The following is a 115,343-nucleotide window of genomic DNA, read 5'->3' as shown; positions in this document are numbered from 1 at the left end:
GTAAGCTCAATCAATAAAAAACTGGAAATAAGCAATGATTTGCCTTTTTGGGAGATCACGGTGAAGAAACCTCAATTATGGTCAACGGAAAAGCCTGTTCAATATCGCCTGCAATACGAACTCATTTCATCAATAGGAAATGATAAAGGCGAGGAGAAATTTGGTTTCAGGAACATTGAATTTGTAGAGAAGGGACCATTTAACCTGAATGGAAAACGTTTATTGCTTCGTGGAACACATCGGCATGAAGATCATGCAGGTGTTGCAGCAGCCATGACAGATGATATGATCCGTACGGAAATGAAAATGATGAAAGATATGGGGGTAAATTTCATCCGCTTAGGACATTACCAACAATCACCAACGGTTTTAAACTTATGCGATAGCTTGGGTATCCTGGTGTGGGAAGAAATTCCTTGGTGCCGCGGTGGTTTGGGAGGTGATGTTTACAAGCAACAGGCCCGGACTATGTTGAAAAATATGATTGAGCAACATTACAATCATCCCTCAATAATGATTTGGGGTTTGGGAAATGAAAACGACTGGCCAGGAGATTTTCCGGAATTTGATAAGGAGAAAATCAGAACTTTTATGAAAGAATTGAACGATCTTTCTCATAAGCTGGATGCCAGTCGCTACACCGCCATTCGCCGTTGCGATTTCTGTGCTGATATTGTTGATGTTTATTCGCCTTCCATTTGGGCTGGCTGGTATCGCGGGGCATATACCGATTATAAAAAAGCATCAGAAGATGAATTTGCCAAAGTAAAACGTTTTTTACATGTAGAATGGGGCGGAGACAGCCATGCCATGCGACATTCTGAAAACCCCGATAAGGCTTTAAGTAAGATTAAAACAGGTGGTAAAACAGATGAACGTGCTGGCGATGCTTCATTATATGGAGGTGGAGCTAGAATCTCAAAAGATGGGGATTGGAGCGAATCATACATCACCAATTTGATAGATTGGCACCTGAAAGAGCAAGAAAACATGCCATGGCTTAGTGGTGCAGCTTATTGGCCATTTAAGGATTTCTCTACGCCTGTTCGGCCAGATAATCCTGTGCCGTACATGAACCAGAAAGGTGTAGTGGAAAGAGATTTTACCAAAAAGGAATCTTATTATGTTTTTCAGTCTTACTGGACCGATAAACCAATGGCTCACATTTATGGACACAGCTGGCCGGTACGTTGGGGCGGAATAGGTGAAGAGAAAATGGTAAAAGTTTATTCGAATTGTAGTGAAGCTGAAATTTTTCTTAACGGCAAAAGTTTTGGAATAAAAAAACGAAATAGTCAAGATTTTCCCGCTGCGGGCTTACGCTGGAATCTTCCTTTTGTTAAAGGAGAAAATACGGTTAAGGTTATAGCCAAAAAAGGTAATGTAAGGGTAACAGATGAGATTAAATTCAATTATCAGACCGAGAAATGGGGTAAGCCCGTCAGTATGGTTCTCTCTAAAATTGCCCAACAAGATGATGTGGCCACTTTGGAGGTAAAGCTTTTCGATAGCAAAGGCATTTTATGTCTGGATGCCATCAACTGGATCAACTTTGGTTTAACTGGTGATGGTAAATTATCGGATAACATGGGAACTTCATCTGGATCCAGAAAGGTACAGGCATATAATGGTCGGGCCATTATAAAAGTGAAATTAAATAAAGGAAAAAGTATTGCTTCTGTAGTATCAGAAGGTATTCCAACGGTTTTTAGAGAATTATAATCATGAAAAAGATCTTATCTATTTTCGTAGTAACTGTTTTATATGTTATGGTAACTGCATTTGCAGGATTTCAAAAGGATGTAGATCATCTGGAGAAACAAGCAATCGAATTATTAAAAAAACAAATTATAACAGAAGCCGCGTGGGCATTAAAGCAAACTCCGGTTACCATTACAGCCTCATCATCTCCACGCAGTGCAGGTGGGAAGCATGATTTTTTCTCTGAGGCGGATTATTGGTGGCCAGATCCAAAAAATCCAAATGGGCCTTATATTAGCAAAGATGGTTTAACAAACCCGGATAATTTTCTTGAGCACCGTAAAGCAATGATCCGATTTAGTAAAATTATCGGTGCATTGGCATCAGCTTATAAAATCACAGGCGATGAGAAATACGTTAAACACGCTGTAAAGCATTTTCAAGCCTGGTTTATCAATAGCGAAACCTTAATGAATCCAAACTTGCTATTTGCCCAGGCTGTGAAAGGCAGATTTACTGGCCGGAATTATGGGATTATCGATACCATTCATTTGATGGAAGTGGCTCAGGGTGCACTGGTTATGCAAAATGCAAAATCCTTTAACAATGCAACTTTGCAAGGTGTTAAACAATGGTTTGCTGATTATACTTTATGGCTAAATACCTCTGTGCCCGGAATTCAGGAGAAGACAGTAAAAAATAATCATGCAACATGTTGGGCCATGCAGGTAGCATCATTCGCCAAGTTGTGCAATGATGAAAACATGCTTGACTCTTTACGAATCAGTTATAAAACCATTTTGCTGCCCAATCAAATGGGCAATGATGGAAGTTTTCCGCTGGAAATGGCCAGGACTAAAGCTTATGGTTATTCAATCTTTAATCTCGATGCCATGACGATGCTCTGTCAAATTTTATCAACGCCCAACGATAATCTTTTTAATTTTGAAACTCCAGATGGCAAATCAATCAAAAAAGGAATTCATTATTTGTATCCATATATAGTTGATAAAAATAAATGGATATTGAAACCTGATGTGATGTATTGGGAAAATTGGCCGGTTGCACAGCCCTTTTTATTTTTTGGAGCTGTGCAGTACAATCAGCAAGATTGGTTTTTAGCCTGGAAAAAATTAAATCACCAACCACAGGTAGAGGAAGTAATCCGAAACCTACCTATTCGCAACCCCTTAATTTGGTTATAGTATGAAAATTAAAATGATGTTATTTTGTGTTTTGTCGCTTAATTTGGCTAAAGCACAAAAAGTTAATGTGAAACAGGCTTTTGCTGCAGCTGAAAAGCAAACCGATTTATTAATTAAAAATGTTGATTCTGCCCGCCTTATAAAACCAAACTTGGTTTCACCCCGAACAGTAGAAAATGGGCAGTTTAAGATGGTGGTTTCAAGAGATTGGACCAGTGGATTCTTTCCTGCCGAACTTTGGTATTTTTACCAATATACCAAGGATAAGAAATGGTTAAATCTGGCTAAAAAATATACGCAGGATATAAAGAAAGAGCAATACAACAGGGGAACACACGATCTGGGATTTATGATTTACGGACCCTTTGGAAATGGATACCGAATAACAGGTGATACAGCATATAAATCTGTTATTATTCAAGCTGCCAAGTCACTTTCAACACGTTTTAATAAAACAGCAGGGGTATTAAAATCATGGGACCACAATGGCGATAAATGGAAATATCCAGTAATCATTGATAATATGATGAATCTGGAACTGCTGTTTGAAGCTACTAAAATGACGGGTGACTCATCGTTTTATAAGATTGCAGTTTCTCATGCACATCATACAATTAAAAATCATTTCCGCCCTGATTTCAGTTCTTATCATGTGATTGATTATGATACACTAAAAGCTGGGAATATTCTCCAAAAGTTAACAGCACAAGGTTATGCAAATGAATCTGCCTGGGCTCGTGGTCAGGCCTGGGCATTATATGGGTATACACTTTGTTTCAGAGAAACGAAAAACATAAACTACCTTTCTCAGGCAGATGGGATTGCAGGATTCATCCTGAATAATAAAATTACCCCAGCCGATGGCATCCCTTATTGGGATTACAATGATCCAAATATTCCAAATGTTTCCAGAGATGCTTCGGCGGCAGCAATAACTGCTTCTGCGCTGTATGAACTGGCAAAATACAGTAAAAATGCTAAAAAGTATAAAGCGGCTGCTGATAAAATTCTGTATTCCTTAAGTACTAAATATACCAGTAAATTGGGTGCCAATTATGGTTTTATTTTAGAACACAGTACGGGTCATAGGCCAGCTAAATCTGAAATTGATGTGCCAATCAACTATGCCGATTATTATTATTTAGAGGCACTTCTGAGAAGCAAATAAAACTAAATTTTTTTAATAGCTACGTGATATTGAAAATGTTCATTTAGCAAAGAATACAATAATAAAATATAATAAAACTGAACAATTAATGATAAAAGATATGGAGAACCTCTTCTCCCTAAAAAACAAAGTTGTAGTGGTAACTGGCGCAACGGGTGTTTTGGGAGAAGCATTTATTAATGGACTTGCTGCTGCCGAAGCAACGGTTGTGGTTATTGGAAGAAACGAAGAAGCCGCAAAACTTAGGGCAGAAACGGTTACAAAAGCAGGTGGTAAGGCAATTTATATCATTGCGGATGTACTGAACGAACAGCATCTGGTTGATGCAAAAGCCGAAGTCATTAAAACGTTTGGCCGGATAGACGGGTTGGTAAACGGTGCCGGGGGCAATATTGCCGAAGCTGTTGTTCAGCCTGCGAGTGATATTTTTGATTTGAATATCGATGCACTGAAACAGGCCTTCGACTTAAATCTTTTTGGAACGCTTGTGCCGACACAGATTTTCGGGAAGGAAATTGCAAAAAACGGCGGAAGCATTGTAAATATTTCTTCGGTTTCGGCAACCCAGGCGGTAACCCGGGTTTTGGGCTATTCACTGGCAAAATCCTCTATAGACAGTTACACCAAATGGATGGCGGTGGAGCTGGCCAACCGTTATGGCGATAAGGTAAGGATGAACGCGATTGTCCCTGGTTTTTTTATCACCAACCAGAACAGGGCGCTTTTAACAAACGAAGACGGCTCATTGACCAGCAGGGGAAATGCCATCATCTCAAAAACACCCTTCAAGAGATTCGGTGACCCGGAAGAATTAATTGGGGCATTGATCTATCTGCTGAGTGACGCCTCAAAATTTGTGAACGGGGAAAATATAACGGTTGATGGTGGGTTCGGGGCTTTTTCTGGTGTATAAATATGGGAACTAAATATAAAAAACTGGAACAGACCTGGCGCTGGTACGGTCCGAACGATCCGGTAAGCCTGCAGGATGTTAAGCAGGCCGGGGCCACTGGGATTGTAACGGCCCTACACCACGTTCCACATGGCGAAGTCTGGCCGCTGGCAGATATCCTGGAGAGAAAGAACATTATTGAAGCGGCCGGTCTGAGCTGGTCGGTAGTGGAAAGTGTGCCCGTTCACGAGGCAATCAAAACCCGGAGGGCCGACGCGGAACATTACCTGGAAAACTACCGGGTTACCCTGCTGAACCTGGCACAGTGCGGGATCAAAACCGTGTGCTATAATTTTATGCCGGTTTTGGATTGGACGCGTACGCAGCTCGATCTGGAGATGACCGATGGGTCCAGGGCACTGTATTTTAACTGGATAGACCTGGCGGTATTTGATCTCCACATCCTCAAGAGAGAAAATGCGGAAGCTGATTATGCTGAATCAGTACTAAAAAGGGCAAACGAAAAATTCTTAAAGCTTGACCAGACAGAACTGGATGATCTGCGCATCAATGTGCTGATGGGCATTCCGGATGAAAAGGAAATAGAACTGGAGACACTGAGGGCAAGCATAAATGAATATGCAGCCATCGGAACGCAGGGGCTGAAAGAAAACCTGAAATATTTCCTGTCCTCGATTGCTGAAGTCTGTACCAGGGAGGGCATCAGGATGACCATACATCCCGATGATCCACCATACCCGATTTTAGGTCTGCCAAGAATTGCAAGCACATTGGCAGACTTCAAGTACATTATCGAAGAAGTGGATCAGGCTTTTAACGGTATCTGTTTTTGTACGGGATCTTTGGGGGCAGGCCTGAAAAACGATGCATTGGAGATTTTTGATACGGTGAAAGAACGTGTCTACTTTGCCCATTTGCGCAATGTTACAAAGGATGAGGATGGCAGTTTCTATGAGGCCGATCATCTGGGGGGGGATGTGAACATGTATGAAATCATGAAGGCACTATCTGAAGAAAACGCAAAACGGGATCAAGCGATTCCTTTTCGGCCTGACCACGGGCACCAGATGCTCGACGATTTAAAAAAGCAAACCAATCCCGGTTATTCGGCTATAGGTAGGCTACGCGGACTGGCTGAACTAAGAGGTTTGGAAGTTGGTGTAACTGGAAATTATTAATCAAAAAATCTTTCAGTTGCTACCAACTTAGGTTCTTAATGATAAGCCACATTCAAGGTATTTAATGAATATTGTAAAAATAATTGCATTCTCGAATTTTAAAACTATGTCGAAAATTTTCTCTGTTATGGTATTGAAATCATTGATAATATAATTTATTTAAGTCTTGATGTTTCAGATTGTTATAGCTTAGATCTTGCCAATGTTTATATTTGATTGATCTTTACGAAGAAAAAGATCATGAGATAGAATGTTGGATAAATAGCTATAATTATTAATTTTATGCTGATGAATGATCAAGTTATTTCTTTTGAGCCTGGAACTTCTTTCACAGTTGGATCGATTGATGATGTTAGTGTAAAAAAATATAACATCGGGAATGAGTTTTTTACCAGCGATAGTCTAGCAATAGAAGAACCGCTCGAAATAAGATTAGCTTTCAAAGAATCTTCTGAAAAGATCCTTCGGAATATTTCGGTTACCATGCGTACCCCAGGCCACGATAATGAACTTGCTGTAGGATTTCTTTTCACAGAAGGAATTATAAACGATCAATCTGATATTGAATCTGTGATATCCCTTGCATGCGGAGATGGCCAGAGCAACACGATAACCGTACACTTAAAAGATCATGCCCAGCCCGCATTCAATGGTATTGAACGAAATTTTTACACCACTTCCAGCTGTGGAGTTTGCGGCAAAACCTCCATTCAGTCTATTAAGACAGTAAGCAAGTTTGACTCGCCTTTACTTGAAAAAATAAAGATCAGCCGCGAGGCAATTTATAACCTGCCGGTTTTGTTAAGAAAGTATCAGTTGGTTTTTTCTACCACTGGTGGGCTCCATGCTAGTGCACTTTTTAATATGCAAGGAGAATTTTTGTATTTAAGAGAAGATGTAGGGCGTCATAATGCTTTGGATAAATTAATTGGAAAGGCTATTTCTGAAGCTAGCCTTCCACTCAATGAGCACATTCTTTTGCTGAGCGGCCGTGCCAGTTTTGAACTGATACAAAAAGCCGCGATGGCGGGAATTCGCTTTGTTGTGGCCATTGGTGCTCCTTCAAGCCTTGCAGTAAAATTGGCAAAGGAGTTCAATATAACCCTCATTGGATTTCTGCGAAATAAAAGCTTTAATCTATATAATGGCGAATTGCAATTAAACTAAGATATCATGAAAATACGCATTAAAGGCAATTCAATTCGATACAGGCTTACCCGCCCAGAAGTAGAAGGGTTCAATGAGCAAAAAGCTATCATAGAAACCGTAGATTTTGGTTCTCAAATACTTACCTATGGTTTAATCATTACCAATGATATCGAATTTTCAGCAACATATGTTGATCATACCATTATGGTTCATTTTCCCTTAGTATTACTGAATGAATGGAAGTCGACGGAAAAAGTGGGTTATAAGGCAGAGAGTGGAATGATATCCATCCTGATTGAAAAAGACTTTACCTGTCTGGATAATGTAGAAGAAGACCAGAGCGAGAATTATCCTAACCCACTCTCAACTGTTAAGCTATGAAAAAGCCAAAAGTTTTGCCTGATCCCGAGAATCCAATCAAACTTCTAGATTTAAAGTTAACACCAGCTAAAAAATGGGCTGCCGGCATTCCGGCGGTTACAGCAGCATTAAGCGATGTAGTGGAGGAGGGTATTCCTTTCAGGGGAGTGCGGGCACTCTTTACAATGAATCAAAAAGGCGGTTTTGATTGCTCAAGTTGTGCATGGCCTGATCCGGACGATGACCGCTCACCTATTGGAGAGTATTGTGAAAACGGAGCAAAAGCATTGGCAGATGAGGCTACTATGAAAAAGGTAACGGCTAAGTTTTTTGCCGAGAACTCCGTTAATAATCTTTCCAAACTTACAGATTTTGAGATTGGCCGACAGGGGCGCCTGGCCGAACCCATGTACTTACCTGAAAATGGCACTCATTATTTGCCGATTAGCTGGGAGAAGGCATTTGAAAAAATTTCTACACACCTAAACGCCCTGCACTCGCCTGATGAGGCTGCCTTTTATACATCTGGACGTACGAGTAATGAAACATCTTTTTTGTATCAGCTTTTTGCAAAGGAATTTGGCACCAATAACATGCCCGATTGCTCTAATATGTGCCATGAAACATCAGGTACAGCACTTCTCTCTACAATAGGTATTGGAAAAGGAACTGTAAAACTTGATGATTTCTATCATTCGGATGTGATTATCATCATTGGTCATAATCCAGGAACCAATGCGCCCCGAATGATGAGTGCCCTTGAAAAAGGTAAGAAAAACGGTGCAAAAATAATTGCTATAAACCCTTTGCCAGAAGCCGGATTAATGGGATTTAAAAATCCCCAGGAGATTAGTGGCATTATCGGAAATGGAATACATTACGCAGATCTTTATCTTCCCGTTAAAATTAATGGAGATATGGCCCTGCTCAAAGCGATTAGTATATTGCTGTTGGAGATGGAGAAAGATATGCCTGGGCATGTTTTAGATCAGGAATTTATAAATGAGAAAACAACAGGATTTGAAAGTTGGGCAGAACAGTTTAAAAATTATGATCTTCCAAGCCTGGCAATATCTGCGGGGCTAAGTGAACAAGAAATCAGAAAAGCGGCCGAAATAATAGGCAATAAAAGAAAGATTATTTTTGCATGGGGTATGGGACTTACCCAGCAGCCCAACGGAGTGGATATGCTCAAAGAAATAGTGAATATTCTGCTCTTAAAAGGAAGTATTGGTAAACCCGGATCAGGAGTATGTCCTGTAAGAGGTCACAGTAATGTTCAGGGTAATAGGACTATGCTGATCAATGAAAAGCCAACCAAAGAGCAGTTGGATAAACTCAAAGAGGTATTCGGATTTGAGCCTCCCCGTAAACGCGGATATGATGTAGTCGGTACAATTCATGCCATGCATGAAGAAAAAGTAAAGGTGTTTTTTGCGATGGGTGGAAATTTCCTTTCAGCCACTCCAGATACCACTTTTACTGCCGCTGCCATGCAAAAGCTTAGGCTTTCTGTTCACGTTTCTACCAAATTGAATCGCAGCCACCTTATCCACGGCAAAGAGGCGCTGATTTTGCCAACTTTATCAAGAAGCGACATTGATATGGTTAATGGGGTTCATCAATTTATCTCTACGGAAAACTCGATGGGAGTAGTACAATCTTCCAAAGGGATATTAAAGCCTGTATCGGATAAACTCATGAATGAAACACATATTGTTTGCAATATGGCTATGGCTACCCTAAAAGATCGCTCTGTTATAGACTGGAAGTCTTTTGCAGATGACTATGATAAAATACGTGATGTAATTGAGAAGTGTGTTCCAGGATTTGAAAACTATAATATTCGTATAAGGAAAAAAGGAGGGTTTTATCTTCCTAATGCCGCAAGAGATGGGAAATTTATCACTGCAGAATTTGGAGACAGGGCGCCTTTCACCATTACTTCAGTTCCAGAAAATGAACTTGCTGAAAACGAATACATGATGGCGACAACACGTTCTCATGATCAGTTTAATACTACGATTTATGGTCTAGAAGATCGTTATCGTGGCGTAAAGAATGAGCGACGGGTTATTTTCATGAATCAAAAGGATATGGACAAAGCAGGATTTAAGGCTAAAGACAAGGTCGACTTATATAATTTCGATGCTGGCATAGAAAGAGTTGCTCCACTTTTTTTGGTTGTTCCATACGAAATTCCTGAGCGGAATACGGTAACCTATTTTCCAGAAACAAATGTGCTCGTTTCTATCAATAATGTGGTTGGAGAAAGTAACATGCCAGCTTCCAAGTTCGTGAAGATTCAGATCAGGAGGCATAGGGAAAATCCAGATTAATGGGTCAATTTTTATCTGGAAATTATAATATTTTCTACTAAGGCTAACGTAAGAAGTACTTTGAAAGATATTTTAGAATAGTTTCTTTGGGTGAAATCAAATTAAAAAATATAAAATATCACCTTGTGAACACTCAATTTAAAGAAATAGGTACGATACGATAAAATTCCAAAGCTGGTGATATATTGCTATCAACCAGCTTTAGAATAAAATTAACACTTAGATTTTTTTAATAGACTGTTTTATTGGTCAAAGCCAAACGTTTTTTGGATGCTAAAATTGCTCCAAAACCTGCGCTGGCAGCACCAAGGATCATTCCGATGAAAGAGAATATAGCAAATTTAGAAAGTGCAGAAGATACATCATCGCCAATTTCTCTTGCTTTTTGTTCAGCTTCAGCTTTTACTTCATTTACTTTTTCTTTCGCAGATTTTAAGGTATTTACCCAATTATCAACAATTTGCTCAGATTCAGCCTGGCTTTTTCCTGTTCTGTTTTTCACAACATTCACCAAAGCTTCCTTATCTACAGCGTTAAAGGTCGAATTATTTTCCGAAAACAACTTTTGAAATAATTCATCTAATTGTTGCTGTGCCTGCTGAGGATTTTCTAAAGCTTCCTGTCCGGCAGATTTGCCTTGTGCTTTAGCCTGATCTGCTTTCTTTTCCAAAGCTTTTGGCTGCAATTCTTTTTTCTCTGTTTGTTTCAATAACAGCTCTGCTTCCTGCTTCATTTTTGCAAATGTGTTTCGATCAACACCCAACTGGTCTTTAATCAGATTTCCAGCTTCGGGTGCTGCAGCTTTTATGCCATCTCCAGCTATAGAAAAGCCTTTGGTAATTACACTTCCAACTCCGCCTACTATTTTGCCAACAGAAGAAGTGATCAGGTACATATTCAGAAAAGTTAGCAAGCACCAGGTTAACAGGCCATGCAAAACCAGGTCAGTTTTTTGAATATGGTTGGAAAACCAGCCCGCAACCCATCCGCCAGTAAATACTGAAATTAACATGGTAATGATCCACCATATTAGTGCACCGGTACCCAAACCGCTAAACGGCTTTGCTTCTTCCATTGGATTGATGCTTCCAAAGCCAATGCCCAGCCCTAAAAAGCTCAATAGTAATTGTACTGCGATAGCGATAAATACCCCTGCAATTATTGCGCTCCAGGATAATCGGTTAATAAAACTGATTGCAGTATTTTCTTTTGTTGTATGAATTGTTTGTGCCATGATTTTATTATTTAATAAGTAGATGATTTTTTAAAGGATAAAAGAAATGCTGGATGATAGGTATCCATTTTATTTTTATTTAATATCTCCTTTAACTTTATTTGCTGTTCTTTGGCCAGGAAGATAAATCTGGAAACCAAATGACAGGTTTAGATTATTTTGCGTAGTTGAGCTACCAAAACCAACCAGGCCATTATATTTTAACAATGTTTCCAGGCCGATATTCGGCGTAACAAAATATGCAAAACCAGGACCAACACTGATGTTTAATCCATTGGTATTGCCACCACCTTTACTAACGTTAACACCACCAATACCAGCCGTTGCTTCTGCAAAGAAGCGGCCATGACGAAGTACCTCCGTATCGCTACCTGCATAATAACGGCCTAATGCACCAACACCATAGCTTGTGGTGGTATTGGAATTTTTTGCCGTTTCCAAACCGAAATTTACATAACCTCCAAGGGCTACGTTATCCTGTATAAACCATGCCGCTTTCGGCGTAATGTCTACACTGAATATTTTTGGATCATCCAGGCCCAGGTTGATATTGGTCAGGTTACCACCAACCATCACATTGCCCTTTTGGATTTGTGCATTCGCAGCGATAACTGTTGCTGCTGATATTAAGATTGTTGCCAGAACTTTTTTCATGATTTTTGCTTGTTAACTATATGTATATTTATTAATGTTTAGTACAATGTGAATTCTACACGACGGTTTTCTTGACGACCAGCTGCAGTTTTGTTGGTTGAAATTGGTTGATCAGGTCCGTAACCAGTAGCTTCAATTCTTGATGCATTAGCACCTTGAGATACTAAATATGCTTTAACTGATTCTGCTCTTTCTTTTGATAAACGCAGGTTTAATTCTCTTCCACCAGTGTTATCTGTATGGCCTGCCAATTTTAAACTGAAGTTTTTCTCTATTAATAAACCAGCAACTCTGTTTAATGAGGCATATGATTTAGAACGGATAGTAGATTTGCCCAAATCAAATTCTAAGTTTGAAATTGCATCTTTTACTACCTTGCGGTCTGCATCGGTAATCACTGTTGTTTCTTTGATGATTGTTGTTGGAGTCGCTAACGGACAACCAGAACCATCAACTACAGTCCCTGAAGGTGTGCCTGGGCATTTGTCGAATTTATTTGCTACGCCATCATTGTCATCATCAGCTAAATCTTTGGCATATTGCGCTCTGTCTCTGGCCGCGTTTTGCTCTGCCGTAGATAATGCGCTCCTTAATTCAGCACTTTCTTCTGCACTTTGTTTACGCAAGTCGGCAACTGCACTGTAATTTTGTAATTGCGAATTTTCCTTGTTTCCTAATGAAAATTCTAAACCTGCGTGAGCGTAAGAAAATCTGCTTTCATTGTAAGCATTTTTAACAGTTGGCGAAGATTTGATAAAATTAATATCATAACCTAAATCGATGTTAATTCCTTTAGATACACCAAACTTAAATCCAACTCCTGTCGGGATGAACCATCCTTCTCTGTCAGTAAATGATTGGATAGTTCCAACCTGAGAGGCAGATGACATATAGCCAGCACCGGCTTTTACGTAAGGAATTAAAACTGCATTTTCAGTGTTCAAGCTAAAATTAGCAATGTTTAAAACTGCTGTTAATGATCCAGACCAATCGATCTTATTTCTTTGCTCAATTGTACTTGTAGAATTTAATGTTTTGATTTCTCCACGTAAAAAATCGGCCTGCAAGCCTAAAGCGGGTAATATTTGCTTTTTTATAAAAGCACCGTAACCAATGCTTTTAAATTCATCGGCTTTTACACTACTTCCACCAAGGAAAGTGTTTTGACTTAAAATACCTCCATGAGCACCAACGCTCCATGTTCTAAGGGATTGTTTTCCAAATCTTCCCGAAGGTGTTGGCGTTTCCTGTGCGAAGATTGGACTTGCCAGGCTTAAAAGCCCAAGCAGTAGGGTTGATTTTGTAAATTTAATGTTCATCATTTTTGGGTTTTGTTTTATATTTATCTTGTTGGCTTCTTCAATAATTACTGATTTGAAAGAGAGCATTGATTAATCCTGTTTTGAGGCTAATAGTTTATACTTTCCGTTAAGCCATATCCTCCAATTGAGCCATCGTTATGTAAACAGCACGTAGCCAGTTTACCGAGACAATCCTTTGAATAAATCGCTATCTCAATTTTTTGCTGAAGCAAAGGGTTTTTTATCCTGATGACTGTGATATCTTTTATTCATGGTCGTGTTGATTTAATAAAAGACCTTCTTCCTTTATTTTTCCACCATAAAGTAAATGAATTGGACTTTTTGAGGAAAATCAAATCGTCAGAATGCCTGACCTGTCCGATGGAAGGCTGGCATTGATCGTCGAAAGAAATTGAAATGTTGGCTTATAACCAGGATTCAAAGTGGGATCTGAACTGGGTACGGTATTGATCGGTAACAGGTATGACTGCTTTTCCGATTTTTACGGTATTGTGCTGGATGGCATCAATCTTATCAAGCGCAACAATAAAAGATCGATGTATACGCATAAATTGACCGGATGGCAAGAGGCCTTCCATTGCTTTCATTGTGGATAATGCTGTGATGATTTTTCCGTTCTCAGTATAAATCCTGATGTAATCTTTCTGACTTTCGCCGTAAAGGATTTCGTTAACCGCTACACGCACCAGCTCATGCTCAACTTTTAGAAATATATATTCGTTATTATCTTGTTGGATGAAATTTGGAAGGATATGATTTTTGGCTTTAAAGGCCGCCTTGAAAAAATCTTCGTACGAAAAAGGTTTCAAAAGATAGTCGATTGCATCTACTTTGTATCCTTGGGAAGCATATTCTCCAGATCCGCTGATAAAGATGATCCTTGGCATATCTTTTCCATATTGATTGTAGAGCGTTTTCGCAAAGCTCATTCCGTCGATGCCAGGCAGGTTAATATCAAGAATTATCAAATCAATGCCCGAATTGCCCAACACATCGATCGCATCTGCAGGACTGCTATGAACCGATACCAGATCGAGAAAAGAGGTTTCCCGGACAAATTCACTGACATAACTGCTTACTTCAGGATCATCATCAATTACAATACAGCTGAGTTTATTTCTCATCGTGTAGCATTGTAAAGGTAAAATGAATAGTAACGGTCATCAGGGATATAGCGCATATTTTGATGCAAAGTTAACTTTATCCCCGAGAAATGAAAAAGATCATTTGCGAAAATTTATACGCAATCTGTTTCTGTTTACTATGTATGAAAAGGTCTCGAACGGTTGAATTTTATGGACCGGTTTTTTAAATATCCATTTTACAGATGCCTATGGTATGGGATGATAAATTGTACTGTACAACCTCGATCCTCATCACTTTCTAATGAAATTGTTCCGCCCTGCAATGATATAAGCTTACGGCAGAGATATAATCCCAAACCCGTTCCGGCCTGCTGACCACCAGCCTGATAATAAGGAGTAAAAAGTTGCGCCTGTTTATTTTTGGCAATACCCGAACCAGTATCTTTTATTGTTACAACAAGTGGTGAAGTTTCGCCAGCTTGTTGAAGTTCGGCTGATAAATGTACATATCCTTTTTTGGTGTATTTAATGGCATTGCTCAATAAATTAATTAACACTTGTTTCAACCGCAAATCATCGCCTTTAACACTTACCCCAGCCAGGCCATTCAGTTCAAGATTGAGATCAATTCCTTTCTTTTCTGCCATAAAACGCATGGCCTCAACCGAATCGGTAATGGCCTGTTCTGGAGAAAAGGTGGTTATTTTTAATTCTACGTCGCTTTGCTCGAGTTTGCTAAAATCCAGTACATTATTTACCGTTTCCAAAAGCATGGAGGATGATAAGTTTATTGAGGTAACTTTGCTTTCTTGTTCGTGCAATAAATTGCTTCTTTTAAGCATAAAAACAGCGCCATTGATTGCCATAAGTTTATTCCTGATTTCATGGCTCATGATAGCCAAAATCTGTGATTTTTGATCGGCAAGTCTGATTGCCCTTGAGTTTTCTCTGATATAGCGACGCTCCAAACCTGAAGCTTTCCTGATGTAAATGATCGAAACGACTATAAATATTAGAATGAAAACTGAAGTGATGGTGATATAGGTATTAAGCTCACGCGATGTAGACTGATATTCCCTGAGAATCTGCTCTCTACTTTTTTCGTAGGCAATATGTTCAATACCCTGAATTCCCTGCAATAACTGGCGTAACTCGGTAAGCAGATTTAAATTTGCCAGGATCATTTCCTGATTCGACTGACCTAGAGCATCATAAGCTGTGCCCAGTTGCTTCAAGGCTAGTTTTTGTGCTTCCAGGTTATTAGCGCTTTCTTGTATTTTCTGTTCTTTAATGGTTAGAACCTTTACTTTGGAGGTGTTCCTTACTGCATCCTTCAGTCTGGTGATCAGATTTCTTTTACTTGCCTCATTTCGGACGGTAACTGAAGTATCGATCCGCATATTGTTTGGTACTCCTTTGCGTGATGAACGATCTTCAATGGAGCTTAATGTGGTTTTTTCCAAGAGCACATTAAATCTTTTCTGAAGTTCAAACAATTGATTTGAGATGTCGATTTTTTGTTGAAGTGCGAGAGCAATCTGCTGTTTACTTTTTGATAGCTGATTGTTTTTATCGGATTTGTAGCCTTGTACAATAGCATTCATTTTTGTGAATACGTTTTTAAGTTGGTTTTTGTAGGCTTCGAGATCACTCGATTTTCCGTTAGCGCTTGCCTGCTGAAAACTGTTTTCGGTTAGGTTCAAATCAATCAGTAACCTGCTGATTGCTGGCTGTTGCCATGGCTGCTCAAGCTGATTACCCAAGCGATCCAATTTTCGAGTGATGCTAATGCGAAGGATAAATGATCCGATGGTAATAATGAAAATGAGCATAAGAAAGACAATAAAAAGTCTTCTGATGATTGAGGTAAAATGTTCAGATTGTCGTGGAGTGCTCATCTGGCGTATGATAAAACTGGTTAGAATTTGTAATCAAAAATGACTTAGTAAAAATGGTAGATTAATCATAAGTGATGTAAAATAGAATGCCAATCGATTTTATCATCACTATGTATACATATTATTAGTGCTCTATTCTAAATAGTAAAAAATATTTTTTGTTTTGTTTTTGCGAAAATTTATTCAATTAATCATTTGCATTTATTATACTGTTGGGTTTTTTGGTATTATTTATTCATAGAATATATTGATAAAGATTTTGTAACGTTCTGGAAAATAAGTGATGGGTGAGAGCGCTATAATGCTATGTATGGCCGTAACTTATGTTTGGTCTGTTCTATTCAAACGAATTGAAAACTTAATATATATTAGTTGAAGATAATGTGAGGCAATCTAAATGTTCAAAATCTGCACCTCATTGAACAAATATTGAACCTTGTTTTGCAATATCCGAGCGAAATTGTGAGATTATAAATAAGTCTTAGATAAATGCACAACATAATTATAATATACCAAATATTAATTTCAGCAATCCATGTAACCATCGAAAAATCTATGATTGATAATTAATAGTGACTGAATACACTATTAATTATCAACGAATTAACATTAAAGGTTTGCGTTATTTTACTCTCAGCGCCATAACTATTTTAATAAGATCATCCAACTTAATAACACTTTAACCTATGTTTTTAAACAATAAATCAATCGAATTCATCAAAGAAAATGTAAAAAGAATTATTTTATCATTCCTTTTTCTTTCTTCTATACCGTCATCATATGCTCAAAATGCTTCAAACACCTATTCGTGGGATTCTTTACCTAAAATAAAAGAGACGGAATTTAAAAAGGATACGGTTGAAATCACAACCTTCCAAGCAAAGGCCGATGGCATCACTTTGAATACACAAGCCATAAATGATGCTATTAAAACATGCAGCTTGAATGGTGGTGGTGTGGTCTTGGTTCGAAAAGGTTTATGGCTTACAGGTCCTATATATCTTAAAAGCAATGTCAACCTTCATTTGCATCGAGGTGCTACATTGCTCTTTACTGCAGATAAGAGTCAGTATAAAATTGTAGCTGGCGATTACGAAGGTAGAAGTGTTGCCCGTAATGAATCTCCAATAAATGGTACTGATCTTGAAAATTGCGCAATAACTGGTGAGGGGATTATTGATGGCAATGGAGATGCATGGCGGGCAGTTGGTAGCTCACAACTTACTGCTGGGGAATGGAAAAGTAAACTTGCCTCTGGTGGAGTATTAAGTGATGATGGCAAAACCTGGTTTCCCAGTCAACAATATAAAGATGCCCATGTGCTTGGAAAAAGCATGTTACTCTTGCCTGGAAAAAAGACTGAGGATTTTGCTGATATGAAAGATTTTCTACGTCCAAATTTAATGGTTCTGAAAAACTGCAAAAGAATACTTTTAGAGGGCGTAATCTTTCAGAATTCTGCAGCCTGGTGTTTGCACCCAGTTATCAGTGAGGATTTAACAATTAGGAAAATAACAGTTAAAAATCCTCATTATGCCCAAAATGGCGATGGTTTAGATTTAGAATCTTGCAAGAATTTTATTGTAGAAAATAGTGTATTCGATGTTGGAGATGATGCCATCTGTATCAAGTCGGGAAAAGATGAGGAGGGAAGAAAACGTGGAATTGCAACAGAAAGTGGGATAATAAGGGGTAATGTGGTTTATAGCGGTCATGGTGGTGTAGTAGTTGGAAGTGAAATGAGTGGTGGCGCCAGGAATATTTTTATTGAAAATTGTACATTTTTGGGAACTGATAAAGGCCTGCGTTTTAAATCGACAAGAGGAAGGGGTGGAGTTGTGGAAAATATTTTCGCCAGAAATATTTTTATGAATAACATCGCACAGGAAGCTATATTTTTTGATATGTTTTATTTTGTGAAGTTTGCAACCGATAGTGAACGCGACCAAACACCAGTAGTAAATGAGGGAACGCCTATATTTAAGAACATGGTATTCGATCAAGTGTATTGCAATGGAGCAAATAAGGGAATATTCATCCGAGGCTTATCAGAAATGCACATTCAAAATATCAGCATCAGTAATTCCGTATTCAAGGTAAATATTGGTGCCGAGCTTGCTCAGGTATCTAATCTAAAGCTCAATAATTTGAAATTTACCACTACATCAAGTTCACCATTGGTTACAATATCTACCAGCCAAAACATTACATTCAACGGATTTACATATAACCCTGAAGTACCCGTGTTGATTAAATTGGAAGGACGAGATATAGGAGGTATATCTTTGCAAAATACTGATTATAGTATTGCTAAAAAAAGGCTTGAATTGAAAACTGGGGCTACCGAAAAAATGATTGTATTTCGATAAAAGAATTTACAATTTTTGGTGATTCAGCTTTACAAGTTTAACCTTTATATGATTAATTCAGTACTTTTACTGGCACACGCCGAAATAAATTTCATTTTTGGGTGATTTGATGTATAACCAAAAAAAGCAGATCCTTCCAGGAACATGAATCACCTTTTAAAATTTTTCTGTTTAGTCACCATTTGGCTTTTCATGGGCACTCAGATCAAAGCCCAACTTAATTTTAGAAGTGAGTTTTATTCAACAGAAAATGGTTTATCACATGATGCGGTAACCACTTTTATGAAAGATCGGGAGGGTTTTATATGGATTGGAACGTGGAATGGAATTAACCGTTTTGATGGTCATCATTTTCGTTCCTTCAATTCATTTCCGGGCGATTTATCTCATTTAAAAAATGATAGAATTGACCAGATTGTAGAAGACCATATCAATAACCTCTGGATAAAAGCCTATGATAATCAGATTTATCGTTTTGATAAAGTAAAGGAACAGTTCTATCCATTTAAAAGCAAGCTGGGCAATAAGTTATCATTCACACGAATAAAGGTTGGGCTCAACGGCGCAATATGGTTAATTACCAAAAATAAAGGGCTGATCGTTATTCCTGATCCGCGAAAACCAGATAAATATTTCCATTATACCAGCAATTCAGATTCAAAAATTAAATTACCATCCGATCAATTGAATTTTCTTTTAGAAGAAGGGGGAAATAAGATCTGGATTTCTACAGCAAAAGGTATAATCTGCTTGGATAAAAAGCAAGATGGATTTAATAAAGTTAAGCTCGATTCAAAAATCTTTAATGTTGAGAATTTTTTTACCTATGCCGAAAGTAGCACCAAGATCTATTTTGGATCTTCAAGTGGAAACTTAATCTCTTATGATAAGAGTAGTCAATCGGTATCTAAACAGAAGATTACGAATTACAAAATCAACAATTTACTAGCCTCGAAAACAGGAAACGGTGTGTATGCAACCACATCTGGCAGCGAAGTGATAAATGTTAAGTTTACAAAGGAAAAATTCCAGCTCAACCGTTTTATTGCAAGCGAAAAACTGGCCTGGATGTATGAAGATAATAGAGGGTTGGTTTGGATAGAGCCAGAACATACCGGGGTATTTTGTTTTAATCCGTTAGTAGGCAAGTTCAAAAAGTTCACGTCAGTAAGTGATGATGGCTATTCATACAATGGCACTTATTTCAGGGCGTTTGAAGATTTCAAAGGTAGGGTATGGGTAAGTATGAAGAATGCAGGATTGGGTTATTTTGAAGGTAATAAGCCAATATTTAATGCATTTTCCAATAGCAAAAATCCATCTCTGGATAATTTGCCTAACGGGATAACAGCATTATTTAATGAAAAGAATGGTGTAATCTGGTTCAGTACCATCGATCGTGGGGTAAATAAATTGATACTGCAGGATGGCTATTTTAAGCAGCGGTTTCCTAATGCACAGTCACTTCAAAAATCTGATAATGAAGTCCGGGGTCTTTGGGTTGATAAAAACCAGCGTTTATGGCTTGGTCAGAAAAGTAAAAATCTTTATGTACTCAAAAATGGTGTAAAAATACCCATCAAATTTAGCAATCTAGAGAAAAATCTGGGAGCTGTTTATTGCATCATGGATGATAGCAAAGGTAACATTTGGATGGGTACTAAAGCCAATGGGCTGTTTTTAGCAAAACCAAAAAATAAGGAAAAAACAACTTATGAATTAGTCCACTTCAAAAAAGGTAATGCCGGCATTTTTTCGCTTAACAGTGATGAGATTTATTCCCTATTGGAAGATAAATATGGCAAAATTTGGGTTGGTACATTTGATGAAGGTTTGAATATAGCTACAGAGCAGAATGGCAATTATACTTTCTTAAATAAAAATAACGGATTGAAGGGTTATCCTTCCGAAGGCTTTGACAAAATCAGAAGCATGGCATTTGATGCTAAAGGTAACGTATGGATTGGCACAACGAACGGTTTGGTAATAAAAGAAGTTAGTTCTGATAAATTATCAGGTAGAACCTATTCAAGTTACAGTAAAATACCGGGTGCCAAAAATAGTTTGGGCAATAACGATATCCAGTTTATTTTTCGTGATCATCGAAACATCATGTGGTTATGTACATCAGGTGGTGGTTTAGATAAAGCGCTTTTTACAAATCCCTTGGTTAAAGTTGATTTTAGAAATTACACTACTCTGGATGGTCTTCCGAATGATTATGTGTTAAGTTGCACTGAAGATCATCATGGATTTATTTGGGCAGCCACCCAAAATGGTTTGTCAAAATTTAATCCTGTAAAGGAAGAATTTACAAACTTTGGTCTTCACAACGGACTACCTAAAGTCACGTTTTCCGAATCTGCCAGTCAGCGATTCTCCGATCACGCTCTGGTTTTTGGTACAAACAGGGGTTATATCTACTTCCACCCCGATAGCATCAAAATTCAAAAAAGTACTGCAAAGATGGTATTCACCAATCTTCAGGTTAATAATACCGATCAGTTCCCTTCTGATAGCGGAATCATAAACGCCGGTGTTAATTACCTAAACACATTAAAATTAAAATATAATCAGAACATTATCAGTATTGACTATGCCATACTTGACTCTAAAAAGGGTGTGAAACAGTTGTATGCCTATCGTTTAAGGGGTTTCGAAACAAACTGGACCAATAATAGAGAGCGGCGTAGAGCAACATATACCAACCTTCCGCCAGGTAATTATGTATTTGAAGTAAAAAGCTTAAATAATGATCTTTACACTAAAGTTCCTTATAAACAATTTCAAATCGAAATCTCGTCTCCACCCTGGAAAACTTGGTGGGCTTATCTAATTTATTTGATTTTATTAGTAGGAGCAATTGAAATGGCAAGGCGTATTACCCTTACCATGTTGAAACTAAGAAACAAAATAGCAATTGACCAAAAACTAGCCGAATTAAAATCCAATTTTTTTACCAATATCTCTCATGAATTAAGAACGCCATTAACCTTGATTTTAAATCCAATAGATGAAATTGGACGTAACGAAGTGCTTAGTCAGCAGGGTTTTGATCAGATTGAAATTGTCAAGAAAAATTCTAATCGGATGATCAGGTTTATCAATCAGTTATTGGATCTCCGCAAAATGGAAAGCGGAAAGGCCCATTTAAAAATTGCCCGTTTTGATCTGCTGATTCTTATTAAAGAAGTGTTTGCTTATTTCAGTGAAGTGGCAGTAAGTAAAAATATTTCTTTATCAATTCATAGCGATTATCCTGAAATCATGATTTGGGCAGATAGAGAAAAACTTGATATTGTAATCTATAACCTCTTATCTAATGCTTTCAAATTTACACCAGATAATAAGTCTATTCAGGTAAATATTGAATTTGAAACTCCTTTGAATCAGGTTTACATTGTGGTCCAGGATCAGGGGACAGGGGTAGAGCATCATAAACTAAACGAAATTTTCAATCTTTATTATCAGACTAATGATCATAATGACGTTAATCAAAAAGGATCGGGTATTGGTTTAGCGCTATCTAAAGAGATTATTACCTTGCATCATGGACAGATTTCCGCATTTTTGAATACAGATAAAGGATTAAGTGTAAAGGTTTCTTTGTTAATGGGAAGGAATCATTTTAGCGGAGAAAATATCGAATTTATTGATGAGCTAATAGCCACTGAGGCAGTACATGCTATGGTGAAACCTGAATTTACAGAAGAAATTATAGATCAGAATAACACCAAAACCTTTTCTCTATTATTGGTTGAAGATAATACAGACTTACGCCACTTTTTAACTCAACAACTTAGCCGGATCTATAATGTGGAAACAGCTAGCGATGGTTTAGAGGGATTGCAAATGGCTCAAAGAACAATGCCTGATTTAATATTGAGTGATGTAATGATGCCGCGGATGAGTGGTATTGAAATGCTTATTGAACTAAAAAAAGTCGTGGCTACAAGTCATATTCCTGTAGTGCTTTTATCTGCCAAGTATGCCGTCGAGAATCAAATTGAAGGTTTACAGTATGGTGCCGATTATTATATAACAAAGCCCTTCAACAATGATCTTTTGATGGCAGCAATTGCAGGCTTAATCAAACAAAGAAAATCATTATTTATTGATTTGGTTGAAAAAAAGGAGCTTCCATTGCTTCAGCCTTCCAACATAGTGATTACGGATAAGGATAAAATCTTTATGGAAAGGGTAATCGATATTGTGGAGCGCAATATGGAAAATACGGAGTTCAATATTGATTCGGTAGCAGAAACCATTGGTATGGGCCGATCTACATTTTACCGGAAATTTAAGAGCTTAACAGATCTTGCACCAGTTGAATTCGTACGTGATATGCGCTTGCAAAGAGCTAAGCAATATCTAGATGCAGGAGAAAACAGCATTTCGGTAATTGCATACACTGTTGGGTTTAATAATGCTAAATATTTCAGCACCTGCTTTAAGGAAAAATATAAATGCTCTCCATCAGAATATTTGCGTTCTAAAACCAGTTAAGATTCTTTTTGCTTAAATCTTCGACCGATTTGATCATTTTTTAAACACCTCTATATTTCTTTCCGGATAGTTTTGTGGTTATACTTCTAACCAAAATCTTATCAACTATTTAAGTAGTTAGCTGCTTATAATAATTTTTAAGGCTGATCCGGAACTTTATGAGAATTGAGCATTTAAAAACCTTCTGTACCAAATCATTATTCATTTTAGTATTTATAGCCTTTTGGCTCGATGGATTTACACAACAACAATTAAAGCTGCAATACACCCAACCAGCATCCAATTGGAACGAAGCTTTGCCTCTGGGTAATGGACGACTAGGGTTAATGGCATTTGGTAAGCCTGATCAGGAGCATTTGCAATTAAACGAGGAAACCGTTTGGGCAGGTGAACCCGGCAACAACGTCCCGGTCAATACTTTCAGTCAGATTAATGAGATCCGAAAGCTATTATTTGAAGGTAAGAATACAGAGGCACAAGCGCTATCCAATCAAACGTTTCCACGTCAGGCACCCGCTAACTTAAATTATGGAATGCCCTATCAAACCGTTGGCGATGTCTGGCTAACTTTTCCTGGTCATGAAAAATATACCAATTACAAGAGGTCATTGGATATTGCGAATGCAATTTCGACAGTGAAATATGAGGTAATGGGTACAACTTATACCCGTGAGGTTTTTTCATCCTTCACCGATGATGTGATAATCATGAAGATTTCAGCCAGCAAACCCAAAAGTATAAGCTTTGGTATTGGGATGTCAAGTATTCAAAAAGATCACCATATCGGTCAAGAGGGTAGTTTGCTGGAACTTTCGGGCAGGAGCGGTAGCGTTGATAATAAGCAAGGAAAGGTAAAGTTTGTGGCCTTGATAAAGCCTATGCTTAAAGGGGGAAGTTTAAAGGAGGATTCAACTACGTTGACGATAACCAATGCTGATGAGGTTACACTTTACATCTCAGTTGGTACGAATTTTAAAAATTATAAAAATCTATCGCTGGATGCAGATAATAAAGCCCGATCAATCTTAAGTAGGGCAATTAAGGTTAATTATTCAAAAGCATTAATAGCTCACAAGGATAAATACAAATCATTTTTTAGCAGGGTTGAAATCAATCTGGGCGATTCGCCGCAATCCAAAAAGACAACAGATGTTAGGGTAAAGGAATTTGGCTTTCACTATGATCCGCAACTGGTTGCCTTATACTTTCAATTCGGGAGATATCTGTTAATTTCCTGCTCTCAACCAGGGGGGCAGCCTGCTAACTTACAGGGAATTTGGAATGATAAAAATTCGCCACCCTGGGACAGCAAGTATACTGTAAATATCAATACAGAAATGAATTACTGGCCTGCTGAAATTACTAATTTGTCTGAAATGCATCAGCCATTATTTACCATGTTGAAGGATTTATCGGAAACTGGCAAGCAAAGTGCTTATGAAATGTACCGTGCCAGAGGCTGGAATATGCATCATAATACTGATTTATGGCGTATTACAGGAATAGTAGATGGTGGTTTTTATGGCATGTGGCCAATGGGGGGTGCCTGGCTAACCCAGCACCTTTGGCAACATTATCTTTTTAGCGGGGATGAAAAATTTTTAAAGGAATATTACCCTGTACTTAAAGGTGCGGCCCTGTTTTACCTCGATGTTTTAAAAGAAGAACCTAAAACGGGATGGCTCGTTATGGCCCCCTCTATGTCGCCAGAAAATACTTATGAAAAAGGTGTTGGTGTAGCTGCCGGAACCACGATGGATAATCAATTGATATTTGATACCTTTCACAATATTATAAATTCCGCGAAAATTTTAAAGGTTGATCAACCTTTGGCCGACTCCATTGCTGTAGCATTAACCAGATTGCCACCCATGCAAATTGGGAAACACAATCAATTGCAAGAGTGGTTACAGGATTTAGATCGCCCAGATGACAAGCATCGTCATATTTCTCATCTTTATGGCTTATATCCATCCGGACAAATTTCACCATTCAGAAACCCGGAATTATTGGCAGCAGCTAAAAATTCGCTGATCTATCGTGGAGATAAATCAACCGGATGGTCAATGGGATGGAAAGTAAATTGGTGGGCCCGAATGCTTGATGGCAACAAAGCATATAAATTAATTGCCGATCAACTGAGTCCTGCACCTATAGAAACGAAAGGACAATCAGGAGGAACATATCCCAATCTGTTTGATGCACATCCACCTTTTCAAATTGACGGAAATTTTGGATGCACCGCCGGTATTGCAGAGATGTTACTCCAAAGCTATGATGGGAATATTTTCGTATTACCTGCCCTGCCAGATGCTCTTAAAAATGGATTTGTTAAAGGACTACAAGCACGTGGTGGATTTGAATTGGATATTGAATGGATGTCGGGAAAGCTCAAAAAACTTACCATTAAATCCAAAATAGGGGGAAATTGCAGGTTAAGGATTGCTGATGGTACAAGGTTAAATGGTAACGTGGCTTTAATAAATGCAAAAGGAGAAAACAGCAATAAGTTCTATCAGGTAAACTTAATTAAGTTGCCGAAGATCTCGAATGAGTCAAAATTGAAAGATATCAGTGTGCCTAAAACTAGTCTCTATGATTTTGAAACAGTAGCTGGTAAAACCTACATATTCAATACACAATAAAATCAGATCGTAATAAATGCCATCTGGAATGTTTTATTGGGGGAATTGCACAATTAAAAGACCACTTTGGTCATTTTTTAAACCATCAGTTATATCACTAAATATATTTTTGTTAAATCAGATGAGGAATAAATGTGACTAAAACGGATTTTCCAATCATGCTAACCAAATAAAAAAAGTTGAGACAAATTTAGACTGTAACCTATTCAACACAGCTTTATAATAATTGCCAACCCACTTTAAAAAAATAAACTTTTTTGAAATAAAAACTTAAAACGAAAACTTTTAGAGCCTTTTAATGCAAACGGTTGCATAAGGATATAGATGATCTAACCAATTAACACAAACTATTAACCAGCAAATTTTTTATTTAAAAATTTTGCTAAAACTAACCAATTAATTTTATGAGGAATTATTACCAAAGCAACTTCCTTGAGGAGTTTTCAAGTTTCAGCCAATTGTCAGCATGGCTAACAAAAACTTACATACCATTCAGCTTAATCCAACTGTTGATTTTCAAATTTTCTCAAACTGCTAATTCTATTTTATGAAATACATATACATTATAGTTATGCTGTTTTTATGCACTTCACATTTTAGTTATGCACAGAACCGCGTTATAAAAGGCCAGATTGCCGATGAAAAGGGCGGGACAATTGTTGGCGCAAATGTAAGTTTAAAAGGTACTACGAAAGTAGTAAATACAGATGCCGATGGAAAATTTTCCATTACAGTTCCAGCTGGTGATGCTACATTGGTTGTGCAATTTGTTGGATATATTAAGAAAGAAGTAAGCATAGGTGCAAATGGTTTAACGGCCAAAATTACGCTTCAGGAGGATGTAAATGTCTTGCAGGAGGTAACAGTTGTAAACGTAGGTTATGGAACCGTATCTCGGGAGGCTTTAACTGGATCTGTATCTTCACTCCGGGCTGATCAGATTAAGGATATTCCAATTAACTCTGCCGAGCAAGCGCTCGCTGGTCGCCTCGCTGGTGTTCAGGTAACGGCTACAGATGGTGCTCCAGGTACAAACGTACAGATTAGAATCAGGGGCGGTAGCTCGATTACGCAAGATAATTCTCCGCTGTATATAGTGGATGGTGTGCAGGTAGAAAATGCATTAAGAGCGCTATCTCCACAAGATATCGAATCAATAGATGTATTAAAAGATGCGGCATCAACGGCCATTTATGGTGCCAGAGGTGCTAATGGAGTTGTGTTAATCACGACAAAATCAGGTAAGCGTGGCAAGATGACTGTAAGTTACAATGGCTTTGTCGGAGCGAGTAAAATACTGGGTAAGCTGGATGTTTTAGATGCTACCGATTATTTGAAATATCAGTATGAAAGAAGCCGTGGAAATGTGCTTGACAGTACGTCTTTTGTGAATAATTATGGTCCTTTTGATACCCTGGAAGTTTATAGGGATAAGGGACGCGACTGGCAAAACGAAGTATTTGGTAAAGTTGCGTTGCAACAAACCCATAATTTGAGTTTAAATGGTGGTGATGAAAAGGTAAGTTACAATTTAAGTTTAACCACAAATGGTCAGGAAGGGGTAATGATTAACTCTGATTTTGACCGTAAGTTGTTGGGTTTTAAAATGGAACTGAGACCAAATAAAAAATTTAGATCCGGATTTACAGTGAGATACACTGATGAACGAATTAATGGTGCAGGCGTTTCAAGTCCGGGATTGGCAAGGGATAATTTCCTGAAGAATACGCTTTCCTACCGGCCCATTGATAGTAAAAATCCCAGTGATATTGATTTTTATGATGCTCAATATTTAGCCGTATCTGATCTGAGAAATCCTGTGATTAACGCAACTGCTGTATACCGAAAAACTTTTGGCAAGCGTTATAATCTCTCTGGTTATTTAAGTTATGCCTTAACACCGGATATTACGGCAAGGGTAACGGTTGGTTATGATAACAATAACTCACGTACCAATAATTTTTATTCAGAAATTACAGGCCAGGCTTCTTTATATTCAGCTATGCCAATAGCCTCTATTTTAACAGGTACGGTAAATTCATTGAATAACTCAAATACAATTACTTACAGCAAGAAAAACATAGACAAGCATCATGATATTGATGTATTGATCGGTCAGGAATCTTACCAAACCCGTAACGAGCAGTTTAATGCCGAAACCAGGTATTTTCCGCTTGGAATTAGTGCTGAAAAAGCACTATCCAATATGAATCTGGGTAATCCACCTGCCGGGCAGGCGCAACCACGTCCCACCACCAATAACGTAATGGCCAGAACATTCTCGTTTTTCGGGAGAGTGAACTATGGCTTTGATAAAAAATATTTATTAACGTTAACTGCAAGGGGTGATGGAAGTTCGAAATTTATGGAATGCCAACGTTGGGGATTCTTCCCATCCGGGGCATTTGCATGGAGAATTATTGATGAAAAATTTGCACAATCTATCAAGCCGATTGTTTCTGATGCCAAATTAAGACTGAGTTACGGTTCAACGGGTAACAATCGAATAAACGATTTCAGTTATCTTCCTTTGTATTCTTCGAGCACTTATTATGGTTTAAATGAGCAACTTGTACCTGGCGTGGTTCCAAGTCAGCTGGCTAATCCGAATGTGAAATGGGAAACAACCATATCTCGGAATTTGGGTTTAGATTTGAGTTTTTTTAACAATCGGGTTCAATTTACAACTGATGTTTATTACAACAGCACTAAAGATTTATTATTGCAAAATCCAATTCCGCAAACTTCGGGTTATACGCAGCAAACACAAAATATCGCGGCAACTTCAAACCGTGGTATTGAATTTCAGTTAAGTGGTTTAATCGTACAAACCAAAAACTTTAGTTACTCTGCAAGTTACAATATGTCTTTTAACAGGAACAGAGTAGAGAAACTTAATGATGGAATAACAAGCAAGGGTTACGCTTCGGGCTGGGATGCCAATACTGGAAATGATTATTTGGTTGAAGTGGGTAAGCCTTTGGGTCAAATGTATGGATACCGTTCTGATGGTTTTTATAAAGTAAGTGATTTCAATTATAATCCAACCACCCGAGCATATACATTGAAGCCAGAAATTGCCTCATTTTTCGGTGTAACCAGAAGTACCATACAACCTGGGACAATGAAATTGCTGGATCTGGGAGGGTCGATCAAAAATCCTGATGGAAGTCCGGCGATTCATACTGATGAAGATAGGACAGTAATTGGAAATGCGGTGCCTAAATTTATTGGCGGGCTAAATCAGCAGTTCTCTTATAAAAATTGGGATATGAGTGTTTTCGTCAATTTTAGTGTGGGTAACGATATTTATAATGCCAATAAAATTGAATTAACCAACTCCAGACTACGTGGCGTAAATTTATTAGAATCTGTGAATGGCAGATTTACAACAATTGATCAGAATGGTGTATCCATATACAATGATCCAGCAAAACTAGAAGCTTACAATGCCAATGCAACCACCTGGCGACCATATGAAAACAGCAATTTATTTACAGATTGGGCAGTAGAAGACGGTTCATTTTTAAGAATTAACAACATCACTTTAGGTTATACGCTTCCAACAGATTTTGCCAAGAAAATTAAGCTCTCAAGCCTTCGTTTCTATGCAACAGTGAACAATCTGGCAACCATTACAGGTTATTCAGGATTTGATCCAGAGGTAAACACGCGTACAAATGGTGGTCTAACACCAGGAGTAGATTATTCTGCTTATCCAAGATCAAGGACTATACTCGTTGGACTTAACTTAACATTTTAACATTAAATTTCTGACCATGAAATTAAAAAATATCAAATTAATTACTTTTGGAGCCATAATAATGGCTGGGGTATTAGGTATCACTTCGTGTAAAAAGTTTTTAGAGGTAAAACCTGAATCTGCTTTTTCACCTGATGATATCTTCAGTAATGTATCCAGCGCAAACTCTGCGGTTATGGGCATCTACCAACTTTTAGCTGGTGATGATGGTTATGGGCAAAGGCAATCATTGGTTTTTGTAAACGATACGGATGAATTTTCCAGAAGTGGCGATGTAGATGCTGGGGCCAGAGGCCTTGCCCGTTATAGTGCTGATGCTGGTAACAGTGAACTTTCGGCTACTTTTATTCGGGGTTATCAAGGTATAGAAAGGGCAAATCTGTGCATCAAATATATCCCTCAAATGGTGGCTTATAATTCTGGATCAGCCTCCGATAAAAAAGAGCTTCGCAGATTATACGCTGAAGCATTGATGTTAAGATCTATTTATTACTTCGATCTGGTTAAAAACTGGGGCGATGTGCCATTGCAGTTGGAACCGTCTGTTTCAGGAATGGATTTTAATCTCAGTAAAACCAATAGTGAGGTAATTTATGATCAGATATTAGGTGATATTCTAATTGCTGAACGCCTGTTGCCCTGGAGAAAAGAAACCACTTCTGATGAGCGCATTACACAAGGCGCTGCCAGGGGCATGAGAGCAAGGATTGCACTATTTAGAGGAGGCTTTCAATTAAGAAGGGTGTCGAAGGTTATGGAGCGCCTTCCAGATTATTTGAAGTATTACACTATGGCCCGCGATGAGTGTGATACCGTGATGAAATCTGGTCAGCATGCACTAAACCCAAGTTATTACGATGTATTTAAAAAGGCAAATGAACTTACTCTTGATAATGTTTATGGCGAAAGAATGCTCGAAGTTGCTCAGGCTGGTGGTAATGCCAACTATGACAGTAAATTGGGCAGGGCAAGCGGAACCAGAATAGCTGATGGATCACGTTATGGCCCGGCAGGTGGCGCTTTGAATCCAACAGCCAGCTATTATTATTCATTTGATGTTGCTGATCCTAGAAAAGAAGTGACTATTGCACATTATAACATCGATGCGAACAACCTAAAAAGCCCAGCTCGCATTACGGAAATGAACGATGGTAAGTACCGCCGTGATTGGCGCCCGATTATTGCAGGTGCAACACAGACTTTAGGTATCAACTGGATCATGTTACGCTATTCGGATGTTTTGTTAATGTACGCAGAGGCCGTAAATGAAATTAATGGTTCACCAGATGCATCGGCAATTAAGGCCTTTGAAGATGTACGCAGGCGGGCATTTACCTCTTCGCCTGGAAAAGTAGGCACAACGCCTACTTCTAAAACAGCATTTTTCAATGCGATTGTACAGGAAAGATCGTGGGAATTGGGCGGTGAAGGTGTACGGAAATATGATTTGGTTCGCTGGAATATATTGGGTGCAAAATTAGCACAGGCCAGAGCCGAAATGACATCGATTGTAAATACACCAACCAGATATCCCCGTTACCTGTATTACAGAAACGTTGGTGAAGAATTCGAATTTTTACCGGGAACTGGTTACTATCTTCCTGATCCAGCCGTTGCTCCGGCACCACTCTATAATGCAACCACAAATCCGACAGGTTACATTCGTGTAGACTGGAGACAGAATTTAACCATTACAGCTGGTGGAGCTATTGAAAAATTGGGTAGGACATTCCAATCCAACCATTCCGAGGTTCTCCCAATACATAGAAGCATTATGGATTTAAACCCAAATCTTAAACAGGATTACGGATACTAAATTGCGTTGCCTATTAATTTACTAGGATTGATTGTACCTTAAAAATTATTTTTAGGTGCAATCTATTCTCAGATATGAATACCAGACTATGCATCTATAAAAGCCTTAAGTAACAAGCGTTGCTGATGAAGTTAATCTGAATGAAGAATATTACTAAAACCTGCACAGTTTATTTGCATCCAAAAAAGCACTCAATGCAATACTCATAAGTTTGATCTACCAATAAAAAAAAATATTCTGAAGAAATGGTGCTAACCTGATATCAAATTTTACATGAAGTATATATCAATTTTATTTTTCTTCATCCTGTTGGTTGTAGTTGCAAACAATCGTGTTGAAGCGCTATCAATTGAAAAAATAATTACCGTTGCCAAAGATGGTACTGCAGATTTCCAAACCATCCAATCGGCGGTTAATTCTGTTAGAGATCATTTGCAAGGAAAAGTGACCATTAAGGTTTCTGATGGTATATACCACGAAAAATTGGTTATTCCTGCATGGAAGAAAAATATCCGTATTCTGGGAGCAAATAAAGATAGAACTATTATTACTGGGGATGATTATTCGGGAAAGGATTTTCCAACGAAGGATTTTACGGGCAATTCGAAATATAGTACTTATACTTCATATACAGTTCTGATTCAGGGAAATGACTGTACGCTTGAAAACCTGACCATTGAAAATACTGCAGGCAAAGTAGGTCAAGCTGTTGCACTGGCCATAGAAGCAGATCGTTTCAGAGCCATCAGCTGTAATATATTGGGTAATCAGGATACACTTTACTGCTCGAAAGATGGCCGGAATTATTTCAAGTCCTGCCTGATAGCTGGAACAACGGATTTTATTTTTGGGGAAGCAACTGCTGTTTTTCAGCACTGCGTAATCGAAAGTTTGGCCAATTCGTATATCACTGCCGCATCTACAACACCTCAACAGCCTTATGGCTTCGTTTTTTTTGATTGCGAACTGATCGCTAAAGCTGGTGTTGGCAAAGTTTATCTTGGAAGACCATGGAGGCCATACGCAAGGACTGTTTTCATTCGTACCAAAATGGGCGCACACATTACTGCAGAAGGTTGGCATCCCTGGCCGGGAGATGCTGAATTTCCTAATAAGGAACGTACAGCATACTATAGAGAATATCAAAACAGCGGCCCAGGAGCCGATGGAGGAGGAAGGGTTCCTTGGTCCAAAAGTCTCTCAAAATCAGATCTTAAGGTTTATGAGATGAATAAAATCTTTAGGGGATGGAACTACACAATCTACTAGCAAATTAACCTACTAATCTGTATCAAAAATAAAACAATGAACATATCTCAATTTGCCCGATTAGCAGTTCGTAAACCAAAAATCAGCAATATTTATCAAGTTCCCGGACTTCAGGAAATTTTAAAAACCAGAGATCCTTTATCACTGCTTACAGATGTGCTGGAAGAATCGGGTGCAAAGGTTTTTTATAAGGCTAACGACTATTTCATTTCAAACCGTTTAGGTGGCATTCCAATCAGGCTCAAATGGAAGGAAAGGGCAGAAGTCCGTAAATCATATGCATTATTGAGAATATTACCAAAAAAAGAGTTTATGGTAAGGGCTGGTCTCGCCATTGCTGATCTTGGGGCACTAGCGATCACTAAAGAAAGTATTGAGATGCTTCAACTATCAAATTTATGTTTAAAAGTAATTGTAGTGATTCGTGAGGAGGATATATTGGTAAATACGCATCAATTGCATGATTCTGGACATGCTGATTATTTCAGGAATGCTTATCTGCTAACCGGACAACATTCAGCATTATCCATGTTTGATCCTTGGCTTCGGAATATACCCGACCTTACCATATATGTGATTGCAAAAAGCAAGGAAAAGACAAAGAAACGCCAAAAATTTCCCTTTCGTTTAATTAATGCCTGAAACCAGCTATGATTATGAAAACCATGATGTGCTTCTTTTTGCTTGTATTTTCATTTCTTGCAAAAGCACAAGATTTTATTCCCTTATATCCGGAAGGTAAAATCCCAAATTCAAAAGGCCTGAAGCGCAAAGATAGTATTGTCAATGAGCGAATCTACCGTGTGGCAACACCAGGAATGTATGCTTTTTTTCCATCCAAACAGGAAAATAAAGGAGCAGCAGTGGTTATTTGTCCTGGTGGTGGCTATGAGCGGCTGGCATATGTAATTAGCGGTATACAATTAGCGAAGTGGTTCAACATACTTGGCATTTCTGCTTTTGTGCTTAATTACCGATTGCCGAATGATGTAGATTTAGTTCACAGAGAACAAGCGCCATTACAGGATGCACAAAGGGCAATTAAATATATCAGGAACAATGCTGTGAATTGGGGAATCAGGCCGGACAAAATTGGCATTCAGGGCTCATCTGCTGGCGGACATCTGGCTTGTCTTGCTGGGACCGCGGCAAGTGATTTGGTAAAAATCGGTGATCCACTGGATTCTGTTTCTTATCGTCCCAATTTTATGATTTTGGTATCACCTGTGGTTGATATGGACAAATATGCCCACAAAGGCAGCAGAAAAAATTTATTGGGTGAACAACCAAGTCCCCAGATGATTAATAGATATTCTCCTCAATTGCATGTAAATAAAGATACACCCATTTGTTTTATCGCAGATGCTTTCAATGATAATGCGGTAGATCCACATAACAGCCTTTTATTTTTTCAGGCTTTATTAGAAAACCAAATTCAAAGTTGCTTGCATGTTTTTCCACAAGGAGGGCACGCCATCGCCCTGCGTAATAACCCAGGATCAACCGAATTATGGACTACATTGTGCGAAAAATGGATGGTTGAAATGTCAATCATCCCACTGAGTGTAAATAAATAACACATAATACTTATCCTTAAAATCATTGTTTATATTTTTCACTCATTCCAGAGAGACAGATAAATTCAGTCTGAAATTTATTTTACAGCATTGGTTTGCTAACGGGAATAAAAATGGTATTACCCTTAGCAACCTGCTTTTTGCATTATAAAAAAATAGCAATTGTACAGTCCAGAATAAATCAACTATTCGGGAATTTATTAATTTACAATTCTATCGGATTAAACTCACTAGTTGGTGAAATTCAATTTGAACTCAGTTTTAGTCTACCAAATGAACCTAATAATATTAGTGATCCCTACGTTTAACTCCTTAATGTTTAATTTAATTTAATGAAAAAATTCTTTGCAATACTTCTTTTTTTCCTCCTTACAATCGATGCTCAGGCGCAAAATTCGGCATGGCGTACGGGCGTGAGAGATACCAGTTACTCTAGTCAGGGTGACTATCGTTCCAATAAAAAGAAATATCCCTTTATTAAATTGGTTACTGATCAGCCTCAAGAAAATGTAAAGGAAAAACGAAATTTGGTTTATAGTAAAAGTAAGGATAGGAAACTGCATATTGATGCTTTTTTGCCAACACAATTATGCCAAACACCTGCCGTAATCATTGTTCATGGTGGGGGCTGGCGGTCTGGAGATAGGAGTCAGCACATTCCACTTGCACAACGCCTTGCTGCTAGAGGTATAGCATCCTTTACTATTGAATATCGCCTATCAACCGAAGCTTTTTACCCGGCTGCAGTTTTTGATCTTAAGGCATCAGTAAGATGGTTGAAAGCCAATGCAGATAGATTCAATATAGATACCGCCAAAATAGCAATTTTAGGATTTTCTGCAGGCGGGCAGCTCGCCTCTTTGATTGGAGTTACAGCAGGCGTCATAAAGTTGGAGGGCAATTCTGGTTCAACAAAATATTCAAGTACGGTTAATGCTGTAATCAATATTGATGGAACACTTTCATTTATACATCCTGAATCATGGGAGGCGCAAAATCAAAATAGTATCAACGCATCTGCGATGTGGTTGGGCTATCCCCGAACACAGCGGCTGGATCTTTGGGCCGAGGCATCTCCACTTAATTATGCCGAACAAAATAAAGTTCCATTTCTTTTCCTTAACAGTTCTATTGAGCGCATGCATGCAGGACGTAACGATTTTCAAAAGATCATGGATCAGAAAGGGATTTATACCGATTTAAAAACCTTCAAAGATAGCCCGCATTCATTTTGTCTTTACCAGCCTTGGTTTGATCTGATGGTTGATGATATTGTATCCTTTATAAAAAAGGTATTCAATTAAGTCCACCATGTTTTGTAACAGGTAAATTAATTTGGTGAATACACAAATATCTTGAACAAGTGTGTGAATGCATACGGTTTGCTATATTGCATAAAAACAATTAGGTTTTTGGATGAATAAGTCCAAATCCCATTTATGATGAAAGAAAAGGAATTGACGATTTACGACTTGGCCAATCATCTGGGCATTTCAGCAGCAACAGTTAGCAGGGCGTTGCAGGATCATCCTGCAGTAAGCCAGAAAACGAAGAAAAAAATTATGGATCTGGCCGCCAAGATGGGATACCGGTCAAACAAGTTTGCCAGCAATTTACGCAAACAGCGGAGTAATACTATCGGGGTGATTGTACCGCGTTTGAATAGTCTTTTCATCTCATCTGTACTATCGGGCATGGAACGTATTTTAAATGATGCTAACTATAATCTTATTATCGGCCAATCATTAGAACAAGAAGCAAGAGAGAAAGTAAATGCAATAACGATGTTCAACAGCAGGGTTGATGCTTTAGTTGTTTCCCTGGCAGCTGATACACAAGATATGAGTCACTTTGCCCGCTTCACTAAAAGAAAAATCCCCATCCTGTTCTTCGATCGCACTACAGATGCAGTTCCCGCAACAAGAATTATGATTGATAATTTTAGTGCAGGCTATAAAGCAACCACTCATTTAATTGAACAGGGCTGTAAAAAAATAGTTCACCTTACTGGTAATTTGCTTAGAGATGTTTATAAGGATAGATTTGATGGTTACAAGGCTGCGCTTGATGATAATGGCCTCTTATATAATCCTGAACTTTTGATATCTAACGACATGAGCGAATTTTCAGTTCGGGAGGCTTTTGTAAACTACATCCGTAAATCTGATACAATGCCTGATGGACTTTTTGCTGCAAATGATACTTCAGCCGCCTTTGTGCTTACTGTTTTAAAGGAAAATGGTTTATCGGCGCCCGATGATATAGCCATTGTTGGTTTTAATAACGACCTGACCTCGAGAATCACCGATCCACAGATCACAACAATTAATTACCCTGGGATTGAAATGGGACAAAATATTGCCCGAATACTGTTGAGTCAAATTGAAGGAGACGGCTTAGAACATTACACGAACACAGTTATACTTTCTTCAGACTTACTCATCAGGCCATCTTCGATGCGAAAAGTTGGTATTTAAAATTTAAATTCAAAATGAATAAAGACTTGCTATGCTATTTTATATTTAGCTGAAATAATGTTAGATTTATTTTAGCAATTGACTAATGGTCCGACCGCTAATGGATATATTGTTGAATGCAAATTATCAAATATAGAATTCAATGAAAATCGATCAATTATGGCCTCTTGATGGGGAAAGCGTTAGATTGGCTACAATAGGGCAATACAAAATGATTTCCAGTCCTACAGAACATGGTTATGACAAGCTCGGGAAACTGGCCTGTGAAGCATTTGATATGCCCATCTGCCTCATTACACTTATTGATGAGAACCAGATTTTGATAAGAGCGGCTATCGGAATATCAGTAGATAGTTCAATTCCGCGTTCAGATAACTTTATCAGTCAATTGCTACCAGCAGACACAATTACCATTATTAAAGATGCTGATAAAATTCATGAATTGTCAACTTTGCTCGATCATTCTATTTACTACACTGCCGGTGTTCCCATGATAACTTCAGAGGGTTATAATATAGGCTCTATTTGGTTAATGGATGACAAAAATCCTGAACCTGTATTAAAAAAACAAGATTTATTGATTCAGTTTGCCAGGGTAACAACAGATCGGATGGCCTTATGGTTAATTGCATCCGATGATGCACAGATTCGTCTCCAGAATGAACAGTTGTTATCTCAAAATGAGAAAGCGGTAGAACAGGTATCACATTTGAAAAACTTTCAGGATGCCATCTCTGATGCAAACATCGTTTTGGAGGGTGTTTTGGATAGCTATGAAATGATTTTTAAACATGCGCCAATTGCTATGGGTATCTGTTCGGCATTGAATAAAAATATTTGGCAAGCAAATGAGGCCATGAAAAATGCATTTGGAGTGGGCGAACTGGAGGGAAGATCACTTGATGAACTGATTATAAGTGCTGATGGACAGGGTTTTGGCGAATTGCTTGATCAGATTCATCAGCAATCCAAAGCCTATGCCGTTAAAGAATCGAAATTGCTTATTAATACAAACAACGAGACAAAGCACATTTATGCTGATATTTCTCTCCAGCCGGTTGGCCGCATGGGGGATGAGCAAAGCAATATTATGTTTATGATTGATGATGTTACTGCACGTGTGTTTTCGCGGCAGGTAATGGAAGAATCAAATCAAGTGCTTCTAAATGCAATTGAAGATACGGGAATGGGATATACGATTGTCGATTTTTCTACTGGTAAAATGAATTCCAATGGTCGACTGAAGCAAAATTATGGATTTGAAACTTCCGAGGATTTTGATTATCCAGATCTATTTAATGCAATAATGCCAGAATTTAGAAGTTCGGTAAAAGCAGCTGTAGATAAAGCTATTCTCAATGGCAGCATTTATCAGGCAGAATATATGGTGAAATGGCCTAATGGTTCATTGCATTGGCTGCGTGCTTATGGCAAACCGGTGTATGATGCAGATGGTAAAGCCTCACATATTATTGGGTTTAATAAAATTATTCCGACACCAAATTAGCAAACGCTTGCCCGGCATCCCTATATAACAAAAAACCTCTACTGAATATATGATTCAATAGAGGTTTTTTTATTTCTAATCCTTTATAACATTATTTTTCAAGCCATATCATTTGTGTAAAAGCCCCGTTAGTTGCAATATCCCAGGCTTCTACTCTAACCCATTTGCGCCCAGATAGGTTTATCGGCCAGCTAAAACTTTTCTTGCCAAAAGCTTGAGTGTTAGTTAAATCAATTCTCTCACGATAAATTTCCTTACCATCACCAGAAACGATATCGACATGGTTCATATGAAAAGTCCAGTCGAGATTTATATTTACTTTAACATCGCCATTGTTAGTTAAGCTTAACGTTTCCCCAGATTTTTTTCCATTGATATTAAATGAAGGAATCAAAACTTCCCCAGTTGAAACGAAAAACTTTCCATTACGCATTGCATCCAATACTGTTTGCCAACCTTGTTCATACTTTGGTGTTTTATCCATTTCTAGATAATTCACATTGAGGTGAGCGTACATTTCGTTCTGATGCGTGATTGTAAAAATATCTGCTTCAGAAATAACATGTTTTTTCAAGCCCCAATTGGCCATATCATCCATTAATTTCAGTACTCGTTGACTAAGCGTTGGAATAGAAAGATCAGCAGGAATAGGTTTCCAGGCTGCTCCAAGAAAAGTTTCTGATTTAAAAAAATCTTCGTCTTTGTAAGCATCAGGATACCCTGTTGATGCTTTTGTTCTGGCATGTGCTGTCCATGCTAAACCCTTTTCTAATTCCAAAAGCTTCAACATTTCTGCTTTGTTGCCAACGTGATAAACCTTGCCTATTTTTGGGTCGGTCATTACAAATTGCTCATTGTCTTTTCGCGACATTACCCAATACACAGGCTTTGGAAAAAAGGCTAACCAATGACCACCATAAAAATTATTGGCTTCTTCGCCTGGGAGTAGTAGAAACTTATCATCCGATAATCTTTTTGTTTGCTCAAATAAAGCTGTCAGTTCTTTTAGTCGATCAGGATCAGGACCTTTCGGATGTCCTGGCCCGTGAAATTCTGCCAGTTTTACGATATCCAATCCATGTTTTTTTAACACATCAACAAATTCTGGTTTTGCTGGAATAGGTTTTCCGGCCAGAACAACATCCGATATAAATTCATTATGAAAATGCGTGGCCATCGTTTTATATCCGGGAACAGGTTTGTAAGCATCATCATGAGTAAACTTTTTTACTTCTGCTAATGCAGATGAAGCATTTCCCAAATCGAGCAAACAGAAAAAATTTAGTCGTTGTTGCGTTTTCGGAGGCGCATTAAACCATGGCACATATCGGTTATCGCCATAAGGATCCTGACGAATACCCATTCCAAAGCCAGGAATTAATTTATGGAAGTTATTTCCATACCAGGTAAACTTTAAATTAAAAGCCTCATCCAGGGGATAAAAATATTGATGCGGTGCCGGAAATAATGCCAAACTTCCGCCAGGATTTTCTCCAATAATTGTACGGTACTTCACTTCCAGATTACGACTTGTATCTGCTGCCGTTGGTGCCGAATGTTGTAGCTCATCCTGAACATTTGCCCAAGCCATTGATTTCCATATGGCTTTTTTATTTACTAGTCCGGCATCATAAAGAATTGCGGTCGAATCTACTTCGGTTGCCATTACTGCGGCAACATTAAATAGCGGACTCCCATTATATAAAGTGATTTCAATATTTCCTTTAAATCGATCCGCATTCACACCATCAATAGTTACGATAGTTTGTTGTCCTTTGGTAATTACTTTTGCGTTTTGCTTATTGATTATTACAGGATATGAGTGAAATGGTTTTTTTGGTACACGATCAAAAAAAACATCCCAGCCGCCACTTGAAGGGCTTAAAGAGCGCTTTCCAATAGTGAGTACAAATGCTGGATCCAAATCGGATCCAATTTCCTTGAAAACTTTGTTTTTTCCTAATAAAACACTCTTGAACATGGGATGATCTTTTTGCAGATCAATTAACATTTTACCTGTTAAGTTATGTCCAGCTGGCCAGGTTAAGGTGATTACTTTTTTATCGACACTTACTTCAGATCCATTCTTTTTGAATCCTGATAACTCGATTTTTGATTCTTGTGCGCTGGCATGAAGCGCAAAGAAAAATACATAGGTTAGAATAATTTTTCTCATAATAAACTAAATGTAGAGAAAAAATTATCCTACCATGCCGAACTAAAGTAAAAATGATGATAGGTGTTTAAATATATCCTAAATCGATTTATCTGTACCTTGTTCATACCTCTCATCACCTTCCTTGTCCTCGTGAACAATAAGAGATTCTGGTGCAGCCCCGGCAGGATTTGAACCCGTTCCTGAAGTTTTTGGTGTACTTAAAATATCAGTGTTGTTTTGTTCTGGATGCTCGTCCAGAGCTGTGTTTCCCAAAGCCTTTTGGCTTAATTCTTCCTGGTCTGATCTTTCATTGTTAAGATCTACTTCATTTTTCTTTATATCTTTCATAGTGTGAATAACAGGTAGGAAAAATTAAAGTTTGAGAAAATGTTTTATCAGGATAATAGATTTTGCCTATCAAAATATAGAATTAAATGATTGGGAATATCCCTTTCAAACTTTTACTTTTATATACTATCAAAACACAAAAGATAGCCCAACTGTTCAACCTTAAAATATTATAATAATGGAAAAAGACTCAAACGACATCAGTCAGTGCCCTTTTCACAATGGCAGCATGAAACAAAATGTAGGGGGTGGCGGTACTCGAAATCGCGATTGGTGGCCGAATCAATTAAAAATCAATATTTTACGTCAACATTCTTCTTTATCTGATCCAATGGATAAAGATTTTGATTATGCAGCAGCATTCAAAAGTTTAGATCTGGGAGCTGTTAAAACAGATTTACACGCTTTGATGACTGATTCTCAAGACTGGTGGCCAGCAGACTTTGGTCATTATGGTGGTCTATTTATCAGAATGGCATGGCACAGCGCCGGAACTTATCGCGTAGGAGATGGAAGAGGTGGTGCCGGTGCGGGTCTACAGCGCTTTGCTCCATTGAACAGCTGGCCTGATAACGTAAGTTTGGATAAGGCCAGAAGGTTGCTTTGGCCAATCAAACAAAAATATGGTCGCAAAATTTCTTGGGCCGATTTAATGATACTTGCAGGTAATATTGCACTAGAATCAATGGGATTTAAAACTTTTGGTTTTGCAGGGGGAAGAGAAGACGTTTGGGAAGCTGATGAATCGGTGTATTGGGGCTCGGAAAAAACCTGGCTCGGAGGCGATGTTCGTTATGCACATGGCTCGCAAGGTGTAACAGAACAAGGCGGAGTTTTAGTGAGTGACGATGATGCAGATGGCGATACCCATTCCCGTAATTTAGAAAAGCCTCTTGCTGCGGTTCAAATGGGATTAATTTATGTTAATCCTGAAGGGCCTGATGGCAATCCAGATCCAATTTTAGCGGCTAAAGATATTCGCGATACGTTTGGACGAATGGCTATGGATGATGAGGAAACTGTTGCGCTTATTGCCGGTGGACACACTTTTGGTAAAACCCATGGAGCTGCATCATCAGATCATGTTGGTAAAGAACCTGAAGCTTCTGATATTGAAAGCCAGGGCTTTGGTTGGCATAACAGCTTTGCATCTGGTACAGGAAAGGATGCCATTACCAGTGGGTTGGAAGTAACCTGGACCACAACTCCAACACAGTGGAGCAATAACTTTTTCGAGAACTTATTTGGTTTTGAGTGGGAGTTAAGTAAAAGTCCGGCTGGTGCACATCAATGGGTAGCAAAAAATGCCGAGGATATTATTCCAGATGCCTTTGATAGTTCGAAAAAGCATAAGCCTACCATGCTAACCACAGATCTTTCTCTGCGTTTTGATCCTGCTTATGAAAAGATCTCAAGAAGGTTTTTAGAAAACCCAGATCAATTTGCAGATGCTTTTGCTAAGGCGTGGTTTAAATTAACCCATCGCGATATGGGACCGGTTGCCCGTTATTTAGGTTCCGATGTTCCACAAGAGGAATTATTATGGCAAGATCCTATTCCATCAGTAAACCATGCATTGGTAACTGAATCAGATATCGAATCACTGAAATCTAAAATATTACAATCTGGATTAAGTATTGCTGAATTGGTATCAACAGCCTGGGCTTCAGCATCAACTTTCCGTGGATCTGATAAGCGTGGTGGAGCGAATGGTGCCCGAATCCGTTTGGCACCGCAAAAAGATTGGAAAGTAAATAATCCAGCACAATTGCAAAAGGTATTAGCGGTTTTAGAAACTGTTCAAAATGATTTTAATGGATCACAGTTAGATGGGAAGAAAGTTTCTATTGCCGATTTAATTGTACTTGCTGGATCTGCTGCGGTTGAGAAAGCCATAATTGAAGGGGGATATACAAACAAAGTTCCTTTTACTGCTGGCCGTATGGATGCCTCTCAAGATCAAACGGATGTAGAATCTTTTGGATATTTAGAGCCACAGGCTGATGGATTCCGAAATTATAGCAAAACTCGATTTACCGTTTCGACTGAAGAATTATTAATCGATAAAGCACATTTACTCAATTTAACAGCACCAGAATTAACTGTGTTGTTAGGTGGTTTAAGAACCTTGGATATAAACTTTGATGGATCTAAAAATGGCGTTTTAACTTTGAAGCCTGGTCAGTTAAGTAATGATTTCTTTGTAAATTTATTGGATATGAACACCGCATGGAAAGCAATATCTGATGATAAAGAAGTTTATTTGGGAAGCGACCGCAAAACTGGTCAACCGAAATGGACTGCTACACGTGCTGATCTTGTTTTTGGCTCAAATTCTGAATTAAGAGCAATTGCCGAGGTTTATGCCAGTTCAGATTCGCAACAAAAATTTGTAGATGATTTTGTGGCAGTTTGGACCAAAGTAATGAATCTGGATCGTTTTGATTTAGTATAAAACATATTTGAATTCAAATTTAAAAGCACCGAATTTCGGTGCTTTTTTTATTTTAAATAACCCTGTTTTAGATACATTGTAATATAATCTTTCAAGAATTTTACACGATAAATTCGAATGATTATAAACATTTCTGCGTTGTTACTGTTAAAAATACAACTCAAAACGTATTAGCTATGGACATTAATAACGAGAACCACTACACCAATCATCAGGAAGGCGAATCAACTTCTAATTCACCAAGCAAAGAACAAAATAGAACTGTTGCTGGTATTAATGATATCAGCAGGGCTTTTTGGGATGAAATTAATAACGAAATAGCCTCTAATGATTTACCGCTTTGGAGAATGTGGCGCTAGGCCAATAGATGGAACATTTATTTTTTAAGGATTGGACTTCCGTATTTCATGTCATCATTTGCGCTGTAATTTCTTTCATAGCACTATTCATATTTATCAGGATTTCTGGAAAAAGAACGCTCGCAAAGCTTAATGCTTTCGACTTTGTTGTTACCGTAACACTAGGTTCAACTTTATCATCAATGATTTTAAAGAAAGTGCCGCTGGTAGAAGGTAGTGCTGGTTTAATAGTGATTATTTTATTGCAATATACGCTTGCTTTGCTGGCAAAGAGATCTCACAAATTAGAAAAAATTATCAATTCTACGCCAACTTTGGTTTTTTATGATGGCAATTTTATAGATGAGGCCATGGATAAAGAGGTGATCACCAAGGAGGAAATTTACGCCGAAATCAGGAAGTATAGATTGCATAAAATGGACGATGTTCAGGCTGTTGTTATGGAACTTAATGGCACTTTCACCGTGGTAAAAAAATCAAATAAAGCCGGCAAAAGTTCGCTAGATGATATCGAACTCGAAGATCAGTAATCGTTAGTTAATTTAAATTGGTATCTCAAACCAAAACTCTGCACCCTTATTTTCCTCACTATTTACGCCGATTTTACCCTTGTGGCGCTCTATAATTTCAGCAGAAATATAAAGCCCTAATCCCAACCCGGAGAATAAATGAGATGATTCTTCAACCCTAAAAAATCTATCAAATATATATTCAGTTTTATCTTTAGGGATACCTATACCAAAATCACGTACCGAAACTCTTAAAACATTTTCATTCCTTTCGGTTTTAATGATAATTTCATTAGAGTGAGGCGAATATTTAAGTGCATTGGATAGGAAATTGGAAACCACTTGTTCAATTCTATTCTTATCGGCATAAACCATAAGTCCATCTTCAAGTTGCATGGTGATAGAATGTTTCCCTAAACTCCCTTGTAGCCCATCAGCAGATTCTTCTATAACTTCATTAATGTTGAAATTGGTAAAAGTAAATACCATTTTTCCGGCCTGGATGCGGGTTACATCTAATAAATCATCTACCAATGATGTAAGTTTTCCAATCTGTTTGGTCGCCTTATCAATAAATCCTGAAATGTGCTCAAACTTCTCTTGTTGGGCCATTTTCAAAGCAAATTGTAAATAACCTTTTATACTGGTAATAGGCGTTTTCAATTCATGACTGGCAATACTCATAAATTCATCTTTCTTGTTCATGAGGTTTTTTGTAGCCTCTTGAGCAATCATCAAATCGGTTACTTCAAAACCGAAAAATGCAACACCATCAATTGCACCATTATCAGAAAATACCGGATTTAATATAATATCAAACCAACTGTCTTTTATTTTGCCAGTTTGCTTGTCTTTTTGCTGAAGTTTAAAGGAGTTGGCAATAAATGTTTCACCAGTTTGAAGCACCTTCTTTTCGATACTGATTAATTCCTCAGTATCAAATTGCGATCCTTCTTTGAGTTGTTTTTTACCAATATAATCGGTTCCACCATCGAATTGGATAAAAGCTTCATTTACAAATTCATAAACTAAATCTTTACCTCTTCTGATACTGATTAAAGCTGGTGCCTTTTTGAAAATGCTATAAAACTCATCCTGCTGCTTTTTAATCAGTTTCTGAAGTTCATTTCTTCGCTTTTCATTATGTTTCTGCTTGCTGATATCGATAATGTATGAAACAGCATCCTTGCCATCTTCATCATCCAGAATTGCCGATCCAACCAATACATCAATAGTTTTACCTGCTTTGGTAATGTATTGTTTTTCAAATGGTGGGCAGAAACCTTCATTTTTTACTAAATCAGCAGATATTTTACTGATGGGCAAGAACTCTGGTGGCGTAATATCGTTCCATCTAATTAAGCCATTTTCCAAATCTTTTGTGGTGTAACCCAGCATTTCAATAAATACTTTGTTGGCTGTTTCTATTCTACCAGATTGAACATCCGAAAAAATCATCCCGATCACATTCGAATCGAATATTTTTCTGAATTTTTTCTCTGTCGAATTTAGTCTGGTCTCCGTATCTATCAAAACTGTGATATCTAAGATAGAGCCAACCATGCGGTAAGGAATGCCGTTATCATCCAATAAAATGCTCCCACGATCAAGAATCGTAGCATAATCACCATCTGCTTTTTTCAGTCGATATTGCGAAGTCCATTGTGTTTCAGAATTATTAATGGCTTCATAAACACTATCTTTCACCCTTTTTCTATCCTCATGGTGAATATTTTCGAAGAAAAAAGAAATGTTTTGGTTGGCAGGATTGTTATCATAACCAAACATGGTGGCAAAATTATCATTTCGCCACATGGTATTATTAGCTAAATCCCAATCCCATATCGTATCGTTAGTAGCTTGAGATACCAAGTTGAAACGTTCCTCACTTTCAGAAAGCTTAACCGTACGTTCGAGTATTTTTTGCTCGAGTTCGGTGTTCAGTTCCTTTAAATTTTCTCTGGTACCAAGCAATTCGTTATAGTTTCGCTTAAGTTTTTCTTCTGCTAATTTTTGTTTTGTGATATCGGTAATAGTCGCAGCAAAACCATCGGCCATTTTCACCGCAACAATTTCAATCCAGATCTTATCCGTTAATTTGGTTTCATACTGTAATGATGTACCTTTTTCTACAACATTAATATACTTACTTAATAAATTTCCTTCGGCTATCTCAGGTAAATTCTCGAGCATTTTACCATTAATAAGCTCTTTCTCTTTTTTGTTTAAAATTTTTAACGAAGATTCATTGAAAGATATGCACTCAAAATCAGTTATAAAATGTTGTTTATTTCGCACCGCCTTAAATGCCATTACACCATTTAAACTTGCATTAAATACGCCACTTATAATGTTGCTTAACTCTGTAAGTTTCGATATATCAACAAAAGTGATGACTACGCCATCAATTTTTTTATCTTTTCGCAGATAAGGCATAATTCTCATCAGGCTGCTATGGCCATTTTTGATTTGAATTTCCTTTTCAATAATTTTTCCTGTTTTAATTACAGAATCGATATCGAAATTTAAATTATCGGTTTTTATGTTATTCGAAATTTGCTCGATCGATCTACCAATATCAGCCTCTATCAAATTCACCATGCTAATGGCAGCTGCATTAAATTTGCGGATAAACATACCTGAATCAACAAAAATTTGCCCAATGTCGGTACTTCTGAAATAATTGTCTAAGTCATCATTTAACTCAATTAACTCTTTAATTTTTACCTGATGTTCGGTATTCAGCGTATGTAATTCTTCGTTTAAAGATTGTAATTCTTCGTTACTCGATTGCAATTCTTCATTGGCAGAAAGCAATTCTTCGTTGGTAGATTGAAGTTCCTCATTGGTGGTTTCCATCTCTTCAACAGCAAGTTGCAGGTTGTTTCGGGTTTCATTGAGTTCGGCTTCCAGCTCAAAAATATATTCATTCTGGTCTCCATCATGAAAAGCTACCATTCCCAAATCATCTTTATCGGGAATAGTTTCCAGCGTACTTTCCCCAAAAACAATCATGGTAAACCCATTGCTGCTTCTTTCATCAGCAGGTTGTACTGAAATATTCAAATAGGTTTCCTTATTTCTTGTTGCAAACCTTACACGTTTGAGGTGAGTAACCTTATTATCTTTCCAGGCTTTTCTTAATGCTGTATTTAAAATGATCGAAATTTCTTTCGGCACCATCTTCAATATATTTAGCTCAATTTTATCTTCAGGCAATGAAAGAAATTGTCGATAATCGCCAATTGCATCTTGCATGATGTAAGACTTATCAATATAAACGCCAACATAATTTAAGTCTTTCGTTAAGAAAGTATTAAAACTTTTCTCAATAGGAGTGATGGCAAAATCGGTAGCACTAAGTTTTTTTTCTTGACTGGAAACTGATCTAGATTCTGTATTATAAGTATTATAGGTTGAATAATTTATGATTCCAGTTTTCTGATAAATTTTCCATTTGCTGGAAATTTCTGTTAAACCTGCTCTTAATGATGAAGCAGTTTCACTGGAACCCAACATTAAATAACCACCAGAAACCAATGAAAAATGAAATATGGATAAAATTTTCTCCTGTAATACGCTGTTTACATAAATAAGCATATTACGACAGGTAACCATATCGTTTTTGATAAATGGAGGAGATTTAATTACATCGTGCTTTGCAAAAACTACTTGTTTTCTAATCGATGGAATAACACCATAAAATTGTCCATCCTGAGCAAAGTATTTCTTGAAATATTTTGAGGGAATTTCTTTATTGATACTGGAAGGATACTGATTTCTGGAAGCAATTTCAATGCTTTTCTCATCAATGTCAGTCGCGAAAATTTTAATCTCAATTTTCTTACCCGATTTTTCTATAATATCGTTGGCAATTACTGCAATGGTATATGCCTCTTGTCCTGTACTGCAGGCGCAAACCCAAATTTTTAAAGTGTCTCCATTAATTTTTTGATCTATAATAACTTTTATCTGATCGGCGAAAGCTTCAAAGGCACCTTTATCCCTGAAAAACTTGGTCACACCAATTAAAAAATCCTGACCTAAAACCGCTACTTCTTTTTGATTTTTTTTCAATAAAGCAACATATTGATCGAGTGTTTTAACATTGTTTTCATTCATCCTGCGGCCAATTCTTCTAATTATTGTTGGCGTTTTGTATAAATTGAAATCGTTACCACTTTGCAGATGAACCATTTTAAAAATTTCATCTAAAAGTTTTTCGTTTATTTTACCATTTTCTAAAACCTGAACTGGCTCTTCGTTAACATAATTAAAAAGTTCCTTATGCATTTCAGGAGCTGCAAGAACGTGATCTACATTACCTGAAGCTATGGCGCTATTTGGCATTCCATCAAATTTTGCTGTCGATGGCTCCTGAACGATTACCATACCGCCATGTTCTTTTATGGCTTGAATGCCTTTTGTTCCATCTGTGCCCGTACCAGAAAGTATTACGGCGATGGCTTTTTCTCTTTTATCTGTTGCTAAAGTGTATAAGAAATGATCGATAGCAGTGTTAGGTGCTTTTATTACCGATTTGTCTGCCAGCTTTAATCGGCCTTGGCTTACCGTCATTAATTTATTATTGGGAATGATGTAAACACAATCTTGTTGAATAGCCATATCATTGGCTGCTTCAAAAACTTTCATGTGTGTGTGTTTGGCAACCAACTCAACCAAAAGGCTTTTATAATCTGATGATAAGTGCTGAATAACAACAAATGAAAAACTTGCATTTGAGGGCATGTGATCAAAAAATTCATGAATAGCTTCCAAACCACCTGCCGAAGCTCCAATTGCAACAATATATTTATCGTATCTTTTTGAAGTTTCTTTTATCACTTGATCACTCATTTGTTTAATTATAAATTTGTTTCGCCCTGAATTCAAATAAGAAATTCCTTAAAGATTCTGCAATATCAATTTCAGTTTTTTTCCAATCTTCTGATTGTCCGTAAATGGTTTGTAGCCATTGTTTAAAAGAGTTTCTCGGATGATAATTTAAGCCATCCTTTTCAAAATTTATAGCTTGATTTGGATCACCGCCCCATTTTATATTTTGAATCACTTCCGGCCTTAAGCAAATTAAAAATTCTCCTTTTCCAGGATCAATCGGAATTACCAACAGACCACTTGCAATATGCGGATAAGCCTTTGCTTCCTCGTAAATTTCCCCTAAATTTTCACTGTAAAATACTTTGTTTGTTCCTTTACCTTCAAGCCACAGTACTAAATTTTCAAGTTCATCCATTTCTGGAACATTGCCCAGCGTTTTAATTTTACCATTTAAACTCAGTGCAATTCCAGTAGCATTAAACAACGAAAGCAGGTTTTGGTTTGCATCTGCAAATATTCCTTTAACAATATCATCTTCTGCATAAATTAATTCAGCAATTTCGCTTCTTTGCTGTAATAATTTCGTGCTATCCAGCAATTCTTGATGTTTGATTATTGAAGAAATGCGATAAGAGATTTCCATGCTTAACCAATCAAAAATTGATCTGCTTTCTACACTTAAATATTTGCTTGTAACATGGTGGCAAGAAATTAAACCCCACAATTCGCCATCTACAATAATACGTATAGACATGGAAGCGGTAACATTCATATTGGCCATATACTCCAAATGCACATTTGCTACGCTGCGTAAATTACAATCAGAAAGATCTAAAAATCCATTGGTAACGGAATTAATTACCGGGAAAAGTTTAACCGTTTTATAATTCCTGTTGGGGATTAAGCGAAATGGATTTTTGAGGTAAAGCGCCCTGGCTTGTTTTGGTACATCCGATGCTGGGAAGGTTTGCCCTAAATAACTATCCAATTCACCCGTAATTTCTTCAGCTATCACGGTTCCATTCCAATCTTTATCAAAACGATACATTCGAATGCCATCAAAGCGGGCAATTCTTCTTATTTCCTTTATACTGGCCTCACAAACCTCCTGCAAGTTATCTGTACTCTCTAATGTAGAAATGAAAGATCTTACACCTTGAAAAACTTCAGTAAAACTGTGTTCGGGTTCTTTATCTACTTTTTCTATTTCAAGAATGATGAAATCTTTTTTAACATGAGCCAATATATTTACGGGTTCAGTAACCGATCCTTTTTGTAAAGAAAACTGAAATGGTAAACGATTTCTCAATCCTTTATTTACTTCAGCTTTGAAATGTTTAAAATCATCTGGTAGCAAATATTCCTGAAAACCGATTGATATGCATTCTTTAACATTGCAACCAATTATTTCATTCACATTTTCACTGGCTTGAAGGATACTGTATGTTTTGGAATCCAAAACTAAAAGATACCCAAAATCTTGAATGGAATTGGTTTGATGGATGGCTAGATTTCCGCAAAATTCTGTATCGTAGTTTTTTTGTTGACTCATCTTTAAATTTTTCGCATTTCTAAAATTTAGAAATGTTTAGGCGATTGATAGTAAATGTTGATTATCAAACACTTAATTGCATGCAGAACAAAACTTATGTTCGCTTGGAAAAAACAGGTAGATCTCAACGTCTAAAAATATAAAAAAGCGCCGTGAAAACTATTTTTTATAATGAAAATGCTACTCCTTTACATATTAATCAATATTTCTGCGCTTGTCTTCTTATTATAATCATCATTCTTTTAAAACATTATTACAGAAATAAACTTTAATATTAAAATTATTTAAGATGAATCGTTTTGAAAATAAAGTAGCATTGGTAACAGGAAGCAGCCAGGGAATAGGTGAAGCCTGTGCTTTAAGATTAGCCAAAGAAGGTGCAGATATAATATTGAACGGGCGCAAGTTTGATGAACGTGGAGAAAAACTAATTGCTAAAATTGAAGGAATGGGCAGAAAGGCTAAATTTTTAGCAGCTGATGTAAGTAAATCAAAAGAAGTAATTAAGCTGGTTGATGATGCAATTGCTGCATTTGGTTCTTTAGATATTTTGGTAAACAATGCAGGCCTGGAAACGAAAGCTGATTTTTGGGATGTGACCGAAGATGACTATGATTTGGTAATGAATACCAACTTAAAAGGTGTATTCTTTGGCATTCAAACTTTTGTAAAATATTGTAAAAGCAATAAAAAAGCTGGCACAATCATAAATATGAGTTCTGTTCATGAAGAAATTGTTTTTCCGCATTTTGCAGCTTATTGTGCCAGCAAGGGTGGTTTAAAAATGCTTTGCAGAAATTTAGCCAGTGAGTTGGCTCCTTTAAACATCCGAATTAATAACGTTGCGCCGGGTGCTATTACCACACCTATAAATAAAGATTTATTAAATAATAAAAAACAGCTGGCAAAAGTTTTGGATAACATTCCTATGAGCAGAATGGGGAAAGTAGATGATGTTGCAGCAGTTGTTGCATTTTTGGCTTCGGATGAAGCTGCCTATGTTACAGGATCTACATATACTGTTGATGGCGGCTTAACTTACCACTACGAAGAGCAGTAACAAATTTTTAAAATAATTAAAGGCGCTACAATAAATAAAAAGACTGCTTATTCGACTTTTCGGTAAAGCAGTCGCTCTATGCGCATAATATAATAACTTCTTTATAAGAATGCCTCTTAGGAAAACAACAATGTTTATGTTGATATTAAGGGGGCAGATTAATTATACTAAAAATCCACCACCTAATAAATCATTTCCTTCGTAAAACACCGCCGATTGGCCAGGTGCAATTGCTGAAACATTATGATCAAAAACCACACGCATTCTATCTTTTTCCTGAACAATTGTACTTAACATACCCGCATCTTTGTAACGAATTTTAGTAATCACATCATTCATTGGTTCTTCGATGTTGGCGTATTTAATTAAATTGATGTTACGAACCAATGCTTCTTTGCGTTCCAATTCTTCGGCTTTACCCAAAACAACGGTATTGCTTTCTGGCAAAATTTGAGTAACAAACATTGGTTCGCCAAAAGCTACACCTAAACCTTTGCGTTGGCCAATAGTGTAAAATGGATAACCTTTATGCTGACCAACAACCATCCCATTACTTAGAATGAAGTTTCCACCAGCAACTTTATCTTCTAAATCTTCAACTTTATGTTTCAAAAATGCCCTGTAATCATTATCGGGAACGAAACAGATTTCGTAACTCTCTGATTTTTTTGCCAGTTCTTCCTGTCCCATATCCAAAGCCATCTGCCTGATATCGGATTTAGCGAAACTGCCTAAGGGGAATTTAGTTCGTGATAGGTTTTCTTGCGAAACTCCCCAAAGCACATAAGATTGATCCTTGTTTTCGTCTTTACCTTTTGAAATCACATAACGCCCACTATCTTGCTGGCGAATATTTGCGTAATGCCCTGTTGCAATAAATTCACAATCTAATTTATTGGCCCGTTTTAATAATGCTTCCCATTTAATGTGCGTATTGCACAATACGCATGGATTTGGTGTTCTTCCAGCTAAATATTCATCAACAAAATTATCGATTACATAATCGCCAAATTCATCACGAATATCTAAAATATAATGAGGAAAACCGTAATTTACGGCCAAGGTACGTGCATCATTGATGCTATCTAAAGAGCAACAGCCAGTTTCTTTACTGCTGCCTCCTGCACTTGCGTAATCCCAAGTCTTCATGGTTAAGCCAATAACTTCATAACCCTGCTCATGCAACATTACAGCCGCTACCGAACTATCAACCCCGCCACTCATGGCAACCAGAATTCTACCGTGTTTACTCATTTTGTTTTAATAGGATGCAAAAATAAGGTTTATTTATCTGAAATTATTTAATGCAAGTCAGTTCCTTGTAAAAAGCAGTAACGGATTTAATGAATAAACCTTTCTAAACTAAACCTGATCGTCAGCGATTCCCGATTTTTCATCGGGATAAGCAGAGAGCAGGACGGGTATTACCTAAATGCACTGAACATTGCTTTCCAAATCATCTTCATCACCCTGTACTTTTTTGTATTTTTTATGTTGATTAAACGATTTAGTTAAAGTTTTTATGCAGATTAGTTTTTTAATTAATACCTTAGAATCTTCAAAAAATCAAACATCAATTTTTAAATAATATGATTAAGAAATTCATCCTGCCTTGTCTTTTATTGTCTGCTTTTGTAGCATCGGCACAGCAGAATTTGGTTCAATATGTTAAGCCTATTATTGGCACATCTAAAATGGGACACACCTATCCTGGAGCTACCGTTCCTTTTGGTGCTGTGCAATTGAGTCCTGAAACAGACACGTTATCTTACGAAGTAAATGGAAAATATAATGGCGATGTATATAAGTATTGTGCAGGCTACAAATATGAAGATAAAACAATAACAGGTTTCAGCCATACGCATTTTAGTGGCACAGGTCATTCAGATTTAGGCGATTTTTTAATCATGCCCACACAAGGTAAATTGCAATTAAACCCAGGCACTGCAGATAATCCAAAAGGTGGTTACCGTTCTGCATATTCGCATGCGAACGAAAAAGCAGAAGCTGGTTATTACAAAGTAAAATTGGATGACGATAATATAACTGCCGAATTAACCGCAACGGATAGAGTTGGAATGCACCAATATACTTTTCCAAAATCAGATCAATCGCATATAATTTTGGATTTGATGGCAGGGATTTATAATTACGAGGATAAAACCGTGTGGACTTATGTTCGTGTAGTTAACGATACTTTAGTTACCGGTTATCGCCAAACTAATGGATGGGCAAGAACCAGAACGGTTTATTTTGCAATGAGTTTCTCTAAACCTTTTAAAAGTTATGGACGTAAAAGTTATGATGCAAAACAGGCTTACAGAGGTTTTTGGGGTAAATTTAATCAAGATCAAAACTTCCCCGAAATTGCTGGTAAAAAGCTGAAAATGTATTTTGATTTTGATACGCAAGAAGGAGAGAAGGTGAAAATAAAATTTGCCCTTTCGCCTGTAAGTCAAGAAAATGCGCTTCAAAATATGCGTGCTGAAATATCAGGTTGGGATTTTGATAAAGTAAAAGCCCAAGCACAGAATACCTGGAACAAAGAATTGAACAAAATTCAGGTTAATACTTCTAACAATAATAAAATTAACTTCTATACAGCACTTTATCACTCTTTTATTAATCCCACAACTTATACCGATGTAAACGGAGAATATAAGGGATTAGATCAAGGCATTCATAAGGCAGAAGGTTTTACTAACTATACAACCTTTTCACTTTGGGATACTTATAGGGCTTTGCATCCTTTCTTTAATATTATGCAGCCAAGCCGAAGTAATGATATGGTAAAATCGATGATAGCGCATTATGATCAAAGTAGTTTAAAAATGTTGCCAATTTGGTCGCACTATGCGAATGATAACTGGTGCATGAGTGGTTATCATAGTGTTTCTGTTTTAGCCGATGCCATTATCAAAGGAATTTACAATGGTGATGCGAATAAAGCGTTAGATGCTTGTGTTACAACGGCTAAACACCGCGATTATGAAGGTATAGGTTACTATATGGACAAAGGTTACATCCCAGCCGAAAGAAGTGGTGTTTCGGTTTCGAATACTTTGGAATATGCTTACGATGATTGGGCAATTGCACAATTGGCAAAGAAATTAAATCGCATGGATGTTTACAACGAATTTATTAAACGTTCAAACAATTGGAGAAATAATTACGATACGGCATCTGGTTTTATGCGTCCTCGTTTAGCCGATGGAACTTTCAAAAAAGCTTTTGATCCGAAAGATACGGAAGGACAAGGTTTTATTGAAGGAAATAGCTGGAATTATAGCTTCTTCGTTCCACATGATCCAACTTCATTGGTTGAGGTAATGGGTGGAAAGAAAAAATTTGCAGCTCGATTAGATTCATTATTTAGTATGCACCTGCCGGATGAATTTTTTGCACATACAGAAGATATTACCCGCGAAGGTATAATTGGTGGTTATGTTCACGGAAATGAACCAGCGCACCACGTAGCTTATCTTTACAACTGGACAGATGAAGTATACAAAGGCCAGGCACAAATTCGCCACATTTTAAATATGCAATACAAACCAACTGCCGATGGTTTGGGAGGAAATGATGATTGCGGACAAATGAGTGCTTGGTATATGTTTTCTGCCATGGGATTTTACCCGGTAGCGCCAGGCTCTGATGTTTATTCGTTAGGTAGCCCGCTGGTAAACAATGCGGTAATTAACTTAGAGAATGGCAAAACTTTCACGGTTGAAGCAATTAAGCAAAGCGATAAAAACGTTTATGTTCAAAAAGTGTTATTGAATGGTAAAGAGATTACCAATCATCAAATCAATCATGCTGATATTACGAATGGTGGCAAGCTTACATTTTACATGAGCGCCAAACCAAAAAAATAACATTTCAAAAATCATCCCTATTGTTATGTTAAACCGTTGGCGAAAGCCAGCGGTTTTTTTGTTGATTTGTACTTCATCTTTACACCCTGAACGTCTTCGCGAGGAGGCACGACGAAGCAATCTCCTTTAAGATAATCATCCTACCGAAACGATGTTTTTATAGCGATTGTAATTGCAACCCTGAGCGTCTTTGCAACAATATTTACAATTCTTCCTTGCCTATATTTGTGGCAATTTAACCATAATGTAAAACATAAAAATGGGTTTTTCAAAAATGGAATTTACTTAAACCTTAAACATACCTCAACCACCATTGATTATGTTTTTCTTTATAGCCCTTGAACCATTTGCAAGGAAGATAGAGCATGGCCACAACAGCAATCCAGATTAAATAAACAATGCTTAAGTTAAAACCAAACTCATTAGGTCGAAACCAAAATGGAATTTGAACAATTTGATTACTTGTAAAACCTGTAGCGAAAAAAGCAATTACCAAAACGGTGTGCAGTAAATAAAAATGGATAACATAATAAAAGAATGGAACAGCGCCATATATCGATGATATCCTGCTAAACCAATTTTTCATCTTTTCGGTAAAAGCCAAAAACAGAAGGGCTACACCGATAGTCATGCAGGTATATTGTAAAGATGGTGGGTACTTACTTACATTAAAAAACGACAGTAAATTTTTAAACGCATCATGATATTCCTTTCTTGGGGCTGGGTCGCCATAAAGATTAATAAATCTTAAAAACATAAATAGGAAAATGGACAAAGTGCCCGAAATAATGAGATTTCGTTTTCTTTCAATGGCATCATAGCCTTTGCTGTACCAATTACCAATGCCATAACCGATAAACATAATACCTGTCCAAGGTAAAATGGCATAGAAAACACCAAGTAAATGCGTACTAGATAAGGGCACAACAGTGCCAAAGGCGGTGAAGAATACCTTTAAAAGCAAACCTAAACTTTCATCTTCAGGTGCCGGAAACAGATTAAAAATATTATGTCCGAAAACTATAATTAAACCAATAATTAGCACCGCATTACGAGAGATTCTACTTAATAAACCCAGCAAAATCATGCTCCAACCAATTACCCAAATCACTTGTAAAATCACGAAATTATAAAAGGGATTAAAAGTTAATCCGAGGGAAATGATAATAATTTCAACTATAATCAACCATAAACCACGTTTCAAAAGAAACCCACCTGCTTTTTCCGAACTCTTATTTTGTGATGATAGATAAGCCGATAAACCCGAAAGAAAAACAAAAATGGGAGCACAGAAATGAGTAATCCATCTGGTAAAAAACAATATACCTGTAGTAGTTTGCGGATCGAGCGGATTTGCTGTCATGGCCTCAATGTGAAAAAAATCACGTGTATGGTCAAGTGCCATAATAATCATCACAAGTCCACGAAGAATGTCTATAGAAAGTATGCGTTTTGATAGATGGGATGTATCAAGATTCATAATAGTGCGTTTTCAACTTTAAATATAGCAATTCTATTTAGGATGAATAATAGGTTACTGAAAATGATATAGGAATGGTCGTGATCAATAAAATTATATTAACGATAGGGATGTTTAAATAAATTCTTGGGATTGGAAAATTCAATTAAACTATTAAAAACATCGAATCAAAAAAAGTAAATTAGGTGAATAACTTTATTTTAAAGTGCTAATAACAATTGCTACTTTCATGTATAAGTTTATGGTAATCATTCACTTAAATGTCTAGCCTAATCTAAATTTTTATCTATGATTAATACTGCCCTAGATTTTATTTCAAAAGAAATCAATGCCTATTTAAACAACATTGCCAGTACTAATTATGAAGATTACATTGTAGTTTCAAGCATTGTATACGATGGCAAATTGGCTATTCCTGATAAAACCCTGGGTTTAACTTTAATAAATATTGAAGAAGAACATTTGGCAAAAAATCAGCAGTTAACTGTTCGAAATATGCAGGACGACATCAAATACCGAAATCCTGATATATCCCTAAATCTGTCTATAGTGATATCTGCAAATTTTCATAATAAAGATTCCAAATCGCCGCAGTTAGATTATCTTGATGGCCTAAAAAGGCTTTCGCAAGTGATTTCATTTTTCCAATATAAAAGTGTGTTTACGCAGGCAAACTCGCCACTACTGGTAGTTTCTGATAGCAAAATTGAGCGATTGAGTGCTGAGCTTATCAGTTTTAATTTTGAAAAAATAAACCATTTCTGGAGCATTATTGGTCACAGCTATTTACCTTCGGTAGTGTACAAAATCCGCATGTCAACCATTCAAGAAAATGCACAATATGGTGGGATTATTAAAAATATATCAACCCAAAATAAAAATGAATTATGAGAGACTATAGCAAATTATTTTCGGTTAATGTGCGTCACAATTACTATCAAGATAATTTGTGTCAAGATTTAATTTTTGTGCCAACTCAACAATCGAGTTTATTGATGCTTAATCAACTTTACTTGTACCAAAATTTTGCTACAGGATTTAACCTGGTTCGCGAAGTTGATACTGGACAGCCAAAGATAAAACTACAAGAAACCCAACTGCATTTTGGCATTGGCTTGAAACAGGCCGCTAAGTTTTTTGCCATTACAAACTTAAATGAAGCATCTCCAGCCAAGGAATTTTTAAGCAATAAAAAGATTTACCTTACAAACAATGGCCTAAATGAAAATTTAAAATTAAATATCATCGATGCCATTGTAGGCGATTCGATGAACCTTAATTTCATCCTTGCGGCAAATAGCGAAATTACTTTAAGAGTTAACACTTCATCAGCAAGCGATCTGATCATTGCATACAATACTGATGGAACACCGATTGCAAGTCCATATAAGATTAAAAAAGGCGAAGATGGAACTTTTGCTAAACTGCTCGACCTATCCAAATTACCTGATGGTTTATACACCATCTCCATAAAGAATGCTGCGGATACCGGTGAGGATTTATTGACTTATAAAATTTTTAAAAGCAATGAGCTTCAATTGAAGTCTAATTTTGGAGTATTGGATCTTAAGCTTCCCGGCATTGAAACAGCTGTAGAGGAAACGAAATTTGTGATCGATTTTACCCGAAAGGAAACCATTTGGAACTATTATGTGGTTAACCGAAGTGGTAGCGATCTGGATGATTTCGATTTTTTTATCCATGATAAAAGTGCTGACGGAACTTCAGGTGGAAATCCTGTTTATTCAAAATATACGTTTTTGGGGACAGCAGTGCCAGACAATGATACCGATTCCATCACAAAAATATCAGATGGAAAAATTACTGTGTTTAAAAGCAACACTAAAATTCCATTTTTTCAAAAGTTAAAAACAGGTTTAGAGTTGAGCAAAAACGTAGGGCCAACCAAAGTAATTATTTCCAAACATTTACCTAATCCTACGCCAGAAAATCAATCAGGTGAGGAGAGTAAAATTTATATATATGTTTAAAAAATAAATTGTTAGATATGGCGCAATCATATAAACATCCTGGAGTATATGTCGAAGAAATTTCGAAGATTCCACCCTCAATTGCACAAGTGGAAACTGCAATACCGGGTTTTATTGGCTATACCGCAAAGCGAGAAAAAAATGGAATAGCATTCGATGTAAATATTCCTCAGCGGATTACCTCACTATTGGAGTTTGAGCAATATTTTGGCGGTGCATTTCCAGAAGTTTTGGAAGTAACCATAGAAAATCCTGAAAACGGATCTGCCATACCAAAAATAGTGATCGCACCAGCGGATGTACTATCAGGTTATTTGCTCTATTACCATGTTAAAATGTTTTATGAAAATGGAGGTAGCTCGTGTTTTATTGTTTCGGTAGGAACTTTTACTGCCACACCTGCATTCGATAAAACTGAACTTCTAAACGGTTTGGATGCCTGTGAAAAGGTGGATGAAATTACTTTATTGGTGATTCCTGAAATTACAACCTTAACCATTTCATCGCAAATTAAAGAGCTTAACGATGCCATGCTTGCTCAATGTGCCAAGTTGCGAGATCGGTTTGCCATTTTGGATGCATCACAAGCAGATTTATCTACGCCAGTATTGGTTGCCGATAAATTTAGAAGCGATTTTATTAGCGATATTAACTTGAAATACGGCGCTGTTTATTATCCGCAGGTACAAAGTGGCGCAATTTATAATCGCGTAGCGGATGAAAATATTTTAATAAGTAAAGATAATCGCGGTGGCGACTATACCGGTATTTATAAATCGGTTGGCGATATTAAGAAACCCATCACTGATATAACCAAACCTGCGGCGCAAGCTTCAGTTGCGGCCTATACAAAAATTACAATTGATGCTACGCCAACCGAGAAGCAATCAATCAGCATTGCTGGTATCAGCTTAACTTTTGATACTGGTGGAATAGCTATTGACGGCACTACCACGGCAATTGCTAAAAGTTTAAAAGATATAATTATTGCCCATAATGATTTAAAATTATTGATCGGTGCCGAATCTTCAGGAAAAATAGTAACCATTACCGCCTTAAAAGCTGGTGCTGATGGAAATAATATTTCAGTTGCTTACGATCCAAAAGGTGGTGCTATTGCTGTGAAATTAGATTCCTCAACTTTAATGGGAGGTTTCGATAGTGTCGATTTCCAATTATTCAATCAAATAAAATCTGCTTTAAATGCTTATACCGTTCCACTTTATCCATCGGGCATGATGGCCGGAGTTATGGCCCGGGTAGATCATGACCGTGGCGTTTGGAAAGCACCTGCAAATGTAAATATTAAAACAGTTTATAAGCCTTTAATGGCGATTAATGATGAGCAACACAATTACCTAAATATTGATCCAACAGGAGGGAAAAGTATCAATGCGATAAGAAGGTTCACTGGGAGAGGTACCCTGGTTTCGGGTGCCAGAACTTTAGCTGGAAATGATAACGAGTGGCGATACATTCCAATTAGGCGCTTATTCATTGTGGTTGAGGAATCAATTAAAAAAGCTACAGAATTTGTGGTATTTGAACCCAACGACTCAAATACATGGGTGCGGGTAAAAGCCATGTGCGAAAACTTTTTAAATCAATTGTGGCGACAAGGTGCCTTGGCAGGTGCAAAACCAGAGCATGCTTACTTTGTAAATGTGGGTTTAGGTGTAACCATGACATCAATCGATGTTTTAGAAGGAAGATTGATTATTGAGATTGGTATGGCCGCCACTCGTCCGGCAGAGTTTATTATTTTAAAAATCTCACATTTATTAGCGAAATCTTAAAGTCACAGGAATAAAACTTAAGTCGATGATATAGGGTATACAATTTGTTCCAATAACAGAATTATCTATTGCGGGTTTGGTAGTTAATGATGAATTATCAAATAATCTAAATGTTATCGGTAAACTTATCCCGGCTGGTAATGCAGGTATTATTTCATCATAAAAATGAATTCCAGATACCAGCAGATTTTGTGATGGTAATATTAGAATGAGAATCGATAAGGTTTATAAATAATAAAGCATTATTTAACTTCACTCCAACTTCAAAAACTCCTTTTTTACCCATCTGTTATCAATATTTATTTTGCTCCAGCCATTGTTTTCGTCTCTAATAAACACTTCCTGGCCTTTACTTAGCGAAGCAACCTTCGGAAAAGTATTACCAGCACCACTGCGTACATTTAAAGTAGCTGCATTAACTGTAGCCCGAATAACTGGCTTGGTATAATTAGCGTTAACCCAATGTTCCTGAGATCCTGAAATTTTATACCACCCATCTTTTTCTTTAAAAACCCTAATTACGGCACCCAGTAAGGCAGGTTCTCTATCACTCGCTTTTTTCGCTTGACCATTTGCAGCTTCCCTAATATTTAAACTTTCTGCAGTTACATACACATATTTTAAAATATCAGTATTGGTTACAGATGTTGATGGGATGGAGATTCCACCAATTGCCGCACTCACCAACGGTAAAAAATTTTTCTCACAATCGGCAACTTTATTGCCCCCAAAAAAGTTTGTACCAGGGCAGGTTTTATTGTTTTTAGTACCATTATTCCTAATACCCGAACTCAAATCGAACCAATGATGATAAACAATTTTATTGCTATTAACTGCTATTCCAAATTTTTTACACAAGGCGGCTGTCATTCTGATAATGGTATCTTTATGGGCAGCTGTCATAGCATCCTTTCCTTTATCAAAATTTCCAACATGCTCCATGCAGATGGAATTAGAATTAAAGCCGAGGATACAGGCAGGCGTTTTCTCTAAACTTCGTCCGGTAATGATCGATCCATCGGCAAAAGTGCTAAAATGTTGGCCGATATCTGCCCAGCCGTTTTCACTTACATGATACTCTTTCATGCCTTTTTGCAGGTCAAATTGATTGTTTCCTTTAAACTGAATGTAACTAGGACTCCAGGTATGGTGTTGTTGAATGTACAAAATAGTCCGGGCAACCCTCAAATTAGAAAGCCAGTTTTCAAATTCATCGATGTTCATTAAGCTGAAGCCAAATTTAGTAGTCATAAGAGTTTTTTGATAAATTAATTTTTCTGGCGATGTACAGCTACGAGAGAAAAAGGAGGGATCTTTTTGCGCCATTTAAATATACAAATAATATATATAACTTTTTTAATATCAATTAATTAACTAATATTATTTAGCATTGTATCTTCAGTTTAAATGATGATTAAATTTCGTAATCAAGTTTTAAGTTGAATTTTTACTTGTTAGCTTTTTTAATAATGATTAAAATTTAGTTATTAATAATTAGTGATAGTATCCAACTTCATGTTTAACCAGAAAATCGATTTAGGAATAGTTTAATTGGCTTTTTTTATTTTGATGTTAATAAAATTATATTAATATTTGTTTCAGTGCTAACCAAATGTCTTTTCAGTTTATTTAGAATCTAGAATTAATCACATTTAAAATTTAAGAATAATTTGAGATCATCTATTTTAAAATACGTAATACTTCGAATGCGATATAAATTATTAGTTGTCATCGCCTCAATGCTGTTATATACCAAATCTTCCTTGGCACAACATCAAAGAGATGAATATTTAAATAGAATAAGTATTATTGAAAGTAACATCAATAAATATTTCTTCGTAAAAATTAAAGGCCTGTATTTGGAGAACATTGGCGAACATGAAAAACCGTATTCTTATTTATGGCCATTATGTGCGTTAATTCAGGCCACAAATGAAAGTGAAGCCGTTGGACGAAAGCAGGTGATGAAACCTGTTATTGCAGCGATAAACCAGTATTACACAACAGAATCTCCATCGCCCTCTTACCAGTCTTATATAACTAAAAGTTCCCGATTTTATGATGACAACCAATGGATCGCCATTGCGTATTTGGATGCTTACAATAGAAATAAAAATCCTTTTTATTTAGCAAAAGCTAAAGAAATTTATAGCTGGCTTTTAACTGGTTACGACGAAAAACTTGGTGGTGGTTTGTATTGGAGGAAGGATGAAAAAACTTCAAAAAATTCCTGTTCAAACGGACCAAACGTTTTGGTGTCGCTACAGTTATATCAAATTACCAAACAAAAGAAATACTTAGATACAGCACTTTTGGTATATCATTGGACGAATAAAATGCTCCGTTCTCCTGAAGGTATATTTTACGATGCCATTGATGTAAAAAACGCAAAAATAGATTCAGCTACTTACACCTACAATACTGGAACGATGTTGCAGGCAAACGTTATACTTTATCAAATTACAAAGGATAAAAAGTATTTATCAGAAGCTAAATTTATTGCAAATAACGCCGAAAAACATTTTTATAAAAACAATAAACTAGGTGATCATTATTGGTTTAACGTTGTTTTGTTAAGAGGTTACCTCGAATTACTTAAGGTGGAAAATGATGCCAATCGATTATCATTTCTAGTAAATGAAGGCGAACGAATTTGGAAAGAGGAGCGTGACGAAAATAATCTATTGGGAAAACAAAAAAACAAATCGTTAATTATGCAAGCGGCAATGCTAGAATATTATGCTCGATTAGCGCAACTAAAATAAGCAAATTATTATATCATATCTATAATGAAAAGAAGAACATTTATTCAAAACACAGGCTTACTAGGCGCTGGAGTTTTAACCTCAAAGTTTTCTCTGGCGGCCAATCTTGTGCTCGAATTTCCAGTTGTAAGGGTTGCAGCCGGCGAAAGACATTTTCAAAGTAAAGCTGTTGATGCTGCTATCAAAACCTTTCAATCCAACGTTAAAAATCCAGAACTTACGTGGCTTTTTGAAAATTGTTTCCCTAATACTTTAGATACAACTGTGTATTATGAGGAAAAAAATGGAAAACCAGATACTTATGTTATTACTGGTGATATTGATGCAATGTGGCTTCGCGATAGCTCTGCACAGGTTTGGCCTTATCTTCAGTTTGTTAATGAGGATGAACCGCTTAAAAAGTTAATTGCCGGAGTAATTATTCATCAAACCCAATGTGTTTTAAAAGATCCTTATGCCAATGCTTTTTATGGCGATGCAAATAAAGTTGGTGAATGGAAAACCGATAAAACTAAAATGCAGGCAGGAGTACATGAGCGTAAGTGGGAAATAGATTCCTTGTGTTATCCTATTCGTTTGGCTTATCATTATTGGAAAAAAACTGGTGATAAAACACCATTCGATGCAGATTGGAAAAAGGGAATCGAAGCAACTTTAAAGACTTTTAAAGAGCAGCAACGCAAAGCGGATAAAGGACCTTATCATTTTCAACGCGAAACCACTCAACCTACAGATTCATTACCCATGGCAGGTTATGGTTTCCCTGTAAATCCTGTTGGATTAATTTGTTCTGCTTTCCGCCCCAGTGATGATGCAACTATTTTCCCCTTTTTGGTGCCATCTAATTTCTTTGCAGTTTCGAGTTTAAAGCAGGCCGCAGAAATGATCAAAGCTTTACAACCAGATAAAACTTTAGAAAGCAATTTGTTAAATCTTTCGAATGAAGTGAGTACTGCACTACAAAAATACGCCACTGTTAATCATCCAAAATATGGTAAAATTTATGCCTTTGAGGTTGATGGATTTGGCAGCTCGTATTTGATGGATGATTCCAATGTACCAAGTTTGCTAAGTTTGCCTTATTTGGGTGCAATGAAAGCAGATGATCCAATTTATCAAAATACAAGGAGGTTTGCTTTATCGAAAGATAATCCATATTTCTTTAAAGGTACTGCTGCTGAAGGAATTGGCGGGCCACATGCTGGGCAGGATATGATTTGGCCAATGAGCATTACCATGAGGGCTTTAACATCTAAAGACGATACCGAAATTAAATACTGTATTGATACCTTACGCAAAACGCATGCTGGCAAAGGTTTTATGCATGAATCGTTTAACAAAGATAATCCAGCAAACTTTACCCGTGCCTGGTTTGCGTGGTCAAACACTTTATTTGGCGAGTTGCTGTGGAAAACCTATCACGAAAAGCCAGCGTTATTAAAAGCTTAATTTATATGCCCGATTTTTTACAACCGGGCATTTTTTTTGCATTTGATCAACAGTTAAAACCACCAGATGGTGGATATGTAAAACTAATGTTAGATCGTAAGGATTATTTTTTTTGAAGATTAATTTTTTTGTAAATTGTGCAACATTATTCTAATAACCCTTGCAAAACGAATACACGAACATTCCTGCTGATATTGAGTCGATCAGCAAAATACCAGCAGTTGCGAACATTTTAGAAATTGTTTGTAATACAACTGGAATGGGCTTTTCTGCTGTTGCCAGAGTCACATCAGATAAATGGGTGGTTTGTGCTGTTAACGATAACATAAATTTTGGTTTAAATCCTGGCGGAGAATTAAAGCTGGAAACAACCATTTGTAACGAAATCAGGCAACATCATGATCCAGTAATTATCGATCATGTTTCAGAAAACGAAGAATTTGCCAACCACCATACACCCAAAATGTATGGCTTTGAGAGTTACATATCGGTGCCTATTGTAAGAAAAGACGGTGTATTTTTTGGCACGCTTTGCGCCATCGATCCTAAACCGGCTAAACTCAATAATCCTACCATTATTGGCATGTTCAAAATGTTTGCTGATTTGATTGCCTTTCATTTAGATGCCTTGGATCGGCTTGCAATATCAGAAGAAAGTTTGCAAATTGAAAAGGAAACTGCTGAAGTAAGAGAGCAATTTATTGCCATCCTTGGTCATGATTTGCGAAATCCTTTAAATGCCATATCGAATAGTGCGCAATTATTAGCACGTATTAATCATGATGATAGGACACAGAAGCTGGTTAATATTATAAAAGATTCATCCTTCAGAATGAATGGATTAATTGAAAATATGCTCGATTTCGCAAGTGGAAGGCTAGGAGGCGGTATAAATATTTCCCCTACGCCTGATGAAGATCTTGAAAAAGTATTGTACCAGGTTATTGAGGAGATCCATGCCATTTCTCCGGATAAAAAATTGAATCTAAATTTTGATATTGCTCATCCAATCCATGCAGATGGGAAGCGGATAGCCCAGCTTTTTTCCAATTTATTAGGTAATGCATTGGCCTACAGTTCGGCTGATTCTACCATTGATATTTCTGCCATAACCAACGAAGATGAATTTAAACTTTGCGTAGCTAATCCTGGAAAAAAAATTCCAGAAGCAGCGATGGAAAGATTATTTCAACCTTTTTCAAGGGGTGAAGTAGAACCTAATCAAAAAGGACTCGGTTTAGGTTTGTACATAGCTGCAGAAATTGCTAAGGCACATGGTGGTACGCTAGATGTTAGCTCCGACGCTGATAAAACTTGTTTTACTCTTATTTTACCAACGCTAAAATGATTGTAAACGATCAAACTCCAACCTCAACAATTTTAGAATTAAAAGTTGGAATGCATATAGATAATAATCTGATTTCTGGCAACATTGCTCATATAGAAATTCAGGAAACAGATGAATATTTATTGTTTTTGTTTGATCTTGAACAGGGAAATCAAATTATTGTTAGGAAACTTAAGCAGGTTTGCTAAATTATAATATTGATTTTGGATTGAAATTAACCTGAAAGATTTGATCTTCTCATCTTCCTATTTATATCAGCCAGAATTAAAATGGCGATATTTCTTTAATTATTATCATTTTCCATGCTAAATATCTGTTTGATATCATCGTTGATTTTCATTTCTCATGTGATGCATATAAATATTTAAAAGGTTGCATTCGCCACTAATACCTTTAAATGTCATTTCATCAATTAATTGTTTTCTTAAGGGCAAAACTTTAGGTGTCTTCATTCATATAAAAAATTAAAGACTTCGGCATTTGCATGATGTTCTTGTAGATTTTATGTTTGAAGATCCGTGATTTCCAATTTAGGATTTAAACAAATTTTAATATAAAGGTCTAAAACGCTTTTCCTTTAATTTCTAGAGTTAGATTTTTCCTAATGGCGAATATTTTATAAATTGTAATTAATATTCTAACCAAATATATTTTTCTTCTCTATGAAAGTAGATTATATCGCTTTATCTGTGCCTGTTTTTTTTATTCTGATTGGGATAGAGCTTGCCTACAACTTTTATAAAAAACTAAATTATTACAGGCTTAATGATAGTATTTCAAATTTAAGTCAGGGAATAGGGCAGCAACTGACAGGGATTTTTATGAAAACAGCGTTGTTTTTTGGTTATAAATATATTTTCGAATATTGGCGGTTTTTCGAAATGCCGAAGACCATTTGGGTATGGATTATTCTTTTTATTGGTGTCGATTTTTTCTATTATTGGTTCCACAGAATGAGCCACCAGATTAATGCATTATGGGCGGCTCATATTGTTCACCATCAATCTGAAGAATATAATTTAACCGTTGCACTGCGTCAGAGCTGGTTTCAAGGTTGGTTTAGCTGGGTTTTTTATCTGCCCTTGGCTTTTGCAGGTTTCGACCCAATTATGTTCTTAACCTTAAGCTCTTTCAATACTTTGTATCAGTTTTGGATTCATACCCGAGCCATCAAATCGATGGGTTTTTTGGAATACATCCTGAACACGCCATCACACCATCGGGTTCATCATGGCTCTAATCCGAAATACATTGATAAAAACCATGCGGGTACATTAATTATTTGGGATAGGTTTTTTGGTACCTTCCAGAAAGAAGAAGAGGAAGTTTATTACGGCATAACTAAACCTTTGGCAAGTTGGAACCCGGTTTGGGCAAACCTTCACTATTGGGATGATTTAGTTAAAACCGCTCGCCAATCGCCAAAAATGAGCGATAAGATTAAAGTATTTTTAAAACCTCCAGGTTGGTTTCCAGCGCATTTGGGTGGTTTTCAAAACGCTCCTGAAATAGATGTAGAAAATTATAAAAAATATAATCCCCAATTTCAATCTAAACTTATCGGATATGTTTTAGTGCAATTTCTAATTGCATTAACTGCAGGCTCGGTAATATTATTCTCTTATACAAAATTGGATGCGTTGTCGTTGGTTTCTGGCACAGTTTTTACTATATGTACATTAATAACCTGCGGTGCTTTATTGGAACAGAAACATTGGCTCATCAGATTCGAATATTTTAGATTAACACTAGGTTTTCTTTTGGTTTTAATTTTGAAATTTCCAATTGGATATCAACTAATGTTTGCAGGCATCCAGTTAATATCCGTAATTTGGTATTTTAATTTGCACAAAGCAAAATCAAATGTCAATGAAAACTAAATTGTTCTCTTTTATTTTTGCGCTAGTTTTTATTATTCAGCTTTATGCAGAAACAGATGGCAACATTCAATTGCGAAATTTCTCAAAGCCATTAATTGTTATTTCGCTCTTAATGTGGCTTTACTTGAGTACAAGTCTTAAAGGTCGGTTTCATAAAAGAATTTTTACGGGTTTAATTTTTGCACTGGCAGGCGATATTTTTTTAATGTTGCAAACTGGCCATCCAAGTTTTTTTATCTACGGATTGATCACTTTCTTGCTTTGCCATATTTTTTATATCAGGGCATTTATCCTTGACCATAAATCAAATCCAAACCACAAAAATGCTTTCTTTTTGTGGGTAGTTGGAGCGTTGATTATCTTTTGTGTGGGGCTGTTTTTCTACCTTCAACCATTCTTAGGTAGTATGCAGTTTGCCGTTTTGCTGTATGCTATCATTATAACATTTATGGCGATTATGGCTGTAAATCGGTATGGTAAGGTGAATATTTTTAGCTACAAACTTATTTTATATGGTGCTTTATTTTTTCTCTTATCCGATAGTGCATTGGCTGTAAATAAGTTTGCCCAGCCAATTCCCCAGGTTGGAGTTTTAATTATGGCTACATATATGATAGCGCAATATTTAATCGTTTACGGAACGGTTGAGCGGAAATTAGTGGTAACTAAAACGGAAATTTAGAAAACAGCATTTGCTAATAGACAGCAATTTGTAGATAACGTTTTCACTCTGAGTCATTAACTATTTGTTTCAATCATAAGCAGATTTCTCGTTTCTCATCCAACTTAAAACCGTTGACTGAAGTCAAAGACAATGAATAGTAAATTGGTTGAAAATTAAATAAATCTATGGCTAATTCCCACCACCTATTCCTTAATTTTTTTGCTTTTTTTCTTTATCCAATATCGTAAAAACCTGCACCAATCTTTCACCGCTTTCATCAACCAAAGTTAATGTATGTTTGCCAGGTGATGGGCTGATGGCCAATTGATGATAATTGGTTGTCGTGGATACGTATTCATTATCGATATGCCAATAAATTTTCGAGTTTTGATTTCGGTGTGCTGCATTTAAAACGATTTTGCCCCTCGTTCCATCCAGTTCAAGAGGAATATAAACAATGGCGCCATTTTTAGGATAAATCAATTCCATTACATTGTTGCCACCATTATTATCGCAACCGGCCATAAAAGGAGGCAAACTTTTGTAATCGCTGTTTTTAATTTTATAATAATATTCCATCGCCGGCGGCAAGATAAACCAGCTTTTGTGTTGCATATTAGTAACACTTTCGCATTGGTCAGTTACGCGGTAAGTTCCAGTCCGGTCTAAATGTATTAGTTTATGAAAAGGGCAGGCTACTGTTTTCTCACCTGAAGTTGGTACCAATTCATCTACTGCATCAGGACAATTTTCGCCGGTTTTGTAACCGCTCTGTTTACAAACTTTAATTTTTTTAAGTTTGGTTGCTGGAATTTCAAACCATTTTCCTTTGGGTAACAGCTTGAAAATATCGAATAATACTGGCGCAGCAGCCTCAATGCCTACTAAACCCGGGCGACCCTCACCATCGGCATTGCCAACCCAAACGCAAACCACATAATTCGGCGTTAAACCAACCGCCCAGGCATCGCGAAAACCAAAACTTGTTCCTGTTTTCCACGCCACTCTTTGCGATGAAGAAAACTGCTCCCATAAGCCCTCATCACCGGGCCGCATTACTTCTTCCATGGCATTGAAAGTAGCCCAGATTGCGCCATGGTCTAAAAATGAATTACGTTGGTAATCTTTTTCTTCAGTTTTATTGGAACTAAAATAAGTTGCCGGTTTATAATCATCAGGATTATATAAACCTTTATAGGTATTGAAGTGGTTTAGCGTTCGAACCATTCCCATGTAAGTATTGGCTAAATCCCACATGGTAACTTCACTGCCACCTAAAATTAACGATAAACCGTAGTGGTCGGCGGGTTGATTTAAAGTGCCGATTCCAAGTTTTTTAAGCTTATCATAAAATCGTTCGTACTTATATTGCTGCAACATTTTCACCGCCGGAATATTTAGCGAACGGCTCAAAGCTTTATCGGCTGAAATGGCTCCATCGTAACCCAAATCATAATTTTGTGGTGAATAACCGGCAATTTGTGTCGGAATATCTGGAACTAAAGTATGCGGCAAGATGAATCCATCATTTAACATACTGGCATAAAGCAATGGCTTTAGTGTACTTCCCGGACTTCGGGGCGCTTTAATCATATCTACATGGCTCTGTAAATCTGCATTCTCGGGTTGATAAATATTTCCAACGTAACTCACTACCTGTCCTGTTTTGGCATTTAAAACCAAAGCAGAAATATTATTAATATCGTTTGCACGGTATCGATTATTATATCTTTTTAAAATTGAATTGATTTTGAGCTGAATATCTTCGCTTAAAGTTGATTTTATTCTTGTAGTAGTGATTTCCAGGCTGGCACGCTCAACTTTAAAACGGTTGAGTAAATGCGGAGCATTTTGTGGTAAGGGTAGTGGCTTACCTGGAACGGGTTCGAGTTTAGAAAGATTAGCTATCGATTGGTCGATGTATTTTAATTTGGCTAATTTATCCAGCAAATCATTTCGTTTTTTTATTAAGCGGGCAGAATTTTTACCTGGGTGAACCAGGGATGGACTATTTGGAAGAACAGCTAGTGTCGCCATTTCTCCCCAGGAAAGTGTCTTTGAATCTCTGCCGTAATAGCGCCAGCTAGCAGCCTCCAAACCCACAACATTACTTCCGAAAGGGGCATTTGCTGCATATAAACCAATTATTTCTTCTTTTGAATATTTAAGTTCTAATCGCAAAGCTAGAATCACTTCCAGTAACTTTTGCCAAATGGTTCGATCTTGTTTTCGAGATAAACGAATGACTTGCATTGTTAGCGTACTGCCTCCACTTACCACACTTTTTGCTTTAAAATTTTGTCGCATGGCTCTGCTCATGGCCAAAAAATCAATCCCGAAATGATTGTAGAATCGTTTATCTTCAAAGGCAATGATGCAATCTTTAAATTTTACAGGAACTGAATCTGCAACGGGGAATCGCCATTGACCATCGCTTGCAATTGCTGCACTTAATAGCTTTCCATTATTAGCCTCAATTACATAGGAAGTAGGGGATTTGAAAAGTTTTGCAGGTAATGCAAAAAGAAAGGCTACAAGCAAAGCAAAGCAAATGATGTCGGTAATTAGAAATGCTTTTGGAGGTTTGCTCATTAATTATGATTTTTTTATGCAATGGTGCTAGTCCTTATGAACCTTGAATTTATTATAGATTTCGGTTCTTGAGGACACGAACCGAGGCGATGGTATTTATACTTTAAGTTACTATGCCGTGGTTCGTGTCTCCACGAACCATTAAGTTTTAGTGAGGCACTAACCATAAAAAGAACTAAAACTCTAATCTCAAGTCTTTCAAAAATTTAAATCTCGTGTTGTTATTCTCATAAAAACTTGCGGATGAATACAAATAATTAGACGGCTCATCAGCTAATTGCCAACGCTCTGCTGTTGGATTATTGTGTAAATAATCTAACTTTTGATATGCTACATCAGGAGAATATAAATGTATAGCTAAAGAATCTCTTTGCCAAAATTCATAATTTTTGTTAGCTAGATTAACCCGATAAGTTGTTAATTCTTCATCATTTAATAACTTTTTAAATTCATGAGCTGTATATTTTAAGAACGAGCTCTGAGCTGTTTCCTTTCCGTTTAATTCATTTACTTTCCAAATTAAATGTATGTGGTTTGGCATAATAACAAATGCATAGAGATCAATTTTTTTAAGTTTACATAAATGTTCAAATGAACTAATTATTATGTTTTTAAATTCGTTTTTGAACAAAAGATTTTGCCATTTGTTAATTGTTGCCGTCCAAAAATATATTTGTCCTATTTCGATATAACTTTTTCTCTGATGTTCAAATAATTTATCCATTTAAAATAAGCTTAAGATTCAAAATTTCGGTTCGTGGGGACACGAACCGAGGCTATGGTATGTTACTCAATGTTTTGTTGAGCACTAAACTTGCGAAATTCGACCCGGCTCTTTGCCTTTCAAAACTTCGTAAGTTATGTTTATTACTTCACCACCTGAACCCACTTACCAGCTTGCGTTGCAGAAATATCATTATTATACATCGCTTCGCACTGAACAGCAGATAAATAATACCTACCTGTATAAGATGCATTTAGCAAAACTTTGTAAACCAAACTTTCATTTTCTCGGATATTGAAATAAGTAAAAACCCGATCATCTCTTATATCCTGATAAGTAAATGGAGATGAGGCTAAAATACTTTGGTTATCGTTAACACGGGTATTGATAATTTCCCATCCAGAAGGGAAGATTTGAGTCAATGCCATTTGCTCATAGTAACCCAATCTGCCTGGGTTTTTAACAGTTACTTCAGCATAAAAATCAGTTCCCTGTTTTAATTTGGTTGGGTCTAATGGTGTTCCGTTCAAACGTTTGTAAGCAACATTCATATCTAAAACATCAGGTCTGTTTGGTAAGAAATTATTCTGACCGGCAACTGGTTGTCCTTCTAAAACCAAGCGAACAAATAATACATTATTTCCATTATTGGTAACCGAAGCTGTACCTCCTTTAAAGTTTACCGGAGTGCTATTTAAATACTGGTTTGAGTTAACAGGAGCCGACTTGCCATCTAAAACATATTGATATTGCAACTTATTTGATGACTGATTAGAACCGCAGAATTTTGCAATTGCCAATAAACTGTAAGCCGTTGTTTGGGTACTGTACCATGTATTTTCACCAAGTTTAGCTGCCAAAGGTTGTAGTAAACTGGCAGCTTTTGCTTTTTGTCCAAGTAATGTTAAGGTTTCTAAAATCATCGCTTCATCACGAACATCTGAACCGTATGTTCCACCGAGCTGCTTGTAAGGCTGGATAGTAGTATCCAATCCGCTGATCATGTTTTGAGCGACATTATTTTGCCCTGCCAGTTTGTAGGCAGCAGCCAAACGCCATTTCGCAGCCACCGAAAGATATTCGAAAGCTTTTAAACGATTCATAGCAGCCATTTCAGGTTTTTTAGCCAAAGCCAACATATATAAACGGTAAGCTTGAGATAAATCACCACCGTAAAAATTATTGCTGTTAGGTGCCCAATTCGCTGCTTTTGTTTTTTGATAACGCAACAATTCATCGAGCAAACCAACAGGTAAAGAGTAACCTGCATTTTGTGCCTCAACCAAAAAATGACCAGCATAGTTGCTTCCCCATTCATCAGAACTTCCTTCACCTGGCCAATAAGATAGTCCTCCATCGGTAGTTTGGAAGCCTTTAATCCTATTAATTCCAGCTTTTATGTTAGATTCTGTTTTGGCTTTTTGCTGTTCATTCAATGGACTTAATCTATCTAAATACAATTGAGGAAAAATGCCTGATGTAGTTTGCTCAATGCATCCGTGAGGATATTGAATTAAATAACTTAATCTTTTTCCCAAATTGATTGCCGGGATTGAAGAAACTTCCAAAGATCCGGAATTGGTTCCTGCCATCCCGATAGGTAGATAATTTACAGCCCATTTGGTATGCGGTTGAACTGTGGCCGAAACTACATTTGTTACATAAGGATTTGGATTCCTGATGTCCATTTCTACATCGTATTCTGTTCTTTCGCCGCCACTTTGTGCTACTACTTTTACTTTGGCAATACCAACCTTATCTGGTGCCTTAACTTCAAAATAAGCCATTTGCTCACCAGTTTTTTGGTAGTAAAGTTGCTGTTTATTCGTGCCCTGAACAATTAAATTATTAGCTTGTAACTGAACGGAAACATTCTTTAAATTGTTTTCAGTCGCAAAAACGGTAACCGGTAAAGTAAAGCTTTCACCCGGACCAATCACCCGTGGCAGCGTAGCCAAAACCATTAAAGGTTTTTTAACCTGAACAGATTTTTCTGCAAATCCGTAGGCGGCATCCTGACCAGCAACAACCATCGCCCTAACGGCGCCAATGTATTGAGGTAACTTAAATTTATGGTTTTTGCTTTCGCCATTACCAATAGTATAAGGACCCATAAATTTAACAACCGCTTTAAATCTATTGGCCTTTGCAGGATTTAAATTTTTATTGATGCTTCCATCACCACCAATACTTAGGATGCGCTCTAAATTGCCACCCCATGCGCCTAAAACATAATCAAATAAATCCCAGGTTTTTACGCCCAATCCTTCGCGGGCATAAAATGCGCTATGTGGATCTGGTGTTTTAAAGCGTGTTAAATCCAATAATCCCTCATCAACCAAAGCAATTGTGTAAGTCATTGCTTTACCATTTTGCTCGCCAACGGTAATTGTGTTTTCGGTTTCAGGCTTGATTTTATCCAACATTTTAATCGTTGGTTTCAAAATGGTTTGAGGGTCTTCAACCGAAATCGGAATAGCACCATACATTCTGAGTGGCAAATCGTTTACGGTTTGTGCATGTGGCTGCAATAGCGTAACATTTGCGAAAACGTTTGGCGCCATGTCTTTTTCAGCCTTGAATTTATACTGTGTTTGTCCGGCTTTGGTATCAATCCAGAAAGTTTTTAAAACCCGACTTCCGTTTTCAATTGAAATTAAAGCTCGTCCATCTTTACCTGTCGGGATGGTTAAAGTTATGTCTTCGCCGACTGTGAATTTTTCTTTGTTAGCCGTAAAAGATAACATTGATGCTTCTGTTGGATTTGAACCTTGCTCACGCTGTGCCCAACCTGGCCAATCTACATAAACAGATTTTCCGGTTACGTGGCCACCGTTTTCATCGCGTACTAAAATCAAATAACGGCCCCATTCGGGTTCATTGATTCGTAAATTCCAGCTTCCTTTACCGTTTGATAAAGTAACGCTGTGCGTTTCAACCAGTTTGTTATATTGGTTCTGCGTGAAATTCGCATAAGTGTTTTGGTTATCTTGTTCCCACCACCAGCGCCATTGTGTTTTGTATAATTCAACCTGAACGGTTTTACTGCCACTAAGTAGCTTTCCATCGGTATTTACATTTACAATTTCGATTTTGTGGTCTTTCCCGGTAACCAACATTCCACTAAGTTTATCGCCTTTTTCCGGACGGATACCCAAATAGCTTTTATAAACGTGATATGGAATACTGAAATTATCAATACTGAAATTACCCCCTGGCTCGAAAACTTTCGTGGTAAAGTTTGCCCTTAAAACACCTGGAGCGGTATTGTTTTCATTCAGGTTGGTGTTAATTTGTGCTGTTCCGGCTCCATTTAAAGTACCTTCAAAAATTGTTTTTACCTGCGATTCGAAATTTACGGTCGGGTTATCAAAACTAAAACCATCGAAACCTTTAAATTTGGTTTCTGTGGTATTTAGATTTACATCAACCTTGGCTTTAAGATTTTGTGCTGGGGTACCGAAAAGCCACTTTGCCGATAGGGTAGCGGCAGATGTGCCCGAACTTAAATAGGTTCTGTTGCCCACATTGAAATCAATTTTCAAGCGGTTAGGCATAACCGTTTCAATCTTTAATGTTTTAGTAAATGTTGCACCACCAGCCTTTACTTTTGCCATCCAATTTCCAGTTGGGACGGTACTTTCTGTAGCCGTTTTAAAAGTGTAGAATCCATTTATCGGTTTACCATTTATCAATCGTTTATACAGCTGACCTTTAGGGTTATAAAACTCCATCGTAACCGGATAATTTGTTGGAAGTTTTTTCGGTTTATCTTCTAAAATAAAAGAAACAAACAAGCTATCACCTGGTCGCCAAACGCCACGTTCGCCATAAATAAATCCTTTTAAGCCACTCTGAACTACATCTCCACCAACATCGAAACGACTTAATGGTAAAGAACTTCCATCATCCAGTTTTAAATAACCACGCTCCGAACCATTTTTGGCAATCAATAAAAACGGCTGACGTTTCAAATCGAATCTGGCAAAACCATCGCCATCAGTTTTAGTGGTAAAAATAATTTGCTTCTGGTAGTCCATCAGCTCCAGATTTACGCCACTTAACGGTTTTGCAGTTAATAAATCTGTTGCTACGATAAGCATACTGTTATCGTTACCGCGTTTGGCCACTAAACCAATATTTGATGCAATTAAGTTTCTGCTCGTCCAACGTTCATTGGTATAAAAAGATGGCGTACAAGGATTATCCTTGTCATTCCAGCGGTAATTTCTTGGATAATAATTGTTATAGCGTTGCCAGAAATCATCGTCTTCATCAATTTTTTCGCCATAGCCTTCGTAATCTCCATAATATTCTTCACCATCTCCACTGCTTGCTGTTGCTTCACCAGCTTTGCAGTTGTAAGCATTATATTCTTGCCTGAAGGCGATGGTTACCCGATACATTGCACCCGGTTCGGTGCGAATCATTTTATCTAAATCCAGTGTAAAGCGATTTTTCTTATGAAGATTAAGGGCCTTATCCTCATCCAATCGAACTGTTTTTTGAAGGATTGGTTTTGCAACCCTACGTAACTCATTGCCATCTTTATAACTATTGGTTTGGAAAAATTGTGGTATGTTGTTTTCGTAAATCTTAATCACCGTAACATCAACTGCTTTTAAGTTGATGGCTTCAAAAGGTAAAACCAACTTTCCAGAATTTGGTAAAATCGTTCCTCCACCTGCAATTGTTACCGATGGGATTTTATCTTCAAAAACTAAATTCGCTGTTTTACCGCCTGTTAAGGTTTTACCGTTAATGTTTTCTACACCGTTATTAACGCTCAATGTATACTTGCCTTTCAATTCTTCGGCTGCGTAAACTTTAACCTGACTTGCATCAATGGTGTAACGTAAATCGCTCAGATTGCCAAGCGAAATCATTCCTGTTAAATCCTGACCAACACCAATCGGCTCTGAAAATTGTACCAGAGCATAATCTTCCTCGCCCTGGATGGCTTTCATATCTAAAATTTCGAACTTATTTAAAGCTGGAATTCTGATTTCTTCTTCACCTTTTTGGTCGGCATCAATAGCGTCGCCATCCCAATCAATCTTCAGATTTTGATCTTCGCCTTTCTTTTTTATACTATCGATTGTGAATTTTGAAATGTTTTTAGCAGGATCGTGCTGCCATTTAACTTTCAGTTTCTGATCAAAATCGAGTTCAATTACCTTTTCAATTTTGGAAGTTTCCTCTACATCTGCTGTCGCAACTTCGCCGGTTAGCTTCATGTAATCCAACGAAGTATTATTTTGAGAAACCAAACCGTTTTGAGAAAGCATTATGCCAGGCGTAATTACCTTAAACTCAAAATCGAAATCCTCCAAGCCTTTTTCGGTATCCGAAACTTCAGAAAGTTTGAATGTGGCTTCATATTCTTTTCCGGGTTTTAAATTTTCATCAGGACGGAATTCTACTGTTTGAGGATCTATCCAATAGGTTTTTCCTGAAATAGATGGCGAAAAATCGAATAACTCCCGAGAATCAGCCTTGCCTAAATCTTGCATTCCTGTAGCAGCATTTGCTAAGTGAACGCGAATAAAGCTCTTTTTTGAAATGGTTCCAGAAGTGTAAGCTTCGATATATTTTGCATAAGCCTGATTTTCCTCATTTGTTTTTTTCTTGCGATTGAAATAAAAAAAGAAGATTGCAGCGATTGAAACTGCTAACAAACCAATAAAAATAAATTTCTTTTTGGAGGATGATTGATAGGTAGAGGGTTGTTCCATTTTTGAAATTCTGATTAGATGTGATTGAAAATTAACTAAAATTTCAGTTAAATTAAATTATGTTGAAAAGTAAGGTGTTGTGGGGATTTTGATTCATTTCAATCTTTACAACTCAATTAAAACTATCCTTTTTATTTTTCCAATTCGATAGAAGATGCATATCTGCCACAAATATTGAGTGTTTTGCTGCTTTCTAATTATTATTTGTAAAATGTAGTGGATGTAATTTACATGATTAACGTTCTTTTTATTTTGCTCCTTTGCTATGATTTAGATAAGTTTACAACATCAACCCAAACTGTGAACCATATATGATTAAGAAAATATTAATTTTTTCGAGCCTGATAATGTTAGCGAACTTTTCTTTCGCCCAGAAAACTGAAGTAGAAGATGCCGTAACCAAATTAACCAAATTAATGGTTGCACCTGATAGTTTGGCATTAGATAAGTTAATTTTGAATAATTTGAGCTATGGTCATTCCAGTGGTAAAATAGAAACTAAGCAGCAGTTTATACATTCTTTAGTGTCTGGCTCATCGGATTTTGTAGACATTAATTTAACCGACCAAACAGTTACCGTTCAAAATAAAACAGCTTTGGTGCGCCATACGTTAAACGCCAAAACCAACGATAAAAATATTCCCGGAAATGTGAAGTTATATATTTTGCTAATTTGGAGTAAAGAGAAAGCAGGGTGGAAGTTGTTGGGTAGACAGGCGGTTAAGGTGCCTTAGTGGTAGATTGGTTCATTTGTTCAATAGTTAATTAGTTTGCGTTTAAATCTACCAATGAACTAATGACTAATGAACCAAAAATTACTTTATCATCACCCCAGGTCTATTTACCAAAGGAATTTTAATCAGATTGGAATCAACAATACTTTCAGGCAGGAAAATAAATTTCTTATCGTAGATGGTAGAACCGATATAATAGCTTAACCAGTACTCATTCGTTAAACCGAAAACTTCAGGATCAATAGCCTCAACTCCTTTAAAGTCGTTTGCTTCCATATCTCCGATGAAATGCCTTAAAACAGAAGTTTTAACTTGCTTTCCATCTTTCTCACCATAACCTTTCGAGCTGATTAATACATTACTAATCGGCTCATTTTTTAAATTAACAAGATAAACAGTCCAGTTTTTTACTTCTGGAGTTTCGCTCATCAACACAACAGCCATTGCGATATCTTCAACTGTATTTTCTGGTAAATCGGCTTTCACTGTAAATTGTTTAATGGTTTAAATTGAATAAATCGGTTAATTGTTTGGAGAATAACTAACCGATTTATGATATAATTCTTCGACAAGCTCAGAATGACAGTCTTGTAAAACGTTGAATAAATTACTTCAGGCTTTTCTCCATTATCATGGAAATCCTAAAATCCTTAAATCCTGGTTATTTCTTTTTTGCCACCGCCTTTTTTGCCACCGCCTTTTTCGCTGGTGCTTTTTTCTTTGCAGGTGCCTTTTTCTTTACTTCAAAAGCTTTAGGAACCTGTTCAACAATCATTTTTTTAATGACTTCCAAATCAACATCAACCAATTCTTCAGGCGTGTACTTTTGTTTTGTAGCTTCGTTGTACCTAAGTTTTAGCATTAACTTGCCAAAGCGAATAAACGGTCCCCAACGGCCATTCTCAATAGAAATTTTTTCTTCTTCCCAGGTTTTAATAAATCTGTTTGCTTCTTTTTCTACTTTTTTGCCAATCAGTGTATTGATATCTTCTTGCGATAGATTGTCGAAATCGTAACCTTTAGCAGGAATATTAATGAACAAATCGTTCCATTTAATGAAAGGCCCAAAACGTCCCTTGCCTTTGGTAACACCTAGTCCTTCGTAATAAGCAATCGGAGCATCGTCATCTTTTTTCTGTTTGATAATTTCAACTGCTCGTTCGTAAGTAACAGCCAAAGGCTCCTCATTTTTCGGAAGCGATATAAAAGTTTCACCCCATTTTACATAAGGGCCGAAACGACCAACACCAACTAAAACCTCTTTATCTTCAAAATCGGGTAGTGAGAATGGAAGTTTGAACAACTCCAATGCCTCTTCTAACTGAATGGTAGCAACCGATTGATTACGCATTAAACTTGCATAACGTGGTTTTTCTTCTTCATCAAGTTCGCCAATTTGTACCAACGGACCAAATTTACCAACCTTGGTATAAACATTTTTACCAGTTGCGGGATCTAAACCCAACAAACGTTCGCCTGTAGCACGTTCAGCAGTTTCTAAAGTGGTTTCTACTTCTGCATGAAAAGGGCTGTAAAAAGAATGAAGCATTTTAGTCCACTCTTGTAAACCTTGAGCAATCTCATCAAATTCTTTCTCCACTTTTGCGGTGAAGTTAAAATCTACAATTCCTTTAAAATGCTCAACCAAAAAATCGTTAACCACCTCACCGATATCAGTAGGGAAAAGCTTTTGTTTTTCGGCACCTGTAATTTCCGATTTTGAATCCTTTCTAACTTTGCCATCAGCTAAAATTATAGCTGTAAATTTACGCTGTTTACCATCTCTGTCTTCTTTAACAACATATCCACGGTTTTGAACGGTAGAAATTGTTGGTGCATAAGTAGATGGACGGCCAATGCCAAGTTCTTCTAATTTCTTAACTAAACTGGCCTCAGTATATCTTGCCGGCGGACGAGAATAACGCTCTGTTGCCTGCATTTCCTTTAAAAACAACTCTTGTCCTTTGGCTAAAGGAGGTAAAATAGAACCACCTTCTTTTTCTTCGCCTTCTTCATCATCCGTAGATTCTAAATAAACTTTTAAGAAACCATCGAATTTTAAAACTTCGCCTTCGGCCACTAAATGTTCTTTTCTGGTTGATGCCGTAATTTGAGCGGTTGTTTTTTCAAACAAAGCTTCACTCATTTGCGATGCGATGGAACGTTTCCAGATTAAATCGTACAAACGTTTCTCCGAAATATCGCCATCAACGGTATGTCTGTCAAAATAAGTAGGGCGGATAGCTTCGTGAGCTTCCTGTGCACCTGCAGATTTCGTTCTGTAAACTCTTTGCTGGTGGTATTTATCGCCGTAAGCCGATTTTATTTCAGCAGCTGCAGCACTTAAGGCGGTTTCCGATAAGTTCACCGAATCCGTTCTCATGTAAGTAATCTTACCTGCCTCGTACAAGCGTTGCGCCACTTGCATGGTTCTCGCTACCGGAAAACCCAATTTGCGTGATGCTTCCTGTTGTAATGTAGATGTGGTAAAAGGCGCTGCAGGGTTACGTTTGGCGGGTTTGGTTTCTAAACTTGTAATATCAAATTTAGCTGAAGCGCAATCCTGTAAGTATTTTTCAGCATCAGCCTCACTCTCGAAGCGTTGCGGCAATTCCGCTTTTACAATTTCTTTGCCTTTTCCAGTCGAGAATTGAGCAGTGATTTTATAAGCAGCAGAAGCGTTGAAGTTTTGAACTTCCCTTTCTCTATCAACAATTAAACGTACCGCTACAGATTGTACTCGACCTGCAGAAAGTGATGGTTTAACTTTCTTCCACAAAACGGGCGAAAGTTCGAAACCTACCAATCTATCTAAAACACGACGGGCCTGTTGTGCATTAACCAAGTTATAATCTATCGTTCTCGGACTATCGATTGCTTTTAATATTGCAGGTTTTGTAATTTCATGAAAAACGATACGCTTTGTTTTCTCCACTTTTAGGCCTAAAGTTTCGAATAAATGCCAGGAAATGGCTTCTCCCTCACGGTCCTCATCGGATGCTAACCATACCATTTCTGCGTCTTTAGCAAGTTTCTTCAATTCGGCAACTAAAGCTTTTTTATCTGCTGGTACCTCGTATTTTTGTGCAAAATCATTACCAATATCAATCGCCATATCGCCTTTGGCTAAATCCCGAATATGGCCATAGCTCGATTTTACAAGAAAATCTTTGCCTAGATAGCCTTCTATAGTTTTAGCTTTTGCGGGGGACTCGACGATTAATAAATTTTTGGCCATGAAATAACGATTTTGTGCAAATAAAGCTATAATTAAAGTATAAATCCAAACATGAGCTAAATTTTATACAAATTATTTTTCAAAATCTCATAGAAATTGGAGCGTTTTTTACCAGTTTAACCTCAATATTTTAATTATTTGAAAAGCAATTTCGGTGGTTCTATTTCAGGCTTTGTCCCGCCCTATGTTTCAAATCCTCAACCTCGTACCTTGGTTTCCGGGTTTTTCACTCGGTCGGGTTTAGGTGGCGCATATAGAATTGCTATTAACGATTAATAGCAACTTTGCAAAGGTTTCTCCCAAAAGAATGTGATTTCGTTTCTAAACCCAATAGTAGCGAAACTACTTTGTTGTAGCAGCATAACCGAAATTTGGAAAAAATCGAAGCGTATGGCATGGCTAATTGTCCCGAAAAGATTTATGCTTATATTTCAAAATTTTTAAAAGATTGTATTATTTACAACATCATTACTTATCCAAAAACTATTTGTGTCTATATTCGTATATAAAAACAAAAACAATGATCAGCACTATCCTTATCCTACTCAACTTTTTGGTGCCTACGCCACCAAAAAATGTTTACGACTTCAGCTTCAAAACAATTGATGGCAAAGAAGTTAAATTATCAAAATTTAAAGGCAAGAAAATTTTAATTGTCAATACTGCTTCAAAATGTGGCTACACGCCTCAATATGAAGATTTAGAAAAACTTCAAAAGCAATACGGTAAAAAAATTGTACTTATTGGCTTTCCAGCGGGTAACTTTGGTGGGCAAGAGTTTTCTACCAATGCAGAAATTAAAGAATTTTGTACTGGGAAATACAATGTTTCATTTTTAATGGCTGAAAAAACCAGCGTTAAAGGTGATGATATCAGTCCGTTGTTTAAATATTTAACTTCGCAAACCAATACAGAAGAGCAAGGCGATATTAAATGGAACTTTGAAAAGTTTTTAGTTAACGAAAAAGGGGAGTTGGTTCACCGTTTCCGTTCTAAAACAAAACCTTTAGATGAGGCGATTGTAAAAAACCTATAATAATGGTAAAAGTGAGATGTAAAATGGAATGATTTTCTCTCTCATTACTTAAAAAAGGGTAAAATGGAAATTCCATTTTACCCTTTTTTTTAATGTATTTATGCTTGAAGATTTGTTAAGCATTCAAAATGAAAATAAGATATAGAATGATCATTAGATAAATTCATCCATTTTACATCCTCAAACTAGTTTCTCTCCAGAACACTTCTCCAAACTGCAGCGCTTAGAATAGCTCCTACAACTGGTGCTGCAATAAACATCCAAACTTGTTTTAATGCCTCTCCACCAGCAAATACTGCCGGGCCAATACTACGGGCAGGATTTACAGAAACACCTGTAATTTTTATTCCAACAATGTGAATTAAAACTAATGAAAGCCCAATTGCTAAACCTGCAAAACCTCCGTTAATGTTTTTAGTTGATGTGGCACCAAAAATTACCAGCAAGAAAATAAATGTAAATGCTGCTTCTGCAATAAATGCAGCGGTAGAATTATACTCACCTAAATAACCTTTGCCCCAGCCATTTGATCCTAAAGCCCATTCTTTCATCTCGAAATTGGACTGGTTGCTAACAATTAAATAGAGTAAGCCAGCACCAGCAATAGCCCCTAAAATTTGAGCAACAATATAATAAGCCGCTTCGCTAGCTTTCATACGTCCTGCTACCACCATTCCAATTGAAATTGCCGGATTAATGTGAGAACCCGAAATGTGTCCGATGGCATAAGCCATTGCAACAACAGATAAGCCAAATGCAAAAGAAATACCCAGCAGACCAACACCTGTTGTGCCATTTGCACCTGCAATTACAGCGCTACCGCAACCCATTAAAACCAATACTAATGTGCCAAGAAACTCGGCTGTGAATTTTGAGAATTTACTCGTCTCCATGTTATTTTTTATTTAAGATTAAAAAAACAATAGGGGGAGATTTGGCTCAAAAGTAGCTGAAAATTTATAATATCAAAATTTACAGTATTAATAATTTATGATACTACAATTTAATAGGAATTTTGGGCAAAAGAAAGGGGCTTAAAATCTTAAGCCCCTAATAAACCAAACAAACTATTTATGAAGTATATAGATAACGGATACCTCAAAAAAAAGTTTGAAAAAAAATGTATCTTGTGATTAATGATTGTTGTAGGCTAGATTTCGCTATAAATTTAGAGAAATAAACTTAGCTGATCGGGTACATGTTGTGCTGGATTAAAACTGTAAGCTAAATTTTCACTTTCTTTTTTGCTTACATAAAACAGTGGAGTTTCCTGATAACGCGATGCTACCTGTACATAGGTATCTCCGGCCACTTGCTTAAAAATGCTTTCCACCAAAACAGGATCGTTATTGTCTTTTGATAAATGACTTAATAAAAGATGGGTCATAAAATCCGGCTTATGGTTTTGAAACAATTCCAGTGCTTGTGTATTGCTGAGGTGGCCATGCCCACTGGTTATTCTTCTTTTCAAAAAATATGGATAACTTCCATTGGCCAGCATTTGAGTACAATAATTTGCTTCTAAAAAAGCAGCGTGGCAAGTTTTAAATTGACTGATTAACCGGTCGCAAACTGCACCAATATCTGTAAATACACCAACTTTTACATCATCGCATTCCACAGTAAAACTGTAAGGATCTGCAGCATCATGAAATTTTGAAAAGGTATGAACAGTTAAATTTCCAATTTTAATCTGCTGTAAATGAGAAATTGGAAAAACGTTTCCTTCGATTAAAGAAAGTTTGCTGCTTTTATAAGTTGTTGAACTAATATATACCGGAAGTTGATGCTTTTTCGCAAATACAGTTAGGCCTTTTATATGATCACTGTGTTCATGTGAAATGAAAATGGCTTTAACTTTCTGAATAGATAAACCTAATCGAAGCATTCTTATTTCAACCTCCTTACAGGTTAAGCCCACATCAACAAGTATTGCCTCATTATCGTTGCCCACATAGTAACAATTACCGTTACTTCCCGAATTTATTGAAGTGAAATATAATGCCATTTTGAAGCTGCAAGGTACAGCTTATTTGCATAACGATAAAGTAAATTATATTCTTAATCCGTTATGTTCCACCAATCTGGAAAGCAGCGGAAGAAATGCCTGGATAAGATTTATTTCTTCGGAAGAGAATATTTTATCCATTGTTTGCACGAGCCATTCTTCTTTAATCTTCCGACTAGCTATAATGTGCTTTTCGCCCAATTTAGTAAGGTTGATGAAGATTTTCCGTTTGTCGTCTCCGCTTGGATGTCTTTCTACACACTTCGCATCAACCAAACGATTGATGATTTGTGAAATTGCTTGCTTCGAAACCCGTTCCATATCAGCCAGTTCTGTAGATAACATTTTGCCGTGTTGCTCCAACAACGACATGGTTAACAATTCAGCGTTGCTAAAAGCCGAACTCACGTTCTGTTTTCTCAATTCCCTGGTTAGTCGGGTAACAGTACTTCGTAGTTTTGCGGCAATTTCTTGCGTTTGTGTAGGCATCTTTAAGTAAATTAACTTTACAAATATAAGCTTAATTTACTTCATCTTATCATACTAAATCTGGCTACCTTTTATAATTGTGATCCTAATATGATAAAAAGGAACGTTTTTTGTTTCTGAATAATATTTAAAAATGTTACTTTTGTAAAGTTACTTTACTATTTTAATCATGAGTATATTTCGTTCGTTAAGGCATTATAATTACAGATTGTTTTTTACTGGTCAAGCCATTTCATTAATTGGTACATGGATGCAGCGTGTAGCCATAAGTTGGTTGGTATATCGTTTAACAGGATCGGCATTTTTATTGGGGTTGATCACGTTTTTAAGTTTAATTCCTTCGTTAATTCTGGCGCCTTATGCTGGCAGTTATGTTGATAGGCACAATAAATACAAAATCTTAATCATCACTCAAGTAATTCTGATGTTGCAGGCTGGTGCGCTTGCGGTAATGATTTGGTTTAAGGTATACGATATGTTTTGGATCGCTGCCTTATCTCTTGTTCAGGGTTTAGTAAATGCTTTTGATGTTACGGCCAGGCAATCGCTTATGGTTAATTTAATCGATGATAAAGAAGATTTGCCGAATGCCATTGCTTTAAATTCATCAGTTTTTAATGCAGCGAGATTAATTGGTCCGGCATTGGCAGGGGTAATTTTAAGTACTTTGGGTGAGGATATTTGTTTTTTGATCAACTTTGTTAGTTTCATAGCTGTACTTGGCTGCATGGTTATGATGAAATTAAAGCTCACGGAACATGCAAAATCAAAAGAAAATATATGGATCGATCTAAAAAAAGGGTACGATTATTTAAAGGCTTCGCCAGATTTAGCTTCTATGATTTTAATGATGGCGGCATCAAGTTTATTGGTAATTCCATTTACCACCTTACTTCCAGTTTTTGCAAAAGATATATTTAATGGCACCGCTACTACTTTTGGCTGGTTTGAAAGCGCTGCAGGCTTTGGCGCATTTTTTGGCGCTATTTACATGGCAACACTAAAAATTAATCAGAATCTACAAAAGGTTGTGATGGTTTCTGGAATATTGTTAGCGGTTTCCGTTGTAGCTTTGGCCATAAGTCCATCGCTAATATTGGCTTTGGTTTGTACAGGTTTGGCAGCACTTGGTTTAATGGCACAAACCTCATCGATAAATACCTATCTGCAAACACATGCTGATGATTTAATGAGAGGACGAACACTTAGTTACTACATCATGGCTTATCAGGGTGTTTTACCAATCGGAAGTTTATTGATGGGATATCTTGCACATCAATTTGGTACACAAACTGTTGTAGCTTTTGAAGGCATTGCAGGGTTATTTATTGTAGGTGCGTTTATTTATAATGAAAAGCATCGCAACGAGATTAAAAGAGAAGCTATTTCACTTACCTAATTTGGTAATATATTGTCCAGCGAAATGAGTAAACCCAATATCTTAAATCGAATCCAATTCTAAGCCTTTCAAATAAATCAATATATTTGGCATCGTTATTTGCGTTAAATTATTTTAATGGGGTAGCTTAATCATTTACAAATTGCTTTAATCCATTTTATAAAATTATAATTGTGCTGCTACCCTAAAAATTAAATCATTATGCCCAATTTAAAATTTAGAGTTTTCTTAGTTTATTTTACGCTTCTTTCATCCGTTTGCTTCTCACAGGTTAATTCCATTCAAAACATTCAGGGTAGAAATATTCAAAGCTTAAACGGCAAGTGGAATTATATTATCGATCCATACGAAAACGGCTATTACGATTACCGGCATCAGCCTTACGATCAATCTAAAACCGGTGCAGGTGGTTTCTTTGACGATAAAGAACAAAAAGATAAATCGGAACTGGTTGAATATAATTTCAATGGTTCTCCTCAAATGAATGTTCCTGGTGATTGGAATTCGCAATCAGAAAAACTGGAACTTTACGAGGGAACCATTTGGCTGCGTAAGAAATTTGATGCCAAGCCAGAAAAAGGTAAAAAATACTTTGTCTATTTTGGAGCTGTAAACTACGAAGCTCATGTTTATTTAAATGGCAAAAAACTTGGTGTGCACAAAGGCGGATTTACACCGTTTCAGTTCGACGTAACAAACAAATTAAAAATCGGTGAAAATTCACTTGTAGTTAAAGTGGATAATACCAGAAGGCCCGATGAAATCCCGACTGTAAATACCGATTGGTGGAATTATGGTGGTATTACCCGGGATGTGTTTTTGGCAGAATTTCCCGATCATTTTATTAGCGACTATAAATTACAGCTGGTAAAAGGAAACAATAATCTCATTAATTTTTCTTTAAAACTAGCCGATGCCACTGCTGGACAGGATATAACATTATCAATTCCGGAATTAAAACTGGAGAAAAAATATAAAACGGATAGTGAGGGAAAGGTTGATGACGAATTTACCTGGAATAATTTAAGTTTATGGTCTCCAGAGAATCCAAAACTTTATGCTGCGAATATCAAATCTGATAAAGAAAATATTAATGATAAAATTGGTTTTAGAACGATAGAAGCTAAGGGCGATAGTATTTTATTAAATGGCAAATCTACTTTTTTGAGGGGCATTTCCCTTCATGATGAGAACCCATTAATAGCTGGGCGTTTACGTTCGGAAGGTGATATGCGGATGATGCTGCAATGGGCAAAGGATATGAATTGCAATTACGTTCGCCTGGCGCATTATCCTCACAATGAAGAAATGATTCGTTTGGCTGATGAAATGGGCTTAATGGTTTGGGCAGAAGTTCCGGTTTATTGGACCATCAGCTGGAAAAACCCTGCAACTTATGTTAACGCCAAACAGCAACTTACAGATTTAATCGTTCGAGATAAAAACAGGGCAAGTGTAATCATTTGGTCGGTTGGAAATGAAACCCCCTTAAGCGATGCCCGATTAAGCTTTATGACCAATTTAGTTGAAACTGCCCGTTCATTAGATGATACCCGTTTAATTGCAGCCGCGCTTGAAGTTCACCGCGAAGGGAATACCATGGTTTTAAATGATCCACTGGGAGAAAAAATTGATTTGGTAAGCTTTAACGAATATGCCGGCTGGTATTTTGGTGGTTTACCTAGTGAAATTACCAAATATGATTTCAATATAAAATATAATAAGCCAGTTGTAATTAGCGAATTTGGCGGCGATGCTTTAGCAGGCTTTCATGCCGATGAAAACACCCGTTGGAGCGAAGAATATCAGGAAGCATTGTACAAAAATCAGATTACGATGTTGAGTAAGATCAAATCATTAAGGGGAATCACACCTTGGATTTTAACCGATTTCAGATCGCCAAGAAGACAACACCCTGTTTATCAAAATTTTTGGAACCGAAAAGGGTTGATATCAGAAACCGGAAAAAAGAAAAAAGCATATTTCGTACTTAAAAACTTCTATAACGAAATGCAGGAAAAGTATAAATAGTAATTCCTGTAAAAAAAGTATAGCTCCTGATTGATAATCACTTATTAATGGCGTTTAAAAATGATACGCAATAATTGATATTTTGTGACTTTAATGATCGATTTATTCGGAAATTAGAAGCTCAAATATAATTAAGCACTAATTGGTAGTGCAAATAAATAATCAACTATGATAAAACAAAACATAAGCATTCTGTTGGTTTTGGCAACTGTATTTTCAACTGCAGCGCAAACCAAGAAACCAGCTAAAGCTGCTGCAAAAACTATTCAGGCTTTTTCAGTTGGGAATAAAAAGGTAACTGTTTACACTACTGCCGAAAAAACTGATTATCGCATTAGTAAAACAGAGACGATAAATTTTGTAGAAAATAAACAACCTTTCGAAACCGAGCCAACTATTTTTGTTGATCCAACCATTAAATATCAAACTTTAGTGGGCATTGGTGGCGCACTTACTGATGCATCGGCAGAAACTTTTGCTAAGCTTTCGAAGAAAAATCAACAAGAATTATTAGCAGCGTATTACAATAAGGATAAGGGTATTGGCTATACTTTAGCACGTACCAATATTGCCAGCTGCGATTTTTCGAGCGGAAGTTACACTTACGTTCAGGATAATGATAAGGATTTGAAAACTTTCAGTGTTGCGCATGATGAGCAATTTAAAATTCCATTAATTAAACAAGCAACATCAGCCGCAGGTGGAAAACTAACGCTTTATGTGAGCCCCTGGTCGCCACCAGCTTGGATGAAAGATAATAACAGTTTAATTAAAGGTGGCCATTTGTTACCAGAATATCGCCAGAGTTGGGCAAACCACTATGTAAAGTTCATCAAAACTTACGAAGCGATGGGCATGCCCATTTGGGGATTATCAGTGCAAAACGAGCCAATGGCTAAACAGATTTGGGAATCGTGCGTGTATACAGCTGAAGAAGAACGGGATTTTATCAAGAATTTCTTAGGTCCAACTTTACAGAAATCAGGTTTATCATCTAAAAAGTTAATTGCCTGGGATCATAACCGTGATCAGATTTTTCAAAGAGCGAGTACCATTCTAAACGATAAAGAAGCTGCAAAATATGTTTGGGGAATTGGTTTTCATTGGTACGAAACCTGGACAGGAAGCGGCATGCAATTTGGAAATGTTCGTCAAACACACGAAGCTTATCCTGATAAAGCCATAATTTTTACCGAAGGCTGTAAGGAAAAATATGATGTTAAAAAACTAGATGACTGGACATTAGGCGAACGCTATGGTTATTCAATGATTAACGATTTCAATGCTGGAACTGCTGCCTGGACCGATTGGAACATTCTTTTAGATGAACACGGAGGGCCAAACCATGTAGGCAATTTCTGTTTTGCCCCGGTACATGCTGATACTAAAAACGATAAATTAATCTATACCAATGCCTATTACTACATGGGCCACTTTTCAAAATTTATCCGTCCGGGAGCAAAAAGAGTTGGTACAGCTTCAAGTCGTGATCTATTACAATCCACTTCTTTTTTAAATGCTGATGGAAAATTGGTTGTTGTAGTAATGAATCAATCAGATGAAAAATTAAAATATAGTTTATGGATTAAAGGTCAAGCCGCTACAACTACAAGCCTGCCACACTCCATTGCTACATTAGTTGTAGAATAACCGAATAAAAATCTAAAGAAATGATAAAAAATATTGATAGCCTGTTTTCTCTCAAAAACAAAGTTGTTGTGGTAACCGGCGCAACGGGTGTTTTGGGGGAAGCATTTATTAATGGACTTGCTGCTGCCGAAGCAACGGTTGTGGTTATTGGAAGAAACGAAGAAGCCGCAAAACTTAGGGCAGAAACGGTTACAAAAGCAGGTGGTAAGGCAATTTATATCATTGCGGATGTACTGAACGAACAGCATCTGGTTGATGCAAAAGCCGAAGTCATTAAAACGTTTGGCCGGATAGACGGGTTGGTAAACGGTGCCGGGGGCAATATTGCCGAAGCTGTTGTTCAGCCTGCGAGTGATATTTTTGATTTGAATATCGATGCACTGAAACAGGCCTTCGACTTAAATCTTTTTGGAACGCTTGTGCCGACACAGATTTTCGGGAAGGAAATTGCAAAAAACGGCGGAAGCATTGTAAATATTTCTTCGGTTTCGGCAACCCAGGCGGTAACCCGGGTTTTGGGCTATTCACTGGCAAAATCCTCTATAGACAGTTACACCAAATGGATGGCGGTGGAGCTGGCCAACCGTTATGGCGATAAGGTAAGGATGAACGCGATTGTCCCTGGTTTTTTTATCACCAACCAGAACAGGGCGCTTTTAACAAACGAAGACGGCTCATTGACCAGCAGGGGAAATGCCATCATCTCAAAAACACCCTTCAAGAGATTCGGTGACCCGGAAGAATTAATTGGGGCATTGATCTATCTGCTGAGTGACGCCTCAAAATTTGTGAACGGGGAAAATATAACGGTTGATGGTGGGTTCGGGGCTTTTTCTGGTGTATAAATATGGGAACTAAATATAAAAAACTGGAACAGACCTGGCGCTGGTACGGTCCGAACGATCCGGTAAGCCGGCAGGATGTTAAGCAGGCCGGGGCCACTGGGATTGTAACGGCCCTACACCACGTTCCACATGGCGAAGTCTGGCCGCTGGCAGATATCCTGGAGAGAAAGAACATTATTGAAGCGGCCGGTCTGAGCTGGTCGGTAGTGGAAAGTGTGCCCGTTCACGAGGCAATCAAAACCCGGAGGGCCGACGCGGAACATTACCTGGAAAACTACCGGGTTACCCTGCTGAACCTGGCACAGTGCGGGATCAAAACCGTGTGCTATAATTTTATGCCGGTTTTGGATTGGACGCGTACGCAGCTCGATCTGGAGATGACCGATGGGTCCAGGGCACTGTATTTTAACTGGATAGACCTGGCGGTATTTGATCTCCACATCCTCAAGAGAGAAAATGCGGAAGCTGATTATGCTGAATCAGTACTAAAAAGGGCAAACGAAAAATTCTTAAAGCTTGACCAGACAGAACTGGATGATCTGCGCATCAATGTGCTGATGGGCATTCCGGATGAAAAGGAAATAGAACTGGAGACACTGAGGGCAAGCATAAATGAATATGCAGCCATCGGAACGCAGGGGCTGAAAGAAAACCTGAAATATTTCCTGTCCTCGATTGCTGAAGTCTGTACCAGGGAGGGCATCAGGATGACCATACATCCCGATGATCCACCATACCCGATTTTAGGTCTGCCAAGAATTGCAAGCACATTGGCAGACTTCAAGTACATTATCGAAGAAGTGGATCAGGCTTTTAACGGTATCTGTTTTTGTACGGGATCTTTGGGGGCAGGCCTGAAAAACGATGCATTGGAGATTTTTGATACGGTGAAAGAACGTGTCTACTTTGCCCATTTGCGCAATGTTACAAAGGATGAGGATGGCAGTTTCTATGAGGCCGATCATCTGGGGGGGGATGTGAACATGTATGAAATCATGAAGGCACTATCTGAAGAAAACGCAAAACGGGATCAAGCGATTCCTTTTCGGCCTGACCACGGGCACCAGATGCTCGATGATTTAAAAAAGCAAACCAATCCCGGTTATTCGGCTATAGGTAGGCTACGCGGACTGGCTGAACTAAGAGGTTTGGAAGTTGGTGTAACTGGAAATTATTAATTTATTAAACAAAACCTGCTAAACAATAGCGGGTTTTGTTTTTTACAATCAAGTTTATGGCTTGAAATTTGAGCATCACTTATTATGGAAAACAAATCAACTCCCGGAAAGAAAATTCTAATTCCTTCAGTCATTCATGATGATTTACCTGAAGTTAAAAAACCAGAACATCTTCGTAAAGTTGCTCCAGATCACGACGATTCTTTACCAGAAAATCCAGAAAGAAATTATCATCATGATGAACTTTTTCGGTCATCAACTTCAAGCCATAATGAAATAAAATATGCTGATGATGATATTTGGAATGGGGAAGATGCTTAGTTTATTTTAAACTAATATCTACTTTCATTAAAAATACATTGTAAGGTTCCCATTGCGACATGGTAAAATATAACTCATTACCGGTGTCTTTTAATGGGTAAATGTATGGACAGTATAAACCTTTAAATTGATTAACACCGGCCAATATTTTTAGGTTGCTCCAAGTACCAATAATATCTTTTGCATCTCGGTAAACCATGGCGTGAAATTTACTTTTCGCATTTGGATCATATGCTGAATCGTAGCTGTAAGCAATAATCCACCGTTTAAACTTTTTATGAAATAGGAGTGAAGCCTCACCAATTGGACCAGGGATAATGATGGTTGCTTTACTTTCATCTCCTTTTACCCATTGTTTTAAATCGCCATTCCAATATTCATATTGCTTTATATCAAGCATATATTTTTGTTTAATTCTTGCCAAATAACCTGGTCCGCCACGCCCAGAAAGGCTGCCGATCATAAAAATATAACCATCTTTTTTGGCGTAACAAACCTGCGAAAATTTGCTGTCACCACTAAATGTTACTTCGCTTTTTCTCGTCCAGGTTTTTCCATCATCGGTTGAAGCATATAATGACGAAAAATTGGTTAGCCATCGTCCATTTCCACCAGCCCAATCATAAATGTTCATATAGTGCACATAATCAGTATTATTAACCCTTATAGCTGCAGTTGGAATAGAGGTATTGTATTTTTTTGGATTGGTTTTCCCACCAGCACAAATTTCTCTGGCACTGCCATTTTTATCTAAAGCCATTGAGTCGATGGTGATTCCATCTTCCAAATTATCATCACTGGAAAACGCTAAAACATTCGATCGCCAGTTCGCACCATTTCCGCCCCCTTTTCCATCTTTTTCCGCAATAAATTCCCTTCCATGTGTATCACCAAAGAAAATACCAACTTTATCGCCTTTCATCTGCCAAAAAATTCCTAAATCAGTTCCACCAACATCATAATTCTGCGCAGTGTTATTTGGGCTAGGAAGCTGTTCGCCTTTAAGTGGAGTACCTGTTATTCGAGAAACTTTTTGAACATTGCTTAATTTCAGTTCAGGTAATTGACTCTTTTGTGCTACACCACTTAAACACCACATTAAAATGAGGCTTATAGTTAAACTAAAAGGTTTTACTAACTTGAGCAGTAGATTGGTTTTCATAAATTTTTATATCTGGTTTAATGGTCTAAAGTAAAGATCTTTAAAGGAATTATAAGAAATCTAAAGTAATTGTTACCTAAAATGAAACTTGGAGATACCAATTTCAACGTGTATTAAAACGTTTGATTATATTTTTTGTTAATTTGATCACACATCATAAATTTCAATGCGAAAATTTCTTCAGCGTATTTTAGGTAATTGGGTAATCAGGTTATCAAACAAATTTGGTTCAAGGCCTAATCAAAAACGCATTCATGAGGCATTGAGTAAGCTTTATCAAACCATTATTGATAATCCTGGTAAGCGGGGCTTAATTTTTGAAGTTAAACAAACCGATAAATTCATTATCCTTTCCGATCAGCATAAAGGAGCAAGAGATTATGCAGATGATTTCTCTTTGGCAGAACAAAACTACCTCGCAGCGCTCGCACACTATCACACTGAAAATTATCACTATATTAATTTAGGAGACAGTGAAGAGCTTTGGGAAAACCTCATGGAATCTGTAATTAAACATAATCAAGATACTTTTGATGCAGAAAAAGCTTTTATTCAAACAGACTCTTTTACTAAAGTATTTGGAAATCATGACTTATACTGGGATAATGACCCGCTAGCTGGATTTAATTTGAATCGAATTTATGGAAAGAAAATCTCCGTATATGAAGGCGTTATTTTGAGAGTACCAATTAATGGAAAACTTCTTAATATCTTTTTAACTCATGGTCATCAGGGTGATTTGCAAAGTGATGGAAATTGGTTTAGTAAGTGGTTTGTAAGTACCGTCTGGGCACCTTTGCAATCTTTTTTGCGGATTAATCCCAATACTCCGGCCTATGATAATCAATTAAAAACTGAACATAATAGCATGATGTACAGTTGGCAGATGCAGCAAAAAAATACAGCTTTAATTACAGGCCATACCCATCAACCAGTTTTTGCATCACTTACACATTTAGAGCGGATTTACTTAAAGCTTAAGAAAGCCACAATAATTAAAAATCAAAAAGAAATCGACGTGCTAAATGCAGAATTAAAAAAAAGAATAAAGGAAGGAGATGAAGCACCAGAATTTAAACAATATAAGCCCGGTTATTTCAATAGCGGTTGCTGCTGTTTCAGCGATGGCGATATTACAGGAATCGAAATTGAAAATGGTTTAATTCGCTTAATTAAATGGTCGTTTCTTAAATTGGGAAAACCTGAAAGGATATTACTTGAAGAAATGAGTTTGAATGAATTATTAGATTAATTTATTTAATAGGCAATTGAATGTAGAAAGTAGTTCCCAAACCTTGTCCAGCACTTTCTGCCCAAATTTTCCCCTTATGCATATCTAAAAGCATTTTAATAAGGGTTAAACCTAAACCGTTTGAATTTTCATGATGTGTTGATGCAGCGCTAAGAGGAGCAAACTTAATGAATAATATCTCCAAATCTTCGGCTGATAAACCCACACCTTGATCTTTCACAGCAATGGTAATTAGATTTTCTGATGTTTTATTTGTGATAACAATCTGTGTATTGGGGCCAGAAAATTTAATTGAATTGTGAATAACATGATAAAATAATTCGATTAGTTTATCTGTATCGCCATATATTTCAACTTTTGAATCAATATTGATTTGGATTGATTGATTTTTTTTGTCTGTGAATTTTTGTAATTTTTCGGTGGCTGTTAACAATATCTCACGTAAATCGACCAAAACTTTTTGAGGCTTAAATGAACCGTTAACTTTTTTTGCCGAACTTAATATTTCATTTAAACTATCTACCATTCGTTTAGCTTGCATATTAATTTTGCCGGCGATTAATCCGGCCTTTTCATCAATACTTGGCATTCTTGTAACCAATTCCGATTGAAGAGAAATGGTAGTCATAGGATTTTTCAAATCGTGTATAAGTACGTGCAAGCGATCATCTTGAGCCGTTAAGGTTTTTCTGATGGCTATTCTTGTTTCTAAAAGATCAATAACCAGGTTTGCAAGCTGCTTAAACATTCTTTTCTGACTATCGGATATCGTTTTTACCTCTTTTCCAAAAGCGTAAATGGCACCAATGTTAAAACCATCTGGTGATTGGATTGGTACAGCGATAAAAAAACCTATATTTTGATCAACCTGATACAGTTTTTCTGGTTCAATCACTAAAACATCATCCGTTAAAATTGCTAGTGAAACCAGACTCTCATTTCGATTGAGTTTTATATCATTCCCAATTTTGGATTTAATAAAAATCCCATCATTTGCAATAAAACAAATCCCAGCATTGCTTACCCCAAATAGATCTGCAGCTAAAATGGAAATACGATCATAAGAAATTTCTGCTGGAGAATTTAGAATTTCATAGTGAAATAACTTTTTTAGGCGAGTATCTTCATTAATCGGGATAATATTATCGAACATATATAGGTATTTTATTTTTCTATCACTTGCTTTTACATGATGGGATTAAAGGTAAAGAATATCATTAGAAACGGTAGAAAGTAGAAACAATAAGTAGTAAATTTAGTTTAATATACTGTTAGACGTCAGAATAGATAACAACCAAAACTGTTAAAATGAGATTATATATAGAACGAAAGCCCGTTAAAGTTCATCCTGATACAAAAAGGGTTATTGCCCGTTTTTTTTTCAATGGAGAAGAGAGAGCACTTGAAGTAATTAGAAAAGTTTTAGAGTTTTCTGATGAAAAAGTATTTGGTTTAATATCGCCAATATTACAAGAGTATTCAAAGCGGCATCGCAACATTACAAAAATTTTAAATCGCCACTGTAAGAAGCTTAAAAAACAGTTTGCTATACTAGGAACAGATATCGAAGAACTTGATCAATATACCCGCTTGCTTATTGGCGCATATTTTACACACGAATATTCAATTGAATCGGCGGCATTCTTTAATCCAAGTATTGTTGATGATCCGGATCAAACGGATTTAGTTGAGGGCGAAAAGCGTGTAATTATTAGTTTCCGTGCTGTAGGCGAAGGTCACATTTCGTCTATCGTTTTTCGTAGGGCATTAATCGACAAAAATAACAACATTCAGGTTTTACCTGTTGGCGATTATGTAGATGAGGCAGAAGTAGTTAAAAATGCCATCTATGTTAAAAAACTTTTTCTTAAAAAAGCGGCTTATGCGCAGATTGATCCATCGGTTTTGGAAGAGATTGAAGCTAAACTGGATGATAAGTTTGAGTACACCAGTTTGAGTAATATTATCAAAGATTCTAAAACGTTATATAAAGATAATCCCGCGAAATTAGTGGAATTTGATAAAGTGCTTTGGTTATCAGATACTTATCATACCATTAGTTTTTCAAAGGATACCGATATTTCTGATCGGGTAATTTTCCCTATTTCAGAATTTGAGCGTAAAGGAATTGAAGATGCCAGGTTTGTTAAGTTTGTTAAAGATGATGGTAAAGTGGTGTATTATGCTACCTACACCGCATTTGATGGCTCATTGATTATTCCAAAGTTGGTACAAACTGATGATTTTTATGAGTTTAAAGTAATTCCACTGTATGGTGATGGCGCACAGAATAAAAATCTAGCATTGTTTCCACGAAAAATTAATGGAAAATATGTAATGATGAGCAGGATAGATGGCTGGAACAATTACATCATGTTTTCTGATAAAGTTAATGTTTGGGAAAACCCTATCTTATTGAAGCAACCCAGATATGATTGGGAATTGGTTCAAATTGGAAATTGTGGTTCTCCCATCGAAACCGAAAAAGGTTGGTTGGTGATTACTCATGGTGTTGGTCCGATGCGGAGATATTGTATCGGGGTGGTATTACTGGATTTAAACGATCCAACAAAAGAGATTGGTCATTTAATTGAGCCATTGATTATCCCAAATAATGACGAACGAGAAGGATATGTACCAAATGTAGTATACTCTTGCGGTTCGATCATTAGTAATGGCGAACTCATTATCCCTTATGGATTATCAGATTATAGCTCATCATTTGCAACCGTTAATTTGGAATTATTGTTAAATCGATTGTTGGATAATAACGATAAATAAGATAATCTTTAATAAATACAAAAGGGCTGATTCAAAAATTGAATCAGCCCTTTTGTATTTACAGGTAAAATATTTTAAGCTAGTTTATCTACTTCTACCAATGGCGAAGCAAGTGTTACATATTCTGCTTCAGCTGCTTTTAAAACGGCTAAATGAGAAATAAAATAGGCTAATGTACTTTCTGCTCCCTGGTTTCTATTTACGCTGTTAAATTGCAAACCATCAGCACAACCATGTGTTTCAAAATCATATAAAGGAATATGAAGACTGTTTTTACCTAAAAACCATTCGTAACTGATGTGCATTTTGTTTAAATATTCCGCATCTTTTGTAATCTCAAAGGTTTTAGCATACAATAATACCATTGCCATAGTTTCAATAGCCTGTTGATCGTAAATTGGATTTTTCCCATGTTTTTTCATCCACCCAGCATTTCCAACAGGATTTAAATATCCATTTTCAAAAGAAAAACTATTTAAAAATTTGATGCTTTCCATCGCAATATTATAAGATTCCAAATTTCCGGTAACTTCATAATGATGTAATAAAGCTAAAGGTAATATTGCATTATCGTATGTTAGGATATCTTCAAACCAGTGCCAATCACCATCTTTATTTGCATGATAGGATGAAATAAGTGATTTTGATAAACTGTTAATTTCGTTTATTAGTAAATCGTCTCCCTGATGAGCATTTAAAAAATTGGCAATCCCGATAATGGTATTGGCTTTTCCTCTTAAATATTTCAAATCTTTAAAATGGGTTACTGAATGGGAAAACAACTCTCTTCCAAACTCCCTGTAAGAATTGTTGGGAGCAACTGAAATTAAATAACCAAGCGACCAGATCGTTCTACCAAAAGAATCTTCAGAACCAACTTCATCAAGGTAATTGCGGTTAAAACTTAAAAAATTTCTAAAATTTCCATCTTCCAACTGCATATATTGGATAAAACTCAAATAAACAGGAATAAGCTTTAATGCTTTCTGATTTTTATCCTGTTCAAATGCCATTAAAGCCATAATCAAGGCACGGGCATTATCATCAATACAATAACCTTCTTTTAAATTAGGTATGCCAAAACGGGCATGTTGTATAATACCAGTATCATCAGTTAATAATGAAATGTGGCTTAAATTTAGCGCAGGCATACTTTCCACATCAATAATAGGAGGTACGATTCTTTCTGGCTTACTTCCTGCTGCTAATGCTGCCTCTAAAACATTTAAATATACGTTACCAATTGCCGGCCATCTTAAATTCAATCCGTAGTGGTAAGCGTTTTGTTTTAGTTGTTGATGCTTACTCTCATCACTTAATAGCTCGTTAACTATTTCCGCTAATTGATTATCATTTTTAAAATCAAATAACTTTCCTCTATTATCGGCTAACAATTCTTGTGCATGCCAATATGGAGTAGAAACTACTGCAGCTCCAGCACCAATGGCATAAGATAAAGTCCCACTGGTGATTTGTGCCTCATTTAAATAAGGCGTAACGTATAAATAACAAGCGGTTAAATATTGGTGTAGTTCTTCTTCGGAAACAAATTTATTTACGAAAGCAATATTATTTTCAACTCCTAACTCTTTTGCTAGTGCTTTTAGGCTATCGCGATATTCTTCGCCGTTATGTTTAACCACCCCCGGATGTGTATTGCCAAGTATTACATATAGTACTTCAGGATGGTTAGCAACAATACTTGGAAGTGCCTTAATCATGGTTTCCAAGCCTTTATTCCGACTGATTAATCCAAAAGTAAATAAGACTTTTCTGTTTTTGAAAAGATCACTCTGAGCAACTTCATTATTCAGAATTGGCTCCAAGTCAGGCACACCATGTTCAATTAATTTTATCGATGATTTAGGGATTTGGTAAATGCTGGTTAAAAATAAAACAGCTTTTTTGCTCATCACCACAATTTTAGAAGATTTTAATGCAATCTCTTTAATTATCGTTTGTTGCATAAAATTTGGCTCTTTTAGAACCGTATGTAATATGGTAATAAATGGCTTTTTTAACCTATTAATTAGCGAAAGAAGAAATACGCCGCTATTACCACCGAAGATACCAAACTCATGTTCAATAATTACAGTGTCGATATCACTCTCGTTAATAAAATTGGCTGCATCAATATAATCTTGTTGATTTTGTTGTCTGATCACAAACTTAACCTCATTTGGATATGCGTGTTCATCAAGGTTATCAGATTCATTCATTGCAACAACAAAACTCTTTTGTGCATTGTATGATGGATTTAAGCTTAAAGCGTTAACTAGATTCTGGTTGAATGTTGCTAACCCGCATTCGCGTGGTGGATAAGTGGATATATATGCGATCTTCATAGGTACTTAACTAGATTAATGTATTTATTTAACATAATGGATTACAAATGGTTTTGATTTGCATAGTTTTCTGGTTAATATGACAAAACAATATGTTTTATGTGCTTGTTAATCATGAAATTTAAAGCCTTATAGTTATGAGATCGATTTGGAAAGGTTCAATTGGATTCGGATTGGTTAATATCCCGGTGAAATTATTTTCTGGTGTGCAAACTACTCATCTTGATTTTGATATGCTTGATGAACGCGATCATGAAAAGATTCGTTACCAGCGTGTGAACGAGAAAACACACAAAGAGGTTCCGTTTGAAAAAATTGTGAAAGGTTATTTTTTAAAAGATAAATACATCATTTTAGAGAAACACGATTTTGAGGAAGCTTCGCCAGAGAAGACAAAGATTATTGAATTGGAAAACTTTGTTGATATTAAAGAAATCAACCCAATTTATTATGAAACCTCATATTACACAGAACCAGAGAAACAAGGCAAAAAAGCATACGCATTGCTTTTAAAAGCACTTGAAAAATCAGGAAAAGCTGGTGTAGCTCGTTTTGTGCTTAGAAATACGGAAAATCTTTGCGTTATCCACCCCATGGATGGCGTAATAGTAATTACAAAAATAAGATTTGAGCAAGAAATTAGAAGTTTATCAGAAATTAATAAGGTTACAGATATTTCAATAACCAAAAAGGAAATGGATGTAGGTTTAGCCCTGATTAAACAATATAGCGCTAAATTCGACTTGAGTTCTTTTAAAGATGATTACAGTGATGAGCTATTAAAAATGATTAAAGCCAAAGCAAAAGGCAAAAGGGCTACTGTGAAGAAAATGAAACCACAAAAGGCAACAAGTGATGATTTATATGATCAATTGATGCAAAGTCTGAGTTCGAAAAAAGGAGCTTAAGAGTTGAGGGTTGAAAGTACAAAGTATAAAGTTAAAAGTATAAACTATAAAGTATAAGGCCAGGAATTGATTTTCAATTACCTGGCCTTTCTTTTATTTAAATGCAGCTTTCAATTGCTCTGCAGCATATGCTTGTGCGGCTTTTGCTTCAGGTACCAAAATCGCCATACCAAAAAATTCATGGGTAACACCTTCATAATTTCTGCTGTTTACTTTAACTCCAGCATCAGATAATTTATTTGCCAACATTGTTCCATCATCATGTAGAGGATCAATTTCTGCTGTAATTATTGTGGTAGGAGGTAAACCTTTTAAATTAGCATTTACTAACGAGATTTTAGGATTCTGTGATTCAATCATTGTTGTTAAATACTTTTCAGTAAACCAGCCCATCATTGCTTTATTTAATGGTTTTGCATTGGCATAAAGTTTATACGATTCGGTATTCATATTGGCTTGTGCAATTGGATAAACCAAAACCTGATGAACAGGAATCATTATTTTTTTATCTCTTGCAGCAATCGATACATTAGCGGCTAAATTGCCACCTGCACTTTCACCAACAACAGCAATTTTAGCAGGATCACCTTTTATAGTTGCTGCGTTTTTAACAACCCATTCGTATGCTGCAAGCGCATCGTTGTGGGCAGTTGGAAATTTATTTTCTGGCGCTAATCTATAAGCTACAGAAACAACTACGGCATTTACCTGCTCTGCTAAACCTTGAGCCGAAGCGTTGTAAACGTCAAGATTTGCAATTACAAAACCTCCACCATGATAATAAACAATTACTGGGAAAGGACCGCTGCCAGTTTTTGGAGTATATATTCTAACATGTATTTTTCCACCGGCAACATCAATATCTTTACCTGTGGTATCAACTTTTGGTGCTGGTACTGCAATGTTATTCTCTTTAACCAAATCCATCACTGCATCAGTAGGTGTATGGTTTTTTCTAGCAGCAACTGGATCCAAGGTTTCTATTGGCTTATCGCCATAACTTGCCAGCTTTTCTATAACAGTTTGCATTTCAGGTTTAATGGTTTGTCCCCAGTCTGGAGCAGGGCCAGCTGGTTTTAATGCTACCGCTGTAGACGAATCAGCGGTGGTAGAATCCGTTAAATTTGTTGATTTGTCGCCGCCAGTACAGGCTGACAATGTTATCGCAACTGCGCATACCGCAGACGAGAATTTTAATAATTTGTTTTTCATAGGGTTAATTTTTTCTTTTTATAAACGCTATTTCTATAACGCTATCAAATAGATAAGTGTTTTTTTTCACTCACAACTTTTTAGAATCTAATTTATTATCAAACATCTATGTCTATTAGCTTGTTCTATCAAAAACTACATTGATATGCTAACGGAAATTACAGGATTGCCAGATCAAATATTTGGTGTAAGAGCTACAGGCGAAGTTACCGGAGATGATATAAAGGATGTTTTACTACCTGGATTAAAACGTACAGCCGATCGGTTTGATGAAATAAGATACCTTTTAGTATTGGAAACCGATGTAAAAAACTTCACCGCCGGAGCCTGGATTCAAGATGCAAAAGCAGGATTACAAAATTTCACAAAGTGGAAAAAAATTGCTGTTGTAAGTCATGAAAAAGGTGTGGAATGGTTTAGTGATGTTTTTACCATTGCAACGCCTGGTTCATCAAAAGGATTTAAACCTGATGAAATTGAAGAAGCCAAAGCATGGCTAATATTAGAAGACTAATCAAAACTCATAGATATGAAAAATTCAAAAACATCGGCAGAAGATAACAAAGCTACTGCTCCGAAAACCGTTAAAGCTAAAGGTTCTGAAGAAAAAGTGACATCTGCAAAAGATGCAAAAAAAGTTGATGTAAGTAAAAACGGACCAAAAAAAGACAAGAAAGGATAAAAGAGGTTTGACATTAATAATGCTAGATACTGAAACAGTAACTCGGTTTTACGACAAAATTTACGATTGGTTAATAGATAGAGGTCCTGCTTTTATTTTAGGTGTTTCCTTGTTATTTATTGGTCTATGGCTCATCAAACTTTTTAGCAGGTGGTCAAATTCTGCTATGACAAAACGGGCAGTAAATCCATCGTTAACTCCATTCTTAACCAGTCTAATTATTATTGCTTTAAGGATTGTGTTGGTATTAAGCGTGATGCAAATTATCGGCATTCAGCTTACTTTTTTAACAGTGCTTGTTGGAGGTATTGGCGTAGCTGCTGGTTTAGCATTATCAGGAACCCTTCAAAATTTTGCGAGTGGTGTGCTCATCCTTTTGCTTAAACCTTTTGTAGTAGGCGATAATATCATTGCCCAAGGCCAGGAGGGAACCGTAAAATCAATACAAATTTTTTATACAATTGTAAGAACTTTTGATAACCGTTCTGTAGTTATTCCTAACAGTAAATTATCTAACGAGGTAATTATTAACATTAGCAAAGAAGGTGTAAGGCGTTTGGATATCGAAATTAAATTTAGTTATGGGATAGATTTCGAACAAATAGTTCAGATATTTAATAAAACTGTTGATGATTTTAAAAGATGCCTAAAAACTCCCGAAAGGAGAATCGGGGTATCAACGCTAGAAGATAGTGGTTATAAAGTTGCTATGAATATTTGGGTAAAGGCACATGGCTTTATGGATACTAAATTATCGTTTCAGCAACAGTTAATGGAAAATCTAAAAAATGGTGGTGTTAAATTACCAGGTATGCCAGATTAATTTGTCTTTTTTAATAGCGCATAAATTTTGTCCATCAACTCATCAATATTAAAAGGTTTAGCCATAAAATCGTCGGCAGAAACTCCATCGAGCGTATAATTTGTAGAATTATATCGTGCCGAAATCATTAAAACAGGAATGTGGCTAGTGGAAGATTTTTCTTTCAATTCTTTTAATAGAACTCTTCCATCAACATCTGGCAACATAATATCCATAATAATCACATCAGGGTTAAATTCCGTTACATGATTAATGAAATCTGCACCTTTGTTAAGGCCGGCAACATTAAAAGCTTCGCTTTCTAAAATAAGAGTAATAACATCTAAAATCGCATGGTTATCTTCTATAACCAAAATGTTCTTTTTTGACAAAGTTTGATGATTGTTTTAAATTTGGAACAAAGATAAAATAAAAAATATATCTCAAAACTGAATATAGCTAATTAGAGTCATTCTAAAAGAAATGTAATATTTGTCAATTCAAAAATTCTGATACTTTTGTATGTACTAATAAATTTTATGAATAAACTTTCTGTTGATTTAACCAATTGTGACAAAGAGCCAATCCATATTCCGGGCAAAGTGCAGTCGCATGGTTTTTTAATCGCTATTAATAAAACTGATCTTACCATTTCTTATGTTAGCGAGAATACAGGAGATTACCTCTTTACGCCTGCTAAAGATTTATTAGATAGGCCAATCTCAGCTTTATCGGGTTATTTTAATCAACCTGATTTTAATATTGATGATTTATTAAAGCTAGGCGTAATCAGAAAAAGCTTTGATGCCATCAGTCCATATCCAGTAGAAGTAAATAAAAATCCTTTTTATCTTATTATAAATGAATCAGTTAATGATTGGCTTTTAGAGTTTGAACCGGTAAGTTTACAATATGATATTCAGAGTTTAGTAGGTAGATCGGCATCTGCCATGCTACAGGGAAAATCTGTATCAGCTCTTTTGAGTGGGGCTGCTGTAGAAGTTAAAAAACTAATCAATTATGATCGAATCATGATTTATAAGTTTTTGGATGATGGGCACGGAGAAGTTGTTGCCGAAGAAAAAGAAGAGCATCTTGAACCATTTTTTGGCTTGCATTATCCGGCTTCTGATATACCAAAACAAGCAAGGGAACTATATAAACTTAATCTAACGCGTTTAATTGCTAATGTTAATACCAATGATTCCCCAATAATTACTTTTAAAGAAAACACACCGCTTGATCTTACCAATGGCGGATTAAGAGCAGTTTCGCCAATTCATATTCAATATTTAAAGAATATGGGCGTATATTCCAGCTTTAGTATTTCACTTATTGCAAATGGAGAATTATGGGGTTTAATTGCTTGTCATAATTACAGTCCAAAATTTATCGATTATAAGGCCAGAGAGGGATCTAAATTAATTGGTGAAATATTATCTTCTGCATTGGAATACAGACAGGCAGAAGAAGATTCGGAAGCTGTAGAACTTTTTAACAGCACAGCAATTGTACTTTCCGAACACTTAAATCGTGATAAATATTTAGTCGACGCCTTAACCAATCACGACAAAAATTTATTAAACGTTACAAATGGAACAGGTGTGGCCATTATTTTTGAAAATGAGCTTAAAACCATCGGTCAAGTTCCTGATGACGAATCTATTTGGGAATTGGCAGATTGGATCAAAGATAATAGTGATGAATCTATCTATTATACGCACCGACTTTCAGAAATTTTTCATCCGGCTAAAAATTATAAAGATATAGCTTCCGGAATATTGGCCTGTTCTATCAGTAAAGATCCTGATGAGGTGATGATATGGTTTAAGCCAGAACAACTGTCAACAGTGAACTGGGCAGGAAATCCTGATAAGCCTGTAACGCCTTCGGCTGATGGATTAGCCAATCTTTCACCAAGAAAATCTTTCGAAACCTGGTCGCAAGTGGTTAATAACACCTCAGAGAAGTGGTTGCCGGAAGAAATTACCTCTGTGCTACGCATTCGCGAAATTATTGTTGCCCATATTAATAAGAAAGCCAATGAGATAAGATTGTTGAATGAAAAACTACAATCTGCCTATGAGGAGCTTGATACATTCAGTTATACCATATCACATGATTTAAGAACACCGCTAACTTCTATTAAAACATATGCAGAGCTGATGTTAAAGAACAAAACGCTTGATGATAATGGAAAGAAAATGCTGGACAGAATTGTGAGTGGCGCCAATAAAATGAATTTTTTGATAAAGGAGATATTAAATTTAGCTAGAGTAGGCCGTTCAGAAATTGTTTACGAAACGGTTAATATGCAATCTTTAATAAAAGAGATCAGTACGGAAGTGTGGGCGGCTTTTAAAGCAGACAATGCCGAACTCATTTTAGGGCAATCAATTGATCTGAAAGGTGATAAAACGATGATTGCTCAAGTATTTACAAATTTAATTAGTAATGCTGTAAAATACTCATCAATGGTAGAAAAGCCTAAAATTTCGGTTTCGGCTAATATGGATGGTGGAGAAACCATTTATTCTGTAAAGGATAATGGTATGGGAATTGATAACCGTTATTACGACAGGGTTTTTGAGCTTTTTAAGCGCATGGACAATGTGAAGGAGATTGAGGGAACAGGTGTAGGTTTAGCCATAGTAAAAAGAATAGTTGAAAGGCATAATGGAAGGGTTTGGTTTGAAAGCAAACTAAATTCAGGTTCAACATTTTACGTGGCTTTTAAAAATAGATAAAAGATGACGCCAGATATATTTTATGTGGAAGACGATATGGATTATGCATTTTTTATGCAAAATGCCGTACAAGAAGTTAAAGAGACTTTAAATTTAAGTATTGTAGAAGATGGTAAAGAAGCATTAGCAAAATTACAAGCTTTTGCTGATACTAAAACGAAGCCTAAATTAATATTATTGGATTTAAACTTGCCAGGATTATCTGGTTTAGATTTATTAAAGTTTATTAGAGATATTCCTTACTTAAAATCGGTGCCAGTAATTTTATTCTCTACATCAGATAATCCGGATGATGTTAAGGCATCTATTGAATTTGGTGCAAATGCCTATTTAACTAAACCTGATGGCTATGATAACCTTATAAAATGCGTACACTCGGTACACGATTTTTGGTTTAACCAGCATTTACGATTAAATTAATTATTGATATATTTTTATAAAGATTCGAATTTTCCATTCGAATCTTTTCTTTTTTACACCTTTTAATTTTAGATAATTTCCCAATTATGATTGCCAATTTATTGAGAACTGAAACCGCTGAGCATCATGCAGCACTAGAATCATTAATGTTTGTGAATGAAATTATGAACAATTCTTTAAGCATTGAAAATTATAAAAAACTTTTAACAATCAATTATATCATTCATCAAAGATTAGAAAACAAGTTAGCCAATATGCTCGACACAGACCTAGCCGAAAAGCTAGATATGAAGAACAGGCTGAAATTATCTGCTCTTGAAAAAGATTTGGAATATTGGCAGATTGACAATTTAACATTACCAGATGTTAATTTTGAAATGTATGTTCCTGAACGGAATAATACAGAAGTATTGGGAGCACTTTATGTATTAGAAGGCGCTACATTGGGTGGAAACGTGATAAAGAGGCATATTTTGGCCAATTCAAATTTTACCAATCACGAAGGTGGATTAAACTATTACGGCGTATACGGTGAAGAACTTGGATCAAAATGGAAAACGTTTGTGTCGATATTGAATGAAAGTGTTCCGGAGGCTGATTATGAACGTTGTATAAGAAGCGCAAATGAAACCTTTAATAACTTGATAAAATTATCCAAACAGATTAACTAGGCACTTCAAATTTGCAACATAAATTTCGAAAAATACATCTATACTACTGCAAAGGCATTTTTCTTATTGTTAGAATGTGCAAAACTTCTTTCAAATTAATATTTGCTTTATCTTGTTAATTCACAGTAAATATGTATTATTGAAAAAATAAATTTTTTAAACCTTAAAAACATCAATTAGCGATGGAAAAATTCTCAAAAGTTAAAGCTGCTGTTGCTGCGATTGAAGCAGATGTAGAAAAATTTTATAATGCTGGCAATGCAGCTGCTGGTACTCGTGTGCGTAAAGCAATGCAAGATCTTAAAGTTTTAGCACAAGAAATCCGTGCAGAAGTAACTGACAAGAAAAACTCTGGAAAATAATATTTCGCGAGTAAGAACAAAAAGGGTTTCGGTATGCCGAAACCCTTTTTGCGTTTAATGGTGTTTTTAGGTTCTTTGGGTTAGGAGTTATGTAATTTTGTGTTAGTAATTTATGGATATATCAGTAAAACTGGCAACCAATTTAGACAGTTAACTAATTTTAACGTGTAACCAATTAAATCAAAAAGGCCTACAAAAAGATAAAGCTCCCCATCGCGGGGAGCATCTATCCAACTAACAAAACATATTTTTTTAAGGTGATTTATGCCATCTATCCCTTTTTAAGTAGTTTATACTCAAATACGGGTTTACCACGCTCGCCACCATCGCTTCCTACACCCATACTAACAAATCTTAATTTATAAATATTACCAGCGCTGTCTTTTACAACATAAAAACGATCCGTTTTAATACCTGTTCCTGTGGTTGATCTCCATTTGCTTCCTATAGCATCTTTTGATGTAAGAAATGTTAATGCAGCTAAATTACTTTCAGCAAATGTTGTATAAGTCAACGTACTGGTCGTTAAAATTTCAGCCGCAGATACACCCGCTAAATTGTTTATAGCAATATAATCCTGGAACCAATAAGGCGATCCTAGGCCAGAGTTATATGTTCCATAGCTCCACGCTAAATCCCATTCTGATTTTTTAGGTTCCGCGGTTACTGTTTTATTATTTTCCAATGAAACGAAGACAAGATTAAAATCAGCATTTTTAGCAACATCTAAAGTTTTGATTGCAGTTTCACCTAATCTTGCGTATTGAATTTTATAGCCAGCGCCATTTCGGCTAATTTTTATCTTAAACCATTTATCCTTGTCTTTACTACCTTCAAAACTGATTAGGAAAACTTTATTTTCAGCATCAGTTGCGCTAATTTCAGGAATGGCTGTTTTAGTAATATCACCATCCCAATTATCTACAAGTGAAACTGTTGCAGGATCAGTAATGTCATGATTTAGATTTACAGTTGTACCAGGATCTGATACTGTAACGGTGGCAATGTCAGTTTTAGTGGTTACTACAGCAGTAGTTTGATAAGCTGCATTTAATACAACCCTAAAACGGCTATCTGATGTTAAACCAAAATTAAAACTTTTTCTATCTGCAACGGCTGATTTATCTGTGCTTAAATCTGCATAAACAATATTAGCATAATTTGATTCTGCGGTTTTGCCACTTAGTGTAAGCGTGGCACCATCTGATGGTGGTACGACAATTATGGGTTCTTCAGACGTTTTCTTACAGGCTGTAAACGAGATCGTTAAAGCAGCGATTGCAATCATTGAGTTAAGTTTATTCATGTTTTTAATTATTGTGTTTAAAAATTATTTATTCCAGTTAAAAGTTAATCCGAGCACGTAAGAGCGACCATAACTGTATGGTACAGCACCGCCACCTGTACTGTGAGCACCACCAGATGCAGTTGAAGTATTGCTTAGTTGGGTTACGTTAAATATGTTTTTTACTCCAGCGTTGAGGGTAATGTATTTATAGAAGTTTTTATTCAACATTAAATCTGCCAGGCTAAAGCCACCGATCTCAACCAATTGATATTCTGTAGCACTATTAGCTGTACTTTGATAACTTGGTACAGCTCCGGAATATTTATAGAACAAACTTATATTTCCTTTTATCTGGGGAAAATTGTAAAGTAAAGTAGCTGTAACCTCTGGCGACCAGGCAAATTCTGGAATCGCTAAATTTGGATTGTTTTCAAGTTGATCATTATATCTACCAATATATGATGCTCCGATAGTGGCATTTAGGTTTTTATAGATAATGGTATTGTCTAAAGTAAAGCCGGTTGTTTTGAATTTTGTAACATTAAATAGGGTTGTTATCGTTGCATCTTGTGCCGATTGCGCAAATGTTATTCGGTTTTTAAAAAGATTATAAAAACCCGCCAAAGTAGAACGAAATTGTAATTCATCTCTTTTTAATCCAGCCCAGGTTATTGAACCATTAAAACTATTTGATTCTTCTGCCTTTAAATTCGGATTGCCGATGATGTTATGACTGGCATCAACAAAATCATAATATAATTCCCTTAATGCTGGAGATCTAAATCCTTTGGCATAGGCCAATCTTAAATCGAAGTTTTCACTTAAAGTAAACTTGGTATTTAATGATGGAATGATGGGAGGAGCAGGGTATATGGAATTTTTAATAAATCTCAAACCAGGCCTGATGTTTATCCCTTCAGTTGGTTTGATTTCTGAGCTGAAAAAAAATGCGTAATCATTAATTACCGGCGAACCATTAATCCGTTGCCCACTCGCTGCATCCCTATTAAATTCAAAACCGGGTTGAAATGAAATCTTTGGATTCAATACGTATTGTGCCGTGGTTCTGAAAATGGTTGAATTAAATTTAGCAGTATCTTGTTTACCTTGTTCAGTACTTAAAGCATCAGCGCCTGTACTAAAATTGTGGTTAATGGTTTTTGTTAACCGTTGTAAATCAGAATATCCAGCTATTGCAGTAATTTGAAGCGATGGATTTAATCTCCATTCAGATTGTAGTTGATTGGTATATCGCTTGGTTTTGTAAGTTTGCCATTCTGCAATATAATTCAGAGGGTTCATTCCACCACGACTGATAATTTCCTCCTGTAAACCATCCAGCCGATACCAGATATTGAAGTTATTATTTCTATAACCAATTTTAGTATTGGCAAGCCATTGTTCTTTAGGTTTCCATCGATTGCCACTTGCTAAATCCTGATCAACAATATCTCTTGAAGTTGTACTCGGTTTAATATTCCACCCTGCAAAATCGTTATGCGTAAGTCCAACTAAAGCACTCCACCCATTATTTTGCCAGCTTATGCCAACATTTTGAACATGGTTCCCTTTATCAGAAAATGCTTTATATTCTTTTCCAACAGTTTCTTCTTGTATTCTTGCAGTAATATTTAGAAGTGATTTTCCCGCTTTTTTTGTAATAATGTTAATTACTCCAGCCAAGGCATCAGCACCATAAATTACCGACATTGGTCCTTCTACAATTTCAATCCGTTCAATGGTATTAATATCGATTTGGTTTAAACTTTCCCTTGTATCCGATCGGTCTATCATCGGTACACCATCAAGTAAAACTTTCACATTTCTACCTGTCATGCCCATAATGGTTACATCAGTAGTTCCTAATGTTAAATCATTACTAAATCTAAAACCTAATTCGGTATTTAAAACTTGCTGAAGGTTTACTGCTCCGCGAAGTCTGATTTTTTCTGCACTAATGGTTCTAACGTTATAAACAGAGTTTTTTAATGATTGAGGGATAAACTGTCCCGTTACTACAACATCTTTTAAATCGGTAGTCTTGGTGGTATCTCTTTTAATTTCTTGAGCCACAACTACAAATCCGCATAGCAATAACACAAACGATAAATATATTTTCATTTATTTAGACTAATTATAAATAATTGTGCAAATTTGTGCATAATCAGAAACATCAGATAACGCCATACGGATAATAAATGCCGTAAAACGGATTAAAAAGAAATGGGAATAACAATATCAGACTATGCTAGCGGAGAAATTATTTATACAAATTCCTATCCCTATAATTTCGAAGTACCAAAAGATATTGATGAGAATAATCGCGAAATAATTGGAGTTGATTACCAGTTGCAGATTAGTGAAAAATGGTTCGAGGGAATTCATATCACCATTACAGAAATTATGACAGATATAGCTAGAGATTTTAAATATACTTCAACTTACGATAATATTGGATTTCTTTACTGTATGGAAGGTGAGCTCAATTTTCATAGTAACAAAGCAGCAGAGGATTTTTATAAGTTAACTTCAAAACAACAACACATTGCTCAAGGACAATTAAGCAATACAATTGTTAGTGTTGATGGTAAATTAAAATACTTACATATTCAACTTACGCCATCGTATTATCAAAGAATTGCAGATACAAAATTCATACAAGAATCATTTCCCAAAGAAAACATTGTTGAGCCAGAAATGGAACTTTTATTACAATCGATTATTAATTCAAAATATGTTGGTAGAGCAAACAGATTGTTTATTGAATCTAAAATATTCGAACTGATTATACATTACATAGATCAACGTAATAAACCTGCAAATTTCCTGATTAAACGAGATGATGTTGAAAAGATTTTATTGGCCAAACAGATGGTGGAGGCAGATATTCAGAAACCAAAATCTCTAGTCGAATTATCTCGAAAGGTGGGCATTAACGATTACAAGCTTAAAAAAGGATTTAAAGAAATTACAGGTTATACTGTTTTTGGCTATTTGTATAAAATTCGAATGGAGCAGGCATACCATTATTTATCTCAAGAGAAGAAAAGCGTTAACGAAGTTTCATATTTAGTAGGGTACAAGAACCCTCAACATTTCATTTATGCCTTTAAAAAACTTTACAAGGTTTTGCCCGGCAGTTTAAACAAAAGTTAAAACTCCACGCAAACGTTTGTGTGGTTAATATTTCTCATCATTCACAACCAAATCTGATTCTACTATGGTATTGTAAAAAGCCTGATTTTGCAAATTGGGGCTGCTAATTAAATCTAAAAGAATATTTGCAGCTTTTTGCCCTTGCAGGTAAGGATATTGCTCTACTGACGCAACCGGTGAGTGATCCAAATAACTGATGATGGGTAGATTTGCATAACTAACTACATCAAAATCATTAATCACATTAAGTTGCTTAAAATGTTTTATTAAGAATAGGGCAACATAATCGTTAAAGGTTACAATTGCTGTAGGTTTCCGTTTGTGATTCAAAAACTGGTTTGCTGCTTCTATGGTGCCTTTCTCTGTTAGATCACAATTTACAATTAACGAAGGGTCGAATTTTAGTCTATTAAAGGTAATGGCTTGCATATAACCATCTTTTCTTTCTTCACTAGCAAATAATGTGGCCGGTCCGTTAATCATTCCAATGCTTCGGTGACCTTTTTTTAGTAGATAATTTATCGCTTTCACCGTTGCACTTTCCAAACTACAGGCAACATAATGAACGTTTTTAAATGGAGGAATGCGATCAAAAAATACAACTGGAATATTAAAGGAATTTAACTTTTCAAAATGATCAAATTTAGAAGTGTCTTTACTTATGGAAACAAGTAAGCCATCCACCCGTTGGTTTTTCATCTTGTCTACCAGTTTTACTTCCTGATCATAATCATCATGAGATTGAGCAAAAATTACCGTATAATTTTTCTTCAGGGCCTCGTCTTCAATTGCAGATATAGCTGTCGAAAAAAAGTGTTCCGATAATTCGGGTAAGATTACGCCAATGGTATACGTTTTGCCTTTTTGAAATAGTATAGCTGCATTATTTGGCTCATAATTAAGTGATTTAGCCAACTGCTTTATTTTTTCTCTGGTTACAGCTCCAATACTAGGATGATCGTGTAAGCCTCTAGAAACGCTAGAAGGAGAAATATTCAAAAGCCTTGCTATTTCTTTTATAGTGGTTGGTTTGGATTGCATTTTGCCTGGTAAACTACTTCTTCGTGATGTAATAATACGAAATTAATCAAACGTTTGCGTTGTTTTTTTAACACATTTCTTTTAATGAACATTTAAATATCAATACATTCGAATATCTTTTAAAATGGTAATAACTCAAAATGTATAAGCTTTATGAATAGAAGACAGTTTGTTAGAAATGCAGGATTAACTACGGCCGCATTTGCTGCAGTTCCAGACCAATCGATTTTTGCATCGTCTAGTGAAGATAAAATTAAAGTGGTAATGATCGGTGTGGGGTTGCGTGGTCAAAATCATTTGGATTTACTGTTAAAAAGGAATGATGTTGATTTGGTAGCAATTTGCGATATAGACGACAGAATGTTGACGATGAGTAAAGCGATAATTGCAAAAAGTGGAAAGCCAATGCCAAAAATTTTCACTGGCAATGAAAACGTTTGGAAAAAGATGCTTGAAACAAAGGGAATTAAAGCAGTAATTATTTCTACACCATGGGAGCTACATAAACCTATGATTATTGGCGCTATTGATGCCGGAATTAAATATGTTGGCACCGAGGTTTCGTTGGGGATTAACCTGCAAGATCATTGGGATGTGGTTCATGCTGCAGAAAAAGGAAATGCAAATGTAATGATGTTGGAAAATGTTTGTTACCGAAGAGATGTTCTTGCCGCACTAAATATGGTTCGTCAGGGTGTATTTGGTGAGATGATTCATTTTCAAGGTGGTTATCAACACGATTTAAGAGAGGTTAAATTTAACGATGGTGTTAATCCTTACGGACATGGAGTAGAGTTTGGTGAAAAAGGATTTTCTGAAGCCAAATGGAGAACAAACCATTCTGTTCATCGCAATGGCGATTTGTATCCAACACATGGCGTTGGGCCGATAGCGCAATGTATTGACATAAATCGTGGAAATAGGTTTTTAAAGTTAAATTCATTTGCCACTAAATCGCGTGGCTTACACAATTATATTGTAGAGAAAGGCGGTGCAGGGCATCCAAATGCGAAAGTGAATTTCAGATTAGGAGATATCGTAACCACCACAATCGATTGTGCAAATGGAGAAACCATTATTTTGCAGCATGATACCAATTTGCCACGACCATATTCTTTAGGTTTTCGTTTTCAAGGCACAAAAGGTTTATGGATGGATGTAAATAAAAGCATTTATGTAGAAGGTGTAAGCAAACCACACGCATGGGATACTGCAAAAGAATGGCTAGAAAAATACGATCATCCATTATGGAAGAAATATGGAAATGATGCACAAGGAGCTGGGCATGGTGGTATGGATTTCTTTGTAATTCATGCATTTATAGAATCGGCAAAGAGAAATCAAACAACTCCATTAGATGTTTACGATGCTGCCTCGTGGAGTGCCATTACGCCATTAAGCGAACAGTCTATCGAGTTGGGAAATGAAACTGTAGAATTTCCTGATTTTACGGGTGGTAAATGGATGAGTAGAAAACCTATTTTTGCGTTTAACGACGACTATTAATGATGACCTGTACAGGAATAAGTTTAGAATATGGAATTTATTACAAAATGAATATATTCTTACTAATTTCAGTTTAATGGTTTTTCAAAATCATTTGTTTGAACTGATGTCAAAGTAATTATTTTAAATTTTTAAAGGTCTCAATTTATTTGAGGCCTTTTATTTTTACTGAGAATTTTAAAAAGGTCATTATATTGTTGTTATGCAAAATATATTGACTGTTCGTGTGAGGCCATTCGAGGCTAGGTAAACTTTGAGTTATACCGTAAAAAAGGTTTAGCCCACACGATTTTATTCTCAGGAGTCTGAACAGTACTTAAGGCCGCAGAGCGAGCCTGGATAAAACAAAAGGATAGACGAAGGAG

The 115,343-nt window shown here is 36.6% G+C and carries 81 protein-coding genes (1 of these 81 running past the window's edge); 53 read left to right on the top strand and 28 right to left on the bottom strand.

Annotated features, from left to right (window positions below; translation table 11 throughout):
* The 8 genes from LUA91_RS06935 to LUA91_RS06900 form a co-directional block, all read left to right on the top strand.
* Positions 1–1,722, top strand: partial view of a glycoside hydrolase family 2 TIM barrel-domain containing protein gene (locus tag LUA91_RS06935; RefSeq protein WP_231425301.1) — the 3' portion only. The gene continues 738 nt to the left of window position 1, outside the view; only the last 1,722 of its 2,460 coding nucleotides appear in the window; the start codon falls outside the window, past its left edge; the stop codon is at positions 1,720–1,722.
* Between the two features lie 2 nt (positions 1,723–1,724).
* A complete protein-coding gene (locus LUA91_RS06930) occupies positions 1,725–2,906 on the top strand; it encodes an alginate lyase family protein (protein ID WP_231425300.1) in 1,182 nt (393 codons plus the stop codon).
* A gap of 13 nt (positions 2,907–2,919) precedes the next feature.
* Positions 2,920–4,074, top strand: a complete 1,155-nt coding sequence (locus tag LUA91_RS06925; RefSeq protein WP_370633607.1) for a glycoside hydrolase family 88 protein — start codon at positions 2,920–2,922, stop codon at positions 4,072–4,074.
* A 100-nt stretch (positions 4,075–4,174) separates the two neighbouring features.
* Positions 4,175–4,987 (top strand): SDR family oxidoreductase, encoded by an 813-nt coding sequence (locus LUA91_RS06920; RefSeq protein WP_231425299.1) that lies wholly within the window; start codon positions 4,175–4,177, stop codon positions 4,985–4,987.
* Between the two features lie 2 nt (positions 4,988–4,989).
* Positions 4,990–6,165 (top strand): mannonate dehydratase, encoded by a 1,176-nt coding sequence (gene uxuA, locus LUA91_RS06915; RefSeq protein ID WP_231425298.1) that lies wholly within the window; start codon positions 4,990–4,992, stop codon positions 6,163–6,165.
* A gap of 282 nt (positions 6,166–6,447) precedes the next feature.
* The gene (fdhD, locus tag LUA91_RS06910) at positions 6,448–7,332 is read left to right on the top strand and encodes a formate dehydrogenase accessory sulfurtransferase FdhD (RefSeq protein ID WP_231425297.1); all 885 of its coding nucleotides are present in this window, start codon (positions 6,448–6,450) and stop codon (positions 7,330–7,332) included.
* A gap of 6 nt (positions 7,333–7,338) precedes the next feature.
* A complete protein-coding gene (locus tag LUA91_RS06905; protein ID WP_231425296.1) occupies positions 7,339–7,695 on the top strand; it encodes a hypothetical protein in 357 nt (118 codons plus the stop codon).
* Complete coding sequence (locus LUA91_RS06900) at positions 7,692–10,013, top strand: FdhF/YdeP family oxidoreductase (protein WP_231425295.1); 2,322 nt, start codon at positions 7,692–7,694, stop codon at positions 10,011–10,013. The genes LUA91_RS06905 and LUA91_RS06900 overlap by 4 nt, the downstream gene beginning before the upstream one ends.
* Positions 10,014–10,242: 229 nt before the next feature.
* On the opposite strand, the gene LUA91_RS06895 is transcribed toward LUA91_RS06900, so the two are convergent.
* The 5 genes from LUA91_RS06895 to LUA91_RS06875 all read right to left on the bottom strand — a co-directional run bounded on the left by LUA91_RS06895 (position 10,243) and on the right by LUA91_RS06875 (position 16,206).
* A complete protein-coding gene (locus LUA91_RS06895; RefSeq protein WP_231425294.1) occupies positions 10,243–11,247 on the bottom strand; it encodes a hypothetical protein in 1,005 nt (334 codons plus the stop codon).
* Positions 11,248–11,322: 75 nt separating this feature from the next.
* Positions 11,323–11,901 carry a hypothetical protein gene (locus tag LUA91_RS06890; RefSeq protein ID WP_231425293.1) on the bottom strand — a complete coding sequence of 193 codons (579 nt, stop codon included), beginning with the start codon at positions 11,899–11,901 and terminating at the stop codon, positions 11,323–11,325.
* A 38-nt stretch (positions 11,902–11,939) separates the two neighbouring features.
* Entirely contained in the window at positions 11,940–13,220 is a 1,281-nt protein-coding gene (locus tag LUA91_RS06885; RefSeq protein ID WP_231425405.1) for an OmpA family protein, read from the bottom strand.
* Positions 13,221–13,627: 407 nt separating this feature from the next.
* The gene (locus LUA91_RS06880) at positions 13,628–14,347 is read right to left on the bottom strand and encodes a LytTR family DNA-binding domain-containing protein (protein ID WP_231425292.1); all 720 of its coding nucleotides are present in this window, start codon (positions 14,345–14,347) and stop codon (positions 13,628–13,630) included.
* 197 nt (positions 14,348–14,544) lie between these two features.
* Positions 14,545–16,206 (bottom strand): ATP-binding protein, encoded by a 1,662-nt coding sequence (locus tag LUA91_RS06875; RefSeq protein ID WP_231425291.1) that lies wholly within the window; start codon positions 16,204–16,206, stop codon positions 14,545–14,547.
* Between the two features lie 686 nt (positions 16,207–16,892).
* Here LUA91_RS06875 and LUA91_RS06870 point away from each other — a divergent pair.
* The 11 genes from LUA91_RS06870 to LUA91_RS06820 all read left to right on the top strand — a co-directional run bounded on the left by LUA91_RS06870 (position 16,893) and on the right by LUA91_RS06820 (position 38,135).
* The gene (locus LUA91_RS06870; RefSeq protein ID WP_231425290.1) at positions 16,893–18,575 is read left to right on the top strand and encodes a glycoside hydrolase family 28 protein; all 1,683 of its coding nucleotides are present in this window, start codon (positions 16,893–16,895) and stop codon (positions 18,573–18,575) included.
* A 192-nt stretch (positions 18,576–18,767) separates the two neighbouring features.
* Complete coding sequence (locus tag LUA91_RS06865; protein WP_231425289.1) at positions 18,768–23,081, top strand: hybrid sensor histidine kinase/response regulator transcription factor; 4,314 nt, start codon at positions 18,768–18,770, stop codon at positions 23,079–23,081.
* A gap of 158 nt (positions 23,082–23,239) precedes the next feature.
* The gene (locus LUA91_RS06860; RefSeq protein WP_231425288.1) at positions 23,240–25,726 is read left to right on the top strand and encodes a glycoside hydrolase N-terminal domain-containing protein; all 2,487 of its coding nucleotides are present in this window, start codon (positions 23,240–23,242) and stop codon (positions 25,724–25,726) included.
* 547 nt (positions 25,727–26,273) lie between these two features.
* Complete coding sequence (locus tag LUA91_RS06855; protein WP_231425287.1) at positions 26,274–29,489, top strand: TonB-dependent receptor; 3,216 nt, start codon at positions 26,274–26,276, stop codon at positions 29,487–29,489.
* Positions 29,490–29,505: 16 nt separating this feature from the next.
* Positions 29,506–31,305, top strand: a complete 1,800-nt coding sequence (locus tag LUA91_RS06850) for a RagB/SusD family nutrient uptake outer membrane protein (RefSeq protein WP_231425286.1) — start codon at positions 29,506–29,508, stop codon at positions 31,303–31,305.
* Positions 31,306–31,578: 273 nt separating this feature from the next.
* A complete protein-coding gene (locus LUA91_RS06845; protein ID WP_231425285.1) occupies positions 31,579–32,574 on the top strand; it encodes a pectinesterase family protein in 996 nt (331 codons plus the stop codon).
* Between the two features lie 36 nt (positions 32,575–32,610).
* Positions 32,611–33,216, top strand: a complete 606-nt coding sequence (locus LUA91_RS06840) for a hypothetical protein (RefSeq protein ID WP_231425284.1) — start codon at positions 32,611–32,613, stop codon at positions 33,214–33,216.
* 23 nt (positions 33,217–33,239) lie between these two features.
* Positions 33,240–34,151 carry an alpha/beta hydrolase gene (locus tag LUA91_RS06835; RefSeq protein WP_231425283.1) on the top strand — a complete coding sequence of 304 codons (912 nt, stop codon included), beginning with the start codon at positions 33,240–33,242 and terminating at the stop codon, positions 34,149–34,151.
* A 332-nt stretch (positions 34,152–34,483) separates the two neighbouring features.
* Positions 34,484–35,455 carry an alpha/beta hydrolase gene (locus LUA91_RS06830; protein WP_231425282.1) on the top strand — a complete coding sequence of 324 codons (972 nt, stop codon included), beginning with the start codon at positions 34,484–34,486 and terminating at the stop codon, positions 35,453–35,455.
* A 135-nt stretch (positions 35,456–35,590) separates the two neighbouring features.
* Positions 35,591–36,628, top strand: a complete 1,038-nt coding sequence (locus tag LUA91_RS06825) for a LacI family DNA-binding transcriptional regulator (protein ID WP_231425281.1) — start codon at positions 35,591–35,593, stop codon at positions 36,626–36,628.
* 142 nt (positions 36,629–36,770) lie between these two features.
* Positions 36,771–38,135, top strand: coding sequence for a PAS domain-containing protein (locus LUA91_RS06820; protein ID WP_231425280.1), 1,365 nt, complete (start codon positions 36,771–36,773; stop codon positions 38,133–38,135).
* A 91-nt stretch (positions 38,136–38,226) separates the two neighbouring features.
* On the opposite strand, the gene LUA91_RS06815 is transcribed toward LUA91_RS06820, so the two are convergent.
* Both LUA91_RS06815 and LUA91_RS06810 read right to left on the bottom strand, forming a co-directional pair.
* Positions 38,227–40,311: a hypothetical protein gene (locus LUA91_RS06815; protein WP_231425279.1), complete on the bottom strand. Its 2,085-nt coding sequence runs from the start codon at positions 40,309–40,311 to the stop codon at positions 38,227–38,229.
* A gap of 78 nt (positions 40,312–40,389) precedes the next feature.
* Positions 40,390–40,641 carry a hypothetical protein gene (locus LUA91_RS06810; RefSeq protein WP_231425278.1) on the bottom strand — a complete coding sequence of 84 codons (252 nt, stop codon included), beginning with the start codon at positions 40,639–40,641 and terminating at the stop codon, positions 40,390–40,392.
* Between the two features lie 178 nt (positions 40,642–40,819).
* Here LUA91_RS06810 and katG point away from each other — a divergent pair, with 178 nt between their 5' ends.
* The 3 genes from katG to LUA91_RS06795 all read left to right on the top strand — a co-directional run bounded on the left by katG (position 40,820) and on the right by LUA91_RS06795 (position 43,985).
* Complete coding sequence (katG, locus tag LUA91_RS06805; protein WP_255717757.1) at positions 40,820–43,096, top strand: catalase/peroxidase HPI; 2,277 nt, start codon at positions 40,820–40,822, stop codon at positions 43,094–43,096.
* A 176-nt stretch (positions 43,097–43,272) separates the two neighbouring features.
* A complete protein-coding gene (locus tag LUA91_RS06800; protein ID WP_231425277.1) occupies positions 43,273–43,455 on the top strand; it encodes a hypothetical protein in 183 nt (60 codons plus the stop codon).
* An 8-nt stretch (positions 43,456–43,463) separates the two neighbouring features.
* Positions 43,464–43,985: a DUF421 domain-containing protein gene (locus LUA91_RS06795; protein ID WP_231425276.1), complete on the top strand. Its 522-nt coding sequence runs from the start codon at positions 43,464–43,466 to the stop codon at positions 43,983–43,985.
* Positions 43,986–43,997: 12 nt separating this feature from the next.
* On the opposite strand, the gene LUA91_RS06790 is transcribed toward LUA91_RS06795, so the two are convergent.
* Both LUA91_RS06790 and LUA91_RS06785 read right to left on the bottom strand, forming a co-directional pair.
* Positions 43,998–48,821 carry a chemotaxis protein CheB gene (locus LUA91_RS06790; RefSeq protein WP_231425275.1) on the bottom strand — a complete coding sequence of 1,608 codons (4,824 nt, stop codon included), beginning with the start codon at positions 48,819–48,821 and terminating at the stop codon, positions 43,998–44,000.
* A 4-nt stretch (positions 48,822–48,825) separates the two neighbouring features.
* Positions 48,826–50,355, bottom strand: coding sequence for a GAF domain-containing protein (locus LUA91_RS06785; protein WP_231425274.1), 1,530 nt, complete (start codon positions 50,353–50,355; stop codon positions 48,826–48,828).
* Between the two features lie 289 nt (positions 50,356–50,644).
* Between LUA91_RS06785 and LUA91_RS06780 the strand changes: the two genes are divergently transcribed.
* Positions 50,645–51,415, top strand: coding sequence for an SDR family NAD(P)-dependent oxidoreductase (locus LUA91_RS06780; RefSeq protein ID WP_231425273.1), 771 nt, complete (start codon positions 50,645–50,647; stop codon positions 51,413–51,415).
* Between the two features lie 162 nt (positions 51,416–51,577).
* Here LUA91_RS06780 and mnmA read toward each other — a convergent pair whose 3' ends face one another.
* Complete coding sequence (mnmA, locus tag LUA91_RS06775; protein ID WP_231425272.1) at positions 51,578–52,669, bottom strand: tRNA 2-thiouridine(34) synthase MnmA; 1,092 nt, start codon at positions 52,667–52,669, stop codon at positions 51,578–51,580.
* Positions 52,670–53,004: 335 nt separating this feature from the next.
* Between mnmA and LUA91_RS06770 the strand changes: the two genes are divergently transcribed.
* Positions 53,005–55,290 carry a GH92 family glycosyl hydrolase gene (locus tag LUA91_RS06770; protein ID WP_231425271.1) on the top strand — a complete coding sequence of 762 codons (2,286 nt, stop codon included), beginning with the start codon at positions 53,005–53,007 and terminating at the stop codon, positions 55,288–55,290.
* Between the two features lie 292 nt (positions 55,291–55,582).
* Here LUA91_RS06770 and LUA91_RS06765 read toward each other — a convergent pair whose 3' ends face one another.
* Positions 55,583–56,770 (bottom strand): DUF1624 domain-containing protein, encoded by a 1,188-nt coding sequence (locus LUA91_RS06765; protein WP_231425270.1) that lies wholly within the window; start codon positions 56,768–56,770, stop codon positions 55,583–55,585.
* Positions 56,771–57,058: 288 nt separating this feature from the next.
* Between LUA91_RS06765 and LUA91_RS06760 the strand changes: the two genes are divergently transcribed.
* From LUA91_RS06760 to LUA91_RS06750, 3 genes are read left to right on the top strand one after another with little or no spacing between them, the layout of a single operon-like run.
* Positions 57,059–57,661 carry a DUF4255 domain-containing protein gene (locus tag LUA91_RS06760; protein WP_231425269.1) on the top strand — a complete coding sequence of 201 codons (603 nt, stop codon included), beginning with the start codon at positions 57,059–57,061 and terminating at the stop codon, positions 57,659–57,661.
* Positions 57,658–58,761, top strand: coding sequence for a hypothetical protein (locus tag LUA91_RS06755; RefSeq protein WP_231425268.1), 1,104 nt, complete (start codon positions 57,658–57,660; stop codon positions 58,759–58,761). Before LUA91_RS06760 ends, LUA91_RS06755 begins: the two co-directional genes overlap by 4 nt.
* A gap of 17 nt (positions 58,762–58,778) precedes the next feature.
* Positions 58,779–60,557: a phage tail sheath C-terminal domain-containing protein gene (locus tag LUA91_RS06750; protein ID WP_231425267.1), complete on the top strand. Its 1,779-nt coding sequence runs from the start codon at positions 58,779–58,781 to the stop codon at positions 60,555–60,557.
* 252 nt (positions 60,558–60,809) lie between these two features.
* Here LUA91_RS06750 and LUA91_RS06745 read toward each other — a convergent pair whose 3' ends face one another.
* Complete coding sequence (locus tag LUA91_RS06745; protein ID WP_231425266.1) at positions 60,810–61,808, bottom strand: SH3 domain-containing protein; 999 nt, start codon at positions 61,806–61,808, stop codon at positions 60,810–60,812.
* Positions 61,809–62,263: 455 nt separating this feature from the next.
* On the opposite strand from LUA91_RS06745, the gene LUA91_RS06740 reads away from it, so the two are divergent.
* From LUA91_RS06740 to LUA91_RS06715, 6 genes are all read left to right on the top strand, one after another.
* Positions 62,264–63,322, top strand: coding sequence for a glycoside hydrolase family 76 protein (locus tag LUA91_RS06740; RefSeq protein WP_231425265.1), 1,059 nt, complete (start codon positions 62,264–62,266; stop codon positions 63,320–63,322).
* Between the two features lie 24 nt (positions 63,323–63,346).
* On the top strand, positions 63,347–64,771 hold the full coding sequence (locus tag LUA91_RS06735; protein WP_231425264.1) for a glycoside hydrolase family 125 protein: 1,425 nt from the start codon (positions 63,347–63,349) through the stop codon (positions 64,769–64,771).
* 160 nt (positions 64,772–64,931) lie between these two features.
* Positions 64,932–66,119, top strand: a complete 1,188-nt coding sequence (locus LUA91_RS06730; RefSeq protein WP_231425263.1) for a GAF domain-containing sensor histidine kinase — start codon at positions 64,932–64,934, stop codon at positions 66,117–66,119.
* The gene (locus LUA91_RS06725; RefSeq protein ID WP_231425262.1) at positions 66,116–66,307 is read left to right on the top strand and encodes a hypothetical protein; all 192 of its coding nucleotides are present in this window, start codon (positions 66,116–66,118) and stop codon (positions 66,305–66,307) included. Before LUA91_RS06730 ends, LUA91_RS06725 begins: the two co-directional genes overlap by 4 nt.
* 474 nt (positions 66,308–66,781) lie before the next feature.
* Positions 66,782–67,999, top strand: coding sequence for a sterol desaturase family protein (locus LUA91_RS06720; RefSeq protein WP_231425261.1), 1,218 nt, complete (start codon positions 66,782–66,784; stop codon positions 67,997–67,999).
* Entirely contained in the window at positions 67,989–68,681 is a 693-nt protein-coding gene (locus LUA91_RS06715) for a lysoplasmalogenase (protein WP_231425260.1), read from the top strand. The genes LUA91_RS06720 and LUA91_RS06715 overlap by 11 nt, the downstream gene beginning before the upstream one ends.
* 192 nt (positions 68,682–68,873) lie before the next feature.
* Here LUA91_RS06715 and pbpC read toward each other — a convergent pair whose 3' ends face one another.
* The 3 genes from pbpC to LUA91_RS06700 all read right to left on the bottom strand — a co-directional run bounded on the left by pbpC (position 68,874) and on the right by LUA91_RS06700 (position 77,714).
* Positions 68,874–71,255: a penicillin-binding protein 1C gene (gene pbpC / locus LUA91_RS06710; RefSeq protein ID WP_231425259.1), complete on the bottom strand. Its 2,382-nt coding sequence runs from the start codon at positions 71,253–71,255 to the stop codon at positions 68,874–68,876.
* A gap of 175 nt (positions 71,256–71,430) precedes the next feature.
* A complete protein-coding gene (locus LUA91_RS06705) occupies positions 71,431–71,979 on the bottom strand; it encodes a transposase (RefSeq protein ID WP_231425258.1) in 549 nt (182 codons plus the stop codon).
* A gap of 143 nt (positions 71,980–72,122) precedes the next feature.
* Positions 72,123–77,714, bottom strand: coding sequence for an alpha-2-macroglobulin (locus LUA91_RS06700; protein ID WP_231425257.1), 5,592 nt, complete (start codon positions 77,712–77,714; stop codon positions 72,123–72,125).
* Between the two features lie 311 nt (positions 77,715–78,025).
* Here LUA91_RS06700 and LUA91_RS06695 point away from each other — a divergent pair, with 311 nt between their 5' ends.
* A complete protein-coding gene (locus tag LUA91_RS06695) occupies positions 78,026–78,448 on the top strand; it encodes a nuclear transport factor 2 family protein (protein WP_231425256.1) in 423 nt (140 codons plus the stop codon).
* An 81-nt stretch (positions 78,449–78,529) separates the two neighbouring features.
* Here LUA91_RS06695 and LUA91_RS06690 read toward each other — a convergent pair whose 3' ends face one another.
* Positions 78,530–78,934: a hypothetical protein gene (locus tag LUA91_RS06690; RefSeq protein WP_231425255.1), complete on the bottom strand. Its 405-nt coding sequence runs from the start codon at positions 78,932–78,934 to the stop codon at positions 78,530–78,532.
* 175 nt (positions 78,935–79,109) lie between these two features.
* A complete protein-coding gene (topA, locus tag LUA91_RS06685) occupies positions 79,110–81,686 on the bottom strand; it encodes a type I DNA topoisomerase (RefSeq protein ID WP_231425254.1) in 2,577 nt (858 codons plus the stop codon).
* A 520-nt stretch (positions 81,687–82,206) separates the two neighbouring features.
* Here topA and LUA91_RS06680 point away from each other — a divergent pair.
* Positions 82,207–82,722: a glutathione peroxidase gene (locus tag LUA91_RS06680; protein WP_231425253.1), complete on the top strand. Its 516-nt coding sequence runs from the start codon at positions 82,207–82,209 to the stop codon at positions 82,720–82,722.
* A gap of 185 nt (positions 82,723–82,907) precedes the next feature.
* Here the strand turns inward: LUA91_RS06680 and aqpZ are convergent, their stop codons facing one another.
* The 3 genes from aqpZ to LUA91_RS06665 form a co-directional block, all read right to left on the bottom strand.
* Positions 82,908–83,615, bottom strand: coding sequence for an aquaporin Z (gene aqpZ, locus LUA91_RS06675; protein WP_231425252.1), 708 nt, complete (start codon positions 83,613–83,615; stop codon positions 82,908–82,910).
* Positions 83,616–83,890: 275 nt separating this feature from the next.
* Positions 83,891–84,730: an MBL fold metallo-hydrolase gene (locus LUA91_RS06670; RefSeq protein ID WP_231425251.1), complete on the bottom strand. Its 840-nt coding sequence runs from the start codon at positions 84,728–84,730 to the stop codon at positions 83,891–83,893.
* Between the two features lie 45 nt (positions 84,731–84,775).
* Positions 84,776–85,219 (bottom strand): MarR family winged helix-turn-helix transcriptional regulator, encoded by a 444-nt coding sequence (locus LUA91_RS06665; protein ID WP_231425250.1) that lies wholly within the window; start codon positions 85,217–85,219, stop codon positions 84,776–84,778.
* Positions 85,220–85,388: 169 nt separating this feature from the next.
* Between LUA91_RS06665 and LUA91_RS06660 the strand changes: the two genes are divergently transcribed.
* The 6 genes from LUA91_RS06660 (at position 85,389) to LUA91_RS06635 (ending at position 92,643) form a co-directional block, all read left to right on the top strand.
* Entirely contained in the window at positions 85,389–86,618 is a 1,230-nt protein-coding gene (locus LUA91_RS06660) for an MFS transporter (protein WP_231425249.1), read from the top strand.
* A 201-nt stretch (positions 86,619–86,819) separates the two neighbouring features.
* Positions 86,820–88,649, top strand: a complete 1,830-nt coding sequence (locus LUA91_RS06655; protein ID WP_231425248.1) for a glycoside hydrolase family 2 protein — start codon at positions 86,820–86,822, stop codon at positions 88,647–88,649.
* A 168-nt stretch (positions 88,650–88,817) separates the two neighbouring features.
* Complete coding sequence (locus tag LUA91_RS06650; RefSeq protein ID WP_316796549.1) at positions 88,818–90,299, top strand: glycoside hydrolase family 30 protein; 1,482 nt, start codon at positions 88,818–88,820, stop codon at positions 90,297–90,299.
* A gap of 20 nt (positions 90,300–90,319) precedes the next feature.
* Positions 90,320–91,144 carry an SDR family oxidoreductase gene (locus tag LUA91_RS06645; protein ID WP_231425247.1) on the top strand — a complete coding sequence of 275 codons (825 nt, stop codon included), beginning with the start codon at positions 90,320–90,322 and terminating at the stop codon, positions 91,142–91,144.
* A 2-nt stretch (positions 91,145–91,146) separates the two neighbouring features.
* Positions 91,147–92,322 carry a mannonate dehydratase gene (gene uxuA, locus LUA91_RS06640; protein WP_231425246.1) on the top strand — a complete coding sequence of 392 codons (1,176 nt, stop codon included), beginning with the start codon at positions 91,147–91,149 and terminating at the stop codon, positions 92,320–92,322.
* An 84-nt stretch (positions 92,323–92,406) separates the two neighbouring features.
* The gene (locus LUA91_RS06635) at positions 92,407–92,643 is read left to right on the top strand and encodes a hypothetical protein (RefSeq protein ID WP_231425245.1); all 237 of its coding nucleotides are present in this window, start codon (positions 92,407–92,409) and stop codon (positions 92,641–92,643) included.
* Between the two features lies 1 nt (position 92,644).
* Here LUA91_RS06635 and LUA91_RS06630 read toward each other — a convergent pair whose 3' ends face one another.
* Entirely contained in the window at positions 92,645–93,805 is a 1,161-nt protein-coding gene (locus tag LUA91_RS06630) for a DUF4185 domain-containing protein (protein WP_231425244.1), read from the bottom strand.
* A 166-nt stretch (positions 93,806–93,971) separates the two neighbouring features.
* On the opposite strand from LUA91_RS06630, the gene LUA91_RS06625 reads away from it, so the two are divergent.
* The gene (locus tag LUA91_RS06625; protein ID WP_231425243.1) at positions 93,972–95,057 is read left to right on the top strand and encodes a metallophosphoesterase; all 1,086 of its coding nucleotides are present in this window, start codon (positions 93,972–93,974) and stop codon (positions 95,055–95,057) included.
* 1 nt (position 95,058) lies between these two features.
* Here the strand turns inward: LUA91_RS06625 and LUA91_RS06620 are convergent, their stop codons facing one another.
* A complete protein-coding gene (locus tag LUA91_RS06620; RefSeq protein ID WP_231425242.1) occupies positions 95,059–96,210 on the bottom strand; it encodes a HAMP domain-containing sensor histidine kinase in 1,152 nt (383 codons plus the stop codon).
* A gap of 155 nt (positions 96,211–96,365) precedes the next feature.
* On the opposite strand from LUA91_RS06620, the gene LUA91_RS06615 reads away from it, so the two are divergent.
* Entirely contained in the window at positions 96,366–97,838 is a 1,473-nt protein-coding gene (locus LUA91_RS06615) for a glycoside hydrolase family 130 protein (protein ID WP_231425241.1), read from the top strand.
* Positions 97,839–97,912: 74 nt separating this feature from the next.
* Here the strand turns inward: LUA91_RS06615 and LUA91_RS06610 are convergent, their stop codons facing one another.
* Positions 97,913–100,183, bottom strand: a complete 2,271-nt coding sequence (locus LUA91_RS06610; RefSeq protein WP_231425240.1) for a glycosyltransferase family 4 protein — start codon at positions 100,181–100,183, stop codon at positions 97,913–97,915.
* Between the two features lie 137 nt (positions 100,184–100,320).
* Between LUA91_RS06610 and LUA91_RS06605 the strand changes: the two genes are divergently transcribed.
* Positions 100,321–101,091: a Ku protein gene (locus tag LUA91_RS06605; protein WP_231425239.1), complete on the top strand. Its 771-nt coding sequence runs from the start codon at positions 100,321–100,323 to the stop codon at positions 101,089–101,091.
* Positions 101,092–101,184: 93 nt separating this feature from the next.
* Here LUA91_RS06605 and LUA91_RS06600 read toward each other — a convergent pair whose 3' ends face one another.
* Entirely contained in the window at positions 101,185–102,303 is a 1,119-nt protein-coding gene (locus LUA91_RS06600; protein ID WP_231425238.1) for an alpha/beta hydrolase, read from the bottom strand.
* A gap of 145 nt (positions 102,304–102,448) precedes the next feature.
* On the opposite strand from LUA91_RS06600, the gene LUA91_RS06595 reads away from it, so the two are divergent.
* From LUA91_RS06595 to LUA91_RS06585, 3 genes are read left to right on the top strand one after another with little or no spacing between them, the layout of a single operon-like run.
* Positions 102,449–102,817: an STAS/SEC14 domain-containing protein gene (locus LUA91_RS06595; protein ID WP_231425237.1), complete on the top strand. Its 369-nt coding sequence runs from the start codon at positions 102,449–102,451 to the stop codon at positions 102,815–102,817.
* A 15-nt stretch (positions 102,818–102,832) separates the two neighbouring features.
* Entirely contained in the window at positions 102,833–102,985 is a 153-nt protein-coding gene (locus LUA91_RS06590) for a hypothetical protein (protein ID WP_231425236.1), read from the top strand.
* A gap of 19 nt (positions 102,986–103,004) precedes the next feature.
* Positions 103,005–103,808 carry a mechanosensitive ion channel family protein gene (locus LUA91_RS06585; RefSeq protein WP_231425235.1) on the top strand — a complete coding sequence of 268 codons (804 nt, stop codon included), beginning with the start codon at positions 103,005–103,007 and terminating at the stop codon, positions 103,806–103,808.
* Here LUA91_RS06585 and LUA91_RS06580 read toward each other — a convergent pair.
* Positions 103,805–104,179, bottom strand: a complete 375-nt coding sequence (locus LUA91_RS06580; RefSeq protein ID WP_231425234.1) for a response regulator transcription factor — start codon at positions 104,177–104,179, stop codon at positions 103,805–103,807. The two genes, LUA91_RS06585 and LUA91_RS06580, sit on opposite strands and share 4 nt — an antisense overlap.
* Positions 104,180–104,326: 147 nt before the next feature.
* Here LUA91_RS06580 and LUA91_RS06575 point away from each other — a divergent pair, with 147 nt between their 5' ends.
* The 4 genes from LUA91_RS06575 (at position 104,327) to LUA91_RS06560 (ending at position 107,987) form a co-directional block, all read left to right on the top strand.
* The gene (locus LUA91_RS06575) at positions 104,327–106,534 is read left to right on the top strand and encodes an ATP-binding protein (RefSeq protein ID WP_231425233.1); all 2,208 of its coding nucleotides are present in this window, start codon (positions 104,327–104,329) and stop codon (positions 106,532–106,534) included.
* 3 nt (positions 106,535–106,537) lie between these two features.
* Positions 106,538–106,954 carry a response regulator gene (locus LUA91_RS06570; RefSeq protein ID WP_231425232.1) on the top strand — a complete coding sequence of 139 codons (417 nt, stop codon included), beginning with the start codon at positions 106,538–106,540 and terminating at the stop codon, positions 106,952–106,954.
* An 86-nt stretch (positions 106,955–107,040) separates the two neighbouring features.
* Positions 107,041–107,625, top strand: a complete 585-nt coding sequence (locus LUA91_RS06565; protein WP_231425231.1) for a biliverdin-producing heme oxygenase — start codon at positions 107,041–107,043, stop codon at positions 107,623–107,625.
* Between the two features lie 182 nt (positions 107,626–107,807).
* Positions 107,808–107,987, top strand: a complete 180-nt coding sequence (locus tag LUA91_RS06560) for a hypothetical protein (protein ID WP_010602585.1) — start codon at positions 107,808–107,810, stop codon at positions 107,985–107,987.
* A gap of 271 nt (positions 107,988–108,258) precedes the next feature.
* Here the strand turns inward: LUA91_RS06560 and LUA91_RS06555 are convergent, their stop codons facing one another.
* Both LUA91_RS06555 and LUA91_RS06550 read right to left on the bottom strand, forming a co-directional pair.
* A complete protein-coding gene (locus LUA91_RS06555; protein WP_231425230.1) occupies positions 108,259–109,293 on the bottom strand; it encodes an HmuY family protein in 1,035 nt (344 codons plus the stop codon).
* Between the two features lie 24 nt (positions 109,294–109,317).
* Positions 109,318–111,396: a TonB-dependent siderophore receptor gene (locus LUA91_RS06550; RefSeq protein WP_231425229.1), complete on the bottom strand. Its 2,079-nt coding sequence runs from the start codon at positions 111,394–111,396 to the stop codon at positions 109,318–109,320.
* A 102-nt stretch (positions 111,397–111,498) separates the two neighbouring features.
* On the opposite strand from LUA91_RS06550, the gene LUA91_RS06545 reads away from it, so the two are divergent.
* A complete protein-coding gene (locus LUA91_RS06545) occupies positions 111,499–112,431 on the top strand; it encodes a helix-turn-helix transcriptional regulator (protein WP_231425228.1) in 933 nt (310 codons plus the stop codon).
* A gap of 24 nt (positions 112,432–112,455) precedes the next feature.
* Here LUA91_RS06545 and LUA91_RS06540 read toward each other — a convergent pair whose 3' ends face one another.
* Positions 112,456–113,472 (bottom strand): LacI family DNA-binding transcriptional regulator, encoded by a 1,017-nt coding sequence (locus LUA91_RS06540; protein WP_231425227.1) that lies wholly within the window; start codon positions 113,470–113,472, stop codon positions 112,456–112,458.
* Between the two features lie 153 nt (positions 113,473–113,625).
* On the opposite strand from LUA91_RS06540, the gene LUA91_RS06535 reads away from it, so the two are divergent.
* On the top strand, positions 113,626–114,978 hold the full coding sequence (locus tag LUA91_RS06535; RefSeq protein ID WP_231425226.1) for a Gfo/Idh/MocA family protein: 1,353 nt from the start codon (positions 113,626–113,628) through the stop codon (positions 114,976–114,978).
* Positions 114,979–115,343: the final 365 nt, after the last annotated feature.

This window comes from Pedobacter sp. Leaf250, from assembly GCF_920984735.1.
GTDB lineage: Bacteria > Bacteroidota > Bacteroidia > Sphingobacteriales > Sphingobacteriaceae > Pedobacter.
The sequence above is the reverse complement of the archived record's forward strand: the minus strand, read 5'-3'. Positions and strand labels throughout refer to the sequence as shown.

Coding starts and splice junctions, on each gene's coding strand:
- LUA91_RS06535 (WP_231425226.1), top strand. CDS start 113,626: ATGAATAGAAGACAGTTTGTTAGAAATGCAGGATTAACTACGGCCGCA.
- LUA91_RS06855 (WP_231425287.1), top strand. CDS start 26,274: ATGAAATACATATACATTATAGTTATGCTGTTTTTATGCACTTCACAT.
- LUA91_RS06695 (WP_231425256.1), top strand. CDS start 78,026: ATGATTAAGAAAATATTAATTTTTTCGAGCCTGATAATGTTAGCGAAC.
- LUA91_RS06615 (WP_231425241.1), top strand. CDS start 96,366: ATGAGATTATATATAGAACGAAAGCCCGTTAAAGTTCATCCTGATACA.
- topA (WP_231425254.1), bottom strand. CDS start 81,686: ATGGCCAAAAATTTATTAATCGTCGAGTCCCCCGCAAAAGCTAAAACT.
- LUA91_RS06720 (WP_231425261.1), top strand. CDS start 66,782: ATGAAAGTAGATTATATCGCTTTATCTGTGCCTGTTTTTTTTATTCTG.
- LUA91_RS06600 (WP_231425238.1), bottom strand. CDS start 102,303: ATGAAAAACAAATTATTAAAATTCTCGTCTGCGGTATGCGCAGTTGCG.
- LUA91_RS06925 (WP_370633607.1), top strand. CDS start 2,920: ATGATGTTATTTTGTGTTTTGTCGCTTAATTTGGCTAAAGCACAAAAA.
- uxuA (WP_231425298.1), top strand. CDS start 4,990: ATGGGAACTAAATATAAAAAACTGGAACAGACCTGGCGCTGGTACGGT.
- LUA91_RS06875 (WP_231425291.1), bottom strand. CDS start 16,206: ATGAGCACTCCACGACAATCTGAACATTTTACCTCAATCATCAGAAGA.
- LUA91_RS06825 (WP_231425281.1), top strand. CDS start 35,591: ATGATGAAAGAAAAGGAATTGACGATTTACGACTTGGCCAATCATCTG.
- pbpC (WP_231425259.1), bottom strand. CDS start 71,255: ATGAGCAAACCTCCAAAAGCATTTCTAATTACCGACATCATTTGCTTT.
- LUA91_RS06760 (WP_231425269.1), top strand. CDS start 57,059: ATGATTAATACTGCCCTAGATTTTATTTCAAAAGAAATCAATGCCTAT.
- LUA91_RS06745 (WP_231425266.1), bottom strand. CDS start 61,808: ATGACTACTAAATTTGGCTTCAGCTTAATGAACATCGATGAATTTGAA.
- LUA91_RS06575 (WP_231425233.1), top strand. CDS start 104,327: ATGAATAAACTTTCTGTTGATTTAACCAATTGTGACAAAGAGCCAATC.
- LUA91_RS06890 (WP_231425293.1), bottom strand. CDS start 11,901: ATGAAAAAAGTTCTGGCAACAATCTTAATATCAGCAGCAACAGTTATC.
- aqpZ (WP_231425252.1), bottom strand. CDS start 83,615: ATGGAGACGAGTAAATTCTCAAAATTCACAGCCGAGTTTCTTGGCACA.
- LUA91_RS06555 (WP_231425230.1), bottom strand. CDS start 109,293: ATGAATAAACTTAACTCAATGATTGCAATCGCTGCTTTAACGATCTCG.
- LUA91_RS06785 (WP_231425274.1), bottom strand. CDS start 50,355: ATGAGTCAACAAAAAAACTACGATACAGAATTTTGCGGAAATCTAGCC.
- LUA91_RS06755 (WP_231425268.1), top strand. CDS start 57,658: ATGAGAGACTATAGCAAATTATTTTCGGTTAATGTGCGTCACAATTAC.
- LUA91_RS06620 (WP_231425242.1), bottom strand. CDS start 96,210: ATGTTCGATAATATTATCCCGATTAATGAAGATACTCGCCTAAAAAAG.
- LUA91_RS06660 (WP_231425249.1), top strand. CDS start 85,389: ATGAGTATATTTCGTTCGTTAAGGCATTATAATTACAGATTGTTTTTT.
- LUA91_RS06930 (WP_231425300.1), top strand. CDS start 1,725: ATGAAAAAGATCTTATCTATTTTCGTAGTAACTGTTTTATATGTTATG.
- LUA91_RS06860 (WP_231425288.1), top strand. CDS start 23,240: ATGAGAATTGAGCATTTAAAAACCTTCTGTACCAAATCATTATTCATT.
- LUA91_RS06905 (WP_231425296.1), top strand. CDS start 7,339: ATGAAAATACGCATTAAAGGCAATTCAATTCGATACAGGCTTACCCGC.
- LUA91_RS06835 (WP_231425283.1), top strand. CDS start 33,240: ATGATGTGCTTCTTTTTGCTTGTATTTTCATTTCTTGCAAAAGCACAA.
- LUA91_RS06655 (WP_231425248.1), top strand. CDS start 86,820: ATGCCCAATTTAAAATTTAGAGTTTTCTTAGTTTATTTTACGCTTCTT.
- LUA91_RS06725 (WP_231425262.1), top strand. CDS start 66,116: ATGATTGTAAACGATCAAACTCCAACCTCAACAATTTTAGAATTAAAA.
- LUA91_RS06815 (WP_231425279.1), bottom strand. CDS start 40,311: ATGAGAAAAATTATTCTAACCTATGTATTTTTCTTTGCGCTTCATGCC.
- fdhD (WP_231425297.1), top strand. CDS start 6,448: ATGCTGATGAATGATCAAGTTATTTCTTTTGAGCCTGGAACTTCTTTC.
- LUA91_RS06795 (WP_231425276.1), top strand. CDS start 43,464: ATGGAACATTTATTTTTTAAGGATTGGACTTCCGTATTTCATGTCATC.
- LUA91_RS06635 (WP_231425245.1), top strand. CDS start 92,407: ATGGAAAACAAATCAACTCCCGGAAAGAAAATTCTAATTCCTTCAGTC.
- LUA91_RS06550 (WP_231425229.1), bottom strand. CDS start 111,396: ATGAAAATATATTTATCGTTTGTGTTATTGCTATGCGGATTTGTAGTT.
- LUA91_RS06610 (WP_231425240.1), bottom strand. CDS start 100,183: ATGAAGATCGCATATATATCCACTTATCCACCACGCGAATGCGGGTTA.
- LUA91_RS06740 (WP_231425265.1), top strand. CDS start 62,264: ATGCGATATAAATTATTAGTTGTCATCGCCTCAATGCTGTTATATACC.
- LUA91_RS06570 (WP_231425232.1), top strand. CDS start 106,538: ATGACGCCAGATATATTTTATGTGGAAGACGATATGGATTATGCATTT.
- uxuA (WP_231425246.1), top strand. CDS start 91,147: ATGGGAACTAAATATAAAAAACTGGAACAGACCTGGCGCTGGTACGGT.
- LUA91_RS06665 (WP_231425250.1), bottom strand. CDS start 85,219: ATGCCTACACAAACGCAAGAAATTGCCGCAAAACTACGAAGTACTGTT.
- LUA91_RS06715 (WP_231425260.1), top strand. CDS start 67,989: ATGAAAACTAAATTGTTCTCTTTTATTTTTGCGCTAGTTTTTATTATT.
- LUA91_RS06700 (WP_231425257.1), bottom strand. CDS start 77,714: ATGGAACAACCCTCTACCTATCAATCATCCTCCAAAAAGAAATTTATT.
- LUA91_RS06680 (WP_231425253.1), top strand. CDS start 82,207: ATGATCAGCACTATCCTTATCCTACTCAACTTTTTGGTGCCTACGCCA.
- LUA91_RS06920 (WP_231425299.1), top strand. CDS start 4,175: ATGGAGAACCTCTTCTCCCTAAAAAACAAAGTTGTAGTGGTAACTGGC.
- LUA91_RS06765 (WP_231425270.1), bottom strand. CDS start 56,770: ATGAATCTTGATACATCCCATCTATCAAAACGCATACTTTCTATAGAC.
- LUA91_RS06735 (WP_231425264.1), top strand. CDS start 63,347: ATGAAAAGAAGAACATTTATTCAAAACACAGGCTTACTAGGCGCTGGA.
- mnmA (WP_231425272.1), bottom strand. CDS start 52,669: ATGAGTAAACACGGTAGAATTCTGGTTGCCATGAGTGGCGGGGTTGAT.
- LUA91_RS06900 (WP_231425295.1), top strand. CDS start 7,692: ATGAAAAAGCCAAAAGTTTTGCCTGATCCCGAGAATCCAATCAAACTT.
- LUA91_RS06705 (WP_231425258.1), bottom strand. CDS start 71,979: ATGGATAAATTATTTGAACATCAGAGAAAAAGTTATATCGAAATAGGA.
- LUA91_RS06880 (WP_231425292.1), bottom strand. CDS start 14,347: ATGAGAAATAAACTCAGCTGTATTGTAATTGATGATGATCCTGAAGTA.
- LUA91_RS06800 (WP_231425277.1), top strand. CDS start 43,273: ATGGACATTAATAACGAGAACCACTACACCAATCATCAGGAAGGCGAA.
- LUA91_RS06560 (WP_010602585.1), top strand. CDS start 107,808: ATGGAAAAATTCTCAAAAGTTAAAGCTGCTGTTGCTGCGATTGAAGCA.
- katG (WP_255717757.1), top strand. CDS start 40,820: ATGGAAAAAGACTCAAACGACATCAGTCAGTGCCCTTTTCACAATGGC.
- LUA91_RS06850 (WP_231425286.1), top strand. CDS start 29,506: ATGAAATTAAAAAATATCAAATTAATTACTTTTGGAGCCATAATAATG.
- LUA91_RS06670 (WP_231425251.1), bottom strand. CDS start 84,730: ATGGCATTATATTTCACTTCAATAAATTCGGGAAGTAACGGTAATTGT.
- LUA91_RS06870 (WP_231425290.1), top strand. CDS start 16,893: ATGTTTTTAAACAATAAATCAATCGAATTCATCAAAGAAAATGTAAAA.
- LUA91_RS06650 (WP_316796549.1), top strand. CDS start 88,818: ATGATAAAACAAAACATAAGCATTCTGTTGGTTTTGGCAACTGTATTT.
- LUA91_RS06810 (WP_231425278.1), bottom strand. CDS start 40,641: ATGAAAGATATAAAGAAAAATGAAGTAGATCTTAACAATGAAAGATCA.
- LUA91_RS06625 (WP_231425243.1), top strand. CDS start 93,972: ATGCGAAAATTTCTTCAGCGTATTTTAGGTAATTGGGTAATCAGGTTA.
- LUA91_RS06595 (WP_231425237.1), top strand. CDS start 102,449: ATGCTAACGGAAATTACAGGATTGCCAGATCAAATATTTGGTGTAAGA.
- LUA91_RS06830 (WP_231425282.1), top strand. CDS start 34,484: ATGAAAAAATTCTTTGCAATACTTCTTTTTTTCCTCCTTACAATCGAT.
- LUA91_RS06540 (WP_231425227.1), bottom strand. CDS start 113,472: ATGCAATCCAAACCAACCACTATAAAAGAAATAGCAAGGCTTTTGAAT.
- LUA91_RS06545 (WP_231425228.1), top strand. CDS start 111,499: ATGGGAATAACAATATCAGACTATGCTAGCGGAGAAATTATTTATACA.
- LUA91_RS06790 (WP_231425275.1), bottom strand. CDS start 48,821: ATGAGTGATCAAGTGATAAAAGAAACTTCAAAAAGATACGATAAATAT.
- LUA91_RS06585 (WP_231425235.1), top strand. CDS start 103,005: ATGCTAGATACTGAAACAGTAACTCGGTTTTACGACAAAATTTACGAT.
- LUA91_RS06645 (WP_231425247.1), top strand. CDS start 90,320: ATGATAAAAAATATTGATAGCCTGTTTTCTCTCAAAAACAAAGTTGTT.
- LUA91_RS06750 (WP_231425267.1), top strand. CDS start 58,779: ATGGCGCAATCATATAAACATCCTGGAGTATATGTCGAAGAAATTTCG.
- LUA91_RS06885 (WP_231425405.1), bottom strand. CDS start 13,220: ATGAACATTAAATTTACAAAATCAACCCTACTGCTTGGGCTTTTAAGC.
- LUA91_RS06630 (WP_231425244.1), bottom strand. CDS start 93,805: ATGAAAACCAATCTACTGCTCAAGTTAGTAAAACCTTTTAGTTTAACT.
- LUA91_RS06895 (WP_231425294.1), bottom strand. CDS start 11,247: ATGGCACAAACAATTCATACAACAAAAGAAAATACTGCAATCAGTTTT.
- LUA91_RS06865 (WP_231425289.1), top strand. CDS start 18,768: ATGGGCACTCAGATCAAAGCCCAACTTAATTTTAGAAGTGAGTTTTAT.
- LUA91_RS06565 (WP_231425231.1), top strand. CDS start 107,041: ATGATTGCCAATTTATTGAGAACTGAAACCGCTGAGCATCATGCAGCA.
- LUA91_RS06820 (WP_231425280.1), top strand. CDS start 36,771: ATGAAAATCGATCAATTATGGCCTCTTGATGGGGAAAGCGTTAGATTG.
- LUA91_RS06840 (WP_231425284.1), top strand. CDS start 32,611: ATGAACATATCTCAATTTGCCCGATTAGCAGTTCGTAAACCAAAAATC.
- LUA91_RS06590 (WP_231425236.1), top strand. CDS start 102,833: ATGAAAAATTCAAAAACATCGGCAGAAGATAACAAAGCTACTGCTCCG.
- LUA91_RS06605 (WP_231425239.1), top strand. CDS start 100,321: ATGAGATCGATTTGGAAAGGTTCAATTGGATTCGGATTGGTTAATATC.
- LUA91_RS06845 (WP_231425285.1), top strand. CDS start 31,579: ATGAAGTATATATCAATTTTATTTTTCTTCATCCTGTTGGTTGTAGTT.
- LUA91_RS06780 (WP_231425273.1), top strand. CDS start 50,645: ATGAATCGTTTTGAAAATAAAGTAGCATTGGTAACAGGAAGCAGCCAG.
- LUA91_RS06770 (WP_231425271.1), top strand. CDS start 53,005: ATGATTAAGAAATTCATCCTGCCTTGTCTTTTATTGTCTGCTTTTGTA.